The organism is Streptomyces sp. NPDC058464 (genome assembly GCF_042721035.1).
GTDB lineage: Bacteria > Actinomycetota > Actinomycetes > Streptomycetales > Streptomycetaceae > Streptomyces.
The window spans coordinates 80,147-195,489 of record NZ_JBHXMA010000018.1 but is presented as its reverse complement, the minus strand read 5'-3'; the positions used below and the strand labels follow the sequence as shown (position 1 = coordinate 195,489).

Sequence of the window (115,343 nt, the reverse complement as noted above, 5' to 3'; positions counted from 1 at the left end):
GGCTGTGCCGGGGCGGCCGAGGGCCGCGGCGGCGCTTCCGCCGCCGAGCGCTCGGGACCGTCGACGGCGGGGAACGCCGTACCGGCCGTCGCCGAAGCCGCGGAACGCAGCGGGACCCCACTGTCCGCAAGCCCCGTCGGACGCGGCGGGCCGGAGGGCGCCTGAGCACCGGGCCGGTGCGGAGCGTCGGTCCCCGGGGTCCTGCCGGACGGCACCGGAGGCGCCGTCGGACGCGGCGGAGCAACGGGCGGCGGGGCGCTCGCCGGACGCGAGGGCATCCCGGTCGCCGAGGGCTCCGCCGGGCGCGGCACGGCACCGGACGCCGGAGGACCGGCGGCCGGACGGCGCGGTGTGCCGGATGCCGAGGGGCCCGCCGGGCGCGAGGCATCGCCGGTCGCCGAGGGCTCCGCCGGACGCTGCGCGGCACCCGCCGCCGGAGGGTCCGCAGGACGCGCAGGTGCACCGGCCACCGGAGGGCCGGACGGACGCGGCGGCGTGCCGGACACCGGGGCCTCGGACGGACGCGGCGGCGTGCCGGACGCCGGGGGCCGGGGCGGGCGGGGTGGCGGTGGGGTGACCTTAGGGGGCGTCGTGGGGCGCGGCGGGGCCGTCGGCACCGGGAACGTCCGCATGTGCGGGCTCCACGCGCTGCCCGAGTCGGGCGTGCCGAGGCCGGTGGCCGGGAAGTCGCCGCGGGGCCGTTCGAACCGTCTGGGCCCGGTCGCGCCCGACGTGCCCCCGGCCGGCTCGCCCGACGGAGCGGTCGGAGTGGTCGGCGCCGTCGCCGATCCCGCGGTGCCACGCCGCTCGTCCGACGGCGGCTCCGTCTCCTCCGCCGCACGGAGGGGGCGTAGCGAGGTGGTCGGTTCCGAGCCGGGCTGCGTGCGCCGTGGCGAGGGGCCCGGACCGTACGACAGCCGGAACGGCGCCGTGCGCCCGGTCTCCCGGTCGGAAGGCACCGGGGGCAGGTCCGGGAAACGGGCCGAGGCCGGTGGCGGCGGCGGAGACGCGGTGGTCGCGCCCTGCGGCGGACGGAAGTGGGGATAGCGGGGCCGAACGATGCGCTCGGCGGACGTCGAGCGGCCTGCGGACCTGTCCCCCGCATCCTGTTCGCCCTGCCCCACCGCACCGCCCCGACTCGTCCGGTCATCACGACTCTGCTGCCCGCCGGGCCGTCCCGGCAGCTGCTCCTGCCCGGTGCTCCCGGCCCCACCGGTGGATACGTCCGGCCGCTGCGACCGGTTCATCCGGTTCGGCCGGTCGAAGAACCCCGGCCGCTCCACGCGGCCGGACGCATCGGCTGGACCGGCCGCGTCGGCCGGGTACGGGGCATCGCCTCGGCCGGTCCGGCCGGTCCCCGGCCGGGTTCCGTCGGCCGTCGGCGCGGGCTCCCCCGGGGAATCCGTCGGGGCGGGGCCGGACGAAGGGCGTCGCGGGATCGGGGCGTGCCGCGCTTCACTGCTCATGCGCCCCCCGTTTCCTCGTGCCCGGGCCAACTCCTCGTACGGGTCGTCGTGCTCCCCGGCGCGGAGACGTCCGCCCCGGGCACGCATACCCGCACGCGCGGATCCGCATCCCGGCGCGGGTCAGGCGGCCGGGTTCGTTCCGCCGTACGTGCGCGTCACTCTACGGGTTGTCCGACGACGAACGGGAACCAGTCCGCGGCCCCGGGGCATCTGCCCGGATCGTCCCCCTACCCTGCGGTAATCCTGTCTGGCAGGCTTCGTTCATGACTGCGCGCGCCGCCGACCGGGCCCGTTACGACCGGGCCACCGCCCATCTGGACGCCCCCCTCGCGATCGTGGATCTGGAGGCCTTCGACGCCAACGCGGACGATCTCGTGCGCCGGGCCGGCGGCAAGCCGATCCGGGTCGCCAGCAAGTCCGTCCGCTGCCGCCACCTGCTGGAACGCGTCCTCGCGAAGGACGGCTTCGCCGGGATCATGTCCTTCACGCTCGCGGAGTCGCTGTGGCTCGCGCGTTCGGGCTTCGACGACATCCTGCTGGCCTATCCGTCCGCCGACCGGAGCGCCTTCGCGGAGCTGGCCGCCGATCCGAAGCTCGCCGCGGCCGTGACCGTGATGATCGACGACCCGGCGCATCTCGACCTGATCGACGCCGCCCGTGACGGCGGGACCGAAGTGGTCCGGGTCTGCCTGGAGTTGGACACCTCGCTGAAGCTGCTCGGGGGCCGGGTGCGGGTCGGGGCCCGGCGCTCGCCGCTGTACTCCCCCGCCCAGCTCGCCGACCTGGCGCGGACCGTGGCCCGGCGGCCGGGCTTCAAGCTGGTCGGGATCATGGGGTACGAGGGGCACATCGCCGGGGTCGGGGACGACATCGCCGGCCGGCCGCTGCGCTCCCGCGCGGTGCGGCTGATGCAGACCACCGCCCGCCGTGAGCTGTCCGAGCGGCGCGCCGCGGTGGTGCGGGCGGTCCGGGCGGTGGCGCCGGACCTGGAGTTCGTCAACGGCGGCGGCACGGGCAGTGTGCAGACCACGGCCGCGGAGGACGCGGTCACCGAGATAGCGGCCGGTTCGGGCCTGTACGTACCGCGCCTCTTCGACAACTACACGTCGTTCACCGGCCGTCCGGCCGCGCTGTTCGCCATGCCCGTCGTGCGGCGGCCCGGTGTCGGGGTCGTGACCGTCCTCGGCGGCGGCTACCCGGCCTCCGGCGCCGCGGGCCCCGACCGGCTGCCGGTGCCGTACCTGCCGGAGGGCCTGTCGTACGACGCGCAGGAAGGCCCCGGCGAGGTGCAGACCCCGCTGCTCGGCTCCGCCGCGGACGACCTGCTGATCGGCGACAAGGTGTGGTTCCGGCACGCCAAGGCGGGCGAGCTGTGCGAGCGGTTCGCCGAGCTGCAGCTGGTCGAGGGCGACCGGGTGACGGCGACCGTACCGACGTACCGGGGCGAGGGCCACACGTTCCTGTAGGCGTCCAGGGCCCGTGCGCCAGACGTCCAGGGCCGGTCCGCCGGACGTCCGAGGCCGGTCCGCCGGACGTCTAGGGCCGGTCCGCCGGGCGGATGCCCTTGGTGATCGCGTCCATGTCGGACAGCGGCGGCCCGTCCGGGCCCGCGTCGAAGACGAACCGGACGACGACCGGGGCCGGGATGCCGCTGTCGGACGGGAAGGCCAGGGACTGGACGTAGCCGCCCGGTCCGTCGGCCGTGCGGACCCGCCAGCGCACCAGGTAGCCGTCGCGGCCAGCCACCGCGACCCGCCCCGCCTTGACCACCTGGTGGGACCGGATGCCCCCGTACGGCCGCCGGCCGCCGGGATCACGGCCGTACGCCGCCTCGGCCGCGTCGGGTACGTCGCGTTCGGCGACGGTGCGCGGCGAGGCGCCGTCGGCGCTGCCCGCGGTACGGCTGATGACCTGGCCGTGGCGGCACCGGCCGGTGTCGGCGGGGCAGGCATAGGTGCCGTCGGTGGTCATCACGACGTCGTCCTGGGCGAGGTACGAGGAGCCGGTCCAGCCGGCCGGCACCGGCAGGGTGATGCCGTTGAGCTGGTCGACCACGAGGGACGGGGGCACCGCCGCGCTGGGGGCGGCGCGGACCGTCGTGTCGGCCCCGCCGTTCGCCTCGTCGGTGCGGAGCACTGTCGCGCCGGAGACGATCGCCGTCGCCAGCACGGCCGCGGCGGATATCAGCGCGACCGCCCTGGCCCGTCCGGACGCCCCGGCCGCCGGGGTGGGCGGCACGGGGAGACCGGACGGGGTGCGCCGGTGCTCGGTCCAGGCCCGTCCGTCCCACCAGCACTCCAGGTGCGGGGCCTCGGGGTCGGCGTACCAGCCGGGCGGCGGCGTCATGCTCACTCCCGCACTGTAGGACGGGGGCCGGGGTCCGTACACGGACTCCTAGAGGGGCGTGACGTACGCCCCAGAGATCCCGCCGTCCACCAGGAAGTCGCTGGCGTTGACGAAGGAGGAGTCGTCGCTGGCCAGGAAGGCGACGGCGGCGGCGATCTCCTCGGCCTCGGCGAACCGGCCGAGCGGGATGTGCACCAGGCGGCGGGCGGCCCGCTCCGGGTCCTTGGCGAACAGCTCCTGCAGGAGAGGGGTGTTGACCGGTCCCGGGCAGAGCGCGTTCACGCGGATGCCCTCCCGGGCGAACTGCACGCCCAGTTCACGGGACATGGCCAGAACGCCGCCCTTGGACGCGGTGTAGGAGATCTGCGAGGTGGCCGCGCCCATCCGGGCCACGAAGGACGCCGTGTTGATGATGGAGCCCTTGCCCTGCTGCCGCATGTAGGGGATGGCGGCCTTGCAGCACAGGTAGACGGAGGTGAGGTTGACCTCCTGCACGCGCTTCCAGGCCTCCAGGCCCGTCTCCAGGATGGAGTCGTCGTCGGGCGGCGAGATGCCGGCGTTGTTGAAGGCGATGTCGACGCTGCCGTAGGTGTCGAAGGCGGTCTTGAAAAGCGCCTCGACCTGTTCGGCGTCGGTGACGTCGACCTTGACGAAGATCCCGCCGACCTCCTCGGCGGCGGCCTTGCCGCGGGCCTCGTCGACGTCGCCGCAGACGACATGGGCGCCCTCGGAGGCCAGCCGCCGTGCGGTGGCGAGGCCGATGCCGCTGCCGGCTCCGGTGATGACGGCGGTACGGCCGACGAGCCGGCGGCAGACGATGTCAGAGGTCTCAGGGATCTCGGAGGTCTCAGAGGTCTCAGCGGTCACTGTGCGGGGCCTTCCGTGCTGATGAAGACGTTCTTGGTTTCGGTGAAGGCGGTGAGCGCGTCCGGGCCGAGTTCCCGGCCGATCCCCGACTGCTTGAAGCCGCCGAAGGGGGTCCAGTAGCGGACGCTGGAGTGGGAGTTGACGGAGAGGTTGCCCGCCTTGACGGCCTGGGAGACGCGCAGGGCGCGGCCCACGTCGCGCGTCCAGATCGAACCGGAGAGGCCGTAGTCGGTGTCGTTGGCCAGCCGGATCGCGTCGGCCTCGTCCTCGAACGGGATGACCACGGCGACCGGTCCGAAGACCTCCTCCACGGCCACGCGCGCCTGCGGCTCGACGCCGGTGAGGACGGTGGGCGGGAACCAGAAGCCGGGGCCCTCGGGGGCCTTGCCGCGGATGCCGGGCGCGTCGGCGTCGACGTACGAACGGACCCGCTCCAGCTGGGCCTTGGAGATCAGCGGGCCCATTTCCGTCTTCTCGTCGGCCGGGTCGCCGACGGTGACGGACTCGATCGCGGGGGCGAGGAGTTCCAGGAAGCGGTCGTAGACGGGGCGTTGGACGAGGATGCGGGTGCGGGCGCAGCAGTCCTGGCCGGAGTTGTCCAGGAAGGACATCGGGGCGGCGGCCGCGGCGGCCTCGATGTCGGCGTCGGCGAAGACGAGGTTGGGGCTCTTGCCGCCGAGCTCGAGGGTCACGCGCTTCACCTGGTCGGCACAGAGCGCCATGATGCGCTTGCCGGTCCGGGTGGAGCCGGTGAACACGATCTTGGCGACGCCCGCGTGTTTCACGAGCGCCTCGCCCGCGATGTCGCCGCGGCCGGGCAGCACCTGGAAGAGGTGCTCGGGGAGGCCTGCCGCCAGGGCGAGTTCGGCGAGCCGGAGGGCGGTGAGCGGGGTCGTCTCGGCGGGCTTCAGGATCACCGCGTTGCCGGCGGCGAGGGCGGGGGCGGTGCCCCAGGCCGCGATGGGCAGGGGGAAGTTCCAGGGGGCGATGATCCCGACGACCCCGAGGGGTTCGAGGAGGGTGACGTCGAGGCCGCCCGGGACCGGGATCTGACGGCCGATGAGCCGCTCCACTCCCCCGGCCGCGTAGTCGAGCAGGTCCCGGACGTTGCCGGTCTCCCAGCGGGCGTTGCCGACGGTGTGCCCGGCCTCCCGGACCTCCAACTGCGCCAGTTCCTCGCGGTGTTCGTCGACGACGACGGCGAACCGGCGCAGCAGCCGGGCCCGGTCGCCGGGCGCGAGCGCGGCCCACCGCTCCTGGGCGAGCGCGGCCCGCCGTACGGCGGTGTCGACGTCCGCCTCCACGGCCCCCGGGACGGTCGCGATCACCTCTTCCGTCGCCGGATTGAGGACGTCGAGTTCGTACTGTTGCGACAAGTGGTGCCTCACATGCGTTCGAAGGAGCGGCGCAGCTCCCAGTCGGTCACCGCGGCGTCGAAGGCCTCCAGTTCGACGCGGGCCATGTTGCGGTAGTGCGCGACGACCTCGTCGCCGAAGGCGGCCTTGGCGACGGGGCTGTTCTCCCAGAGCTCGGCGGCCTCGCGAAGGGTGGTCGGGACGTGCGCGAAGTCGGCGGTGTAGGCGTTGCCGGCGCAGGCCTCGGGCAGTTCCAGCTTCTGCTCGATGCCGTACAGCCCGGCCGCGACCAGGCCGGCGACGGCGAGGTGCGGGTTGACGTCGCCGCCGGGCAGCCGGTTCTCGAAGCGCAGCGAACGGCCGTGGCCGACGACGCGCAGCGCACAGGTGCGGTTGTCCTGGCCCCAGGCGACGGCGGTGGGGGCGAAGGAGCCCGGCTGGAACCGCTTGTAGCTGTTGATGTTGGGCGCGTAGAGCAGCGAGAAGTCGCGGAGGGCCGCCAACTGCCCTGCGAGGAAGTGCCGCATCACGTCCGACATGCCGTGCCCGTCGGGGGCGGCGAAGACGCCCTGGCCGTCCGCGTCCGTCAGCGACAGGTGGATGTGGCAGGAGTTGCCCTCGCGCTCGTTGTACTTGGCCATGAAGGTGAGGGAGACGCCCTCCTGGGCGGCGATCTCCTTGGCGCCGGTCTTGTAGATGGCGTGCTGGTCGCAGGTGACGAGGGCCTCGTCGTAGCGGAAGGCGATCTCGTGCTGCCCGGGGTTGCACTCGCCCTTGGCGGACTCGACGGTCAGCCCGGCGCCCGCCATCTCGTTGCGGATCCGGCGCAGCAGCGGCTCGATCCGCCCGGTCCCCAGCACCGAGTAGTCGATGTTGTACTGGTTGACCGGGGTCAGCCCGCGGTAGTTCGCGTCCCAGGCCGCCTCGTAGGTGTCCTTGAACACGATGAACTCCAGCTCCGTACCGACCTGTGCGGTGTAGCCGAGTTCGGCGAGGCGCTCCAGCTGGCGGCGGAGGATCTGCCGGGGCGCGGCGACGACCGGGGAGCCGTCGTTCCAGGCGAGGTCGGCGATGAGCATCGCGGTGCCCGCGTTCCAGGGCACGCGGCGGAGGGTGGAGAGGTCGGGGTGCATGGCGAAGTCGCCGTAGCCGCGGTCCCATGAGGACATGGCGTAGCCGTCGACGGTGTTCATCTCGGTGTCGACGGCGAGGAGGTAGTTGCAGCCCTCGGTGCCGTTCCGCAGGACCTCGTCGAGGAAGAAGCGGGCGGCGAACCGCTTGCCCTGCAACCGCCCTTGCATGTCGGGGAAGGCCAGGACGACAGTGTCGATCTCACCGCCCGCGACGAGGGTGTGCAGCTCCTCGACGCTCAGCGGGGGTGTGCGGTCTGCCACGGGAGCTCCTTCGGCTTCTTTCACGCAGCGCTTCTGGGGCCGGTCGGGGAGCTCTAAGGTATTGAAGAGAACCATTGCTTGGGAAGGGGGTACGGCCATATGTCGTTGGACGCGGACGGCGCCCTCGACGACCCGTTGACGCCGGTGCTGCGGCCGGTGCGGGCGGGCAACGGCTTCGAGGAGGCGCTGGAGCAGATCCTGCAGGTCGTCCGGCTGGGCCTGGTGCCGGGCGGCGAGCGGCTGCCCGCCGAACGGGAGCTGGCGGAGCGGCTCGGGATCAGCCGGGTGACGCTGCGCGAGGTGCTGAAGGTGCTCCAGGACCAGGGCCTGGTGGAGTCCCGGCGCGGCCGGTACGGGGGCACGTTCGTGCTGCCGCGCACGGACGCGGGCGGCGAGGACGAGCTGCGGCGCCGGATCGCCGAGGTCGACATCGAGGACGTACTGCGCTTCCGGGAGGTCCTGGAGGTCGGCGCGGCGGGCCTGTGCGCGGCGCACGGCCTGACCGGCGAGCAGGCGCTCCGCCTCCGCGAGGCGCTGGCCCGCACCCACGAGGCACCGCTCGCGGACTACCGCCGCCTGGACACCCTGCTCCACCTGACGATCGCCGAGCTGTGCGGCTCCCCCTCCCTCACCGCCCAGTACGCGGCGGTGCGGGCGACGGTCAACGATCTCCTCGACTGCATCCCGCTCCTGGTCCGCAACCTGGAGCACTCGCAGCGCCAGCACATCGCCCTGGTGGAGGCGGTACTGGACGGGGACGCGGACGGCGCCCGGGAGATGATGCGGGAGCACTGCGCGGGGACGGCGGCGCTGCTGCGGGGCTTCCTGGCCTGACGCCCGACCGGCGTGTCACAAAGGTGTGCGATAAAGGTATGGAAGCACACCTTTATCGCACACCTTTGTGACAGGGGAGGGCCCATGGCCGGACGGCCGCTGATCGGCGTGAGCACATACCTGGAGGCCGGGGCGCGCTGGGGCGTGTGGGAGCTGGAGGCGGCACTGCTGCCGGCCGGCTACCCGCGCCTCGTCCAGCGGGCCGGCGGCCTGGCCGCGATGCTGCCGCCGGACGCCCCGGAGCACGCGGCGGCGACGGTGGCCCGCCTGGACGGCCTGGTGATCGCGGGCGGCCCGGACGTGGAGCCGGTCCGCTACGGCGCCGAACCCGATCCCCGCACGGGCCGCCCCGCCCGCGCCCGGGACGCCTGGGAACTGGCCCTCGCCGACGCGGCGCTGGCCGCGGGCATACCGCTGCTCGGCATCTGCCGGGGCATGCAGCTCCTGAACGTCGCCCTCGGCGGCACCCTCGTCCAGCACATCGACGGCCACGCGGAGGTGCCCGGCGTCTTCGGCCGCCACGAGGTGAAGCCGGTCCCCGGGACGCGGTACGCCGAGACGGTCCCGGAGGAGACCTCGGTCCCGACCTTCCACCACCAGGCGGTCGACCGGCTCGGGGCGGGGCTGCTGGTCTCTGCCCACGCGGCCGACGGCACGGTCGAGGCGATCGAACTGCCCGCCGAGCGCGGCTGGGTCCTCGGGGTGCAGTGGCATCCGGAGATGGGCGAGGACCTGCGGGTGATGCGCGCGCTGGTCACCGCCGCGTCCGCAGCCGTGTCCTGAGCCAGGCCAGGGCCGCGTCGCCCTGTGCCCGCTGGAACGGGCGCAGGGTGGGCAGGCCGGGCGGCGCGGGCCGCACCGAGTGCTCCAGGAAGAAGCCGGTGAGCGCGGCGAGCACGGCGGTGACGGCGCCCGGGTCCGCGTCCCTGCCGAGCGGATGCACGGCGAAGATGCCCTCCGGGTCCGGGCCGCCCTGGGCCACGACGCAGGGCAGCATGACGAGCAGGTCGAACCAGGGGGCGGCCCGGACGGCGTGCGGCCAGTCCACGAAGACCACCCCTCCGTCGTCCGTCAGCAGCATGTTGTCGGCGCGCAGGTCGGCGTGGGCGAGGGTGTCGCCGGCGGCGGACTCGGGCCAGGGGGCGGCGAGTTCGGCCAGTTCGGCGAGGTGGGAGACGGTCCAGTCGTCGAGGCGTCCGGTGGCCGCGCCGGGGTTCTCGGCCAGCCTGCGCCAGCCGTCGAAGGCGTCGGCGAGACGCTCGCCCGCGGGCGGGGCGTCGAGCGGAGACGGGGTGAGGGTACGGCCGAGGGTGGCGACCGCGTCCAGGACGCGGCGGAGTTCGTCCGGGCGCCAGGGGACGTGCGGCTGACGGCCCTTCACCTCCTCGAAGACGAGGGCCACCCAGGTGCCGTCGTCGTAGCTGCCGAGGAGGCGGGGTGCGGGGACCGCGGCGGGAAGGGCGGCGGTGTTGCGGGCCTCCGTGCGGTGCAGGGCGGGACTGTCGGGGTTGGCGTCGGCGCTGACCGCCTTGACGAAGGCGGTGCGGTGGGCGGCGGTGCGGATCCTGGCGGCGACGCCCGGGGAGAAGCCGCCGGGCTGGGTGACGGCGTGGGTGACGGGGGCGCCGCCGAGGAGGTCGGTGACGGCGGTGCGGACGGGGGTGGGGAGGGCTTCCCAGGGGGTGCGGGTGCCTTCGGCGGGCGGGGTGGGGGTGGGCATGGGGGGATGGTGGAGGCTGGGAGCCGACCCCCGCGAGGGATTTTCGCCCCCGCCGCCCCTACCCGTCCCATCCTCCAGGGGGAGCCCCCCCTTCGACCGCCCACTCCGGGGGCTGCCGCCCCCGCACCCCCGCTTCGGCCTGAACGGCCTCGTCCTCAAACGCCGGACGGGCTGTCTTCTCGGACCGCTCGTCTTCAAGTGACCGAGTCGGGTGGTGGGTGGGCGACAGGTTGTTCAACCCCGGGTCAGGGAAAGCAGCTCGCGGGCCGGGCCCGTCGGGCGGTGGCCTGTCGGCCAGACCGCTCGTAGGTCGCGGCGGAGGGTGACGCCCTCCAGCGGGATGCTGACCAGGCGTCGTATCGCCAGCTCCTCCCCCACCGCCAGTTCGCTGAGGACCGCCGGGCCCGCGCCGCCGACCGCCGACGCCTTCACCGCCGTGGTCGACGACAGTTCGATCAGCGGCCGGGCCAGACCGCCCAGTGCCGCGTCGAGGACCTGCCGGGTGCCGGAGCCGCGTTCGCGGAGGATCAGCGGGGTCGCCGCCAACTCCTCCGCGGCGAGCGGGCGCCGGCGGCGGGCCCAGGGGTGGGCAGGGGCCACGACCACGATCAGGCGGTCGTGGGCTATCACCGCCGAGTCGAGACCGTGCGGGACCGTCAGGCCCTCCACGAAGCCCAGGTCCGCCTCGTCGGCGAGCAGCCGTTCCGCCACCGCCGCCGAGTTGCCGGCGAGCAGGGACACCGCCGTGTCGGGGCGCTGGGCGCGCAGCGCGAGCAGCCAGCCGGGGAGCAGGTACTCGGCGATGGTCATGCTCGCCGCGACCCGAAGTCGCGAGTCCCGCCGGTCCCGGAGCGCCTGGGCACCCGCGTCGAAGGCCTCCGCCGCCTCCACCACCCGCCGAGCCCAGTCGGTCACCAGCGCCCCCGCGTCCGTGAGCCGCGAGCCGCGCGGTGAGCGGTCGACCAGGGCCACGCCCAGCTGCCGTTCCATGGAGCGGATCCGGCTGCTGGCCGCCGGCTGGGTGATGCCGACCTCCCGCGCCGCCGCCCCGAGGCTGCCCAGCCGCGCCACCGCCAGCAGCAGCTCCAGCGCGCCGAGGTCCGGCACCCGGTGCGCCAGCGTGCCGCCTCCCGGCCGCTCCTCCGTCTCGCTCATAAGACCAGCTTATGCCCCCATAGAGAGGGACTCCCTGGTCGCGGGGTCAGGGTGGCGGAACCGTGGACTCATGGTCACCGCAGTCCGGAATCTCGGCCCCAACTGGTACGCGTCCGTCATGGGCACCGCGGCCCTCGCCCTCGGCGGCACCGCGCTCGGTGCCGACGGCCCGCGAGAGCTCTTCGTCGGCGTCTGGGCACTGTCCCTGCTGCAACTCCTGGTCCTGCTGGTCGCCCGTGCCCTGCACTGGGCCTACCACCGCGACCAGGCCCTCGCCCACCTCCGCGACCCCGCGGTCGCCCCCTTCTACGGCTGCCTCTCCATGGCCCTGCTCGCCGTCGGCGGCGGTGCCCTCGCCCTCGGGCGGGACTGGATCGGCGAGCCGGCCGCCGTCGCGCTCGATTCCGTGCTGTTCGTCGCCGGTACCGCCGTGGGACTCGTGGCCGCCGTCGCCGTGCCGTACCTGCTGGCCGTACGGCACCGGGTGGAGCCCGGCCAGGCCTCCCCGGTGTGGCTGCTGCCGCTGGTCGCGCCCATGGTGTCGGCCGCGTTCGGGCCGCAGCTCGTCCCGCATCTGCCGCCCGGGCAGCCGCGCGCGGCCCTGCTCTACGGCTGCTTCGCGCTCTTCGGGCTGAGCCTGCTGACCACGTTGCTGATGCTCACGCTCGTCTTCGCCCGGCTGGTCACCGGCGGTCCGCTGCCGCTCGCGCTGACCCCCACGATCTTCCTGGTACTGGGCCCGCTCGGGCAGTCGACGACGGCGGTGGGCGCCTTCGCGGACCTGGCCCCCGGCGTCGTACCGCCGCCGTACGCCACCGGTTTCGGCCTCCTCGCCGTGCTGTACGGCGTTCCCGTCATGGGGTTCGCGCTGCTGTGGCTGGCGCTGGCCGCGGCGCACGTGGTGCGGGCGTGGCGGGACGGGATGCGGTTCGCGATGACGTGGTGGGCCTTCACCTTCCCCGTGGGGACGTGTGTCACGGGCGCGGCCGCGCTGGGTCGGCACACCGGGCTCGCCGGGTACCACTGGCTGGCGGTGGGTCTGTACGCCGTCCTCGTCGCCGGCTGGCTCGCGGCCGCCTCCGGGACCGTACGCGGGCTGCTCAGCGGTGAGCTGCTCGCAGGGCCTCGCCCAGCACCCGTGGCGCCTCGGCCAGTGACGGTCCGTACCACGTCAGGTGCCGTCCGCTGACCAGCGCGCAGGGCAGCCCGGGGAACGCCTCGGGGCCGTCGGCGGCGGTGAAGCGGTAGGGCTCGTCCGGGAGCACGACCAGGTCGGGGGCCGCGTCGAGCAGTTCCCCGACCGGGATGCGGGGGTAGCGCTCGGGGTGGCCCTCGAAGAGGTTCGGTACGCCGAGCCGCGCCAGGACGTCCCCCGCGAACGTGTCCCGGCCCAGGACCATCCACGGACGCCGCCAGACCGGTACGACCGCCGTCGTGCGGGGGCCGGCCGGTACCGGTGCGGACCAGGCCCGCTCGGCCTCGTCCAGCCAGCGGGGGCGGGTGCGCGCGCCGCACGCGGTGAGGACCCTGTCCAGCTCGTCGAAGGCCTGCGGGACGCTGCGCACCTCGGTGACCAGGACCGCCAGGCCGGCGGTGCGGAGGGCGTCGAGGTCGGGGGCGCGGTTCTCCTCCTCGTTGGCGATCACCAGGTCGGGGGCGAGGGCGAGGATGCGGTCGAGGTCGGGGTTCTTGGTGCCGCCGATGCGGGGGACGTCGAGGTCGGCCGGGTGGGTGCACCAGTTGGTGGCGCCGACGAGGACTTCGGGGAGCGTTTCTGCGATTGCCTCGGTGAGGGAGGGGACCAAGGAGACTACGCGCCGTGGTTCTCTGTGGGTGCGTTGTGGCTGGTCGCGCCCACGCGGCGCCAGCCGCAGATCAGATACAGCCCCGCGCCCCTTTCGGGGCGCTCCAGCTCGGGGCGTCGCAGGGTGCGGCATCTCAGGGATCAGCGGGGGCGGTCCTGGACCGCCTCGATGTGTTCGGCCACTGCCACCACGATCACCCTCGTGTCCGGGACCGTCGCGCGCCAGCGGTGGCGGACTCCGCCGGTGAGGTAGAGGGTGTCGCCGCGGCCGAGGCGGTGGGCGCGGCCCTCGGCCTCGATCTCCACGGCGCCGTCGGCGACGTACATCAACTCGTCGTTGCGGTGCTGGAATTCGCGGCCGGCGTCGTGGTCGCCGGTGAACTCCGAGGCGTGCAGCTGGTGGTGACCGCGGACCAGGGAACGCACCTTGGGCGCGAAGTCCGGCTCGGTGGCGTCGTCGGCCCGTACGACGTCGACGCTGCACGCCGGGTCGGCGGCGGCGAGGAGTTCGACGGCCGTGGTGCGCAGGGCGTCGGCGAGCTTCTCCAGGGAGGTGCGGCTGGGGCGGGCCCTGTCGTTCTCGATCTGGCTCAGGAAGGGCACCGACAGGCCGCTGCGCTCGGCCACGGCGGCGAGGGTGAGCTCCAGCGCACGGCGGCGCCGCCGTACTGCCGCGCCCACCCGCACGGGCTGCTGGTCTTTGTGGTCGCCCATCGCTCCGGCTCCCTCCTTCGCTCGTCGATCCGTCCTTCGGGCGCCCCGCTGCGACCGGGCCCCTCCTGATGGGTTCTCTGCACCCTACGCATGTTCGGCAAACCGTTTCAGGCGGCCGTCACATCCCTGTCACGTCCGGTGAGCGCCACCCTCACAGTTCGCGCCAGTGCACGAGCTCGCCGGACTCACCGGGCGCGTGCGGCTCCTTCAGGTCGGGCGGACTCGTCCTTCGGGATGAACACGCTGACCAGGAGGGCCGGACGGCCGTCCGGTCGGTCGGCGACGACGCCTGCGGACCGGCGACGGCACGGCTGCGGACGGGGGTGCGCCGGCTCGGCCGCCCGGCCCGGCCGGAAGCGGGGGCGCGAGGATGCGCTGACCGGCTCCCGCGGCCGTTGCGCGGGCGCGCCCCCTCGATCAGGAAGGGGGCACCCCACGGGTTCGAGGCGCGGGCGGTCGCCGATGTTCCCGGCATCGCCCCGGGCACGGAGTGGCTGGTCGAGGTGCTGATCGGGGCGGGCCCGCGGGACCGTGAAACCCCGCAGGGTGCGCCGGAGTTGACGGTGGGTGGCGCGGTCGGCGCGGTGGTCGCCGGCCGGTTCCGCGGTGTCGCCGCGGACCGCGGTGACGTCGGGGGTGCCCTCGGTGCGGCGGGGCAGGGTGCGAGGCGCGTCGGACGCCTGGTCGGCCGTTCCGGCCTGCGGGGCGGCAAGGCTTGGGCAACGCCGTAGCGCTACGTGGTTGGCCGGATCCTTTTCGTAGGCGGGGAAACCCGGCCGCCGGCGCCGTCGAGGCGAGTCGAGGTGATCGGCACCCGGTCGGCGTCAGTGCCGTACGGCATGATGCGTGGCGTGACCGCACGACTGATGCTTCTCGACACCGCCTCGCTGTACTTCCGCGCCTACTTCGGCGTCCCGGACTCCGTGAAGGCGCCGGACGGCACGCCGGTGAACGCGGTGCGCGGGCTGCTGGACTTCATCGACCGACTGGTCAAGGACCACCGCCCGGACCTGCTGGTGGCCTGCATGGACGCCGACTGGCGGCCGCAGTGGCGGGTCGATCTCATCCCCTCCTACAAGGCGCACCGGGTCGCCGAGGAGCGCGAGACGGGACCGGACCAGGAGGAGGTGCCGGACACCCTCTCCCCGCAGGTGCCGGTTATCGAGGAGGTGCTGGACGCGCTCGGCATCGCCCGGGTCGGCGTGGCGGGCTATGAGGCGGACGACGTGATCGGCACCTTCACGGCGCGGGCCGGCGGCCCGGTCGACATCGTCACCGGCGACCGTGACCTCTACCAGTTGGTGGACGACGCGCGCGGGGTGCGGGTGCTGTACCCGCTGAAGGGTGTCGGGACGCTGCAGACGACCGACGAGGCATGGCTGCGTGAGAAGTACGGGGTGGACGGACCCGGGTACGCGGACCTGGCGCTGCTGCGCGGGGACCCGAGCGACGGGCTGCCGGGCGTGCCGGGCATCGGCGAGAAGACCGCCGCGAAGCTCCTCGCCGAGTTCGGCGACCTGGCCGGGATCATGGCCGCGGTCGACGACCCGAAGGCGAAGCTCACGCCGTCGCAGCGCAAGCGGCTGGACGAGGCCCGGCCGTATGTCGCCGTGGCGCCGAAGGTGGTCCGCGTCGCAGGTGACGTACCTCTGCCGGACGTCGACACCGCGCTGCCGAAGGCTCCCCGCGACCCGGCGCGGCTGGACGCCCTGGCGGCCCGCTGGGGCCTGGGCGGCTCGCTGAACCGCCTGCTGGTGACGCTGGAAGCCTGATCCCGAAGGAATTGTTTGCGCAAAACACGCTCATCAAGTGTTCATGGAAGAGGTGTTAACTGGACGGAGATGCTAACTTAGGTAAACCTAACCAATGGAGCAGGGAGGCCGCCATGGCAGAGCGCCCGGGACGTAAGCCGCGCAAGCCCCATTCCGCTCAGGTGGTGCGCACCGAACGGTTGAGCCCCCACATGCAGCGCGTGGTTCTCGGCGGTGACGGACTGGCCGGCTTCGCCGCGGACACCTGCACCGATCATTACGTGAAACTCCTCTTCGGGCCGGCGGGGGTCACCTATCCGGAGCCCTTCGACCTGGAGCAGATCCGCGCCGAGTTCCCCCGCGAGCACTGGCCGGTGACCCGGACCTACACCGTGCGCTCCTGGAACGCCGAACACCGGGAGCTGACCCTGGACTTCGTGGTGCACGGCGACGAGGGCCTGGCCGGGCCGTGGGCCTGCCGGGTCCAGCCCGGCGAGACCGTGCGCTTCATGGGTCCCGGCGGCGCCTACGCCCCGGACACGGACGCCGACTGGCACCTGCTCGCCGGTGACGAGAGCGCGCTGCCCGCGATCGCCCGCGCCCTGGAGTCCCTGCCGGCCGGGACGAAGGCGTTCGCCTTCGTCGAAATCTCCGGCCCGGAGGAGGAGCAGAAGATCGACTCCGACGTGGAGGTCGTCTGGCTGCACCGGGGCGAGCGGCCGGTCGGCGAGGCCCTGGTCGCGGCCGTCCGGGCGCTGGAGTTCCCCGAGGGCCGGGTGCACGCCTTCGTGCACGGCGAGGCGAGCTTCGTGAAGGAGCTGCGGGCGCTGCTGCGCGTCGAGCACGGGATCCCGCGCGAGGGCCTGTCGATCTCCGGCTACTGGCGCCTGGGTCACAACGAGGACGGCTGGCAGGCCTCCAAGCGCGACTGGAACGCCCGGATCGAGGCGGAGCAGGAGGGCGGCGCGGCCGCGGCCTGAACGGACCGGCGGCACCTCACGAGAAGGTGCCGCCGCCCCGAGCGGTCACACCGACCGCTGATACGACCGGAACGTCCTGATCGACAGCCACACCGCCGCGACCGCCAGCGCGAGCAGCGCCCCGCCGCGGCCGAGCACCGCGCCCCAGTCGGGGTCCGCCGACATCGCCGAACGGCCCGCCACCATCGCCCAGTTGAGCGGGTTGTAGTCGGCGATGTGCCGTATCCAGCCGGGCATCTGGGACGGCGCCATGAAGGCGCTGGACAGGAACGTCAGCGGCAGCAGCAGGAAGGTGTTGATCCCGATGATCGACTCCCGCTCCCGCACCAGCATGCCGAGCGCGTTGGACAGCGCGCCGAAGATGGTGCCGAGCAGCACGGCGGCCACCACCAGGACCGCGATGCCGCCGATCCCGCCCGGATAGTCGGCGCCGCCCAGCAGGCCGAGCAGCACGATGATCAGCGACTGGCCTGCGGTGACCAGGCCGTTGTTCACCACGTTGCCGTTCATCAGCGCGGCCCTGCTGACCGGTGTGGTCAGGAAGCGGTTGAGGGTGCCGCGCTGGATCTCCTCCAACGTGCCCATGCCCGCCCACATGTTGGAGCTGAGGGCGCTCATCACCACCACGCCCGGCACCAGGTAGTCGAGGTAGGAGGTGGTGCCGAAGCCGCCCAGCTCGACGACCTTCTTGAAGAGGCTGCCGAAGAGGAACAGCCAGATCACCGGCTGGATGAGGGTGATCACGGCGAACGCGGGCTGGCGGGCGAACACCAGCAGCTGACGCTGGGTCATGTACCAGGTCTGGGACATCGCGTTGCTCATCGGGCACCTCCGGCCAGGGCGAGGGAGTCGGAGTCGGCGCTGTCGGCCTCCGCGTAACGGCGGCCCGCGTAGCGCAGATAGACGTCGTCGAGGGAGGGCCGGGCGACGGTCGCGGCCGTCACGGTCACCCCGGCCCGCTCCAGGGCGGCCAGCAGTGCCGGCATCGCGACGGCCCCGTCGTCGGCGCGGGCGCTGATCCGGCGCCCGTCGAACAGCGCCTCGTGCACGCCCGGCAGCCCGGTCAGGGCGCCCGCGAGCAGGGTGCGGCCGGCTTCTCCGGGTGCTTCGCGCAGCTCCACGTGGACGGCGTCGCCGCGCAGTTCGCCCTTGAGGGAGTCCGGGGTGCCCTCGACCACGACGCGGCCGCGGTCGACGATCGCGACCCGCTCGGCGAGCCGGTCGGCCTCCTCCAGGTAGTGCGTGGTGAGCAGGATGGTCAGGCCCTCCTCACCGGCCAGCCGCCCGATCTCGTCCCACATCGCGGTGCGGGCCTCGGGGTCGAGGCCGGTGGTGGGCTCGTCGAGGAAGAGCACCTCGGGGCGGTGGACCAGGCCGAGTGCCACGTCGAGGCGGCGCCGCATGCCGCCGGAGTACCCCTTCACCGGACGGCCGGCGGCCTCGGTGAGGGTGAACCGGTCCAGCAGTTCGTCGACCCTGCGGTCCAGCCCGGCCCCGCGCAGGCCGTAGAGCCTGCCCTGGAGCCGGAGGTTCTCCCGGCCGGTGGCGACAGGGTCGGCGCCGGAGTTCTGGGCGACGACGCCGATCGCGCGGCGCACCCGGTCCGGGTGGCGCAGCACGTCGTGGCCGGCCACGGTGGCGCTGCCCGAGTCGGGGCGCGCGAGGGTGGTGAGGATCTTGACGGTGGTGGACTTGCCGGCGCCGTTGGGCCCGAGGAGCCCGAAGACGGTGCCGGGTTCGACGGTGACGTCCATGCCGTTCAGCGCGGTGACGTCACCGGGATAGGTCTTGATCAGCTGGCGCGCCTGCACTGCGGGCGCACGGGTGTTCATGACAGGGCTCTCCTGAATGAGCGGATGACAGTTGACAGGGGATGACAGCTGATCCGCTTGAGGAGCACCGGGCTATCCTGGGTGTGCCGCACCTCGATCGCCCGGATCTGCCTCACGGCGGATTCAGCTCGGGGTTCGAGACCCCGGTGGAACTGGTGCAACAGCTCTGCCGGGGTCTGTTTCTCTCGCAGCTCGCTCTACTGCTGGTCCACCTCCGTGAACTCCGGTGGCAGTTCGCCGGTCTCGTGGAACCGGCGCCAGCCCTCGACGCCCGGCAGCGAGCCGTCCTGCAGCTCCCGCACGAAGCCGCGGACCCATGCGGTCTGCGCCTCCAGCATGTGCAGGTGGTACTCGACCTCGACGACGAACAGCCGGGGCAGCGTCTCGTGCAGCTTCTCCAGCACGGCCCTGCCGCCGGCGACCTCCACCTCCAGGGAGCTCAGCCGCTCCGACAGCAGGCGCTCGACCTCGTCCGGCGGCAGGGCACCCATCAGCGAGAGCGCCGTCTCGAAGATCGGGTACTCCTTCACCGGGACGGCCATCAGGTCGGACAGCCAGTGGACCATCTCCTCGCGCCCGGCAGGGGTGATGCCGTAGACCGTGCGCTCCGGGCGGTTGCCCTGCCGCTCCACGTCGGCCACCTCGACGAAGCCGTGCTTCTCCAGGTTCTGCATGACCGTGTAGAGCGAGCCGTAGTTGATCCGGGTGCTGGTGTCCTTGCCCTGACGGCGCATGGTCTGGGCGATCTCGTACGGATGCATCGGCTTCTGCCAGAGGGTCGTCAGCACGACGAGCGCCAGCGGATTGCTGAGCTTGCGCCGCTTGACCGCCACACCGACCACCTCGCTTCCGAATATCCGTAGCCGAACATATCGCGACTCGACCCGACCGTCAATACACACGATGTATCGCGTCTGGGCGGACTCCGCAAGAGCGTGAGGACTTGGGCCCGCCCCGGACACGCCCGCGTGACGCGTCCGAAACAGCGCATCCCTAATTTCTGTCGCCCGACAGGAAATCCGCGATTTCCGTCCTCGACAGGAAGTCCGCCTGACAGGCAGGTGCCGCCGTGACGACACTCCACGACCGCTCCGTGGAACCCGACGACCACTCCCTGGAGGAGTTCGGCTACCGCCAGGAGCTGCACCGCAGCCTCGGCCGGTACGCCTCGTTCGCCGCCGGGTTCTCCTTCATCTCCGTACTGACGACCGTCTTCCAGTTCTTCGCCTTCGGGTACGCGTTCGGCGGCCCGGTCTTCTTCTGGGCCTGGCCGGCCGTCCTGATCGGCCAGTTGCTGGTGGCCGCGTGCTTCGCCGAACTGGCCGGCCGCTACCCGATCTCCGGCGCCATCTACCAGTGGTCCTCACGCCTGTCGAACCCGACCTTCGGCTGGTTCGCCGGCTGGATCATGGTGATCGGGCAGATCGTGGTGGTCGCGGCGGCCGCGCTCGCACTGCAGATGGTGCTGCCCGCGCTGTGGTCCGGCTTCCAGCTGATCGGCACGGACACCGCGGTGACCTCGGCCGACGGAGCCGCCAACGCCGCCGTGCTGGGCGTCGTCCTGCTGGTGCTCACCACCCTCGTGAACGTCCTGGACAACCGGGTGATGTCCGTGATCAACCGGGTCGGGGTGACCGCCGAGATCATCGGCGCGGTACTGATCATCGTGCTGCTGCTCACCCACTCCAAGCGCTCCCCGGGCATCACGTTCCACACCGGTACGGCCGCCGAGGGCGGTCTGCTGGGCGCCCTGCTGGTCGGTTCGTTCACGGCCGCCTACGTGATGATCGGCTTCGACAGCGCGGGCGAGATGAGCGAGGAGACGCACCAGCCGCGGCGGACGGCCCCGCGCACGATCCTCACGGCGCTGTCCGCCGCGGGCCTGCTCGGCGGCCTGGTCATCCTGGGCGGCCTGCTGGCCGCGCCCAGCCTGACCGACGGGCACCTGGGGGTCGACGGGCTGAGCTACGTCCTGACCAGCAGCCTCGGGGACGGCGTGGGCCGGGTGCTGCTCGCCGACGTGGTGGTGGCGATCGCGGTGGCGACGCTGGCGATCCAGACCGCGGCCTCACGGATGCTGTTCTCCATGGCGCGGGACGGGCAACTGCCGTTCGCCGACCGGCTGGCGCGGGTGAATCCGCGTACCGGCATGCCGGGAGCGCCGGCCGTGGTGGTGGGGGTGCTGGCCGCCGTACTGCTGCTGCTCAACTTCGCCTCGCCTGACGCGTTCCTGGCGATCGGAACCACGTGCATCGTGATGCTGTACCTCGCCTACGCGATGGTGACCGGGCCGCTGCTGGTGCGGCGGCTGCGGGGCGAGTTCCGGGTCGAGGGCACGGACGAGACCGGGGCGCCGCTGTTCTCGCTGGGGCGGTGGGGGGTGCCGGTCAACGTGGTCGCGCTGCTGTACGGGCTGGTGATGACCGTGAATCTGGCGTGGCCTCGGGGGGCGGTGTACGACCCCAGTGGGGGCCACTGGTACTTCCGGTGGTTCACCGTGTTGTTCCTGGTCGTGACTTTGGTGGTGGGCGGCGTTTGGCGGGTTGCCCGGACGGGGTCCAGGAATGCGGTCGCCTTGCCGGAGGCTGTGGCGTAGTGGGTCGGGTGCGGGTGGGTGGGGGCTGGTCGCGCCCGCGCGGCGGAGCCGCATATCGACACAGCCCCGCGCCCCTGAAGGGGCGCTCCCCGTAGCCTTGGCTGCAAATGAGACGTAAGACCGCAGCCCCGCCATCCCCCCTCCCTCAGCGCCAAGGGGTGGACCCCGTGCGGATCCGGTTGCCCTTCTCCGAGGAGTGGGACACCGTCGGCGCGTACCTGGTCGCCCGGCTCTCCGGAGCCGGGCCCGGTGTTGTCGAGGAGATGCTGGACTCGGGGCTCGTCGTGGACGCCGGCGGACAACCCGTCGCCGCCCGCACGCCCTACTCCCCCGGCCGCTACCTCTTCTTCCACCGCGACCTGCCCCCCGAGGTCCCGGTCCCCTTCCCCCTCGACATCGTCCACCGGGACGCGCACCTCGTCGTCGCCGACAAGCCGCACTTCCTCGCCACCACCCCACGCGGCAGTCACGTCGTCGAGACCGCCCTGGCCCGGCTGCGGCGGGAGCTGGAGATCCCCGAGCTCGGGTCCGCGCACCGGTTGGACCGGCTCACCGCCGGGCTGGTGCTGTTCGTCGTACGGCCCGGGGAGCGGGGGGCGTACCAGACGCTGTTCAGCGACCGGCGGGTGCGCAAGGAGTACGAGGCGATCGCGCCGTACGACCCCACGCTCGCCGTTCCCCGGACCGTACGCAGTCGCATCCTCAAGGAGCGCGGGGTGCCCGCCGCCCGGGAGATCGAGGGGGAACCCAACGCGGAGACCCTCGTCGAACTGGTCGAACGCCGGGGAGACCTGGGGCGCTACCGGCTCACTCCGCACACCGGGCAGACGCATCAACTGCGCGTCCACATGAGCGCCTTGGGGGTACCGATTCTCGGCGACCCGCTGTATCCGGTCGTGACCGGCCCCGTGCCGGACGGCGACTTCCGGCGTCCGCTGCAACTGCTGGCGCGGCGGCTGGAGTTCACCGATCCGGTCACGGGGGTGGAGCATCGGCTGCGCAGCGGGCGGACGCTGCGGGCCTGGGATTCGTACCAGGACTGGGCCGGTCGGCGGGACGGCTAGGGCCTGATCCGCCGGACAGGTCCTAGCGGCCGAGCCACCAGCGGCGCAGCCTCGGCCAGACACCGCGCGGCTTCGCCGGTTCGGGGGCGGCGGCCGGGGGTGCCATGGGCTGCGGCTGGGGCTGCGCATCGGGCGCGGGTGCCGGTGCCGCCGGGCGGCCCGTGCCGACCTGCCAGTCGGTGCGCTGCGGGGGAACGAGGGCCGGGCTCGGCATCAGGGTGACGTCCTGCTTCGGCTTGGGATCGAAGCGCACCGGGAGGTCCACCAGGTGCCGGGAGGCGATGGAGGCGCGCCAGCGCAGCTCCTCCTCGTCGCAGTCCAGCTGGATGTCGGAGAGCCGGGTGAGCAGCTGGTCGACACCGACGTCGGCGATGGCACGGCCGATGTCCTGGCCGGGGCACTCGTGCGGGCCGCCGCCGAAGGCGAGGTGGGAGCGGTTGCCCTGCATGTTGGCGCTGAGGTCGGGGCGGACGCGCGGGTCGACGTTGCCCGGCGCGGGCGCGTAGAGCAGTCCGTCGCCCTTGCGGATGCGCTGGCCGCCGAGTTCCGTGTCCTGCTTGGCGAAGTAGGCGAAGACGGTGCTGAACGGCGGCTCGTCCCACAGGGACTGCTCGATCGCCTCGGGCACGGTCATCTGGCCGCCGTTGAGCTGGGCGCGGAAGCCGGGCTCGGTGAGGACCATGCGCAGGGCGTTGGCGAGCAGGTTGGCGGTGGTCTCGTAGGCGGCGTAGAGCACGACCCGCAGGTGCTGGGCGACCTCGTCGTCGTTGAGCCCGGCCGGGTGGTTGACGAGGTGGCTGGTGAAGTCGTCCTCGGGGCGGGCCCGGCGGCGGGCGGTGAGCCGGGTCAGGCAGTCCATGACGTACTCGTTGCTGGCGATCGCGGTCTCGGTGCCCTTGAGCGCGTCCCGGGCGGCCTCCACGATCCGGTCGTTGTACTCCTCGGGCATGCCGAGGAGTTCGCACATGACGGCCATCGGCAGGTGCTCGGAGTACTGGGTGACCAGTTCGGCGCGGCCCTTCTCGCAGAACTCGTTGACGAGCAGCTGGGTGTAACGGCCGATGAGACGGCGGATGCTGCGGTGGTCGATGGTGGTCATGGCGCCCTGGACCGCCGCGCGCAGCCGCAGGTGCTCGTCGCCCTCGGCGTGCGAGCAGATGGGCTGCCAGGCGATGTGCGGCATGAGGGGGTGGTCGGGCTTGACCATGCCCTCGCGCAGCGGGGTCCAGATGCGGCTGTCCCGGGTGAAGACGGCGGGGGTGCGGACCATCTGGAGGTTGTCGGTGAGCCCGAGGACCACCCAGATCGGTACGTCGTCGTGGAGCAGGACGGGCGCCACGGAGCCGTGTTCCTCGCGCAGTTTCTCGTACAGCTCGCCCAGGTGGTCCGCGTCGGCGCCGTAGAGCCGGTGGAGTCCGCCGGGGCCGCGGTCGTGCGCCGGACAGCCGGGCGGCGGAACGGGGTCCGTGCCGGTGCCGGCCGGGAAGGGGGATTCAGGCGTCACAGTGATCGCTCCGAAGAGATCCGAAGGACAGGGAGAAAAGAGGTGTCACGTAAGGGCGCCGGACAGGGCGAGCGAGTGCAGGAAGCGCATCAGGGTCATCAGGACGTCACGGCTGGAGGCCCGGCGGCGGGCGTCGCACTCGATGATGGGGATCTCGGGCGACAGGTCCAGCGCGGTGCGCAGTTCCTCGATGGGGTAACGGGGCGCGTCCGGGAAGGAGTTGACGGCGACGACGAACGGCACCCCGCGCTCCTCCAGGCGTCCCATGACGTCGAAGCTGACCTCCAGGCGCCGGGTGTCGATGAGGACCACCGCGCCGAGGGCGCCTTCGAACAGGCCGTTCCACAGGAACCAGAACCGTTCCTGGCCGGGGGTGCCGAAGAGGTAGAGGACCAGCTGGTCGGTGATGCTGATGCGGCCGAAGTCCATGGCCACGGTGGTGGCGGTCTTCGACTCGGAGCCGTAGTTGTCGTCGACCCCGATGCCGGCCTGGGTCATGGTCTCCTCGGTGGTCAGCGGCCTGATCTCGCTGACGGAACCGACCATGGTGGTCTTGCCGACCCCGAAGCCGCCGACGATCACGATCTTCACCGCGGCCTGGGCGGTGTGCGGCAGATGGTCCTCGGTGCGGGGGCCGGGGATCGTCTCAGAGCTTTTGAAGTCCATGCATCACCGCTTCGAGAAGTGAACGGTCGGGGAGCGCCTGGCGGACGATCGGGGCGCGCGCCGTGACCAGTTCGGCCGTGATCAGCTCGGTGATCAGCGCCGTCATCGCGCTGAACGGCAGGTTGAGGTAGGCCGAGAGCTCGGCCACGGACAGCGGGGCGAGACAGAGCCGGAGCAGCGCCGCCTGCTCCGGGGTGACGGAGGGCGGTGGAGCGGCGCGCGCCACGATTAAGGTGACCAGGTCGAGTTCGGCCCGGGCGCCGTCGGCACCGCTGATGACGTAGAGCCGTTCGGGGTTCTTGTTGTCGCCGTCCTCGCCGCCGCTCTCGGGGGTCGGCGGCGTGGACGGGAGCGGGGGTGAAGCGAGTTCCGGCCTGGGCCGGCGCCGTTTGCGTTGCGGAGGAGTCATACGGTCTGCCCGTTCCGCCGGGGCGGACTGGTGAGATGGGCGCCGATGCGGACGACGAGGTCGCGCATCATCTCGCTCATCCGGCCCGGTTCGCAGGTCACGTCGGCGAGCACGGCGAGGTAGGCGTTGGCGCCGGCGGACATGAGGTAGAAGTAGCCTCTGTCGATCTCGATCAGGACGAGGTTCATGTCGCCGTTGCTGATGGGGAGTTCCTGGGCGACGGCGCCGGCCAGGCTCTGCACGCCCGCGCAGGCCGCGGCGAGCCGGTCGGCGGCGTCGGGGTCGCCGCCGTGCCGGGCGATGCGCAGTCCGTCGGCGGAGAGCACGACGATCATCTCGACGCCCGGTACTCCGTCGGCGAGTTGCTTGAGCATCCAGTCGAAGTTGCCTCGCTGCTGGATCACTTGAGGTCCCCCTCGTCATCGGCCTCGGTGCCGGCCGGATCGTTGATCAGATGCAGGTACTTGGTGGGGTTCCGGGTGAAGTCGGTGGGGTGGACACCCGGGTTGTTCTTCTTGAGCCCCTCCCAGAACGCCTCGACCCAGAGGCCGGGCTCGCGGCGCTCCGGCTCCGGCTGCTCGGGCTCGGGCTCCTTGTGCTGCGACCAGATGGTCGGGTTGCCCTCGCGTTCGGCGCGCTCGATGGCGGCCTGCTCGGCGATCCGCTGGCTGAGCGGCGTCTTCATCCGGCTGCGCCGCTGCGGCAGCCCGCCGGCCGTCCATTCGGTGACCTCGGGGACGTCGTCCTCCATGGAGATACCGGCGGGGATGCGGGGGCTGGTGGGCCGGCGCTTCTTGGGCGGGCGCTTGGGGCCTTCGAGGGCGCCGAGTTCGGGCTTCGGGATGCCGGTGGCGCCGATGCCGTGGGCGATGCCGGGGGCGGGGTCGGTGGTCATCATGTCGCTGGGCACGATGAGGACGGCCCGGACGCCGCCGTACGCGGAGGCGCGCAGCGAGACGTCCATGTTGTATGTCTTGCACAGGCGGCCCACGACCGAGAGGCCGAGGCGCGGGTTCTCGCCGAGGACCTGGATGTCCTTGCCCTGCTTGGCCTTGTCCAGCAGGCCCTCCAGGCGGCCGCGGGCCTCCTCGTTGAGGGTGACGCCGGCGTCCTCGATCTCGATGCACACGCCGGCCTGCACCTCGACGGCGGTGACGTGCACCTTGGTGGAGGGCGGCGAGTAGCGGGTGGCGTTGTCGAGGAGCTCGGCGGCCGCGTGGATGACCGGCTCGACGGAGGTGCCCTTGATGTTGACCTGGCAGATGGAGTGCAGCTCGATGCGCCGGTACTCCAGGATCCGGGACATGGCGCCGCGCAGCACGCTGTAGAGGGCGACGGGGTTCGGCCACTGGCGGCCCGGGCGGCCGCCGCCGAGCACGGAGACCGAGTCGGCGAGGCGTCCGATCAGCGCGGTGCCGTGGTCGATGCGCAGCAGGTCGTCGAAGACCTCGGGGTTGCGGCCGTGGTCCTCCTCCATCTCCCGCAGTTCGTGGGCCTGCTGGTGGACGATGGCCTGGACGCGGCGGGCGACGCTGACGAACGAGCGCTCCAGGGAGTCGCGCTGGAGGTCCTCCTCGTCGACGATGTCGAGCATGATGCGGATCAGGCGGCGCTGCGACTCGGGGGCGTGGCGCATGCGCGGGTCGACGTCGAAGACCTGGCGCACCACCTCTTTGGGTGACTCGCCGGCCTTCAGCCGGTAGAGCGCGGTCGGGAAGACCTCCCGGCCGAGGCGGTCGATCTCCTGGTCGCTCGTGGTGAGGCGCCGTTCCAGATACGCACGGTGACGGTCGTGCTCGGCCCGGGCGTCCCGGAGCATACGGCCGCGGCGCACCGCTTCCGCCGCCGTCGCGAGCACCAGCAGCATGCCGACGGCCCCGCACACGCCGACGGCGAGCCGGGCGGATCCCGCCACCAGGACGACGGCGGCGGCGGTCGCCGCGGCCATCAGTATGGCGGGCAGCAACAGCACGCGCGCCAGGGAAAGTTCACGGCCATCGGGAGGCGATTGCACACTCACCATGTATGCCTTCTGAGACGAATCGGCTGGGTGTCGGGGGAGCTCGTGGGGGGAAGGTTCATGGAGCAGTCTGGATCTTCCGTATGTTTGGGAACAGGCGCACGAATTCACCTCAACTCGGTGCGCCGCGGGCGAGCTTAGTCCGACCGGATCAACGCCGTGTCATATTCGGCAAGCGCCTGAAAACGCCCAAAGGACTGGAGTACCCTCGGTCGTTTTGCACGGAGGGCATTCATTCGAACACGCCGCGTCACGACGTACGGACGTACGGGGTCACTCACCGTGACGGGTGAAAGGAGCCTCCGGAGCGAAACCTCCGCCGCCCCGCGAGACCCCTCAGACTCCTACGATCCGCAGCGCGGCCTCGGCCGTGGCGCGGGCGAACTCGGCGGCGGGGCGCTCCGGTTCGGAGCGGTGGACGAGGATGACGCCCTCGATGAGCCCGAAGACGAGATCGGTCCGCAGCTCCAGCTCCCCCTTGGCCAGCGCCCCGCCGGCCGCCGTGGCGGCGATCAACTGCCGGTAGGCGTCCTTGAGTTCGGCGCGTACGGCATGGAAGCCGGCGAACCGCTCGGCGTGCACCTCGGGCAGCAGGTAGAGCGCGCCGAGATTGTGCGGCCCGGCGCACAGCAGCTCCACGTCGGCCCGGCACAGGACCCGCAGCCGCTCCTCGGCCGGGGTCACGTCGTCGGCGAGCAGCTCGCGCGCACAGGCCAGCGACGGCGTGACGGTGGACTCAAGCAGCTCGGCGAGCAGCTCCTCCTTGCCGGAGACGTAGTGGTACATCGACGCCTGCCGCATGCCCGCGCGCTCGGCGACGGCCCGGGTGGTGGTGGCCGCGTACCCGTGGGTGGTGAACAACTCGGCCGCGGCCGCGAGCAGTTCCGCCCGCGGCTCCAGGCCGCTGTCCGGCCGCTGCGCGGCCCGCGGCCGGCCGACCCGGCGGCCACTGCTCGTCCCCATGCGTTCGATCCTCGCACACGACGTCGCACGGCGATCACGCCGACGCCCCGCCCTGCGGACCACCGCCCCCGGCGAGCCCCCCGGTGAGCCCCCCGGTGAGCCCTCGGTAACCGGCCCGGAACGCCACGGCAACGCCGCCGACCCGCCCCGCCCCTAATTTCTGTCGGGCGACAGAAATATCCCCGGGGCCCGTCCGAGCCCCACCCCAGACCAAGGAGCCGGAGGTCAGCGATGGCGACAGCGACCACGTACGGAGCCCGGGCGCACGCCCGCGCCCAGGAGGGCACCCGCGCCGAGGCCATGCCCGTGGTCCCGGCCGCCGACTGGCCCGACCCGCCCTGCGAGGCCGGCCACCTGGTGTGGGCCGAGACGGTGGCGGGCGGCAACTACGCGCACCGCGTCCTGGCCCGCGGCACCGAGCTGCGCCTGACCGACCTGGCCGGCGACGCCTGCGCCCACCTCCTGCTGTACGCCGACGGCCGCCCCTGGGAGCGGCTGAACGTGGCCGACACCGTCAAGGTCCAGTGGAACGCCTACCTCGGCGAGGGCGTGCTGCTCCTCTCCGACCAGGGCCGGGTCCTCGCCTCCGTGGTCGCCGACACCTCCGGCCGGCACGACGCGCTGTGCGGCACCTCCACCCTGGTCCGCAACACCGAGCGGTACGGCGACGGCACGCCCCAGTCGTCCTCCCCCGCCGGACGCGAGCTGTTCAAGCTGGCGGCGGCCAAGAACGGCCTGGAACCGCGCGACCTGCCGCCGTCCCTGTCGTTCTTCCAGGGCGTGGAGGTGCGCGACGACGGCACGCTGGACTTCACCGGCTCGGCCGGCCCCGGCGGCAGCGTCACACTCCGCGCCGAGCAGGACGTGACCGTGCTGATCGCCAACGTCCCGCACCCGGCCGACCCGCGCCCCGACTACGTCAGCGCCCCCCTGGAGGTGCTGGCCTGGCGCGCCGCCCCCACCGCGCCCGGCGACCCGCTCTGGGACGCCACCCCCGAAGGCCGCCGCGCCTTCCTCAACACCCGTGAATTCCTCGCCGCGAGGGGGCTCGCATGAGCATGAGCACGAGCACGCAGACCGCCGTCGTCCCGGCCCGCGCCGCCTGGTCCGCCGTGATCCGCGAGGGCGACACGCTCACCATCACCGACCTGCACGGCAACCAGGCCGTCGACTTCCTCGTCTACGACGCCCACGACACGTCGGTCCGCTACAGCGCCCCCGACACCATCCACGCCCAGGGCTCCCTCTTCCTCACCACCGGCAGCGTGCTCCTCTCCAACGAGCACACCCCGCTGATGACCGTGACCGAGGACGAGGTCGGCCGGCACGACACGGTCGGCGGCGCCTGCTCCAAGGAGTCCAACACCCTGCGCTACGGCCACCACACCTGGTCCCAGCACGCCTGCGTGGACAACTTCCTCGCGGAGGGCGCCAGACACGGCCTCGGCAAGCGCGACCTGGTCTCCAACATCAACTGGTACATGAACGTGCCCGTCGAGAAGGACGGCACCCTCGGCATCGTCGACGGCCTCTCGGCCCCGGGCCGGAAGCTGGTCCTGCGCGCCGACCGCGACGTCCTCGTCCTGGTCTCCAACTGCCCCCAGATCAACAACCCCTGCAACGGCTTCGACCCGACGGCCGTGCAGATGACGATCACCGAGGCAGCGGAATGCGCCGGTACCGCGGAATGCACCGGGGCCGCGGAATGCACCGGGGCCGCGGAATGACCTCCTTCGAGAAGCTCCTGGTCGCCAACCGCGGCGAGATCGCCGTCCGCATCATCCGCACCGCCCGCGAACTGGGCCTGCGCACGGTCGCCGTCTACTCCGACCCCGACCGCTCGGCCCCGCACGTGCGCCTGGCCGACGAGGCCGTCCGGCTCGGCGCGGCGCCCGCGAAGGAGTCGTACCTCGATGCCGACCTGGTCCTGAAGGCCGCCAAGGACACCGGCGCGGGCGCGATCCACCCCGGCTACGGCTTCCTGTCCGAGGACGCCGCCTTCGCCCGGCGCTGCGAGGAGGCCGGGATCGTCTTCGTCGGCCCGACCCCGGAGCAGCTGGAGCTGTTCGGCGCCAAGCACACCGCACGGGCGGCGGCCGAGGCGGCCGGGGTGCCGCTGGCACCGGGCACCGGGCTGCTGGCCGACCTGGCCGAAGCCCTCCGGGAGGCGTCCGCGATCGGCTACCCCGTCATGCTCAAGGCGACCGGCGGTGGCGGTGGTATCGGCATGTCGGCATGTCGATCGGCCGACGAACTGACCGACGCCTGGGACCGCGTGCACCGCGTCGCCGCCGCCTCCTTCTCCTCCGCCGGGGTCTTCCTGGAACGCCTGGTCGAACACGCCCGCCATGTCGAGGTCCAGGTCTTCGGCGACGGCGCCGGCCGGGTCGTCACCTTCGGCGACCGGGACTGCTCCCTGCAGCGCCGCAACCAGAAGGTGGTCGAGGAGGCCCCGGCCCCCGGCCTCCCCCCGCAGGTCCGCGCCCGACTCGCCACCGCCGCCCGGGACCTGTGCGCCTCGGTCGGCTACCGCTCCGCCGGCACCGTCGAGTTCGTGTACGACGCGGCCCGCGAGGAGGCCTACTTCCTGGAGGTCAACACCCGCCTCCAGGTGGAACATCCGGTCACCGAGGAGATCTACGGCGTCGACCTGGTCGCCTGGATGCTGCGCCTCGCCCGCGGCGAGACCGACGCCGTCCGCGAACCGGGCGCACCGCGCGGCCACGCCGTCGAGGCCCGCGTCTACGCCGAGGACCCGACCCGCGAACACCGGCCCAGCGCGGGCCTGCTGACCCGGGTCGAGTTCCCGGAGGGCGTACGCGTCGACGGCTGGGTGGAGACCGGCACCGAGGTGACGACGTCGTACGACCCGATGCTCGCGAAGGTCGTCGCGTACGGCCCCGACCGCGCCGAGGCGCTGCGCCGGCTCGACGAGGCGCTGGCCGGGACCCACGTCGACGGCATCGAGACCAACCTCGGCCTGGTCCGCGCGGCCCTCGCCGACCCCGACTTCCGCTCGGCCACCCACTCCACGGCGACCCTCGCCGCGGTCACCGACCCCACCCCCCGGATCGAGGTCGCCGCCGCCGGCACCCTCACCACGGTCCAGGACTGGCCGGGCCGCACCGGCTACTGGCAGGTCGGCGTCCCCCCGAGCGGCCCGATGGACGACCGCTCCTTCCGCCTCGGCAACCTCGCCCTGGGCAACCCGGAGGGCGCACCCGGCCTCGAATGCACCCTCCAGGGCCCGTCCCTGCGCTTCACCCACCCCACCACCGTCTGCGTGACCGGCGCCCCGGCCCCGGTGACCGTCGACGGCACCCCGGTGGCCCAGTGGGAGCCGGTGACGGTCCCGGCCGGCGGCCTGCTGGAGATCGGCGCCCCGGCCGAGCACGGCCTGCGCACCTACGTCCTGTTCGCCGGCGGCGGCCTGGACGTGCCCGCCTTCCTCGGCAGCGCGAGCACCTTCACCCTGGGCCGGTTCGGCGGCCACGGCGGCCGGGCCCTGCGCACGGGTGACGTCCTGCACGGCGGAGCGGTGACGGACGGCGAGCCGGTCGCCGACCGCCCGCGTCTCACCGCCACCTGGCAGCTCGCGGCCGTCGAAGGCCCGCATGCCGCCCCGGAGTTCTTCACCGAGGACGACATCCGCGACTTCTACGCGGCCGAGTGGAAGGTGCACTTCAACTCGGCGCGCACCGGGGTCCGCCTGGTCGGTCCCAAGCCGCGCTGGGCCCGCGCCGACGGCGGCGAGGCGGGCCTGCATCCGTCCAACATCCACGACACCCCGTACTCGGTCGGCGCCGTCGACTACACCGGCGACATGCCGGTCCTGCTCGGCCCGGACGGCCCCTCCCTGGGCGGCTTCGTGTGCCCCGCGACGGTCGTGAGCGGCGAACGCTGGAAGCTCGGCCAGCTCCGGCCCGGCGACACGGTCCGCTTCACCCCGGTCGACGTGACCGGCGCGCCCCGCCCCGAGATCGTCGACGGCGGAATCCTCGCCCGGGACGGCGACGTGACCTACCGGCGCAGCGGCGACGACAACCTGCTGGTCGAGTTCGGCCCCATGCAGCTGGACCTCGCCCTGCGGATGCGCGTCCACGCCCTGATGGAGGCGGTGACGGCGGCGGACCTGCCCGGGGTCACCGACCTCACGCCGGGCATCCGCTCACTCCAGATCCAGACCGACCCGCGCCTCCTCGCCCAGGCCGAACTCCTGCGCGCGGTACGGGAGATCGTGCCGGCCCTGCCGCCCACCGACGAACTGGTGGTCCCCTCCCGCACGGTCCACCTGCCCCTCTCCTGGGACGACCCGGCGACCCGCGAGGCGATCGCCCGCTACATGGCGGGCGTCCGCGACGACGCCCCCTGGTGCCCCTGGAACATCGAGTTCATCCGCCGGATCAACGGCCTGGACTCGGTGGACGACGTCTTCCGCACGGTCTTCGACGCGGAGTACCTGGTCCTCGGCCTCGGCGACGTCTACCTGGGCGCCCCGGTCGCCACCCCGCTCGACCCGCGCCACCGCCTGGTCACCACCAAGTACAACCCGGCCCGCACCTGGACCGCCGAGAACTCCGTGGGCATCGGCGGCGCCTATCTCTGCATCTACGGCATGGAGGGGCCCGGCGGCTACCAGTTCGTCGGCCGGACGACCCAGGTGTGGTCGGGCTGGCAGCAGCGCGGCGCGTTCGAGCCGGGCATGCCGTGGCTGCTGCGCTTCTTCGACCGCATCAAGTGGTATCCGGTCTCCGCCGAGGAACTCCTCGACCTGCGCGCCGACATCACCTCCGGCCGCTTCGTCCCGCGCATCGAGGAGGGGACCTTCTCACTGGCCGAGTACGAGGGCTTCCTGACCGAACACGCGGCATCCATCGCGGAGTTCCGGTCGCTCCAGCAGACCGCCTTCGCGGCGGAACGCGACGCGTGGGAAGCCGCGGGCGAGTTCGCGAGGGCGGAGGCCTCGGCCGCACCGCCCGCCGCCCCGGCCGAGGTGTCCGTGCCGCCGGGCGGGCGTCTGATAGAGGCCGAGTTCGCGGCCTCCGTGTGGCAGTTGAACGTGCAGCCGGGCGACGAGGTGACGGCGGGCCAGCCGCTCCTCGCCCTGGAGGCGATGAAGATGGAGTCCAGGGTGCACGCGCCGATGCCCGGCGTGGTGACGGAGATCCTGGCCCGGCCCGGCGACCAGGTGGAGGCGGGGACGGCACTCCTCGTCCTGTCGCCGGCCGCGAACTGAGCGACAGGAGCAAGAGGATGTCCAGCACCGTCTCCCGTGTCCGTGCCGCCTACGCGCGCATCGAGGCGGTCGACCGCCCCGAGATCTGGATCGACCTGCGCCCGCAGGAGGAGGTCGAGGCGGAGGCCCGCGCGATCGACGAGCGGGTGGCCGCGGGGGAACACCTCCCCCTCTCGGGCCGGCTGTTCGCCGCCAAGGGCAACATCGACGTCCGCGGACTGCCCACGACCGCGGGCTGCCCGGCGTACGCCTACGAACCGGAGGCCGACGCCCCTGTGGTGGCCCGGCTGCGCGCGGCCGGCGCCCTGGTCCTGGGCACGACCAACCTCGACCAGTTCGCGACCGGCCTGGTCGGCACCCGCTCCCCGCACGGCGCGGTCCGCAACGCGATCGACCCCGGCCGGATCAGCGGCGGCTCCAGCTCCGGCTCGGCCGTCGCCGTGGCCCTCGGCATCGTCGACCTCGCCCTGGGCACGGACACCGCAGGCTCCGGCCGGGTCCCGGCCGCCTTCAACGGCATCGTCGGTCTGAAGCCGACCCGCGGCCTGGTCCCGACGGCCGGTGTCGTCCCGGCCTGCGCGTCCATCGACTGCGTGACGGTGTTCGCCCGCACCCTCCCGGAGGCGGAGCAGGCACTGTCGTACCTGGCGGCCCCACCGGACCGCACGCTCCCGCCGCTCCCCCAGCGGGAGCCGGGCCCCTGGCGGATCGCGGTCCCGCCGCTCTCGCAGCTCGGCGAGCTGGACGAGGGCTGGGCGGAGGCGTACGAGAAGGCGGTGGACCGTCTGAGGGCCGCGGGCGCCTCGATCCGCCCCATCGACCTGACCCCCTTCACCGAGGCCGCCGCGATGCTCTACGAGGGCGCGTTCGTGGCCGAACGCTACACGGCGGTGGGTCCCTTTGTGGACAAGTTGATCTCGTCCGGCGGCGAGGGCCTGGACCCCACGGTCGCCGGCATCATCACCCGGGCCCGCGACATCCCGGCCCACCGGCTCTTCACCGACCAGGACCGCCTGGCGGACCTGCGCACCCGCGCCCTGGCCGAGCTCGCCGACGCGGACGCCCTGCTGCTCCCCACCACCCCCGGCCACCCCACCCTCGCCGAGGTGGCGGCCGACCCGCTGGGCGCCAACGCCCGCCTGGGCCGCTTCACCAACTCCACGAACCTCTTCGACCTGGCGGCCGTGGCGGTTCCGGCGGGCGAGGTGAACGGTCTGCCGTTCGGCGTGATGCTGATCGGCCCGGCGTTCACGGACGACCGCCTCGCCACGATCGCCCGCGCCCTGGAACCGCGGGTGAGCCTGGCGGTGGTCGGCGCCCACCTGACTGGGCAGCCGCTCAACCCCCAGCTCCTGGCGCTGGGCGCGGTGCTGGACCGCACGACGACCACGGCTCCGGTGTACCGCCTCCACGCCCTCCCGACGACTCCGCCCAAGCCGGGCCTGGTGAACGTGGGAGCGGGCGGGGCGGCGATCGAGACGGAGGTGTGGAGCCTGCCGGCCGAGGGCCTGGGCCGGCTGCTGGCCGCGCTGCCCCGTCCCATGGCGCTGGGCAGCGTGGAACTGGCCGACGGCAGCAGTGTCCCCGGCTTCCTGTGCGAGCCGGGCGCGCTGGCGGACGCCGAGGACATCACGCACCACGGAGGCTGGCGAGCCTTCCTGGCGAAGGGCTGACTGCCGCTCCGGGCCCGCGGAAAACCGGTGGAGCGGCGCCGCTGTGCGCCGCTACCGTGCTGCCCGACCCCGTCGCCCGACCAAGGACGTGCCGTTGTACACCGTGTGAGACCTCCCGAGCGCTGATCGGTCGCGCGTCGCGCCTGTGCTGTGCGCCGCGCCTCTTCTTGCTGCGGATTTCTCACACTGAAACCGGTGTACTCCTGTGCTCACCACCTGGGTGGTCATGCCCACCTGCCTGCCGCTCGTCCTGCGCCGCTGCCACACGTGCGCGGCGGAACGCTTCCGGGCGAGCGGCAAGTTCCGCGTCAACGCCCACCACAAGCTCATCGACGCCTGGCTCCTCGTGCTCTGCACGGGGTGCGGGGAGACGGCGAAGCTCACGCTCCTGGAGCGGGCGAACGTGCGCTCCGTACGACCCGAGCTGCTGGACCGGCTGCATGCGAACGACCCCGGCCTGACGGCCGAGCTGCTCCAGGACCCGGTCCTGCGGCACCGTAACCGCATCGCCCTCGACTGGGACGGCGCCTGGCGGCTCGACACCGGCGGATCGGATCACCTGGGCCGCGAGGCGATCGACGTCTCGGTCCGCTTCGCGGCGCGGATCCCGGTCCGTCCGGTGCGGCTGATCGCCGAGGGCTGCGGTCTTCCGCGGGCCGAGGTCGAGCGGCTGGTCACGGAGGGGAAGGTCGTGTCGGCGGTCCGGCTGAACAGCAGGCTCTCCGGCGACTTCACCTTCACGCTCAAACGCTGAGCCCGTACCGAGAGCAGGGGGCCTGTCCGGCGTAACGTACCCCCGGCACCGGCCCCCGCACGCTCACATCCGTCATCCCACCGACGAGTAGGCGACGACTCCGCGCAGCACCAGGTCGACCGCCTTGCGTGCGGTCTTCGCCACGTCCGACCCCGCCACCGGGGCCGCGGCAGCGATCTGCCCCAGCACGTCGATGACCTGCTTGCACCAGCGGACGAAGTCCCCGGCGGGCATCTCCGCCTCCCGCAGCACCTCGTCCAGGCCCATCCCGGTGGCCCACATGTACGCCGCCCAGGCGAACCCGAGGTCCGGTTCCCGCTGGCCGACGCCCTCGGTCTGCGTGATCCGGAACTCCTCCTCCAGGGCGTCCAGCCGCCCCCAGATCCGCACCATCTCGCCGAGTGCGGCCTTGGCCTTGCCGGAGGGCACCTTCGGCGCCATCGCGTCGTCGCCGACCCGGGCCTCGTAGACCAGCGCCGAGACGCACGCGGCGAGTTCGGCGGGGCTGAGCCCCTCCCAGACGCCCTCGCGCAGGCACTCGCTGGCGAGCAGGTCGAGTTCGCCGTACAGCCGCGCCAGCCGCTTGCCGTGTTCGGTGACCTCGTCGCCGCGCAGGTAGTCCAGTTCGGTGAGCAGGGCCACGATCCGGTCGAAGGTCCGGGCGATGGTGTTGGTCCGCCCCTCGATCCGCCGCTCCAGCTGTGAGGTGTCCCGGATCAGCCGGTGGTAGCGCTCGGCCCAACGGGCGTGGTCCTCGCGGTCGTTGCAGCCGTGGCAGGGGTGCGCCCGGATCGCCGTGCGCAGCCGTGCGATCTCCTGGTCGTCGGCCGCCTGCGACCGCTTCTTGCGGGCCCGCTCCGGCGGGATGTGCCCGGCCTTGGTGCGCAGTGCGGAGGCGAGGTCCCGACGGGACTGCGGGGAGCGGGGGTTGAAGGACTTGGGGATCCGCATCCGCTCCAGCGCCTCGACCGGCACCGGGAAGTCGATGGAGGCGAGTCGCTTGACCTGCCGCTCGGCGGTCAGCACCAACGGGCGGGGCCCGTCGTGCTGTTCGAAGCCGCGGTGGCCGTTGGACCGCCCGGCGGGCAGCCCGGGGTCAAGCACCAGCGCGAGCCCGGCGTACTTGCCGGTGGGAACATGGATGACGTCGCCGGGCTTGAGCTTCTCCAGCGCCACGGCCGCCTCGGCGCGCCGCTGGGACATGCCCTGCCGGGCGAGTTCGGTCTCGCGGTCCTTCAACTCCCGCCGCAGCCGGGCGTACTCCTCGAAGTCGCCGAGGTGGCAGGTCATGGACTCCTTGTAGCCGGCGAGCCCTTCCTCGTTGCGCTGCACCTGGCGGGAGATACCGACGACCGACTTGTCGGCCTGGAACTGCGCGAACGACGTCTCCAGCAGCTCGCGCGAACGGTGCCGCCCGAACTGGTCGACCAGGTTGACCGCCATGTTGTACGACGGCTTGAAGCTGGACCGCAGCGGATAGGTGCGGGTGCCGGCGAGCCCGGCGAGGTGCTCGGGGCTCATGCCGCGCTGCCACAGCACCACCGCATGGCCCTCGATGTCGATGCCGCGCCGGCCCGCACGGCCGGTCAGCTGGGTGTACTCGCCCGGGGTGATGTCGGCGTGCTGTTCGCCGTTCCACTTGACGAGCTTCTCCAACACGACCGAGCGGGCGGGCATGTTGATGCCGAGCGCGAGGGTCTCGGTGGCGAACACGGCCTTCACCAGGCCGCGTACGAACAGCTCCTCGACGACCTCCTTGAAGGTCGGGAGCATGCCGGCGTGGTGGGCGGCGATGCCGCGCTCCAGGCCCTCCAGCCACTCGTAGTAGCCGAGGACGTGCAGGTCCTCCGGCGGGATCGACGAGGTGCGCTCCTCGACGAGGGCGCGCACCCTCTCCCGTGCCTCGTCGTCGTTGAGCCTCAGTCCCGCGTACAGGCACTGCTGGACGGCGGCCTCGCAGGCGGCGCGGCTGAAGATGAAGGTGATGGCGGGCAGCAGGCCCTCGGCGTCGAGCCGTTCGATGACCTCGGGGCGGCCCGGTGTCCAGATCCGGGACCGCTGCCGGCGCTCCCGCTCCCGGTCGGCCTCGCGCATGGCGCGGCCGCGTCTGCGGTCCTGGAACGACGGGCGCTGCGCCTCCATGCGGGCCAGCCGGGCGAGGTCGGGGTTGACGGCCTTCTTGTGGCCCTCGCCCTCCTCGAACAGGTCGTACATCCGGCGTCCGGCGAGGACGTGCTGGAAGAGCGGGACGGGCCGGTGCTCGGAGACGATGACCTCGGTGTCGCCGCGGACGGTGTCGAGCCAGTCGCCGAACTCCTCGGCGTTGGAGACGGTCGCCGACAGGGAGACCAGGGTCACGGACTCGGGGAGGTGGATGATCACCTCTTCCCAGACGGCGCCACGGAAGCGGTCGGAGAGGTAGTGGACCTCGTCCATGACCACGTAGCCGAGGCCGATGAGGGTCTGGGAGCCCGCGTACAGCATGTTCCGCAGGACCTCGGTGGTCATGACGACCACGGCGGCGTCCGGGTTGATGCTGTTGTCACCGGTGAGCAGGCCGACCATGCCGTCGCCGTAGCGGCGGCAGAGGTCGGCGTACTTCTGGTTCGACAGTGCCTTGATGGGTGTCGTGTAGAAGCACTTCTTGCCCTGCATGAGGGCGAGGTGGACGGCGAACTCGCCCACGATCGTCTTGCCGGAGCCGGTGGGGGCGGCCACCAGTACGCCCTTTCCGGCTTCGAGCGCCTGGCAGGCCTCGATCTGGAAGGGGTCGAGGCCGAAGTCGTACATCTCGCGGAAAGACGCGAGCGCGGTGGCCTGCTCGGCGGCGCGCCTGCGGGCCGCCGCATACCGCTCGGCCGGTGAGAGGTCCTCTGTCATCGTGCTTTCGAGCGTACCGGTCCCCACTGACAACAGGACGATCATTATCCGGAACATGGGACAACGGACAACGAAGAGGTGGCCCCCGGAGGGGGGCGGGCGGCCGCCCGGCGGCGGGGGGGGGCGGGCGGGGGGGGCGCGGGCCTGGTCGAGGGCGTGCTCGATGCCGTCGTCGACGAAGTGGAACGTGGTGCCGCCAGGCCGCTCCCACGGGTCACGCTTGGTGTGCGTCACGACGAAGACCGGGGTGTGGAAGGGCGCCTCCTCGGGCCACGACTGCTCGCCGAGGTCGAACATGCGCCTGCCCATCACACTCGCGCCGGTGCGCTCGAACGTCTCCCGCGCCACGTCGTTGTCGCGGCCCTCCTCGCCGCCCTCACCCAGCTTCAGGTTCTCCCGGAAGAACCGCAGCGGGAACACCCACTGCTGCAGCTCCGTCCACTGCGCCATCCAGCGCCGGACGTCCGGGTCGTCCTGCCTGCCGGGCGAGAAGAGCTCGTCCTGCGCGGGCACGGGCTCGGGCGCGATGAAGCCGTCCAGCGACATGGACACGCTGAAGAACACCTTCCCGGCCATCAGCCCTCCGCCCCCTTCCGCACGAGACCGGTGACGTAGGCCGCCAGGCTGCTCAGGGTCTGCTCGCCGCCCTCGACCGCGTGGTACTTCTCGACCGCCTCGTCGCGCAGCTCCCTGGTGGGGAACAGCGTGCGCATCACGAGCCGGGTCGCCGCGCCGTCCGGCGTGAAGGTCAGGACCGACTCGAAGGCGTTCGGGTCGTCGCGGGACTCGCCGTGCAGCAGCTCGATCCGCTCCGGCGGGACGATCCGCGTCCAGCGGATCCACTCGGAGTAGTCGGTCCCGTCCGGTCCGTGCAGCACGAAGACCCACTCCCCGCCCTCGCGGAACTCGAAGGACCGCGTGGTGGTCGTGAACCCCTCCGGACCCCACCACCGCGACAGGTGCCGGACCTCGGTGAACGCCTCGAACACCAGCTCTCGCGGGGCGTCGACGACCCGGGAGATCACGATCTCCCGGTCGGCCGTCGCCGGCTCCGCCCGCGTCGTCTCCTGCCTTGCCCCTGCCATCGGTCAGTCCTCCTGCCGTGTCTGCTTGAGGTCCTGCACATAGGTGTCCAGACGGTCGAAACTCTCGTTCCAGAACCGCTCGAACCCGCCGACCCACTCGTGGATCGGTCGCAGTCCGCGGGCGTCCAGGCCGTAGAGGCGCTGCTTGCCCACCTCGCGGACCCGCACCAGCCCCACCTCGCGGAGCACCCGCAGGTGCTTGGACGCCCGCGGCTGGCTCATCCCCAGCTCCTGGGCCAGATCGGTCACCGGCCACTCACCCGCCCGCAGCAGCGCCAGGATGTCCCGGCGCTGCGGCTCGGCGATCGCGTTGAACGCGTCCGACGTCGTCGCTGCTCGTGCCATGGCAGCCATCGTATTCCCATATCGGAATGCGTCAAGCCGGTGGGGGAGCGGGCGAGTCCTGCCGGGTTGCGATCGCCCTGTCGTCAGCTGAGGGTGTGGGGCTGCGGCACCCGTGCCGGTCGGCAGCCGCTGGGGGAGGGGGTGCGAGTTGCGGGAGCCTTCGAGGTGTCCTGGAAGCGAGAGACTGCTCGGTCGCATCGGCGCGAGCGCGAGGCTGCTCGGTGGCGTCGGATCGCCTCCGCGGCCCGGGGCCGTATCGTGGCCTGCTCGGGTCGTGTCCGCGCCGTGAGCTGGGTCATACCCTGAATTCGAGGGGTCCCTCATGTTGGCTTGGGGGCATGAGCCAGCAGCACGTCCTGTCCGCGCCCGCGGCCAAACCGTTGCGCCGTGACGCGCAGCGCAACAGGGACGCGATCGTGGCCGCTGCCCGCAAGGCCTTCGCCGAGCAGGGGCTGGACGCGTCCCTGGAGGGTGTCGCCCGTGAGGCGGGCGTCGCGATCGGCACGCTCTACCGGCACTTCCCCCGCAGGCTCGACCTGGTCGAAGAGCTTTTCACCGCGAAGTTCACGGAACTGCTGGCCGCGGCTGAAGAGGCCGCGGCCATGGACGACGCCTGGGAAGGGTTCTGCCACTACCTGGAAAGGCTCTGCGAACTCCAGGCCTGCGACCGTGCCTTCAACGATCTGGTCTCGGCCCGGCTGCCGCTCCACGCGCTCGGCAGGGGGATGTTCGAGCGCGCGGAAGAACGGGCCGCCCAGATCTTCCGCAGCGCCCAGGAACAGGGCGTCCTCCGTGACGATGTCACCCCGGAGGACCTGGCCTTCGTGATCTGGTCCCAGGCCGGGATCATCCAGGCCACCCGTGCCGTCGCCCCCAACGCCTGGCGACGCCACCTTCACCTGCTGCTCGACGCCTTCCGGGCCCAGTGTGCCCACGAGCTGCCGGAGCCGCCGCTGACTCCCCAGCAGGTCGACCAGACCCTCACCACTCTCGAGTGCCCCGAAGAGGAATGCCGCGAGTGCCACGAGGAGGCATGAGCCGCGGCGGGTGAGGTCGCCGGGCGTCGACGACCAGTTCTGCTCGTGCGGTGTCGCCGGGCCGCAGCCCGCGCACCAGATCCGGCAGGTCCGCGCACGATCGACGGAAACTGCGGTGCACGACCACCATGTCGTGGACATCGGGCTTCGAGCTGACTGCATCAGGCATGGTCGGGCATTCCTTGATCTGAGTGTTCGGGGATTCGGGCGTTCGGGTGATCGACGTGTGTGAGGCGGGATCGCCGGGCAGCAAAGCCCGGCGATGGCGACTGTGAATGCCTGGGCCGACAACCGGTCGGCGGGGCCACGGTGCTCGCTAGCCCTTGCGCAGGACTTCGTGGAAGCGATGCGCCAGGTCCGTCAGCTCTTCCGCGCTCCGGGCGGTCTGCTGCAGATCGACGAGCACCTCGTCGGCCCCCGCCGCATGGGCGGCGAGCAGGTAGTCGGAAACCTGCAGGACCGTTCCCCGGTGCGGAACGGCGTCGCCCGGCGCGGCCTCGGCCGTCACCACGGGGTTCACCCGGACGACGGTGCGCAGGGCGTCGGGGTCACGCCCGTTGGCCTCCGCGATCTGCCGGATCTGGCTGATGACATGGGCCAGTTGGGGAATCGGCAGCGCGACCCCCGCCCAGCCGTCCGCGCGACGGCCGATACGTTCCAGGGTCGCCGGAGTGAAACCGCCGAGGAGCACCGGCGGCCGGGGCCGCTGCACGGGTAGCGTCTCGATGTGCGCACCCGGGATCGTCCACAGCGCCCCCTTGTACTCGGCCGACGAACCGGACCACACGTGCTCCAGGACGTCCAGGATCTCCTCCAGCCGTGCCCCGCGCCCCCGCCACGGCACACCGATGGCCTCGTACTCGTCGGACGACCAGCCGAGCCCGAACCCGATGTCGAGTCGCCCCTCGCTGAGGATGTCGACGGACGTGAGGGAACGGGCCAGCAGGAGCGGGGAGTAGAAGGGAGCGTTGAGCGTGCTGGTGCCGAGGCGCACCCGCCGGGTGGCGTGGGCCAGGAAGGAGAGGGTGGCGACGGGATCCAGGAAGTTGCGGAACCCCTCCGGTACGGGACCGCCGCCGGGATAGGGGTCACGCGGCTGCGTCGGCACCAGGGCCCGGTCGCCCACCCAGAGGCTGTCGAAGCCGATCGCTTCGACCGAGGCGGCGAACCCGGAGATCGCGGCGGGGCCGGTGAACAATCCGTACTGGGGAGCGCCCAGACCGATCTTGAGCATGTCTGTCACCTGTTCGAGGGGGTGCTGCGGTTCGTTCTCGGATCACCGTGCCGCACACCGATCGACATCCGGTCGACGGCGCGTGAAACCGGGGCCGACCCGACGAACAACGCGCAGCCGACCGACGAACAACGGAGCCGACCGGCGAACAGCGACGCCGACCCGGCGAACAGCGACGCCGACCCGGCGAACGAGGACGCTCAGCGCCTCGCCGCCTCCTTCCGCAGGCGATCGCTCACCTCGTACACATGCTGAGCCGCGGAGATGTTCACCTCGGCCCGGTCCGAGCTCAGTGCGGTGAACAGGCGGCCCACCTCCTGGCCGAAGCAGGCCGGGCTGTTCGGATCGTCCTCCGAGCCGGCGACGGACTCCGACTCGGCGAAGAACTCGAGGGCCTCCGCGGTCCGCCCCTGGTCCGCCAGCACGACCGACAGGAGCCGGGCCGACATGTAGAACGTCACCGGGTCGTCGACGGCACGCTCCCGCCGGATCGCCTCGCGCAGGTCGGTCTCCGCCGCCGTCAGATCACCGCGGATGAAGGCGAGCCAGGCCCGGATGTGCCGGGTCTGCGCCTGCCACGCCAGGTCGTCGGTCAGTTCGGCCGTCGCGACCGCCTGGTCCGTGACGCGTTCCAGCTCCCGCTGATGCGCGGGCCCGGCGAAGAGCCCGCTCGCCGCGACGACCGAGAGCGCGGCGACGACGATCCGCGCGGCGTCCGGGATGTCGCGCAGCACCCGGGTGAACACCGAGACCAGCAGCGTGTGCTCGGCCAGCAGCCAGGTACGCGCCTCCGCGGCGTCGGCGAACCGCAGTCCGGACAGCGGCACGGAGAAGAGATGGGTGGTGAGCGAGCCGGCCCGCTCGGTCGCGCTCATGGCCTGGAGCAGGGTGGCATGGAGGAACATCGCCAGCCGCACCAGCGCCGCCTCGCGATCCGCGACGGGATCCTCGCGGTGGGCACGACGGGCCGCGAACGCCCGTACCAGATCGTGGAAGCGGTAGCGGTCGGCCGAATGCGGTTCCAGGAGACCGGCCTCCACCAGGTGCTCGAGCTGCTCCTCGGTCTCCTGCTCGGGCCGGTCGAGCAGGACCGCCGCGACCGCGACCGGGAAGTCCGCGGCGTCGAGCAGCGCACACAGGCGCATCGCCCGGGCCTGAGCGGGGGCGAGGGCCCGGTAGCCGACCTGGAAGGTGGCCTCCACCGACATGCCGCCGGCCCGCAACTCGTCGAGCTGGTGCTCCTCGGCGCGCAGCCGCAGCAGCTGCGCGCCCAGCCCGCGTCCGGGACGGGCCGCCGCGCGGGCACCGATGATGCGCAGCGCCAACGGCAGCTGCCCGCACGCGTGCACCAGTTCCAGCGCGAGCTCCGGTGCGGCGGCGACCTCGGCGTCGCCGGTGAACCGGCCCAGCATGGCCACCGCCTCCTGCTGGTCGGGCACCGGCACCTCGAAACGCGTCGCGCCCGGCGGTACGAGCGACCGGTGCCGGGTCGTGATCAGCGCCGCGTTGCCGGGTGTGCCCGGGAGCAGGGGGGTCACCTGGGCGGTGTCGGAGGCGTTGTCCAGGAGCACCAGGATCCGGCGGTCGGCGGTCAGGGTGCGATAGGCCCCGGCGCGGGCGGTGGGCGTCGCGGGGATCGCGGCGGCGGGCATACCGAGCGCGAGGAGGAAGTCGACCAGTACGTCCGCGGGATCGGCGGGTTGGCCGCCGTCACCCCGCAGGTCCACATAGAGCTGCCCGTCCGGATAGTCACCGCGGATGCCGTGGGCGACGCGCAACGCGAGCGCTGTCTTCCCCACGCCGCCGATGCCGCTGAGCACCGCGAGCGAGACCGATTCCGCGTCGGGCCGCAGCGCGAGCCGAAGCCGCTCCCGCAACCGCTCCCGCCCGACGAAGTCACCCGGCGCCGGGGGGAGTTGCTGCGGCCGGACGCCGGCCGGGACCGACCCGAGCGGCGCCGGTGCCGGTGCCTGTGCCAGCGCCGGTGCCGGTGCCGGTGCGGAACGGCCGGCCGCGTCGGCGGCGCCTGGTTCGATGTGCTGCCCCCGGCCCGCCGACCGTGTCGCGGTGACACCGGAAGCACCGGCGGACGGCATGGCACCTGCCGAGGCCGCGGCTCCTGCCGAGGCCGGGGCACCGATCGAGGCCGCGGCACGGGGCAAGGCCCTGGCACCGGCCGACGGCGCGGCATCGGCGCCGCTTCCCCCGGCATGCGATTCCACGGGGGCGGGCTCGGCGCCGCTGAGGATGCGGCCCTGCAACTCGCGCAGCTCGGGCCCCGGATCCATGCCGAGTTCGGCCACCATGGTCTCGCGGGCCGCGGCGTAGACCGCCAGGGCCTCCGCCGTCCGGCCTGCCTGGTACAGCGCGCGCATGCGCAGCGCGTACAGGTCCTCGCGCAGCGGATGGTCGGCGATCAGCGAGACCAGTTCGGTCGCCACGCGGGCGTGCTCGCCCAGCTTGTCGGCGCACTCCAACTGGGCCACCCGGGCGTTCAGCCGCAGCTCGACGAAGCGTCCGCGGTGCCGCCGGGCGTAGGGGCCGGGCACCCCGGAGAGCGGTTCCCCCGACCACAACGCCAGCGCGGCGTCGAACGTGCGCAGGGCGGGGCCGGTCTGCCGTGCGGCGCGCAGTTCCTCGCCCTCGCGGACGAGTCGCTCGAAACGCAGGGCGTCGACGGCCTGCTCCGGGATGTCGAGCTGGTATCCGCCCTGCGTGGTCTCCAGCCGGGAGCGTTCCTCGCCCAGCGAGAGGCGGATGCGGTAGACGTACGTCTGCACGGAGCGCACCGCGTTCCCGGGCGGTTCCTCCCACAGCGCGTCGACGAGGTGGTCGAGGCCGCACTGGCGTCCTTCGCCGAGCAGGAGCCGCACCAGGACCGCGCGCTGGAGGGGACTGCCCAGATCCAGCTCACGCCCGTCATGGTGGCCGCTCAGTGGCCCCAGCAGCCCGAACTCGTACCCCTCATCCCCCTCATCCGCCGTCGCCACTTGACAGAGTCTAGCGGGCTGAACGGGCTCGTCAGACGGCTACCGGGCGGCGCGGCGGTGCGTCGGAGCCCGGGATCCCGTCCGTCGGCCGACGGTCGTCCGGCTGTCAGCTCAGGGAGCGGTGGAACGCCAGGTGGTGCCGGGCGGCGGCGGCCCAGGTGCGGCGGGCGGCCACTTCCCGTGCGGGGTTCCATGCCGCCGATCGTGAGGACGTAACGGCCCAGCAGGGAGCGCCAGTTGGCACGGGCCGCGATATCCGTGACGGCGAAGCGGTCGTACGCCACGCCGTTGGGGATGACCTCCTCCGTCAGGTCCCGACCCGCGGCGAGTTCGTCCGCGACCGCCCGCGAGACACAGATGTGGGCACCGAGGCTCGACGAGGACCCGTTCGTGGCAGGCGGCCAGTTCGGGGGGCCTGGCGTTCCCGAAATGAACTGCGCGCCGAGGCCGTGGTTGTCATCGCCCGCGGCATCCAGCCGGCCGTCGTGGTCAACCCGCCCGGCTTGTACGCCCTTCCGGCAGACGGGGCGTGACACCCGGGGCCGGCCCCGCTCCGGCCCCGGCACCGTGGCGGCCCCAGCCCAGCTCGGGTGCGACGAGGTGCCGTACGTCGTACAGGATCTGCTCGTACTCCTCCCGGTGGAACTCGTAGGGCAACTCCAGGCGCAGCTCGGTCACTTCGGCGAGCACCGGATCGGCCGTCAGCTGTTCCAGGATCTGCTCGGCGGTCCCGACGACGTCCGGGGCGAACAGGATGCGCTTGGGGCCCTGCGGCGCGAGGGTGCGCTCGTGGCGGCTCGCCGCGTAGGCCCGGTAGCGGGCGCGGGTGGCCGCGTCGGCGCTGTCGAGGGGCACGATCACCCGACCCAGGGCCACCCGCGGCGTGCGGTCGTCCGGCAGCGCGCGGCGGTACTCCGAGAGCAGGTTCAACTGGGCCGTGGTGAAGTCGTCGGTGTCCTCGCCGGTGACGATGTTCCCGGACAGCAGGCCGAGGCCCTGCCCGGCGGCCCAGCGGACCGAGCGCAGACTTCCGCCGCCGTACCAGATCCGTCGCGCCAACCCGGGGTTGTGCGGTTGCAGGCGGGGGCGCTGGACGTTGCCCGGCGAGTGGATGACCGTGTCCGGGCCGCCGAGGTAGTCGCCGCGCAGGTTCTCCACGACCCGGGCGATCCTGCCGTACGACAGGTCGAAGCCGCGCCAGTCGCCGTCGTACACGAGGTCGCCGAGCAGGTCGGCGTGCGGCATGCCGGTGCTGAAACCGATCTGGAGCCGCCCCCGGGAGAGCACGTCGGCCAGCGCCAGGTCCTCGGCGAGCCGGAACGGGCTCTCGTAACCGATCGGGATGACCGCGGTACCGAGCTCGATCCGCTCGGTCCGCTGTCCGGCGGCGGCGAGGAACACGGCCGCCGAGCCGACGCCGTGTTCGAGGTGGCGCTGCCGGATCCAGGCGCCGTCGTAGCCGAGCCGCTCACCGTACTCGAACAGCCGGAGGGTCTCCTCCAGGCCCGGGTAGGGGTCGTCGTCCGCGAAGTTGCCGGGCGTGAGAAAGGCCAGAGAGGTGAGGGCGGGAGTGATCATGCTGGTCCTTGGCCGGTTGTGGTTGCCGTGGCGGGAGAGGGGAGACGCCCGCCGGGGATCGCCGCCAGCAGCTCGCGGGTGTACGCGTGGCGGGGCTCGGAGAAGAGGTCCTCGGGCGGGCCCGACTCGACGACGCGTCCGGCCTTCATGACGGCGACCTGGTGCGCGATCTGCCGTACGACGGCCAGGTCGTGGGAGATGAACAGGTGCGCCACGCCGGTGTCCGCCTGCAACTCGGCGAGCAGGTCCAGGACTTGAGCCTGTACGGACACGTCGAGCGCGGAGACGGGCTCGTCGCACACCACGAGGTCGGGGGAGAGGGCGAGGGCACGCGCGATGGCCACCCGCTGGCGCTGTCCGCCGGACAGTTCCGCCGGGCGGCGTTCCAGGGTCGCTGCGGGCAGGGCCACCCGGTCGAGGAGTTCGCGGGCGCGGTCCAGCCGGGAGGCGCGGTCGCCGACCTTGAACGCCCGCAGCGGCTCGGTGATCACCTCGCCGATGGAGAGCCGCGGGTCGAGCGAGGCGTACGGGTTCTGGTAGACGAGCTGGGCGCGTCGGCGCAGCTGCCTGACCTCGGCGCCCTTGGCGGTGGTGACGTCGGTGCCGTCGAACAGCACCTGTCCGGAGGTCGCCTCGGCCAGCCGCAGCACCAGACGGGCGGTGGTGGACTTGCCCGAACCGGACTCCCCGACGAGGGCGAGGGTCCGGCCGCGCCGCAGGGTGAGGCTCACGTCGTCGACCGCGCGCAGTGTCCGGGCCGCGCCGCCGGCGCGCGGCAGCCTGAACTCCTTGACCAGGTTGCGTACTTCGACCAGGGGAGGCGACGGATCCGCCGGGGCGGCGGAGACCTGGGCGGCGGAGATCGCGGCGGTCGAGAGCAGAGCGGCCGAGACCGGGGTGCGGGGGCGGGCCGTGGTCAGGCTCGGGGCGCTGGCCAGCAGCCGCCGCGTGTACTCGTGCCGCGGATCGGCGAGGACGGTACGGGTCTCGCCCGCCTCCACCACCCTGCCCTGGTCCATGACCACCAGCCGCTGGGCCCGGTCGGCGGCCACTCCGAGGTCGTGGGTGACGAGCAGGATCGCGGTGCCCGACTCCTCGGTGAGGTGCTGGAGATGGTCGAGGATCACCCGCTGCACGGTGACGTCGAGCGCGCTGGTCGGCTCGTCGGCGATGATGAGTTGGGGCTTGGCGGCGATCGCGACGGCGATCAGGGCGCGCTGCCGCATGCCGCCGGACAGCTCGTGCGGGTACTGCCGGGCCCGTACGGCCGCGTCGGGCAGCCCGGCCCGGTCGAGGACGGCGACCGCCTCGGCCGCCGCCGCTCGGCGGGTCGCCAGGCCGTGGATGAGCAGCACCTCGGCGACCTGTTCGCCGATCCGCTTGACCGGGTTGAGCGAGACCGTCGGATCCTGCGGGACCAGCCCGATGCGCGCGCCGCGCACGGTACGCAGCTCCGCCTCGGAGAGGGTGGCCAGGTCGTGCCGGCCGAAGCGGGCCGTGCCCGCGTCGATGGTGCCGTTCGCCGCCAGCAGCCGGATGACGGCGTGTGCGGTGGTGCTCTTGCCGGAACCGGACTCGCCGACCACGGCGGTCACCTGGCCGGGCCATACGTCGAGGTCCACGCCCCGTACGGCCGACACCGTGCCGCCCCGGGTGCGGTACGACACGGACAGGCCGCGGATCTCCAGGAGTGGTGTGGTCACGCTGTCACCGTTCTCACCGTTCTCGCCGTTTCCAGCGTCTTCGCGTGCGTCACCGTTCTCGTGCGTGTCGTGGGTCATCGCTGCCGTGCCCATTCGCCGTCCAGTGCCCGCGCGACGCGGTTGGTGGCCAGTACGGTCGCCGCGATCGCCAGCCCGGGCAGCGCGGTCAGCCACCAGGCGTTGGCCAGGTAGTTGCGGCCGTCGGAGATCAACGTCCCCCACTCCGGGGCGGGCGGCGGCGCGCCGTAGCCGAGGAAGCTCAGCGCCGACACGGCCAGGATCGACGAGCCGAAGTCCAGGGTGGCCAGGACGATCACGGGCCCTGCGGCGTTGGGCAGGACGTGCCGGCCGAGCACGGAGTACCAGCGGGCCCCGCAGGACCGCGACGCCTCCACGAACACCGCCTGCCGCACCCGCAGCACCTCCGCCCGGGCCACCCGTGCGAAGGAGGCGACGCTGGCGATGCCGACCGCGACGGCCACCTTCACCGTCCCGTACCCGAGCGCGGTGACCAGGGCCAGCGACAGGAACAGCGCGGGGATGGAGAGCAGGACGTCGACGAAGCGCATCAGCACGTCGTCCACCCAGCGGCCCACGAACCCGGCGACCACACCGAGGAGTCCGCCGACCACGAACGCGACCAGGACCGCGATCAGCGTGGCCTTGAGGGAGAGTTGGGCGCCGTGGACCACGCGTGAGAAGACGTCGCGGCCCAGTTCGTCCGTGCCGAACCAGTGACTGCCGCTCGGACCGCGGAAGTTCTCGGACGGCACCCCCTTCAGCGGGTCCTGCGCGGTGAACAGGTCCGGCCAGAAGGCGGCCAGCACCACCAGCACGATGACCACGGCGGACAGCACCAGACCGGGGCGGCGCAGCAGGAAACGGAACACCCGGCGGACCCCGGCGTGCGGGGTGGGATCCGGCGGGGATCCGTCCCCGACCGGCCGGGCGAGGCCGAGGGCCGCCTCGGCCTCGCCGTCGACAAGGCTCTGACTCACGCCAAGCCTGCCTTTCTCTCCGAGGCCACCACGATCCGCGGGTCCAGCAGCGGATAGACGAGGTCGACGAGGAGGTTCGCGACCACGAAGACCAGCGCACCGAACACCACCACCCCCTGGACCAGCGGGATGTCCTGCACGGTGACCGCCGCCGCGGTCACCCGGCCCAGACCGTCGCGGGAGAACACCGTCTCCACGACCACCGAACCCGCGATCAGCTGCCCGACCAGCAGGCCCACGACCGTCAGCGCCGGCAGCGAGGCATTGCGCAGCGCATGCCGCACATGCACCCGCCACCGGCCGGCCCCCTTGGCCCGCGCGGTCTCCACATAGGCCTGGTCCAGCGCGGTCAGCAGGCTCTTCGCCAGCACCTGGGCGACCTGCGCGCCGGTCGGTATCGCCAGCGTCAGGGCGGGCAGCACCAGGCCGCGCAGCCCGTCGTTGCCGAACGCCGGGAACCAGCGCAGCTTGAACGAGAACGCCTCGACGAGCAGCAGCCCCACCCAGAACGTCGGGACCGACACCCCCAACGGGGGCAGCGACAGCAGCAGTTGCCGCAGCCACCGCCGCGAGGTGTACGTCGCCGCCACCGCGAGCCCGCCGCCGAGGAGCACGGCGAGGAGCAGCGCGGCACCGGTCAGCTGGAGGGTCTGCGGCAGCGCGTCGGCCAGCGTGGCGGTGACAGGGCGGCCCGTGGAGACGGCGTCGCCGAAGTCCCCGCGCACCGCCCGGCCCAGGTACTCGGCGTACTGCACCAGCACCGGCTTGTCGAAGCCGTACTCGTGCCGCAGCTTCGCGAGCTGGGCCGGGTCGACCTGTCCCGTGTCCATCCCGGCACCGGCCATCGCGGCGACCGGGTCGCCGGGCAGGAAGTCCAGCACCAGGAACGACACCGTGTACGCCGCCCACAGCACCCCGACCGCCTGCGCCAGCCGTTTGATCACGTAGCGGCGCATCCGCTAGCCGATCCAGGTGTCGTGCAGCTGGACACGGCTGCCGGAGTCGAACGTGAGGTCGTGCACCCTGTTCGAGACGCCCAGCTGGGTCTGGAGCTCCACCACCGGCACGTCGTACGCGTTCCGCACGATCAACTGCTGTGCCTCGGTGACGAGTTGCCTGCGCTTCGCGGTGTCAGTGGTGGCGGCCTGCGCCGACAACGCCGTGTCCAGCGAACTCGCGGGCAGGTGATAGAAGTTGGCCAACCGGGTGGAGAACGAGCTGCGCAGGATGTCCGGGTCGGCGCGGGTCGTGTTTCCCCACACCACGTCGAAGTCGCCGGACTGGAGCGTGGTGGCGAACTGGGTGACCGGGAGCTGCTTGAGCACCACGTCGATCCCGACGGCCTTGAGCTGCTGCTGGACCAGCTCCAGCGCGGGCTGGTTGGTGGCCGCGTTCGGGAACCAGCTGATGGTCAGGCTCAGCTTCTTGCCGTCCTTGGCGCGGACGCCGTTACTGCCGGCCCTCCAACCGGCTTCGTCCAGCAGGGACTTGGCCTTGGCTGCGTCGAAGGCCAGGTCGGTGGACAGGTCGCTGTAGTCGGGCGTGGTGTGCGCGAGGATGCTGGTCGCCGGCTGGGTACCGGTGGGGAAGACGGTGTCGGCGATCTGCTTCCGGTCGACGGCGGCCAGGATCGCCTGGCGCACCTTCACGTCCTTCAGCAGGGGCCGCGCGTTGTTGAGCCCCAGACCGAACACCACACCGGGGTTGGCCCGGCTCTGGAGGGTGACCTGGCCGCCCTTGAGCGCCGCCTCGTTGGCCTTGCCGACGCTGCTGATGGCGTCCACCTGCCCGGACTGGAGACTGCCGGCCCGCACCCCCGCCTCGGGGACGACCTTGAACACCAGCTTGTCCAGGTAGGCCTCGCCCTTCTTCGACCAGAGCGAGGAGCCCCAGTCGTACCCGGTCCGCCTGTCCAGCGTGATCGACTGGTTCTGCACGTACTGCTTGAGCACGAACGGCCCGGACCCCACCACTCCGTCGCTGCACTTCTGCTGCGGGCTCTTCCTGACGCTCGCCGAGGACTCGATGCCCAGCGAGTGGGTCGAAGTCGCCTGCAGGAACTGGGCGTTGGGCAGCTTGAAGGCCACCTTGACGGTGAGCGGGTCGACCACGGTGGTGCTCTTGACGCCGCTCAGGTAGCCCTCGGCGAGGGTGCCCAGGGCGCCGAGCTCCGGCACCGCGTCGAAGTTGTCCTTGACCACCTGCGCGGTCAGCTTCGAGCCGTCGCTGAAGGTGACCCCGGACCGCAGGTGGAACGTGAACGTCGTCGCGTCGGCGCTGATGTCCCAGCTCTTGGCGAGCCACGGCACGATCTTGCCGGTCTTCGGGTCCTGGTCGGTCAGGGAGTCCACGATCTGCCGCACCGAGTAGATGGTGTCGTTGCTGCCGACCTGCTGCGGATCCACGCAGCCGGCGTCGGAGCCCACCGCGAAGGTCAGGGTGCCGCCGGACTTCGCCGGGCCGCTTCCGCCGCCGGAGGCGTCGCCGCCAGAACCGCACGCGGTCAGCAGGACGCTGCTGGTCAGGAGCGCGGCCAGCGGCGCCCATCGGGAGGGTCTGAAAGCCGGAAGTGCTGTCACGGAGGGAGTTCTCCTACTCGTGTCACCAAGGCACGGGGTGCCGGGCTACGGGCGCGGGGCACAGCCGTGCAGGGCGTGCAGGGCGTGCAGGGGCGTGCGACCCTGGCCGGATCCGCCCCGGCCGGGGAAGCGCTGTGCAGAGACAAAGGGGATGGCAGACGGACGACACCGAGAACCGGTGGCCCGGGGCAGGACGGCGCGAAGGAGCCGTGGCCGGTGACGGAGGTCAGCCGGCGGCAGGCGGGCCGGTCAGACCCGACAGAGGCAGCTGGTCGAGCGCTTGAGGTCGATGTGGCGCCGGCGCGAGAGCCTGGAGTACGCCGTGGCGTCGGTGAGGGAGACCGCAGGGTCGTCGCCGTGCCGCATGCCACTCCTCCCCGTCTCCGGCCCCGTCAGGGGGCCACGCGCTTGCGGGAGTCGTCGGTGATCCCGCCGGGCTTTCACCTGGAGCACCCCACCGCGCGGGAGGGTTGCCGGTCAGCGAGCCAGGGCTTGACGCTGACACTCAATGCCGTTGGCGATCGTACGGATCGGTTTTGTCGTACGTCAATGCCCCGGCCCGGCGCCCCATTTGACAACACGGAGCCGTCTCACGTGCCGGGACGCCTGGTGGACGCACCCGGCGGCGTGTGCTTCGACGTCGCTCGCCCCGCCCGCGTCACCGGCTCCGCGCCTGCCCGCACCGCACCGGACCTCCCCGTCGGCTCCGCCGAACCCTGTCGAGCGACGGCCGGAGGGCCGGGTGTGGCCGGGGACGTTCCGAGTTGCCCGCTGCGGGTTGCCGAATGCCCAGTCGTCTGGAAAGTGCGCCCTTGTCATGACAGGGCGGGACGGCGGACTCTGGCAACAGGCACGGCGGTACGGGTACCGGACGTCGGATCCCCGACGGCCCTGAGGCGGCTCAGGAGGCCCGCGGATGTCGGTTTCACCGGAGTGCGGCGTTGATGGTCCTGCTGTCACCGAGCACGAGGCGGAGGCGCTGGTCGAGGGAATCTGTTTCAAGACGGGCCCGCCGCGGACCGTCGGGGTCGAAGTGGAGTGGCTCGTCCACCGGGAGCGTGCGCCGCACGACTCCGTGGACCGGGCGGACCTGGAAGCGGCCCACGCCGACCTGCGCACCCTGTCGCTGACGTCCGGGCTGAGCGTCGAGCCCGGCGGCCAGGTGGAGCTGAGTTCCCGGCCGGCCCCGTCGCTGGCCCGGTGCGTGTCGGAGGTCTCGGCCGATCTGACGGCCGTGCGCACCGCACTCGGGGGACACGGTCTGGCCCTGGCCGGCATGGGCGTCGATCCCTGGCAACCGCCTCGCCGGTTCCTGCGCGAGCGGCGCTACGACGCCATGGAGGCCTGCCTCGACCGTACGGGACCGGCCGGGAGGACCCTGATGTGCACGTCGGCCTCCGTCCAGGTGTGCCTCGACGCCGGACGGGAGGAACCCGGCGTCATGGGGTTCGCGCGGCGCTGGTGGCTGGCACACCACCTGGGCGCGGTCCTGGTCGCGGCGTTCGCCAACTCGCCCATGGCCGTGGGGCGTGCCACGGGCTGGCTGTCCACCCGGCAGCTGATGTGGGCGGAGCTCGATCCGGGACGGGCCGGCGGACCCTCCCTGGCCCACGACCCGCGCCGCGCCTGGGTCCGGCGCGTCCTCGACGCACCGGTGATGTGCGTACGGCGGGACGGCCCCTGGGAGGTGCCGGACGGCGTGAGCTTCCGCGACTGGACCCGCTCGCACACCATGCGCCCGCCCACCCGTGCGGATCTCGACTACCACATCAGCACCCTGTTCCCGCCCGTCAGGCCGCGCGGCCACCTGGAACTGCGCATGATCGACGCCCAGCCCGGCGATGACGGCTGGCTCGTGCCGCTCGCGGTGGTCACGGCCCTGTTCGACGACCCGGGCGCCGCCGAGATCGCGCACCGGGCGGTGCAGCCCCTGGTGGAGCGGGCCGCGGGAGCTCCGGCACCGCACAATCCGCTGTGGACCGCCGCCGCCCGACACGGGCTCGCCGACCCGCAACTGAGGCGCGCCGCCGTGACCTGTTTCGCCGCGGCGCAGGACGCCCTGCCCCGGCTGGGCGTGAGCACCAGGGTCCTGGACACCGTCGCGGCCCACGCCGACCGCTACGTCCGCCGCGGCCGCTGCCCGGCCGACGACGTGCTCGACCGGCAGCGCGACCGTGACACGTCCGCACGGGGCCGCGCCCGGCGCTGACCCGGAGCGGACCGGCACGGCGCTGCGGCGCAGGGCCGGCCGTTCAGCCGGTCCTGCACCCCGCCGTCGTGCCGGTCAGACCGCCTCCCGCCGCTCCGGGGCGGCGGAGCGGTGGGTGAGGGGCGCGCGCAGGCCTAGGTGTTCGCGCAGCGTGCTGCCGGTGTACTCGGTGCGGTAGACCCCGCGCTCCTGCAGTTCCGGGACGAGCAGGTCCACGATGTCGTCGAGGCCGCCGGGGATGAGGTACGGCGTGACGTTGAAGCCGTCGACCGCGCCGTGCCGGACGAAGCGGGCGAACTTGTCGGCCAGGCCGGACGGGGTGCCGACATGGCCGCGCTGCGGACCGAGCGCGATGACCGTCTCGCGCAGCGACCAGCCGTGCGCCTCCGCCTGCGCCCGCCACTCCGCGACCACCGCGCGCGGGTCGGCGGTCCGCCGCGCCCCGAAGGAGCCGTCGTTCTCGGCGACGACAGGGTCCTCCGCGGGCAGCGGACCGTCGGCGTCGCGGCCGGACAGGTCGATACCCCACAGCAGGCCGGCGATCCCCAGGGCCGTCGCGGGAGTGACCTGCTGGAGCCGGATCCAGCGCTTCTTCTCCTGCGCCTCCTCCTCGGTGGCGCCGATGATGATCTCGGTGCCGGGCAGGATCCGCAGGTCGTCGTCGGGCCGCCCGACCGCCCGCAGCCGGTGCCGGATGTCCTCGGCGAAGGCCAGTGCGTCGTCGAAGTCGTTGCCGTGCGCGGAGAAGATGACGTCGGCGTTGCGGGCCGCGAAGTCGCGCCCCTCACCGGAGTCACCCGCCTGGAAGATCACCGGGTGGCCCTGGGCGCTGCGCGGCAGGGTGGGGGCGAGGTCGACGTCGAACTGCGGTCCCCGGTGGCGGACTTGGCGTACGGCGCCGGGCGCCGACCACGCGGGCGCGGTCACGGACGCGGCGACCGCCTGGTCGTCCCAGCCGTCCCACAGGGCGCGGGCCACGGTGAGGAACTCCTCGGCGCGCCGGTAGCGGTCGGCGTGGTCGAGATAGCCGCCCCGGCGGAAGTTGGCGCCGGTCCAGGCGTTGTCCGTGGTCACGACGTTCCAGCCGGCCCGGCCCTCGGAGAGGAGATCGAGGCCGGAGAGGCGGCGGGCGAGGTCCGCGGGTTCGTTGAAGGTGGAGTTGGAGGTGGAGACCAGGCCGATCCGGCGGGTGACCGCGGCCAGCGCCGCGAGCTGGGTGATGGCGTCCGGCCGTCCGGCCACGTCGAGATCGTGGATCCTGCCGTCGACCTCGCGCAGCCGGAGCCCCTCGCCGAGGAAGAACGCGTCGAACAGGCCCCGCTCGGCGGTCCGGGCGACCCGCCGGAAGGAGGCGGGGTCGATCTGCGAACCGCTGTCGGGGGCGGACCAGATGGTCCAGTGGTTCACGCCCTGGAAGAACACCCCGAAGTGCAGCTGGGCGTGCGGCCGCGGGACGTCGAGGGGGTCGGTGCGGGTCATCGGGCTTCCTCCTGGACGGCCGCGGCGGCGAAACGGTTGGCGGGGCGCTCCAGGCCGAGGGCCGAGCGCAGGGACGTGCCGGGCAGCGGGCGGGCGACGAGGCGCCGCTCGGACAGGGCCGGCAGGACGAGGCGGGAGAGGACCGCGAGATCCTCGTCCAGCACCAGCGGACGCAGCCGTACCCCGTGCACGTGCCGGCTCAACGACGCGAGGAGAGCGACCAGTCCGGCCGCGGAACCGACGTGCCGCAGCCGTCCGCGGTCGGTCCAGGGCGCGTACCGCGCCAGGTCGGCGACGCGCTCGGCGCCGGTCGCGTCCGGCGTGTCCAGCGCCACCTCGACCTCGGCGAAGACGCGGGGGGTGCCGGCGCCGGTGGCGGCCGCGGCGACCGACGCCAAGTCGCGGCCCTCGACCAGGGCGACGTCGAGCTGTGCGGCGGGCACCAGGTCCGGGTGGCCCAGGACGACGAGCTGCCCCTGCGGCGGGCGCGGCACGATCGCCGGGCCCTTGACGGCGTAGGTCTCGCCGGTGAAGTCGATGTAGTGCAGGCGCTCGCGGTCGAGGTAGCGGCTCGTGGCGACGGACCGGATGACCGCGTCGTCCTCCCACGAGTCCCACAGCGCACGGGCCACCTCCACCCCGTCCCGGGACTCCAGGGCCCGCCCGGCCGCGTCGGCGACCGGCGGACGCCCCCAGACACGGGCCGCCTCGGGGCGGTCCTCCTCCGTCACCACCCACCCGGCGCGACCGGCCGAGATGTGGTCCAGGGAGGCCAACTGGCTGGAGACATGGAAGGGTTCGGCGTACGTCACCGGGACGACGGGCGCGATGCCGATCGTGCTCGTGGACGCCGCGGCGAACGCCGCCCGCTCCACCGCGCCGATCCGGCCGACGGGATCCGGCGCGGCACCGGGCGGCAGCACCCCGTCGTCCAGGGTGATCAGGGCGAACCCGGCGTTCTCGGCCGCGGCGGCGAGCCCGGCCGTACGGCGCGGGGTGAGCAGCTGGTCGGGTGCGTGGGCGGCGCGGCGCCAGGCCGCGGGGTGGGCGCCGTCACCGTCGATCTCGACGGCGAGGTGCAGGGCGGGGCCGGACAATGGACGTTCCTTCCGGGAAACACGGGAACGCGCGACCGCGCGGCCACGCCAGGCGGGCCGGACGGCGGCGGAGGACGAGAGCTGAGCGGGACCACGCGATGCGAGCCGTGCGTGGTGACGGCGCGTGGGACCGGACGCGGGCCGGCGTCCGGGACCCGGACGTGACCACGGTGTACGGGACCCGACGTGACCACTGCGTTCGACACCGGGACGTGGCCACGGCGAACCGGGCCTGCGGGACGGGCCGGCAGGGGTCAGAGGCGGTGGGCGGAAGGACAGACGGCGGAGCAGGTGCGGCAGTAGTCGACATGCCGGCGCGTGATCAGCCGCACGCCACAGCGCCCACCCCGGGGTGTCGCGCCGGATACGTGCATCAAGGGCCTCCACCCGTCAGAAACCGATCGGTTCACCGTACGTCGCCCGCCCCGCCGGGTGTCAAGAACAAGCGACGCGGACCACACCGGGGCCCACGTCCAGACGTCTGTCTCGCCCACGGCGGTTCTCTGATGCTCTGTCAGGAACGGTTTGTCCGACGGAGTTCAGGCGCTCCTCCGGCGCCTCGGCCGTCTTCTCCCGCCCCATTGTGTTGAGCTGTGCACACCCTTACTGTTCGACTTTGCCCGAGTCTGTTTGGTGTTGATTGCTCAGTCGGTCTGGAGGCCGCGGTGCGGAGTGATCGGATCGGTTCAGAGGCTGCGAGACCCGGTGGCCGTCGGTGGTGGCGGCCCGTCCTCGCGGTGGCGGCGACCATCGCCCTGGCGGCGGGCGTGATCACGCCCGCCGCGGCGCAGGACGCAGGAGAGCGGGCGCCCGCGGCGGCGCCCGCCGCCGCGCCACAGACGCACACGGTGACTCTCGACGGCTACTCGTTCCTCGTCGACGGCCAACGCACCTATCTCTGGTCCGGGGAGTTCCACTACTTCCGGCTCCCGAGCCAGGACCTGTGGCGCGACATCTTCCAGAAGATGAAGGCCGCCGGCTTCAACTCCACCTCGCTGTACTTCGACTGGGGCTACCACTCGCCGAAGCCGGGTGTGTACGACTTCACCGGGGTCCGTGACGTCGACAAGCTCCTCGACATGGCCGAGGAGGCGGGCCTCTACGTCATCGCCCGCCCGGCGCCGTACATCAACGCGGAGGTCGACAGCGGCGGCCTGCCCGGCTGGCTGACCACGAAGGCCGGGAACAACCGCAGCGACGACCCGCGGTTCCTGAAGTACGCCGACGAGTGGCTGACCCAGATCGACCGGATCATCGCCCGCCACCAGCTGACCAACGGCACCGGGTCGGTCATCGCCTACCAGGTCGAGAACGAGTACTACAACGGCTCGGCCGCCGGCCGCTCCTACATGCAGCACCTGGAGGACAAGGCCCGCGCCGACGGCATCACGGTGCCGCTGACCGGCAACAACAACGGCACCTTCAACTCCGGTACCGGAGCGCTGGACGTCGACGGCCCGGACTCCTACCCGCAGGGCTTCGACTGCTCGAACCCCTCCAAGTGGAACGGCGTCCCCGACATCAGCTACGACCACCCGGCCGGAAAGCCGCTCTACTCGCCGGAGTTCCAGGGCGGCGCCTTCGACCCGTGGGGCGGACCGGGCTACGACAAGTGCGCCCAGCTGATCAACGACCAGTTCGCCGACGTCTTCTACAAGCAGAACATCGCCGTCGGCGCGACCGCCCAGAGCTTCTACATGACCTACGGCGGCACCAACTGGGGCTGGCTCGGCATGCCGGAGAACTACACCTCGTACGACTACGGGGCCGCGATCCGGGAGACCCGCCAGCTCGACCCGAAGTACTACGAGGACAAGCTGATCGGGTACTTCACCCAGTCGGTCGCCCCGCTGACCGAGACCGAGGCGATCAGGGCCACCCCGCCGGACGACTCCGCGGTCGTCGACACCGCCCGGATGAACCCCGACACCAAGACGCAGTTCCACGTCCTGCGGCACGGCAACTCCACGTCCACCGCGGTCGACAAGACCCACATCTCGCTGGACTTCAACGCCCAGCCGGCCGCGGACACCACCTACACCTGGGACGACCCCGACTCCGCGCTGCAGTACACCGGTTCGTGGTCGCACGTGGCCAACACCAGCTACACCGGCGGCGACTACAAGCACACCGAGTCGTTCTCGAACAAGGCCGGTGACTCGCTCACCGTCCCCTTCGACGGGACCGCGATCCGCTGGATCGGCTCGAAGACGAGCAACCACGGCTACGCCGACGTCTACCTCGACGGCACCAAGGAGGCCACGGTCGACGACTCCGGCAGCGAGAACCAGGCGGTGCTCTTCCAGAAGACCGGCCTGGCACCGGGGGCACACACCCTGAAGATCGTCGTCGACGGGAACCACGCCTCGGGGTCCACGGACAACTACGTGGCCGTCGACGCCATCGACGTACCGACGGGCGACTCCGCCACCGAGCCGACCTACCCGGTCGTGCCCCAGCAGCCCGGCACCGCGATCACGCTCGACGGCCGCGACTCGCACGTGATCGTCGCCAACTACCGGCTCGGGGACACACAGTTGCAGTACTCGACGTCGGAGATCATGACCAGCGCGACGATCGGCGACCGGGACGTCGCGGTGCTCTACGGCGACAAGGACAGCGACGGCGAGACGGTCCTGCGCTACGCCACCGAGCCCACCGTGACCGCCACCGGCGGCTCGGTCACGACCACCTGGGACGCGGCCACCGGAGACCTCCGGCTGAACTACAGCCACCGGGGCCTGATCCGCATCAGCATCAGCGGCGACGGGAAGCGCCCGCTCCTGCTGCTCGTCGGCGACAAGGCCACGGCGGAGACCTTCTGGCGCCAGGACACGGCCACCGGGCCGGTACTCGTGCGCGGCACCCACCTGCTGCGCACGGCGACCAGCCTGGACGACGGCCACACCGTGGCACTCACCGGCGACAACGCCGACGACAAGAACATCGAGGTGTTCACCTCCGCCGACCGCGTCACCTGGAACGGCAGAACGGTGCACACCCAGGCCGGCGACACGGCCAGCCGCACCGGGACGATCCCGGTGGCCGCCCCGGTCGAGCTGCCGACGCTCACCGACTGGAAGCACGCCGAGGAATCCCCCGAGTCGGCCACCGGCTTCGACGACTCCAGCTGGCAGGTGGCCGACAGGACCACCACCAACAGCGTCTCCGGCGACGACGCGCAGCCCGTGCTCTACGCCGACGACTACGGCTTCCACACCGGCAACACCTGGTACCGCGGCCGCTTCCGCGCCACCGGCAAGGAGACCGGCGTCCACCTCGTCTCGGACTCCGGCGGCGACGCGCAGGCGTTCTCCGCCTGGCTCAACGGCACCTTCCTCGGCAGCTCCACCACCGGCAGCGCCGACCTCACCTTCCCCGCCGGTTCGGTGAACGCCACCGGCGACAACGTCATCTCCGTGCTCACCGTGAACATGGGCCACGAGGAGGACTACAACTCGACCAATGGCAACAAGACCGCGCGCGGCCTCACCAGCGCCTCCCTCGTCGGAGCGCCGCTGACCTCCGTCACCTGGCGGGTGCAGGGCGTACGCGGCGGCGAGGACCTCCAGGACACCGTGCGCGGCCCGCTCTCCACGGGCGGCCTGTACGGCGAGCGGGCCGGCTGGTCCCTGCCGGGCTACCCGGACAGGAGCTGGGACCAGGTGTCCCTGCCGGCCACCGACACCCGCCCCGGGGTCTCCTGGTACCGCACCGACGCCGAGCTGGACCTGCCGCACGGCCAGGACACCTCGCTCGGGCTGACGTTCACCGACGACCCGTCCCGCAAGTACCGTGCCACGATCTTCGTGAACGGCTGGCAGGTCGGCAACTACGTCAACTACCTGGGCCCGCAGCACACCTTCCCCATACCGAACGGCATCCTCAACCCCAACGGCCACAACAGCATCGCCATCGCCGTGTGGAACCTGGACGGCAGCACCGGCGGACTCGGCAAGGTCTCCCTCACCGACTACGGCAGCTACGCCTCGTCCCTGCGCGTCGCGCAGAACGACAGCCCCCGCTACGACGCCGTGAAGTACGCGATGCCGAAGCGCCCGGGAGTGGACGTCACCCTCAACGTGCCGGACACCGCACAGTCCGCGCAGGCCTTCACGGCCGAGACGACGGTACGGGTGCCGGAGGACCGGGCGTCCGCCTCCCGCCTGACGGCCTCGCTCTCCGCACCCGACGGCTGGAGCGTGACCGCCATGAGCCCGGCCACGGTCCAGCGCGTACGGCCGGGTGAGTCGGCCACCTTCACCTGGAACGTCCAGCCGCCGGACGGGACCCTGCCGTCCGCCTCCGCGCTCACCACCACAGTGGACTACGTACAGAGCGGACGGCAGGCCGGCGGCGGTGACGAGCGCATCGTCCGAGGGATCCCGCCGGCTCCGCCGGCCGGCACGAGCGCGGTGAGCGACCTGTCGTTCCTGTCGTCCACCAACGGGTGGGGTCCGGTGGAGCGCGACACCAGCGTCGGCGAACAGGCGGCGGGGGACGGCCGTCCGATCACCATCGCCGGCGTCGGCTACGCCAAGGGCCTGGGCACCAACTCGGTCAGCGACGTCCAGCTCTACCTCGCCGGAAAGTGCTCACGGCTGACGGCGCAGGTCGGCGTCGACGACGAGACCGGCGGCGCGGGATCGGTGACGTTCTCCGTGATCGCCGACGGCAGGACGCTGGTGACGACGCCTACGATCCGCGGCAAGCAGGCCGCGGCGTCCGTCGACGTCGACGTCAGCGGCGCCCAGGTGGTGGACCTCAAGGTCGGCGACGCGGGCGACGGCAACGGCAACGACCACGGCGACTGGGCGGTACCGACACTGACGTGCGGCTAGCCGGCTGAGGTCTTCGAGCGCGCGGCAAGCCGGATGACGGCTTCGAGTGCAATGTTCGCGGGCCCGAGGGGCACTTGGGCATGCCCGCTCTCCTGGCCGGGACGACCGTTTCGCAACGGAGCGGGTGGCCGGACGGTGGTGCAGGACGAAGGCGCGACCTCGACCGGGTGGTGGAGAGCGGGGCGGGCGGTGGCGCGGTGGCGGCTTCCGCACGCGCCCGTCCTGGTCCCTGAACCGCAGTGACGACCGCTGTGACCAGCCGTTCTTTCCTGCGCGCCCCGCCCCGGGGCCGGTCAACCCCGGGGCGGGGCGGTGCGGATGGTCTCCTTCCCCCGGCCGGCCGTGTCCGGCCGCGGCAGCGGTGGAGGGGTTGCGTGGGGGGAGGTTGACGCGTCCGGGGACAGAAGGGGCGGGTCGTTCACGGGAGGTACTGTGATCGAGTGAATGTGTCGACTCGCGGCAGACGGCTGCGGAGCCGAGCCGCCACAGCAGCCTTCGTCTGCGCGATCACCCTGTTACCCGGCCCGAGTTACGCGACCCCGGGCGAACCCGATCCGCGGAACGACCAGTCGATCGAGGACATCCACGACGAGCTGAACGGCCTCTACCGCCAGGCGGAGGTGGCAACCGAGGCGTACGACACCGCCGATGTGAAGGCGGCCGAGCAGGAGAAGCGGCTGGCGTCGCTGCACAAGGACCTGGCCCGCACCGAGGACAGGCTCGACGATCTGCGCGACCTCGCGGGTGCCGCCGCCCGCACCCAGTACCGCGGGGGCAACCTCGACTCCACAGGCATCCAGTTGCTGCTCGGCGACCACCCCGACCACGCCCTGGACGACGCGTCCCAGGCCCGCCAGGCCCTGCGCAACCTGGTCACGGTGTCCACGATCCAGAAGAACACCCGCGCGGAGCTGAGCCGGCAGACCGACGCGGCCGCCGAGAAGCTCCGGGAGCTGAAGAACACCCGCGCGGACAAGGCCGAGGCGAAACGGAAGATCGAGAACAAGATCGCCGAGGCCGAGCGGATCGAGGCGGGGCTCAAGAAGGAACAGACCCGCAAGCTGGCCCAGTTGGAGAAGGAGGAGGCGCAGGAGGCCAAGTCCAGGTGGACGGGCCCCGGTTCCGGCGACGGCACCTCGACCGGCACCAGTTCGGGCGGTGAGGCGAGCGGAGCAGCCGCCAAGGCCGTCGCCTTCGCGCTGGCCCAGATCGGCAAACCGTACGTGTGGGGTGCCGTGGGCCCGTCGTCGTACGACTGCTCGGGACTGACCTCCACGGCATGGGCGGCGGCCGGGCACCCCATACCCCGCACCTCGCAGGCACAGTGGCAGGGGCTGACCCGGGTCAGCCTGGCCTCCGTGCGGCCCGGAGACCTGATCATCTACTACGACGCCACGCACGTGGGCATGTACATAGGGGACGGGGAGATCGTCCACGCCCCGCGGCCCGGACGCACGGTCACGACCGCACCGGCCGCCTCCATGCCCATCCTCGGTGTCGTCCGACCCGGAGTCTGAGCGGATGACCTACTCACTGACCCCCCGTAACCAGGGAAACCTGCCCGCGGTGAGCGCACCGCCGCTGATCCGCCTCGACGCCTATGTCGCCGAGGACGGGTCGACGGTGGTCAACGGCCATCTGCTGGAGATGGGCGGCACGCGGCCGCCCAACGAGGCGATCCTCGACGCGATCGCCATGTTCGCCCGCACCCTGCGGGCCCCGGTGGCGGCCACCGTCATCGACCGCACCGTGTTGCAGGTGGCACGCCTGCGGGTGTACCCCGACGGCTCCAGCCGGACCATCGCCGACGAGGAGGACCTGCCGCCCGGGCGCGAGCGGACCGCCGCGGAGGAGGAGTCGTTCCCTCCGCTCGCCCGCGTGGAACGCATCACCCAGCACGCGCAGCGCGGGGAACTGCACGCCGCCTCCGTCCTCGCCAGTGCGCTGCGGGAGCACCTCACCCTGCGCAGGGGCGCGGAGGACGAACTGTCCCTGGAGGCACGGGCGATCGAGGCGTACCTCGCCTATCTGCGCGGCGACTACATGCACTCCACCGTCCTCGCGCTGACCGTCGCGCGCATCCGCTGCCGCACCGACCTGAGCCGGGCGGCGCCCGAGGTGGCCCGCGCCACCGCGGCGTGGCAGCGGCTGATGGACGACGGCCAGGTGGCCACCCGAGGGCAGGAACTGCTGCACATGTGGGAGCACCTGGCCGCGGAGGGCTATCTGCGGGAACCGGACCACCAGGCGATGGCCCAGGCCGTGCGGACCCGGCTCGCACGGGGCGACCGCTCGGTACCGGCTCCGGCCGCGGTACCCGCGCTGACGGTGGGCCAGGGGCCGGTCGCCCCCGAGGACGAGCCCCTCAGGCCCACGCGACGGGGGCTGCGCCGTTTCACCCGGCGGCCGGGCCGGCCCGCCGGGTGATCGGATCCCCTGGGCCGGATCAGCGGCGGGTCCGGCCCCCGTCGCCTCGCTGCGTCCCTAGGACCAGCTCGGCGACGGCCCCCCGGGCTGTCCGTAGGGCACGGGCCGGCCGGTGACGGCGTCCAGGAGGACGCGTTCCCCGAGCGGCTCGTGCAGCTCCACCTTGACGTCATGCATGAGCATCTGAGCGGTGCAGGGGCCGCTCTTGGCTCCCGTGACGGAGGCGTACAGCACGACGCTCTCGTCCGTCTCCAGCGCCCTGACGACGGGGCCGTCGTCGCAGGCTCCGTTCGCGGCCTTCACGGTGACGGACCGGCCGTCCGCAGCGGTCCCGGCCAACCTCGGGATGCTCCAGAGGCCGCCGGCAGACCCCTGCACCGTCGATCCGATCGGTGACCTGGGGAGCTTCGACGGGGTGACGGCCACTCGTTTGAGCGGGGTGTCGTAACCGTCCAGCGTGAAGAGCCAGGCGGGAACGGTGGCCGTGCCCCGGCTGGTGGTGATGGTCGTCGTGCCGAGCTTCGCTCCCGTCACCGTCAGCCGGGCGCCCGTGCTGTTGGCGAGGGCGAACGACTGGTAGGCCTTTTCCGCTCCCCACAGCGGCCGGGTCACCGAGTCCCCGCTCGGCCAGCCGACCTTCCCCTTCGCGGCGGTGGCGGCGGGCAGCTCGCCCCGCAGCGTGAAGTTCCGGATCTCGTAGGCGCGTTCGTCCGCCTTGCTGTGCCAGCCGGACGCCGGTGCCTGTACCGTGTCGGCCATGGGGTAGTACCCCTTGCTCCATGCGGTGGCCGCCGCCGATCCCCGCCAGGCGTCGGCCACTTGACGGGCCCGCTCCCGCTGCCGCGGCGACTGGGACGTGTCGTTGTCGTCGCCTCCCGGGCCGCTGTCGCAGCCGGCGAGGAGGCAGGCGCCCAGCAAGGGCGCGAGAAGAAGGCCGACGAGGTGCTTCGCTCGTATGGTCATGACTTTCCCCCGGAAGGTGTCCGACGAGGGATCTCCGCGATCCCCACCGGAGCACGACGCGCAGAGGCTGCTCGATCCCCGGCGCCGGCCCCGTGTCCACACCTACGACGCACGGGGGCGCGTCGACGTTCGCCCGCCGCCGTCCTCGCCCGGAGCGGGCCGGACCCGCCGCGTCAGGGCCGCTCAGTACGCGTGGTGGACCTGCCAGAACGCCCAGGCCTGGCAGGGGCTGCCATAGGTGGTGTTCATGTAGTTGAGGCCCCACTTGATCTGGGTGGCCGGGTTGGTCTGCCAGTCGGAGGCGACGGAGGCCATCTTGTTGCCGGGCAGGGCCTGGACGAGGCCGTAGGCGCCGGAGGACGGGTTGACCGCGAGGTAGTTCCAGGTGGACTCGTGGTCCACGATGTTGCTGAAGCACTGGAACTGGCTGCTGCCCACGATCTGCGCGGCCATCGCCTTGATCTGCGCCACGGTGTAGGAACTCCGTACGGGGAAGCTGGCCGTGGGGTCGCCGGCCGCGGCCTTGGCCTCCTCGCGCTCCTTGGCCTCGGCCTGCTTCGCCTGCGCGGCCTTGGCCGCCGCCGCCCGCGCGGCCTGCTCGGCGTCCTTCCGGGCGCTCACGTCCGCCTGCACGGCCATGGCGTCGGCCTGCTGGGTCAGCGACGCGGTCTGCACCTGCGCCTGCTCGCCCGCCGGCAGGTCCGCGAGGAGGGTGGCATCGGTCGCGGTCGAGTCCGCGTCGTTGTTCTGCGCGCTGCTGCCCGAGGCGACACCGACGACACTTCCGACAGCGGTGACCGCGGTGGCCGACGCCACCGCGATTCCCCGGACCGATATGCGGCTCACGCGCTTCTCTTCCTCTTCGCCCGGGCCACCGTGTGCGGCGGTCGACGGAAGCATCTCGCTCGTTGGGTAAGGCGGTTGGAACACTCTTGCGTGCCGGTCCGCCCGACGCAATGCCGTAGCGCGTGCGGATCCTCACACCCGCCCGCGTCGAGACGCCCACCCTGTGAATGAATGATCCGGGAATTCGTTGACTTTTGGTTGGATGAGCCAGAGGATTCCCGGGGTGACCCACCATGCGTACGGCCCAGGTGACCTGTCCGAGACCCTGGACGAGGCCGCACACCGCTGTCTGGTCGCGGGATTCGACGGTACGACGGCCGTCCCCGACACCCTGAAACGGCTCGTCGACCGCGGCCTGGGCGGCGTCATCCTCTTCACCCGCAATATCCGGGACGCCGACCAGGTCCGTGAACTAACCGGCATACTAAGGGAGTTGCGGCCCGACCTGCTGGTGGCCATCGACAACGAGGGCGGCGGCATCGGCCATCTGGTCGCCGCCGGCGCCCCAGAGGTGCCCGGCTCCTGGGCCCTCGGCGTCGCCGACGATCCCGCCCTCACGGCCGCCTGCGCCGACGCACTCGCCGGGCACCTGGCCACCCTGGGCATCACCGTTTCCTACGCACCGGTCGCCGACCTCCAGCACCGCCCCGAGAACCCGATCGTCCGCACCCGCGCCTTCGGCGCCGACCCCGACCTGGTCTCCCGCCATCTGCGCGCCTGGATCGCCGCCACCGAGGCGCGCTCGATCGCCTCCTGCGCCAAGCACTTCCCCGGCCACGGCGGCACGGTCACCGACAGCCACCACGACACCGCGGTCGACCCGCGACCGTACGCCGAACTCGACCTCGCCACCTTCCGGGCCGCGATCGACGCCGGTGTGCCGATGGTCATGAGCGCTCATGTCGTCTTCCCGGCCCTCGACCCCGACCGCCCCGCCACCCTCAGCCCCCGCATCCTCGGCGACCTGCTGCGCGGCGAACTCGGCTTCGACGGCGTGCTGGTGAGCGACGCGCTGGAGATGAAGGCCATCACCGGCCGCTACGGCGAGGCGGCCGCCGCCCGGATCGCGCTCGCCGCCGGAGCCGACCAGGTCATCGTCGCCGTACCGCACCTGGAGACCACCCTCGCCTGCCGCGACGCCGTCCTGGACGCGCTGCGCTCCGGGGAACTGGCCCCGGAGCGGGTCGAGGAGGCGGCGGCCCGGGTACGACGGCTCGCCCACCGGTACGCCACCCCGCCCGCCCGCGCCGCGGTGGCCCCCTGGGACGAGGGCGCCGGGTCGGCGGCCGCACGGCGGGCCGTCCGCGGCCGGGGTGTGCTGCCCCCGCCCGTGCCGGGCGCGTACGTCGTCGACCTGTTCCCGCCGCCGCATCCCGCCCTGAACTGGGGCGGGGAGGACTTGCTCACCGAGGTGCGGGCCCTGGACCCGGCGGCCGTCGGGACGGCGCTGACGAGCGAACCCGGCGAGGCCGCGGTGGCCGAGGTGCTGCGGGTGGCACAGGGGCGGCCCCTCGTGGTCGCCGTCTGCGACGCCGGGCTCCATCCCTGGCAGCGGCGGCTGCGCGAGGCCCTGCTGGCCGCCCGCCCGGACGCGGTCCTGGTCTCGACCGGGCTGCCGGAGGGCGAGGCCCTGTGCGCGTACGGGCGGGGCCGGGTCAACCTCCGTGCGGTGGCGGAGGTGCTGTCGGGCGCGGGTCCTACGGCCGGATCAGCTCCCTGATGCCCCGGGCCGCCAGGTAGTGGTCGTCCAAGGCCCGCTCCGCCAGGACGATCGCCGGCCTGGTGCCGTCCGCGCGCAGTCTCGTCCACGCCTCGAAGAAGGCGCCGCCCGGACCCGAGACCGCGCGGCCGGCGGGCGTGCAGTCCAGGACGAGGGCGCTCTCCCGGGGCGTCACAGGCCGCCGGTCGCGCAGTTCCGCCACGGTATCCGCGAGCGCGTGGGCGATCGGCTTCGGGCGGCCCGCCGAGTCGAACAGGCCGAGTGTGTACTCGAGTTCGGGGAAGTCGGCGAGGGCCCGGTCCACGTCGTGGGAGCACCACCAGGTGACGCCCCACAGCTGCGCGCAGTCCGCCGCGTTGAGCAGGGTCGCGCGGGCGAAGTCCGGGGCGTCGGCGGCCGGGATGTGCGGCTCGGGTGCGCCGGTCTCCTGGACCCAGACCCGGCGGGCGGGGTCGGTGGCATAGGCCTTGGCGAGTTCGGTGCCGTACTCGGCGAGGTGCCGCACCTGGGGGGAGCGCGGGCCGTAGCGGCGGGCGCAGTCGCCGGAGAACACCCAGGGGTGCACCGTGGTCAGGTCCCCCTTGCGGGCCGACGCCTCCGGGGTGAACGGGTGGTCGTCGCCGTACCAGGCCGCGTCGTACGCGGAGTGGGTGACCAGCCCGACGCCGTCGCCCAGCCCCTCCCTTGCCGCCGCCAGCAGCGTGTCCAGGTACTGGTCCACCTCGGTGACCGTCACCGGGTTGTGCTCGACCAGGTTGTTGAGCTCGTTGCCGAGCTGCAGGCCGATGAGGTTCGGGCGGCCGGTCAGGGCGCGGCCCAGGGTGCGGAGCAGGGCGGCCTGGGCCTCGACGGCCGCCGGGTCGGTGAAGACGTTGCGGTGGTGCCAGCTGCGGGTCCACTCCGGGTAGAAGTCGAAGCTCGACAGGTGGCCCTGGATGCCGTCGACGAGGACATCGAGGCCGAACTCGGCTGCCAGGTCCACCAGTTGGACGAGCTGGTGCACGGCGGCGGGGCGGACGAGGGTGCGGTTGGGCTGGAGCAGCGGCCACAGGTGGAAGACCCGGACGTGGTCGAGACCCAGCCCGGCGATCTGCGCGAGGTCCTCGCGGGCCTGGTCCGGATCGACGTCGTGCCATGCGTGGAACCAGCCACGGCGTGGGGTGTAGTTGACACCGAAGCGGAGTGCGGGGGCGGGCGGGGGCGTGCTGATGGCGTCCTCCTCGGGGCCTCGGACCCTGGCTGCTCGGATCTTGTGTGCAACGAATGTATCAACCACCATGGACGACAATGAATAGTGATTTGAACCAGGAATCGCCCTGGGTCGTCGGAATCGACGCCGGTGGTACCCGCACCCGGGCGGTCCTCGCCGACGCGCGGGACGGACGGGCCGTGGGGGAGGGCGTGGCCGGGCCGGGCAACGCGCTGACCGTCCCGGGGCCGGAGCTCGTCGATCACCTGGCCGGGGCGGTCGCGTCGGCCGTGCCGGAGGCGGGACGCGCACGAGTGGCCGCGGTGGTCGGCGGCTTCGCGGGGGCCGCCCGCGCTCCCGAGGAGGAGCCGGGCCGGGTGCGGGCGCGGGCCGCCCTCACCGCCGCGCTGACCCGGCTGGGCATCGGCACCGGGGCGGTCGAGGTCTACAGCGACATCGAGGCGGCCTTCGCCGGGGCGCCCGGGCAGCCGGCGGACGGACTCGCCCTGGTGGCCGGCACCGGTGTGGTGGCCGCCCGGATCGCGGGGCGGGTGCTGGTGGCCACCTCCGGCGGGGACGGCTGGCTGCTCGGGGACGACGGCGGCGGGTTCTGGATCGGGCGCGAGGCGGCACGGGCCGCCCTGCGCGCCGCGGACGGCAGGGGCGGACCGACGGCACTGACGGCGGCGGTCGGGCGGGCCCTGGGGATCCCGGCGAGCGCACTGCCCCCGGCCGAAGACGCGCTCTGGAGGCCGGAGTCGCGCGCGGCCTACCGGGCGTGTCTCCTGCCGGCCGTGCTGGACCGCCCACCGGTACGGCTGGCCGATCTCGCGCCCCTGGTGTCACGTGCGGCGGCGGAGAAGGACACGGTCGCCGCGGCCGTTCTCCGGGACGCGGTCGCTCATCTGGCCGCGACCGTCGCCGCGTTGGGGCCGCGTCCGGGTGAAGCCCTGGTCGTCACGGGCGGACTGGTGGCTCCGGACGGCCCGTTGCTCGCCCCGCTCACCGAACGGCTCTCCCCCCTCGACCTCACCATCACCCCGGTGCCGGACGGCTGTGCGGGCGCCGTGGCGCTGGCGCGGCTCCTCGCCACCGGCCGCCGACCCGCGGAGGCTCCGTGACCGTCCCCACCTATCGCATCCCCACCGCCCCCCTCGACGACCGGGTCGCCGACCTCCTCGCCCGGATGACCCTGCGGGAGAAGGCCGGCCAGCTCAACCAGCGCATGTACGGCTGGCACGCCTACCGCCGCACCTCCGACGGCCGCTTCGAACTCACCGACGCCCTGCGCGCCGAGACCGACCGCCGCGCAGGACTCGGCGCCCTCTACGGCCTGATGCGCGCCGACGCATGGTCCGGCGTCGACCACCGCACCGGACCGGGCGCCGGCGACAGCGCCGAACTCGCCGACCTGGTCCAGCGGCACGTCCTGGACAGCAGCCGCCTCGGCATCCCCGCCCTGTTCGTCGAGGAGGTCCCGCACGGACACATGGCCCTCGACGGCACGGTCCTGCCGGTCAACCTCGCCGTCGGCGCCACCTGGGACCCCGGCCTGTACGAGCGGGCCGCCGCCCATGCCGCCGCCGAACTGCGCGCCCGCGGCGGCCATCTGGCCCTCGTCCCGGCCCTCGACATCGCCCGCGACCCGCGCTGGGGCCGCACCGAGGAGTGCTTCGCCGAGGACCCCTACCTCGCCGCGCGGCTCACGGAAGCCCTCGTCCGCGGCATGCAGGGCGACCGGACCGAGCTCTTCGCCGCCGACAAGGCGCCCGTGGTCCTCAAGCACTTCGCCGGGCAGGGCGCCACCGTCGGCGGCCGCAACTCCGCCGAGTCCGAACTGGGTCTGCGCGAACTCCACGAGATCCACCTCCCCGCCGCCCGCGCCGGCGTCCGTGCCGGGGCCGCCGCCGTCATGGCCGCGTACAACGAGGTCGACGGGATGCCGTGTTCGGGCAACCGCGCGCTGCTCACCGGGATCCTGCGGCAGAGCTGGGGATTCGACGGCCTGGTGATGGCCGACGGCCTCGCCGTGGACCGGCTGGCCCGCATCACCGGCGACACGGTCTCCGCGGGAGCACTCGCCCTCAACGCCGGTGTCGACCTGAGCCTCTGGGACGAGGGGTTCACGCATCTGGAGGCGGCGGTCGAGCGCGGGCTGGTGGAGGAGCGCGTCCTAGACGCCGCCGTCGCCCGGGTGCTGCGGCTGAAGTTCCGCCTCGGCCTCTTCGAGCAGCCGTACACCCGGCGGGCCCCGCTGCCGGACGGCGGCCGGGAGCTGAGCACCGACCTCGCGCGGCGCTGCGTCACCCTCCTCCACAACGACGGGGGCGTCCTGCCGGCCGGACCCGAGGTCCGCCGTATCGCCGTCCTCGGCGCCCACGCCTCGACCACCGCCCACCAGCTCGGCGACTACACCGCGCCGCAACCCCCGGGCGCGGGCAGCACGGTGCTCGACGCGCTGCGCAGGCTCGCCCCGCCCGGCGTCGAGATCCACCAGGGGGAGGGCCCGGCCGACCTCGCCGTCCTGGTGCTCGGCGGCAGCAGCGCCCGTGCCCCCGGCACCGAGTTCGACGCCAACGGAGCGGCGCGCTCCGCAGGGCCGCAGACGACCTGCGGTGAGGGCGTCGACCTCGCCGGACTGCGACTTCCGGCCGACCAGCGGGCCCTGTTCGAGGCGGTCACCGCGACCGGCACGCCCACCGCCGTGGTCCTGGTGCAGGGCCGCCCGCACGCCGTCCCCGAACCGGCCGACCGGGCCGGGGCACTGCTCACCGCCTGGTACCCGGGCCCCTGGGGCGGCGACGCGATCGCCGAGGTCCTGCTCGGCCACACCGAACCCGCCGGCCGCCTCCCGGTCTCCGTCCCCCGGTCGGCGGCCCAACTCCCCGTCTACTACAACCACAAGGACACCGAGTACGGCGGCTACGTCGACGAGACCACCGAGCCGCTCTACCCCTTCGGGCACGGCCTGTCGTACACGCGTTTCGCGTTCGCCGAAACCCGCCTGTCCGGGCGGACCGTCCAGGTCGACGTCACCAACACCGGGCAGCGGTACGGGCGTACCGTCGTCCAGCTGTACGTCCGCAGGCTGCGCCCCGCCACCTGGCCGCGCACCCTTGAACTGCGCGCGTTCGAGGGTGTCGAGCTGGCCCCGGGGGAGTGCCGTACGGTCGTCCTCGAACCGGCGGTCGACGAAGCCGTCGAGATCAGGGTCGGCGCCTCCGCGCGTGAGGCGCTCAGCGCGACCCCGCTGGTCGTGGATCAGAGCTTCACGGCCCCGGCCGAGACCCCCTTGTAGAACCACCGCTGCGTGATCACGAACAGCACCAGCACGGGGACGACGGAGATCACCGACCCGGCCATCACCACCCGCTGGTCGTAGCCGAAGGACGAGCTCTGCAGCCGCGACAGGCCCAGCGTCAGCGTCATGTGGTTCTCGGAGCGCAGCACGATCAGCGGCCACAGGAAGTCGTCCCAGGCGCTGATGAACGTGTTGACGACGACCACCATGATCGCGCCCCAGGCCGAGGGGAGATACAGGTACCGGAAGCGCTGCCACTCGTTCGCGCCGTCGAGCATCGCCGAGTCCTCGATCTCCCGCGGGACGGCGAGGAACGCGCCGCGCATCAGCAGGACGTTGATGGCGCCCACGAACCCGGGCAGCCACACGCCCGCCAGGTTGTCGACCAGGCCCAGGTCACGGATGCTCAGGAACAGCGACACCATGATCGACTCGAAGGGGAACATCATCGAGGCGACCAGCACCACCCAGACCGCCTTGCGGCCCTTCCAGCCCGGCTTGGAGAGCATGTAGCCCGCGGTGGTGGAGAACAGCAGCTGGCTGGTGACGGAGAGGGCGACCACGATCAGGCTGTTCCTGATGTACGTGGCCACCGGGACCTGTTCGAACACCTCCCGGTAGGCGCGCAGCGTCGGGTGGTGCGGGAGCAGGCTCGCGTCCGCGCCGAAGACGTCCTCGCCCGTGCCCTTGAGGGAGGCCAGGAGCTGCCAGAGCAGGGGGCCCACGGTGAGCCCGAGGACGAGCAGCAACAGCAGGTAGCGGACGACCAGTTCGCGCGGGCGGCCGTACTCCCGCCAGCGGGGCAGCAGGCGCCGGGGCCGGTCGACGGCGGTCGTCATGCCTCGTCCTCCTTGGTCAGGCGCTGCGCCAGCAGGGTCAGGCCGAGCGTCAGCGCGAACAGGGCGACGCTGACCGCCGAGCCGTACCCGGCGTTGCCGGTGAGCGGGTCCAGGCCGACGTCCCGGATGTAGAACGGCAGGGTGCGGTCGGCGCCGCCCGGACCGCCGGTGGAGCTGCCCAGCATGTAGATCTCGGTGAAGACCCGCAGCGAGCCGATGCCGGTGAGGGTGCCGACCAGCATCATGGCCTGCCGGACACCCGGCACGGTGATGTGCCAGAAGCGGCGGACCGCGCCGGCGCCGTCCATCGCGGCGGCCTCGTGCAGCTCTTTCGGCACGTTCCCGAGAGCCGCCAGGTAGAAGACCATGTACCAGCCGAGGCCCTTCCACAGGGTCAGGCCCATGGCGGACAGCAGGATCAGCCAGGAGTCGGACAGGAACGGGATCGCCGATCTGATCAGGTGGGCCTTCTGCAGCCAGGTGTTGACCAGGCCGTCGTCGGCGAGCAGCCACTGCCAGCTCAGCCCCACGACCACGCTGGAGGCGAGCACCGGGGTGTAGAAGGCGGACCGGAAGAAACCGATGCCGGGAAGGTTCTTCTCCACCAGGACGGCCAGCATCAGGGGGAGCAGCACCATCAGCGGGACGACGATCAGCGCGTACAGGACGCTGTTGCGGGTCGCCAGCCAGAAGTCCGAATCGCCCAGCATCCGGGTGTAGTTGTCCAGGCCGACGAAGCCCGCGGCGCCGCCGAGCGGCTTGGCGTCGGTGAACGAGAGCAGCAGGGTGTTGAAGAAGGGGAACACCCCGAAGACGACGGCACAGCCGATCGCGGGAGCGGTCCACAGCCACGGCAGCCACCAACGGCGGTACATCGCCGCCCCGTTGGCACCGGGCGCGGGGCCGGGCAGCAGTCGGCGGAGCCGGGAGGGGGCCGGGCCCGGGGCGGCGGTGGTCCGCTCCGCCGCGGGCACCGGCACCGGACGGGCGGTCTCGGTCGCCACCCTCAACCCGCCTGCTTCAGCAACTCGTTCGCCTTCGCCTGGGCGTCCTTGACGGCCTGCGCGGCGCTCTTCTTGCCCTGCATGGCCAGCTGCACCTGCGCCACGATCGCGTTCTGCACGGCGGGAGACAGGTTTGTCTGGTAGGCGGTGGCCGTCTTCAGCTGCTCGGCGACCAGCTTGCGGGCCTCGGAGAACGGGTCGTTCCCGGTGACCTGCTGGAAGAACGGATCGTCCAGCGAAGCCGTGGTCGTCGGGAAGACGACCACGTTCGGGTCCTTGCACCAGGCCGTCTGGTTCTCGGCGTCGGTGAGGAACTCGGCGAACGCGAGCGCCACGGGCGCGTGCTTGCTGGTCGCGGCGACGGATATGTACTGCGGGGCGCCGGTGGTGTGGCCGAGCTCGTCGAAGGGCTGCTGGCCGACCGCCGTCTTCGCGTACACCGACGGGCTGTTCTGCTTCACGAACCGCACGAAGCTCGGGTTCGTCGAGCCGTACGCCACCTTGCCCTGGCTGTACAGCGTGGACGGGTCGTTGCTGGAGGACAGCGAGTCCTTCGGCATCGCGCCCTCCTTGTACAGCTTCGCCATCCAGGCCACCCACTGCTCAGTCCTCGGATCATTTGCGAAGACCGCGGACTTTCCGTCGTCGGAGAGCGTCTTGATGTTCATCTGGTCCCAGTCGGCCGGGATCCGCCACACCGGGTTCGCCATCGTCGCGTAGTACGCGCCGTCGGCCGCCTTGGCGACCTTCTCGTAGTCGGCGAACAGGCCGAAGACGCTGCTCGGCGCCTTCGAGGTGTCGACGCCCGCCTTCTTGAGCAGGTCCGTGTTGTAGGTGAGCACGATGCCGCCGGTGTACCAGGGGAGCACGGTGTGCACGGTCGCCCCCGACGAGTCCGTCATGGTGCTGGACTTCCAGAACGCGGGGACGAACGGCTTCGCCACGTCCGGGTCCTTGACGCCCAGGTTCAGCAGGTACCCGGCCTTCGTGAGCGCCGTCGCCGTCTCGGAGTTGAGGTTGATGACGTCCGGCAGGGTGCAGGCCTGGGCGTCGGCGACCGTGCGGGTGGTGAACGTGTTGTCGCCGGGGTCGTCGATCCACTTGACCGTGGCACCGGGGTGGGCCTTCTCGAAGTCCTTGATCACTCCGTTGAAGAACGACCCGAAGTCCTTCTTCAGGTTCGTGGTCTGGAAGGTGATCTGGCCCTTCACGTCCCCGGTGAGCTTCCCCGAACCGACGTTCCCCTGGTCCACCTTGCAGCCGCCGGCCGTCGCGCCCCCGCCGCCGGAACCGCCCGACAGGCCGCAGCCTGCGGCGGTCAGGGCGAGGACGAGGACGCCCGCCATGGATCCGGTCAGTCTCTTCGCACGCATGGTTGTCCTCCTGCGGCCGCTTCCGGATGGTTCAAATCACCAACTTGAAGTCTGATTGATGAAAAGGTGGACCAGAATTCATCGGAGGTCAATGCTTCGCGTGTTTCGTTTCGGTTCCGTGTGCCGTCGGACCGGTTCAGTGCCGGTGCTCGTGGTCCGGATGCGCCGGGTCGCCCGGGTGCTCGTGACCGGGCGGGTACTCGACGCCGGCCCGGGCCCGGTCCAGCCAGTCGAAGAAGGCCTGGCGTCCCCGGGCCCGCCGCAACTCCCTTGCCACGTCCTCCCGTACGCGCTCGTACGGCTGGAAGTCCTCGGCCGCCGCGGTCGCGAAGGCGTCGACACCGCGCCGCAGCGCGTCCTTGGTGAGGAACCGGTCCCGGTTGCGGACGTAGTAGTCCCGCACCGCCTCCTCCGGTACCCGCTGTTCGGCCTCAAGGGCGGCCAGCAGGGCACGGGCGGCGGGGGAGTGGGCGAGCGCCACCGCGACGATGCTGCCCAGGTCGGCGACGTCGGTCCCGGACACGGCCAGGACGCGCTCGGGAGAGATCTCCCGGGGTGGTTCCAGGCCGCGCTCCACGCAGGCCCGCCGGGCGAGTTCGTCCGTGACGACGACCTGTGTCGCCCACCGCCGGCGCTGCCGCTCGGCCCGGTGGAGCGCCTCCGTGCGGGCGCCCGCCGGGTCCCGGGCGGGCACGGCCGCCAGCAGCGTCTCCACCTGCTCCACCGGCACGGATGCCCCGTCCACCACAGCCGCGTGCTCGCTCACGGCGTCACCTCCACTGCGACCGCCTCGGTGTAGGCGACACACCCGTGCCAGCCGACCTTCGCCAGCAGCCAGTACGACCCCGGCTCCACCGCCGAGGCGTCCACCTCGATCCCGCACTCCAGCGACTCCCCGGCGGCCACCGTGAACCCCTGGCAGCCCGGGGCCACTCCGGCCCAGGTCCCCCACGACGACACCGCCCACAGGGTGCCGTCGACCGGCCCCCGGGTCCGGTTCCGCAGCCCGACCGGGACCGTCACCCGGTCACCCCGGCCGACGCGGATCCGCTCGACTCCCAGGCGGGCCAGGAGAGTCGGCCCGGTCCGCCCGTCCGGCTCGCCCTCGGCCACGGCCCCCGGCACATCGACGGCGACCACGTCCTCGTACGCCTGCCCGTCGCGGACCAGCCGCGCCCCCAGCCAGTACCGGCCGGGTGGGGTGTCCGGTGGCGGGGTGAGCGTGACCTCGGTGACGGTGAACCCGCCGGGCCCCAACGCGTAGGGCAGGCGGGCGGGTTCGGCCGTCCAGCCGGGCGGGTGTCTCAGGTCGACCGTGCCCGCGGCCGAGGCGTCGGTGAGCTCGGAGGAGATCCGCAGCGTCGCGGTGACGGGTCCGGAGGCGGTGAGCGCGGCCGGCGAGAGATGGACGGCGACCGGGAGGTTGCCGCGGGGCGCGGGACCGGAGTTGTGCAGCCAGTAGCGGGTGGCGACCGGCTGGGCGGGCTCGTGCGCGGCGACCCCGGGACCCGGCGCGGGCGGCGCGTCTCGCGGAGTCGCCCGTACGGTGGCCACCTCGAAGCCGCCGAGGTCGAGTTCCAGCACACCCCCGTCGGGGACCAGCGGCTCCCCGGGTCTCTCCAGTACGTCCGTCCGCGCGCCCGCCGTCCACGGCCGAGGGCCGGTGACCCGGGCCCGCACCGGCCGCCCGTCCACCTCGTGCAGCCGTACGACGACCCCGCCCGCCGGATCCGCGGTCGCCACGCTGCCCCGCGCGAGAGGCGCACCGCTCGGCTTCAACGCGTCGAGCAGCACCCGGCCCTCGGGTTCGAGGGTGAGGAGGGAAACCGTGCGCGGAAGGCTGCCCGGTGCGTCGGCGGGTGGCCGGATCCGCGCCGTGAGCGGGTGGTTGAAGGCGTGCCCCGCCCGCGGAAGTCCCAACTCCCGCCAGTCGCCGGCACCCGCGACCACGGCGTACTCGAACGTGTGCGACCAGCGCTGGAGTTGAAATCCCGACCCGTCGGGTGCGGTACGGCGGGGCGGGTCCACCCAGATGCCGGAGGGCCAGCCGGTGCAGGACCGCATCAGGGACATGTACAGGTCGCCGGAGGAGGTGACCACGCAGCCGGGCGTGCCCCGGTTGAGGACGGCGAAGCCGCGCCCGTCCCAGGCGTCGCCCGGCGGCAGCGCCTCGCCGCGCCCCGCCGCCGTGGCCCGGACGACCCCGTCGTCCAGGTCGGCGACGAGCGTGTCGACCGCCTTCGCGTCGTCCTCGGCGCCGGCCACGATCAGCAGGGGGAGCTGCTCCAGTTCGCGGAGATCGGCGCCGGGTACCCACTCCTCGCGCAACGACGCCCGCGGGGCCACCCAGACGGTCGCGAGGCCGCTCTCGGCCAGCTGCCGGTTCACCTCACGGGCCGCCGCCGGATCCCAGCTCAGCGCCTCGGCGACCACGGGGTTGCGGTCCGGGGTGCCCACGGCGATCCGCAGGTCGGGCAGGTTGGAGTCCACCTCCAGGTCGCCGTAGCGCGGACCGCCCGCGACCGTCGACGTGGCCGTGACCCCCGCCCGCACCAGAGCCGCCGCGAGCGGGGTGCCCAGCTCACCGGCGGAGTCCCAGTCGGCATGGATGAGTTCGGCGACCCCGAACGCCCGCTGCCCCAGCAGCCGGCCGCTGTCGTCGTGCACGGCGATCCGGGCCGTGGAACCCAGTCCGAACCAGGTGTTGGCCGGATTGTCGAGGGTCCACGGGAACCGCTCGCTGTCCACCTCCACGAAGCCGAAGCCACGTCCGATCACCGCGTCCGCGACCTCGTGCACCGGCAGCCCGCCCTGCACGTCCGAGGGCCAGCGCACCCGGATCAGCCGGTCGGCCCCGTCGTAGCCGTCGACGGTGGTCGTCACGTCGAGCCGGTCGACGCCCGTCCAGAGGGTCAGCCGCTGCGTGTACCGGAGGAGTCCGAGGTCGCCGCGGACGGTGATCCGCGCCCCGGCAGGGGAGCGCTCGACCTCGACGTCCGCGGTGACGTCCCGGCTCCGGGCGGCGGTCGTGCCGGTCGGGGTGAGATGCCAAGGCCCCTCACCGAACCGCGGATGCCGCGGATACTCCTCCTGCACGACCAGCTCGTTGCCGATGTCGCCGGCGCGCAGCAACTCCCGCCCGCCCTCGGCGAGTCGGCGCAGACCGCGGACCCCGCCACCGCGCGCCGGGTCGACGGAGACCTCGTAGAACTCGTTGCGGATGGTGAGTCCTTCGTCCGGCGCCCACCCGGGCACCGAACCCTCGGCCAGCGAAAGGGCCTTGAGGCCCATCCCGGGTACGTCCGGTACGACGACCCGGAGCCGGCCGTCCTCCCGGACGGCGGGCAGCGGCAGGCCGGTGAGGTCCAGCGGGACCAGGCCGCCCGGGTCGTCGACCGTGAGCACGTCCCGGCGTCGCCAGGTGGCCGCGTTGAAGACCACCAGGTCGGGGGCGCCGCCGGGCAGCGGGACGACCTCGCGGGCGAGCGCGTCGGTGGCGTCTGCGTGCACCACCCGGGCCAGGTCGGACAACTCCCGCCAGCCGGTGAGGAGATCGATGTACACCTGGTCCGACTCCGAGCCGGTGATGGCGTCGTGATGGGCGCCGTAGACCAGCTGCCGCCAGGCCTTGTCGAGGGCCGCGTCCGGGTAGGGGTGCCCGGTGACGAGGGAGGCGAGGGTCGCCCAGGCCTCGGCGTCGGCGAGCAGCGTCTCGCCGTACCGCTGGGCCTGCTTGGTGTCGATGTAGGAGACGTCCTTGCCGGTGTAGACCGGGTTCATGTCCCGGGTCTGCGGCGAGGCCGTACGGCCCTCGGCCGCCAACTCCGCGCGCACGGCGGCGAAGAAGTCGCGGGGGACGGCGCTGACGAAGCGCGGCCAGACGTACCGTTCGTTCCAGTCGCGGTGGATGCCCGTCACCCAGCGGCACGGCGGCGCGTAGTCCCCGCCGACGGGCAGCAGCACGTTCCTGGTGAGCGCGGCCTTCTTGAGCCCCTGGAACAGTTTGAACGCCGCCGCCTCCGCCTCCGGCAGGGTGGGCGCGTTGTCGATCGCCCAGCCGGCGCCGTAGTGGTTGACCATGTAGGCGGTGAGCAGACCGCGCCCGGACGGCGCGATCCAGTTGAACTCGGCCGGGAACTGCATCCGTCCGGGATCGCGCGGCTCCTCGCCGAAGACGGACAGCGTCGGCCCCCACTGGTGGAACGGCCCGCGCGCCCAGGAACTGGAGGTGATGCCGGCGTCCGCCATCAGCCCGGGGAACTGCGGATCGTGCCCGAACGCGTCCAGCTGCCAGGCGGTTTCGGGCGCCGCGCCCATGATCCGGCGCTGGAAGCCGTCCCCGTACAGGGCGTTGCGTACGGTGGCCTCGGCGCCGGTGAGGTTGGTGTTGGGCTCGTTGTAGGTGCCGCCCATCACCTCGACGCGTCCGGAGCGGATCAGCTGGCGCAGGAAGGCCCGCTCCTCGGGGAAGGCGTCCCAGTAGGGCTTGAGGTAGTCGACCTCCGCGAGCACGAAGGTGTACAGGGGGTCGCGCCGGGCCAGGTCGCAGTGGGCGCGCACCAGGCTCATCCCGGACTGGCCGCGCGAGTCGAAGGTGCGGGCGGGCAGCCCGCTGGAGGCCGGGTCGTCGGCGGTGTCCCAGGTCTCGGTGTAGGCGGCCTGGGTGTTCCACCAGACGGGGTCGTAGTGGAAGTGGCTGACCATGAACATGGTCCAGCCGGGCTCGGCGGCGGTGAACTCGGCCGCGTGGCGCAGCAGTCGGCCCGCGCCCGCGTCCTCGACGGTCACCGTGATGCTGCGCCGGTCGCCGGGCGCGAGCCGCTCGGCGGACACCGGGACCTCCGCGCGTACGAGTCCGTCCTCGCCGGCGGTGGCCCGATGCTCGCCGACGCTGCGCACCCCCGGCCCCTCGACGGTCAGCAGCACCGGGCGGCCCGGGAGATGCTCGACCCGGACGACGACCACCTGCAGCGGTTTCTCCGGGGTGCCGGTGAAGAGCTCGGTCGACTCGACAGAGGTCACACGCATGGGGCTCCTACGAGTGCTCGGCGGAGCCCCATCCTGGCATCGAGGGGTGGTTCAATCAACCACGCATGTGATTCATTGATGGTTCATCCATGCAGAACGGATGGTGGTTCAGCGAGACCGCCGGGGCTTCGCCGTGTGCTGCCCCGCGATGTGGTCGGTCAACGCCAGTGAGGCGCTGGCCCGTTGGTAGGAGAGCTGGGCGACCCGGACGTACAGGCAGTCGATGAGGACCAGCACCGAGTGGCGGGCGCCGATGATGCCGGTGGGGAAGCTGGTCTCCGAGGTGGAGGAGATGAGCCGGATGTCGGCGGCTCGGGCGAGCGGGGAACGCGGGTCGGCGGTCAGGGCGATCGTCGTCGCGCCGCGCTCCTTGGCCGTCTCGAACGGCTCGGTCGTCTCGCGGGTCGCCCCGGAGTGGGAGATGCCGATCGCGACGTCGGCGGGGGTGAGTAGGGCGGCCGAGGTGGCCGCGGCGTGCACCTCGGTCCAGCCGCGCACCGAACACCCGATCCGGAACAGCCGGGTCTCGGTCTCCTGCGCCACCGCTCCGCTGCCGCCCACCCCGTAGACGTCGATACGGCGGGCACGCGCCATGGCCTGCGCGGCCCGCTCGACCGCGTCCAGGTCGATCCGGTCCAGGGTCTGCTGGACGGCCCGCAGGTCCGCGGTGCCGACGACCTTCACGACCCGTTCCAGGCTGTCGTCCGGGGAGATGTCCGGACCGATCTCGGCCGTGCCCCAGTCGGAGACCTCGCCGCGACCCCGCTCCTGGGCGAGTGCGATCAGCAGGTGCTGGTAGGAGTCGAGGCCCACGGCCCGGCAGAACCGGGTCACGGTCGCCTGGGAGGTGCCGGTGCGGCGGCCCAGTTCCGCGGCCGAACAGTGGGTGACGGCGGCCGGATCCTCCAGGATCAGCTCGCCGACCTTCCGCAGGGAGCCGGCCAGGCGCGGCAGCTCGGTACGGATGAGTGTGGTGACGTCCGTCGAGGGCATGAAGAGAAGGTATCAGCCACCGTCTGAGCGGTCGCTTGAATACCAGGACCGGAAGAACGCGGCATTGCACAGCGTGCGGCACGCGTGATTTATTGATTCATCGATAGCGACGTAGTTGGGGTGGTTCAATCCATCCGATTGTTCCCGGAAGCAGGGGAGTGCGCACGTGTCCGTCGAGTCCGCCAACGAGTCCGGGACCGGCCCGGTGAGCGCCGAACGCTTCGCCCGCGAAGGCCTCGACGCCCTCCGCCGCCTCACCGAGTCCGCCCGCGCCGACGTCACCCGGGCCGCCGCACTGATCGCCGACTGCGTCCGCGCCGACGGGGTCGTCCAGGCCTTCGGCACCGGCCACTCCCAGGCCATGGTGCTCGAGGTCGCCGGCCGCGCCGGCGGGCTGGTGCCCACCAACCGGATCAGCATCGCCGACCTCGTCCTCTACGGCGGCGAACACCCGAGCGTCCTCGACGACCCGCTCCTGGAACGCGAACCCGGAATCGCCGCCCGCCTCTACGAGCTCGCCGCCCCGCACCCCCAGGACCTCTTCGTCGTCATCTCCAACTCCGGGGTGAACAACGTGATCGTGGAGATGGCCCTGCACGCCAAGGAACGCGGACACCGCCTCCTCGCCCTCACCTCCCTCGCCCACACCCGGGCGGTCCCGGCCGGCCACCCCAGCGGCAGGAAACTCGCCGACCTGGCCGACGTGGTCCTCGACAACGCGGCCCCGCGCGGCGACGCCCTCCTCGAACTCCCGGGCGGCGGCGCGGTCTCCGCGCTGTCCACGCTGACCGGAGTCATGCTCGTGCAGATGGCGGTGGCCGAGGCGGCCGGCCTCCTCCTCGCCGCCGGCGACCGCCCCCCGGTCTACGTCTCGGCGAACGTGCCCGGCGGCTTCGAGGGCAACCTGGAACTGGAGAAGCGGTACGCCGGACGGATCCGGCGCACCGCGAGCTGAGCAGGCGTCAGCCGACCGGCGGGCGACGGCCGTTCCAGGGCAGCGCGACCTCCAGGGTGCGGGACACCTGGAGCAGCAGGTCCTCACGCCAGGGTGCGGCGACGAGCTGGACGCCGACCGGCAGCCCGGTGGCCTCGTCGTGGTGGACGGGGAGCGAGACCGCCGGCTGGCCGGTCACGTTGAAGACCGAGGTGAACACCCCCATCGGATAGCTGTTCAGCAGAGCGGCCAGCGGATGGTCCTCGGTACCCGCCCGCCAGGCACCGACGCGCGGCGGGAGACAGGCCATCGTCGGCGTGACCAGGAGGTCGAAGGTGCCGACGAAGCCCTCGACGATGCGCCGCGACAGGTGCTGGGCCCGCTGCACCGCCTCCACATAGGCCCACGAGTCGACCGACCGCGCCGCCTCGCGCAGCGCACGGTTGTGCGGCTCGACCCGCTCCGGGTCCGCGAGGTCGATCCCGGCGGCGCCGACGTTCCAGATGGTCGTGAACGCGGCGATCAACTCGCCCGTCGGCGGCAGCGGCAGGGAGGTGTCCACGACGTGGTTCCCCGCCGATTCGAGTGCCCGGAGTGTGACCTCGACGGCCGTCACACACGCGGGGGCCACACCGATCCCGTCGACGGGCGAGTCGGTGAGCACCCCGATCCGCAGCCCGGCCGGCGGCTCCGCCGCCATCGCCGCGGTGAACGGGCCGCGCGGGGACGGAGGCGACCACCAGGCGCCCGGATCGTGGCGGGCCAGCACGTCGAGGGCGGCCGCGGTGTCCGCCACCGTCCGGGTGACCACACCGCTGGTACCGAGGCCCTCCACGACGACGGTCGCGTTGCCGACCAGGCCACGGGTGGGCTTGAGGCCCACAAGACCGGTGCAGGAAGCGGGGATACGGATCGACCCGCCGCCGTCCTCGGCGTGCGCGATCGGCGCCATCCCGGCGGCGACGGCCACACCCGCCCCGCTGGACGATCCGCCCGGCGTACGGTCCGGGTCCCACGGGTTGCGCGAGATGCCGAGGGCCTCGCTCTCGGTGAAGGGCAGGGCACCGAACTCGGACGTGGTGGTCTTGCCGAGCAGCACGAACCCCGCGTCCACGAACCGCCGCACGACCGGGTCCGAGACCGGGGCCGGTGTCCGCCCGGCGCCGGCGGATCCATGGGTGGTCGGCCAACCGGCCACGTCCACAAGGTCCTTGACCGGCAGCGGGACACCGTGGAAGGGCGGCAGGTCGTCGGGCGACGCAGCCCGCACCACCTGGTCGGCCGCCACGGCGGCGGCCTTGCGGACGTCGTCGTCGGCCCGGTGACAGAAGGCGTTGAGCCGGGGGTCCAGCTCGTCCATCCGCCGCAGACAGACCTCGGCCAGTTCGACGGGGCTGACCTCTTTCCGCCGTACGGCCGCGGCGAGTTCGACGGCCGGCGTGAACGAGTCGAGCGAATCGAACGAATCGCTGGGCTCGATCGGCTCGATCGGCTCAGTCGGCGAGCGCTTCATGAACGGTCCTCTCCGGTTCGGGGCGTTGACGGGAACGCCGTCAGTCTCGGTGCGCCCGCATCGCTCCGTATTGGACGAATGTTCCGTACGCTGGCGCCATGCGATCCGCCCGAACGGCGCAGAGCGCCGCGCAGATCTGGGACATCGCCACCCCGGCGCGGCCCGGCCTCCTGCCGGGTGTCAGCATGGCCGGGTTCCGCGCCCGCACCGGGGATCCCGTCGACATGAGCGTGGTCCCGTACCCGGCCGTCACGGTGGCCTTCGACCTCGGTGAGCAGCCGTTCGGCGTGGACGCCCCCGACGGCGGACGGCACCGGGGCAGCATCGTCGCCGGGCTCGCGGCCGACGGCCTGCGCGGACACGGCCGCGCCATCGAGTGCCTCCAGATCCGGCTGTCACCGGTCGTCGCGCACGCGGTGTTCGGCGCCTGCGTGGAGCTGGGTGGCGCGGTGGTCTCCCTCGACGACCTCTGGGGCCGCGACGGCACGCGCGTCCAGGAACAGGTACGGGCCGCCGGATCCTGGCCGGACCGGTTCGCGATCGCCGAGGCCGCACTCGTCCGCCGGCATGCGGCCGGCTGTGCCGTCGACCCCGAAGTCGCCTTCGTCTGGCGGGAGATGGTCACGCACCTGGGCGGGATCCGGGTCGAGCCGCTGGCGGCCGAGATCGGCTGGAGCCGTAAGCGACTGTGGTCCCGCTTCCGCTCCCAGACCGGACTCACCCCCAAACGCGCGGCCCAGCTGATCCGGTTCGACCACGCGGCCCACCGCCTCGCCGCCGGACACGGTGCCGCGCGGGTGGCGGCGGAGATCGGCTACGCCGACCAGTCCCACCTGCACCGGGACGTCAGGGCCTTCGCCGGGGTGACGCCGGCAGCGGTCTCCCACGCACCGTGGCTGGCGGTCGACGACGTCGCGTGGGCCGCGCCGACCTACCTGGCGGGAACACCGCTGCGAGCCGCGGGGCGCGCCGAGCTCGGCAGATAGCCGCAGTGCCCGGCCGGTCCGCCCGGCGCCGTATTCGGTCGCGCCGCGCGGTGTCGCCCGGTGTCGCCCGCCGGCGTGTTCAGCCGGCGGGTGTCTTCCGCAGCCGGCGGTGGCGTGTCCCGGCCTGTGCCCTGGCCGCCTCGGACAGGGCGGGCTGGAGGCGGCGGGCGGCGTCCACGTGGTCGTCGGTCCAGATGATCCGGACCGCGACCGGGGTGGCCCGGCCCTGGCCGTCGCTGAGCTCGGTGCGGACGGACTCCACGAGCCGCGTGGCCCCCTCGGGCCGGAGCGGAACGGCGTCGGGGACGGGTGACCGGCTCCCGAGGCTCGCGGCGAAGACGTGGTACCAGTCGGTGACCAGGGCCGCCGACCCGAGGACGGCACGGTGCGCGTCGGCCCGGACGGCCTGGACACGGGCCACGTCCTCGCCCTGCCACAGCGAGACGACGGCGTCGGCGGCCAGCCGCAGCCCCACGACACCGGTGACGAGGGTGTTGGCGCAGGACAGCGACAGCGGCTTGGCCCCGCGTTCGGCGAGGTAGTTGCGGAACGCGTCGTCGAGGCGGCGGGCGGCGGCCGCCGCCACCCGGCCCTGGGGATCGGGATCGACGGGGTGGCGGTGGCCCAGGGCGTGGTGCACGGCGTCCCCGAGGTACCGGGCGCTGTCGTCGTACGCCTCGGCGAGTGCCTTGTGGACGGCGCCCCGGGCGCCGCGCGGCCAGAAGAACACGGCCACGAGGATGCTGACCAGGCACCCCAGCGCGATGTCCTGGATGCGCAGCAGGACGATGTGCCAGTTGGGGTCGTGGCCGATGTTGAAGAGCACCACGAGCGTGACGGTGAACGCGGCCTGCCCGGCGGCGAAGGAGACGGCGGCCGGCGCGATCCCGGCGAACAGTACGGCCACCGGGAGCACGAACCACAGGGCGGTGCCGTGGTGCCCGATCAGATGCAGCAGCCCGGCGCCGATCACGGACCCGGCGACCGTGCCGAGGACGGCGCGGACGGCGCTCTGCCCGGTGCTGAGCGCGTTGGAACGCAGCACGGACAGGGTGCCGAGCAGCACCCAGAAGGAGTGCCCCACGCCGGTCACCCCGGCCAGGAACACGGCGATGCCGAGGCCGACCGCGCCGCGCAGGCTGTTGTGCAGCCACACCGAGTCGGGCCTGAGATGCGCGACGGCCCGTTCCCGGGCGGAGGCGAGGGGCGCGGCCAGTGCGCCCGGCTCACGGCCGAGCAGCCGCTCGGGCCAGCTGCGCTGCCAGGCGGTGGCCGCCGCGTCGACGTTGTCGGCGATCTGCAGGACGGCGAAGCCGAGCTCCTGGGCACGGAAGGACACGTCCAGCGTGGCGATGAACCCGAAGACCTCCGCCGCACTGTTCCCGCCGGGATGCTCGGCGGGCACCCGGACCGTGGAGCTGTGCTCCATCCCGGCCAGGGCCGCCCGCAGCTCCTGCGCGCGGGCCCGCAGCGGACCGGTGTCCCCGTTCAGGTCCGTGAGCAGGTCGCAGGCCCCCTCCAGGACGTGGGCGGCGGCACGACGCACGGTGAACGCGGCCGGATCGCAGGCCGGAGGCTGGTCGGTGTACTCGGACCGGTCGACGAGGACCGCGCACAGCCAGGTCAGCTCGTCCACCAGCCGGACCAGGGCACGTGAGGTCGCGGACAGGCCGGTGGGGCGGAACGTGGTGGCGTCGAACACCCCGCGCAGGTCGGCGCCGGTCCGTGCGGTCTGCTCCGCGCCCACCCGGCAGCGCTCGGCGTCCGCCACCGGCCCGTCCGGGCCCGGCAGCGACGCGCGGATCCGCAGATACCCGGCGGCGGCACGGCACACGGCCGCCGCCGGGGCGCTGAGCGGATCGGCGACGGGACGCGGCCACAACAAGGCGACGGCCGGCAGTGCCACCGCCGCCGCCAGGCCCGCGCCGGCGAGGCGCGCGGGCAGCTGCGACAGTGCCACCGGGGCGCTGACCGGCAGGACGAAGGCCAGCAGGAGCGCCGTCGAGCTGCCGGCCAGCACCGAGCTGACCACGCCGGCGAAGAGGACCACGAACCCGATCACGACCGTGGCCGCCACGGCGAGCCGGATGTCCCGCCCCGCCAGCGTCCCGGCACAGATCAGCACCAGCCACGCCACCCCGAGCGACGCCTGCGCCCGCAGCCGCTCCACCATCGGCCCGGAGTAGTCCACCAGCAGCAGCATCGAGAACGAGCCGAACGCGGCGTAGCTCGCCATCGCCGGCGAGTGCAGCACCTCGGTGCACAGCGCGAACAGGGCGGGCATCACCAGCGCCGTACGCCCGGCCCGCCGGGTCGCCGCGAGATCCGGGTCCTTGCCGCGCAGCCACGTCACCCAGCGTGGCGCCCGCCCCGACATGTCCACCTCCCGCCGGCCCCGGAGCAGCCGGCCCCGCTGCCGTGCCGCCCGTACCACCCATATGCGGCCACCACCGCCCCGCCCGCAACATTTGCCGGGACGGCACGACAGCCGGAGGATCCCGCCGGCCGGCTCGGCGCACCGGGAACCGGTCCGCTCAGCGCACCGGGAAGCCGAACGAGTACCCCTGTTCCTTCAGCCACGGCAGCACTTCGCGCAGAGCGGCGACCGTCTCGGAGCGGTCGCCGCCGGCGTCGTGGAAGAGGATCGTCGGCCCGTTGGGCATCTCCTCCTCGACGGTGGCGACGATGGCGGTCGTGCCGGGGCGTTCGAAGTCCTTCGAGTCGACGTTCCAGCCCAGCGGGCGCATCCCGTGGGAGGCGGCGACCTTGCGGCTGTACGGGGTGAAGGCGCCGCCCGGGGCACGGTAGTAGAGCGGCCGTACACCCCCGGACGCCTCGGTGATCATGCGCTCGGCGTCGAGGATCTGCTGGGACTGGTAGGCCTTGGACTTGGTGTCCATGGTCACGTCGTGGGAGACCGTGTGGTCGCACAGCCGGTGCCCGGCCGCCACCACCGCCCTGACCAGGTCCGGGTGCGCCTTCGCCTGCGGTCCGATCATGCAGAACGTGGCCTTCACGCCGTACTCCTTCAGCACCTGGAGCACCTCGGGCGTCCAGACCGGGTCCGGCCCGTCGTCGATCGTGATGTTCACGCCCCTGGCGCCCCGGTCCGAGGCGTGCGCGATCCCCATCGACACCGGGGCCGCCTTCGGCGCCGCACGGTGCGCCGAAGTCCCGGCCTCCGCATGCCCGTTGACGGGACCGGCCTGCGCGGTCCACAGCGAGGCGGCCACGGTCACGGCCGTGACCCCGAGCGCCGCCGCGACCACCTGGCCGTACCATCCCCGTCCGCCGTGCCGCGCCATGTCCGCCCCGTTCCTTGTCGTCCGGTCCACCCCGTGCACCCGTGAGGACGGAGGACGGCGGGCACCGGATCCATCCGTTACCGATCACGGACAATTCCGCGAGGGTTCTGCGACAGGCTCCCCGCGAGACCTCTAACGCGGGGAACGGCGATCGGTGTTGGCGCTCACGCCACTTCGTGCACCCGCCGCGACCGACAGCCTCGACGAGTGAGGTCGCCACGGCGGTCGGCCGTCCGTCGGCGCCACCGCATCCGGGGCGTCGGCCTCCCGGAGCCGGGCGGACCCGTTCACCGCGATCACGGAAATAGGGATCCACTGGGCCGGAGTGCGGGCCGTCCCTGAAACTCTGAGGCAATTCAGAGAAAGGACGGGAAACCGGCAGGAGGTGGCCGCGAGCGGTGCCGTATCGTGCGCTATGTCGGATTCATCCGGGCGGTTTTCGCAAAGTGACGGTAAGGGTTTCCTTTTGTGAAATCGACACCGTTCGGCCGTGACTTAATTGCGCTGGTGGCCGACTTTCGAGGCCATGGAAATCGACATGAGAGCGCTTTCACAGATTTCTCATTCTTCTCGGTGATAGTCATCGGGCAGCCGCTGACCAGAAAACCCGAAGACTCGAGAAATGAGAGGTGCATCCTGGTGTCCGAAACCGGCATGGGTGAAAGCACGGCACAAGAAGGACACGCGGCGGAGGTCCGGTCGGCGGAAGCGGACCGTCGTGGCTTCATGCGCAGGGTCTTCCTGGCCGGCGGTGCCACCGCGTTCGCCGCCATGGGCGGAGCCGGCGCGGTGGCGTTCGCCGCCGACGGCTCGACCGACACCCCCTCGGCCGCGGCCGACGACAGCGCGAGCCCGTCCCCCAGCGCGAGCCCCACCCGCGGGGGCGGAGGCGGCGGCGTCCTCGCCACGCAGACCATCACCGAGGACTTCTACGGCCTGACCACCGACGGCAGACAGATCGACGACCTCTTCACGCTCCACTCCAAGGGCGTCGACACCGCACCCGTCGTCGCGGCCGCCCAGGCGTTCCTGGCCGGGCTCACCGACGCCCAGAAGGCGAAGACGCAGTTCTCGCTGCGCTCCACCGAGTGGCGGACCTGGAGCAACCTCGACCCGGGGGAGTTCAAGCGGCAGGGTGTGTCGCTGGCCGACCTGACGGACGAGCAGAACGCACTGGGCTCCGCCCTGATGACGGCGGCACTGAGCGCCGACGGCCTGGAGACCACCGAGAAGATCCGCCGCCTCAACAACGCGGCCGGCGTGATGCTCGGCAAGGCCGACGTCTTCAACGACGAGCTCTTCTACTGGACCGTGATGGGCACGCCCTCGGCCACCGAGCCCTGGGGCTTCCAGTTCGACGGCCACCACCTGGTCGTCAACTACTTCGTGCTCGGCGACCAGGTCGTGATGAGCCCCTGCTTCTGGGGTTCGGAGCCGACGAGGATGGAGATCGACGGCGAGACCGTCTCGGTCTGCCAGGAGGAGGTCGAGGCGAGCCTGGCGTTCATCCAGTCGCTCACCGAGGCCCAGCAGGCGACCGCGATCATCAAGGCCACGAAGGCGAACGAGGACATGAAGGCGGGCGCCTTCGCCGACAACGCGGTCGTCGCCTACGCGGGCATCCGTGCCACCGAACTCACCCCGGCCCAGCAGCGGAAGCTCCTCGCGGTCGCCGAGGCGTTCGTGGACCGGGCCAAGGCCGACGTGGCGAAGGTGCGGATGGCCGAGATCCGCAGCCACCTCGCGGACACCTACGCGGCCTGGATGGGCGGCACCGGCGCCGACGACCCCTTCTACATGCGCGTCCACAGTCCGGTCGTCTGGATCGAGGTCGACTGCCAGGCGGCGGGGCCGCTCGGCGGCGCGTACGGCAAGACCCGCGGTGACGGACCCACCCAGCTGCACATCCACTCCGTCATCCGCACCCCCAACGGCAACGACTACGGCCGGGAACTGCTCCGCCGGCACTATCTGACGTCACCGCACCACCACTGAGGCACGCGCTCGAAGGGCCTGCTCCGGTTCCGCCGTGACCCGGAGCAGGCCCGGCGGGCTCGGGGACGGGCCCGCCAGTCCCAGGCAGCCGGACCTCGACCGGTGTGCAGGGCCTCAACCGGTGTGCAGGGCCTCCCTGATGGAGTCGACGGCGAGGTGCCGTGCGACGTTCGTGGCGTTCGTGTCGCGCAGGCTGTCGAGCATCATGAAGTCGTGCACCATGCCCTGGACCCGCACCGCGGTGACCGGGACGTCGGCCTCCCGTAGCTGGGAGGCGTAGGCCTCGCCCTCGTCGCGCAGCACATCGGCCTCGTCGGTGATCACCAGGGCCGGCGGCAGCCCCCTGAGGTCCTCTACGGAGGCCTGCAGCGGGGCCGCGTAGCGCTCGTGGCGCTGTGCCTCGTCGGTCGTGTACTGGTCCCAGAACCAGATCATGCCGTCCCGGGTGAGGTAGTAGCCGTCGGCGAACTGCTGGTAGGACGGCGTGTCGAAGTCGGCGTTCGTGACCGGGTAGAGCAGGATCTGCGCGGCGAGGTCGATGTCGCCGCGGTCCTTGGCCATCTGGGCGAGCACCGCCGACATGTTGCCGCCGACGGAGTCGCCGCAGACGACCATCCGGGACGGGTCGAGGCCGTACTCGGCGCCGTGCGCCACGACCCACCGGGCGACGGCGTAGTTCTGCTCGATCTGGGTCGGGTACTTGGCCTCGGGCGCCCGGTCGTACACCGGGAACACGACCGCCGCCTGCGCCCCGGCGGCCAGCTCCCGGACGAGACGGTCGTGGGTGTTCTCGTCACCGAAGACCCACCCGGCGCCATGGATGTAGAAGATCACCGGGAGCGGCCCGTTGATGCCCTCGGGCTTGATGACATGGGCGCGTACGGTGCCCCACTCGCCTGTGTCGACGTCGATCCGGCTCTCGTCGGCGGGCGGTTTGGCCACCCCCTCGCCCGTCTGCAGACCGGCGAGGATGTCCCGCCCCTGCGGGGGCGGTACCTCGTAGATCCGCGGGTGCGCCGCGGTGGCGTCGGCGAGTTCGCGGGCCGCAGGCTCCAGGTAGGGGGTGGGCGGCGGGGGCAGATTCTTCATGACGAACCTCCAGGAAGTGCCGATGCCGCGGCGGTGAGGTTCGGCCGGCCGCGCGTCTGCGCAGGTCACCACCCGATGGGCGGGGCACCGCGGGCGCGCCGGTGGCGAGGCCGGGCGGGCGACATCGCCTTCCAGCCTGGCACCGGACCGCGAAGGCGGCATCACGTGACCGGCGCCGCACCGTAGCCCCCGCGCTACGGGCCGTGGGGGCAACTGGACAAAGGGGCCGGGCGCTGGCCAGTATGGGCCACACGGATCCGGTGACTGGACCCATTGCGTGGCAGAGAGCAGCGGAAGCCGCCCCTTTCGAGCATCCTGGGGTTGACCATTGGACGAGCTGTTCGGGCGGGACGAGGAACGCGGCCGGCTGACGGCGGCGCTCGACGACGCCCGGCGCGGGATGAGCGGCGTCCTGGTCCTCAGGGGCGGGCCCGGGAGCGGCAAGAGCACCCTCCTCGACCACCTCCAGGCGGGCGCGGCCGCCGACTTCGAGATCATGCGCTTCGACGCCGTGGAGTCCGAGGCCGAACTGGGTTTCGCCGCCCTGCACCAGCTGCTCAGGCCGCACCTGTCCCAGCTGCCCAAGCTGCCCGACCCGCAACGCGCCGCCCTCGGCCGGGTCTTCGGGCTCGAGGAGCGGACCAGCCCGCCCGACCGGTTCCTGGTCGCCCTCGCGTCGCTGGGGCTGCTCGACGCCCGCGCCGACGACCGTCCCCTGCTGTGCCTGGTGGACGACGCCCACTGGCTGGACGAGGAGTCCGCCGCGGTGCTCGCCTTCGTGGCCCGGCGGCTGCACGCCGACGCGATCACCATGGTCTTCGCCGCCCGCACCCACCCCGACCGGGTCGACCACCTGGCCGGGCTCCCCGAACTGGCCGTGACCGGCCTGGCCGCGGAAGCGGCCGCACGGCTGCTGGAGTCGGTGGTCCCCGGGGCCCTCGACCCCGGTGTCCGCGACCGGGTCATCACCTCGACCGGTGGCAACCCCCTCGCGCTCGTCGAGGCGGCCCGGGAGCTGACCGCCGACCAGCTCAGCGGCGAGACGCCGCTGCCCGAACCGATCCCGCTCGGCCGCGCCCTGGAACGCGTCTACCTGCGCGAGGCGCTGGCCCTGCCGCCGCGGACCCGCGTCCTCCTGCTCACCTCGGCCGCCGACCCGACCAGCGACCCGAACGTGCTGTGGCGGGCCGGCCCGGAGCTCGGCTTCGACGCCGACGCCGCCGCGGCGGCCGAGGAGCGCAACCTCCTCTCCATCCGGGAGACCGTCAGATTCCGTCACCCGCTGATCCGTTCGGCCGTCTACTACGGCGCCCCCCTCGCCCGGCGCGCCCGGGTGCACGCCGTTCTCGCCGAGGTCGCGGCGGATCTCGGCGAGGTCGACCTGCGCGCCTGGCACCTCGCGGCGGCCGCCACCGATCCCGACGACGACGTCGCGGCGGAACTCGACCGCGCCGCCGCACGCACCCGCGACCGCGGTGACTGGACCGGCAGTTCGTCGTTGCTGGCCCGCTCCGCCGCCCTGACCCCCGACCCGCCCGCCCGGGCCCGGCGCCTCCTTGCGGCGGCCGAGGCGAGTGCCGTCGCCGGCTCCCCGGGCCGGGCACAGGCGCTGCTCGACGAAGCGGCCGCCTACCGCGCCGACCGGCGCTACAACGGCCTGGTCCAGCGCGTCCAGGCACGGATCCACCGGCTCACCGGCGCACCGGCGGCAGCGACGTACGCCCTGCTGACCGCGGCCCGGGAACTGGGTCCGGTCGACATCCGGCTCGCCCGCGACATCCTCGTGGAGGCGCTCGTCCAGGCGCAGATCAGCGGCTCACTGGCACCGCAGGGGGCGACACGCCGCAGCGTCGCCGAGACGGTCCGCTCGCTGCCGCTGCCCGCCGGGACGCGGACGACCACGGGCGACGCGGTGCTGGAGGCCGACACCGCCGTACACCTCGAAGGGCTGGCCGGTGCGAGCCCGCTGCTCCGGCAGGCCCTGGCGGCGGTACGGGACGAGGAGTCGACCGCCCCGGAGCTGTTCCAGCTGCTGGCCGCGGCCTGCTCGCATGCCACCCTCCTCGGCGACGACGTCACCCTGCACGCACTCGCCTGGCGGCTGCACGCCGAGGCCCGGCGGCAGGGTGCGGCCATCCCGATGGCCCTCGCCCTCAGCCACACCGCCGTCTCGGAGCTGATCGCCGGCCGTCTCGACGAGTCCGAGCGCCTCTTCGACCAGCGGGCGGCGCTGGAGGAGGCCCGCGGCTCCCAGCTGTATCTCGGTGCCCTGCTGATCGCCGCCTGGCGCGGCCGGTTCGCGGAGGCCCACACGCTGGCCGAGGCGGTGCGCGAGCACGCCGCCCGCACCGGACAGGGCTACCAGCTGGTCTTCCTCGACTACGCCCGGTGCGTGGTCGAACTGAGCCGGAGCCGGTACGAGGAGGCGTACCTGAGCCTCGCGGGCCAGATGGGGGAACTCTGCCAGGCGAAGTTCGCCCTCGTCGACATGGTCGAGGCGGCGACCCGCAGCGGCCGCCAGGACGAGGCACTGGGCCTCCTTGAACTCCTGACCCGGCTCGCCGGGCGCACCCCCGTGCCAGGCCTGCTCGGCGACCTCGCCCGCGCCCGGGCCCTGACCACCGCCGACCCGTCGTCGGCCGAGAAGCTGTACGTCGAGGCCATCCGGCACCACGAGGAGGTCCGCGGCCCCCTGCGCCGGGCCCGCAGCCACCAGCTCTACGGCGAATGGCTGCGCCGGGAGCGCCGGACCGGGGACGCCCGGCACGAACTGCGCACCGCCCACGAGCTCTTCGACGCCATGGGCGCCCAGGGCTTCGCCGCCAGGACGGCACAGGAACTCTCCGCGGCCGGCGACTCCCTCCCGGCCGGTGCGCAGGCACCGAGCGGCGGCGGTGAACTCACCCCGCAGGAGGCCCGGGTCGCCCGGCTCGCCGCGGGCGGCGCCACCAACGGGGAGATCGCCGCCCAGCTCTTCCTCAGCGTGCACACCGTCGACTACCACCTGCGCAAGGTGTTCCGGAAACTCGACGTCCACTCCCGCCGGGAGCTCGCCGCCCACCGCGAGCGGCTCACCTCGGCGTAGTCCGGAATCCAGGCCACCGTTCGCGATGATCATATGGAGATATGCCGAAGTCCTTGGGCGAGGCTGGCTCCGGGCCGTACCCACCTCGAAACTGTCAACTGTCCGCCGGTTGCGGCCTGTTCGAGGGAGCAGTCATGAAATCGCGCCTCCAGTGGAGCCACGGACGAGGAGAGCAGGCCGTCGTCGCCCGCAGACAGGCCTACGCGGCCGAGGTCCTCGTCAAGTTCCTTGTCCTGGTCGGCCTGCTGTACATGCCGGTTCTCCTCTTCCACTGGGGTGAGTGGATCCCGTTCGCCCTGGCCGGCGGCTACCTGTTCTGGGAACTGGGCCGCATCAACAGCGCACTCGGCGAGCTTGCCGACCTCTGGAACGAGCAGCACGCGCAGGAGCAGGAGCCGGCTCGGACCGCCGCCCTCAAGTGACCTGGACCTCTCAGCCGACCTCCCGGACCAGCTCGATCGCCCGCCCCAGCGTGGTGAGCCGGTCCTCCAGGGTGTCGCCGGCCGGGTAGAGGCGGACGGTGTCGACGCCGGCGTCGCGCCAGACCGCGAGGCGCTCGCGCACCATGGCCTCGGTGCCGATCAGCGTCGTACCGAGCACCATCTCGTCGGTGACCAGAGCGGCCGCACCGTCCCGGTCGCCGGCCTGCCAGCGTTCGCGCACCTCGGCGGCGACCTCGGCCCAGCCCTGCCGGCTGTAGGCGCTGTTGTAGAAGTTGGTGGACGCCGAGCCCATTCCGCCGAGGCTGAAGGCCAGTTCCTTCTTGCGTCCGGCGACCATCGCGCCGAGCGCCTCCTCGTCGGCGGCGAAGGCGACCTCGGCGCCCTGGCAGACGTCCAGGTCCGCACGGGTACGGCCGCTGCGCGCCAGGCCCTCGTCGAGGTGAGCGAAGTAGGCGTCGGCGGCGCCCTCGGGCACGAAGCTGGTGCCCAGCCAGCCGTCGGCGGCCTCGCCGGTCAGCCGCAGCATGGCGGGGGAGAGCGCGGCGAGGTAGACGGGGATCTCGTGCTCGGCGCGAATCGACAGCCGCATCGGGACGGCCTCGCCGCCCGGCAGCGGCAGGGTGAACTCCGCGCCGGAGTACGAGAGCCGGCCGCCGTCGACCACCCGCCGCACGATCTCCACCGTCTCGCGCATGCGCCGCAGCGGCCGGGCGAAGGAGACGCCGTGCAGCCCCTCGATCACCTGCGGGCCGGAGGCGCCGAGGCCGAGCAGGAAGCGCCCGCCGGACAGGTTGGAGAGGGTGATGGCCGTCTGGGCCACCGCCGTCGGGGTCCGGGTGCCGAGCTGCATGACGCCGGAGCCGAGCAGCATCCGGTCGGTGAGCGCCGCGTAGTAGCCGAGCGCGGAGGGCGCGTCGGAGCCCCAGGCCTCGGCGACCCAGCAGACGTCCAGGCCCAGCTTCTCGGCCTCGACGACGAAGTCGCCCTGCTGGGACCAGTGTGCGCCGCCCGAGGCCTCGATCGTGGTCGCCGTCCGCATCACGCCTCCGCCCGCTTCTTGATCTGCGCGAGGGTGGCGGTGATGCCACGCTCGAACTCCCGCAGCCGTACGAACACGATCTTCTGCTCCTTGTCGGGCATCCGGTCGATGGCGAAGGACAGCCCGGAACGCCCCGGCCCCAGCTGCATCCACTGCGACAGTTCGGTCCCGCCGTCCTTCGGGCCGAGCCGGAACCGCCAGACCGCGGAGGGGTCGGCGGGATCCTGCACCGCCCAGGCGAACACCGACTCCGGCTCGCACTCGATCACATGGGAGGTGGTCTCCCACTTCCCGAGCGCCTCGTGCTCACTGCGGCCGACGAACCGGGCCCCCACCGCCGGAGCGGCGGCCCCGTCCAGCCAGGTGACGGAGACGAGCTCCTCGCTCATGTCCGGCATCAGCTCGATGTCGCTGACCAGGGCCCACACCGTGGCCGGTGGGGCGTCGATCCAGGTCCGCACCTCGATCGTGGGTTTGTCCGCGTAGCGCGCGCCCGTCCACTCCAAGACCGTCGGCCTCCTTGCCGTCCAGCGTTCCGACCTCCAGAGTTGCTAGATGAGACTCTCCCTGTCAAGAGTCCTGTCGAGAGGTGGTGCGCTCGCGGCGCCGCGGGGTGGTCAGTCGGTGCCGAACCGCCGGCGGATGTCCGGCCGCTGCCTGAGCCGCTCGGGATAACCGGGCCCCATCCGCATCGAGGTCTCCTCCGACCGCAGCGGCGTACGGCACTGGGCGCAGACGACCTCGGCGGTCGTGTCGTGGTCGCAGGCCTCGTGGTGGAAGACCACGGGCACGCCCCGCTCCCCGGCCAGCCACCGGTCGCCCCACGCGGACATCGCGGCCAGCACCGCGAACAGGTCCCGCCCCTTCTCCGTGAGGACGTAGTCGTAGCGCGGCGGCTCGGCCTCGTACAGCCGCTTCTCCAGGATCCGCTCGTCCACCAGGTGGCGCAGCCGGTCGGTCAACGTGTTGCGGGCGATGCCCAGTTCCTGCCGGAACTCGTCGAAGCGGCGGATCCCGTAGAACGCCTCCCGCACCACCAGCGGCGTCCAGTGGTCACCCAGCAGATCGACGGTCCGTGCGATGGAGCACGGCCACTTGGCGAACGAGGTCCGTTTCATGCCTCCACGATAGCGAGTCTCATGATGAAACCCAGCAGCTTCTCCCCGGGTGCGTAGTCACCGGCCCGCCCGCACCACGAACCCCACGGGATGTGCGCGGCTCGCGCAGGCCGCAGCATGAAGCGGGGGCCGCGCCGCCCGCCGGGCGGCCGTGAACCGTGGATCGAGGTGTCCGACCATGAAGATCGAGGGATCCGTCGCGCTGGTGACCGGGGCGAACCGGGGCATCGGGATGGCGTTCTGCCGCGCCCTGCTGGCCCGCGGCGCGGCCAGGGTGTACGCGGGCGTACGCAGGCCGGAGGACTTCACGGAGCCGGGTCTCGAACCGCTCCGCCTCGACGTCACCGACCCCGAGCAGATCGAGGCCGCCGCGCGGACCGCGTCCGATGCGACCATCGTGATCAACAACGCGGGCATCCAGGCCGGGCCGCCCCTGCTGGAGGGCTCCCTGGACGGCGCCCGGCAGGAGCTGGAGGTGAACTACCTGGGCACCTGGGCCGTCTCGCGGGCCTTCGCACCGGTGCTCGCCGCCAACGGCGGGGGAGCCCTGGTGAACATGCTGTCCGTGGCCTCGTGGCGCTCGACCAAGCGGTTCCCCAGTTACGCCGCGTCGAAGGCGGCACAGTGGTCGGTGACCAACGCGCTGCGGGTCGCCCTGCGGGAGCAGGGGACGCTGGTCGTCGGCGTGCACGTCGGCTGGGTGGACACCGACGCCACCGCGGGGCTCGACGAGCCGAAGACGGACGCGGCCGAGGTGGCCGCGCAGACCATGGACGCGATCGCCCGCGACGAGCCCGAGGTCCTGGTCGACGAGACGGCCCGCCGGGTACGCGCCGCGCTGTCCGGTCCGCTCGATCTCCTCTACCCGACCGGCTGATCACGCGACCCGATCGTGCGACCGTGGAGTCAGCAGATCGACTCGACACAACGGTGAGGTGGAGCCATGCGGACCGACTTCGACGTCGTCGTCCTGGGAGCCGGGCCGGGCGGCTACGTGGCCGCGATCCGCGCCGCCCAGCTGGGCCTGCGCACGGCCATCGTGGAAGGCCGCTTCTGGGGTGGCGTCTGTCTGAACATCGGCTGCATCCCGGCGAAGGCGCTGCTGCGCAACGCCGAGGTCGCCCAGCTGATCCTGCACGACGCGGAGAAGTTCGGCGTGAAGATCAGCGGGGAGGTGGGCCTGGACTACCGTGCCGCCTACGAGCGCAGCCGGGTGGTGGCCGACGGGCGCGTCAAGGGCGTCGGCTACCTCATGCGCAAGAACAAGATCGAGCAGTTCGAGGGGCAGGGCACCTTCCTCGACCCCCACACCCTGCAGGTGCGCCTGAAGGACGGCGAGACGACGCTCTCCTTCCGCTCCTGCATCATCGCGACCGGCTCGACCGTGAAGCTGCTGCCCGGTACCTCGCTGGGCAGGCGCGTCGTCACCTACGAGGAGCAGATCCTCTCCGACAGCCTTCCGGCGAGCATCGTCATCGCGGGTGCCGGGGCCATCGGCGTCGAGTTCGCCTATCTGCTGCGGTCGTACGGCGTCGAGGTCACGCTGGTGGAGTTCCTGGACCGGATCGCCCCGCTGGAGGACGAGGAGGTCTCCGCCGAGCTGACCAGGCGCTTCAAGCGGCAGGGCATCCGGGTCCTGACCTCCACCGCCGTGCGGTCCATCGAGGAGACGGCGGACAACGTCCGCGTGACGGTCAGGTCCGGCGACTCGGAGCAGGTCCTGGAGGCGGAGAAGGTCCTGCAGGCCACCGGCTTCCAGCCGCGGACGGCCGGCTACGGACTGAGCAGCACCGGGGTACGGCTCACCGAGCGCGGCGCGATCGACATCGACGGGTTCTGCCGCACCAGCCAGCCGCACATCTACGCCATCGGCGACGTCACGGCGAAGCTGATGCTCGCGCACACCGCCGAGGCGATGGGCATCGTCGCCGCGGAGAGCATCGCCGGTGCGGAGACCATGGAGCTGGACTACCGCATGATCCCGCGCGCCACGTTCTGCCAGCCCCAGATCGCCAGCTTCGGCTGGACCGAGGCCGAGGCCCGCGCCCAGGGCTTCGACGTGCGCGTGGCGAAGTTCCCCTTCACGGCCAACGCCAAGGCGCACGGCCTCGGTGACACGGTCGGGTTCGTGAAACTCGTGAGCGACGCCCGGTACGGCGAACTGATCGGCGGCCACCTGATCGGACCGGACGTGACGGAGCTCCTGCCCGAGCTGACGCTCGCCCAGAAATGGGACCTCACGGTGCACGAGCTCGCCCGGAACGTGCATGCCCACCCGACGCTGAGCGAGGCGGTCCAGGACGCCCTGCACGGGCTCGCCGGACACATGATCAACCTCTGACGGGCCGCCCGGCACCCCGGGCCTACGCGTCCCCGGTGCCCGGACTACGCACATCACGGGATCTCGCGCGCTCCCGTGCCGGACACGATCGGCGGGAAGAGTTCGACGCGAGACAAAGCGAGGATCCATCGCATGCCCATGATCGACGTGTACGCCGCCAAGGGGCTCATCAAGGACCGCAAGGCCCTCGCGCAGGATCTCGCTCAGGCGATCATGCGCTGGGAGAAGGTGCCGGCCATCCCGTTCTTCTCGGACAACACCGCCGCGTTCGTCCACGAGCTGGACGCCGACGGGTTCTCCACCGCGGGCGGCGGAAACGACCACGTGCGCGTCACCGTCACCACCAACGCGGGCGCGCTCGACCGGGAGCAGCAGCTCGGCCTGGTGAAGGAGCTGTCGGAACTGGTGGCCGCCGCCGCGGGCGACCCCTCGCTCGCCGAGCGCACCTGGGTCGCCCTGACCGAGGCCGTTCCGGGCGGCTGGGGCATCGGGGGGCACGCCTACACCAACGAGGAAATCGTCCAGCACGTACGCGAGTTGCTGGGCAAGGCCTGACACTCCGGGTGGGCCCGTGCCGTCGTACGAAGGCACGGGCCCACCCTCTCCACGAGCCGGGGCCCCGGGCCTACGGGCGGACGTAGGGCCGCGTCATGATCTCCATGTTGTGGCCGTCCGGGTCCTCGAAGTAGGCGCCCCGACCGCCGAACAGGCCGTTGGTCCGGCCGGGCTGGGTGTGGTGCGGGTCGGCGTAGTACGTCACCCCGGCCGTCTCCAGACGACCGATCATGCCGTCGAACCGCTCCTCGGGGACGAGGAAGGCGTAGTGCTGCGACTGGATCGGCTCGTCGCGCTTCTCGTAGTAGTCGAGCGTCACGCCGTTGCCGAGGTCCATGGGCAGGAACGGGCCGAACGGGGCGCCGACCTCCAGGCCCAGGATCGCGGCGAGGAACCCGGCGGACAGGTTCCGGTCGCTGGCGTACACGGCGGTGTGGTCGAGCTGGACGGCTGCCGGTGGCAGCTCGGACGTGTGCGGGTGTGGCTGGGCAAGGGGCATCGGTGTGGTCTCTCCGGTCTCGGAACATCCGCTGGGACGGGCGCCGCACAGGGGCGCCGGGGCGAGGACGCGGAGATGACGGCGGGCCTCTCGCCCGCCTCGGGCTCACGCCGAGGCCGGGAACCTCACTCGTGCGTGGCCCATGGCCGACCCGGCAGTCACCCGGCCGACCTTAGTGACCGTCACGAGCCGGGGCAACGCGTTTCTCCGCCACGCCGGACGACCGCGGGTGCCGGGCGGTCCGGCGGAAGATTTCGGCGGCGGATGGGGTTTTGATGGCGGTCGTACTATGACTTGACCGCCCAGAAGCCGCCCCGAGGAGTCACCGTGGCCCGCCCCCGTACCGCCGCCCGCACCGTGGAGCACCCCGAGCTGTCGGAGGTCTCGCTCCAGCAGGTGCTGGAGGCGCTGGTGGACCCGGTGCGCCGCATGGTGGTGGCGCAGCTGGCCCGCGCGGGGGAGGACCTCAGCTGCGGGACGTTCGTCGCGCCCGTGTCGCTCTCGACGCTCACCCACCACTTCGCCGTGCTGCGCGAGGCCGGTGTGATCCGGCAGTACTACGTCGGGACGACGAAGATGAACACGCTGCGCACCGACGAGCTGGAGCTGCGGTTCCCGGGGCTGTTCTCCGCGGTGCTGGCCGCCGCGGCCGGGGAGGCGGCAGCGACCACGGCCCGAGACGGCCGGTGACCTTATTTCGATCGCGCTCAAAATTTGACGGCCATCGAACCTTGGGGCAGGGTGGGAGAAGGCGCCGGGCCGACCCGGCGCGTCTCCTCCCCGAACCCTGCCCCTAGGACGGATGCACCATGGCAAGACTCGTTCAGTTCGACCGGATCGGCGGACCCGAGGTCCTCACCCTCCGCGATGTCGAGGTCGGCGCGCCCGGCGCGGGGGAGGTCCGGATCCGCGTCGACGCGATCGGTCTGAACCGCGCCGAGATCATGTTCCGCGAGGGCGCCTACTTCTACGCCCCGGTCTACCCCTCCCTGCTCGGCTACGAGGCCGCCGGTGTGGTCGAGGCGGTCGGCGAGGGGGTGGACGGCCTCTCGGAGGGCGACCCGGTGGCGGTCGTACCGCAGTTCCTGCAGACCGACTACGGCACGTACGGCGACCACGTCATCGTCCCGGCCTCGGCGGTCGTGCCCCGCCCCGCGGAGGTCGACCCCGTCCGGGCGGCGGCCGTGTGGATGGCCTACATCACCGCCTACGGACCCCTCGCCGAGAGTGGACAGGTGCGGCCCGGGGACCATGTCCTGATCACCGCGGCCTCCAGCAGTGTCGGACTCGCCGCCATCCAGATCGCCCGCCACGTCGGCGCGATCCCGATCGCCACCACGCGCGGCGCCGGCAAGAAGCAGCGCCTCCTGGACGCGGGCGCGGCCCACGTGATCGTCACCGACGAGGAGGACCTGCCCGCCCGGATCAAGGAGATCACCGGCGGCGAGGGCGTCCGCCTGGCCTTCGACCCCGTCGCGGGACCCGGTGTGGAGACCCTCGCCCAGGGGATCGCCCCGGGCGGCTTCCTGGTGGTCTACGGCGCCCTCGACCCGCGCCCCACCCCGCTGCCCAACGCCCAGTCCTTCCCGGCGCTGACCAGCAGCACCTACACGCTCTTCGAGATCACCACGGACCCCGAGCGGCTGCGCCGCGCGGTCGCGTTCGTCAACGCGGGCCTGAGTTCGGGATCCTTCGACCCTGTCGTCGACCGCACCTTCGACCTCGAGGACATCGTCGAGGCGCACCGCTACATGGCGGCCAACGAGCAGGTCGGCAAGATCGTCGTCACCGTCACCCACGAGGGTGCCGCGTCCTGAGCCCGGACCCGCGCGCGGGGCGCCGACGTGCCGGCCGTCAGCGCTCCGCCTGGGCCACCATCCGGACGGCGGCGTCGTGGATGAGCCGCGCGTGCAGTTCGAACAGGGCGACCAGGTCGACCGAGTCGCCCTTGACCTCCCGGTGCACGAACAGGCCGTCGGCGCCGGCGACGGCATAGGTGGTGAGGGTGTCCACGACGTCCTCGGCCAGGGCCGGAAACAGGCCGGCGACGATCTCGGCGATGCGCCGGTGGGCGGTCTCGCGGACCTGGAGGAAGACCGTACGGCCGCGGGGCTCGGTGGGGCGGCGCTCCAGCGCGAGCATCAGACCGAGGCGCAGGAAGTCCGGGGCGGCGACGAGGGACCGGGCCACGTTCGCGGCCATCATGGTGACCCGCTCCAGCGGGGTGCCCGCGTCCTCGCCGGGCAGTTCCACGGCCATGAGCCAGGTTTCGAAGCTGCGCTCGATGACCGCGGCGATCAGGTCGTCCTTGTCCTTGAAGTGCCAGTAGATCGAGCTGGCGGGCAGCCCGCACTTGGCGCTGACGGCCGCGATGGAGGTGCCTTCGTAGCCGCGCTCGCCGGCGATCTCCACGGTGGCGTCGAGGATGCGCCGGCGCGACTCCACCCCGTTCGCGCGCTTCCTGCGCGCCGTCTGCGGCCCGGTCATCTCTGCGCCTCTCGGGGACGGGATCGCGGCGGCCCGGTGGTGGGCCGCCCCTGCAGTGAGCACTCTAATTGGAGCATCCCCTACAGCAGCAATTGCGGCAGCAATCGCCCGGGGCTCCCGTCGCCGGGTGTCAGCCGTGCCCCGGGCGCGACTCCATGGCCGCGACCAGTCGTCGCAGCGCCTTGGTCACCCACTCGCGGTCCTCGCCCAGGCCGTCCAGCAGGCCGATCTCGACGGAGAGCTGCCGGGGGAAGAGGTCGTCGACCGCCTTCGCGCCGGCCTCGGTGATGGTGACCAGGGCGGCGCGCCGGTCGGCGGGGTTCGGGGTACGGGTGATGAAACCGCGCTGCTCGAGCCTGCCGAGGGTCTTGCTGACCCCCGCGCGGGACAGGCCCAGCCGCTCGGCGAGGCGCCGGGCGATGAACGGCTCGGTCGCGTGCCGCAGGGGAATCAGCATGTCGAGCTCCGGCGCGGTGAGCGGGGCACCCGCATACAGGGGCTCGACGGAGCGGTAGAGCAGGCCGGTGGCGTGCTTGAGCAGCCCGACCAGCTCCATGGGGGAGGTGTCCAGGCCGGGGTTGTGCGCCGCCCACTGGGCGCCGACGTCCGCGGCGGACGGAGCGGACGGGGTGGAGGGGTTGGGGGAGGGCATGCGGCTCGTCTTCTCGCTCTCCATATTTGTTAGCTGGTGAACTATCGGCTACCTTTATTTTCATGGCAGCTCCGTCATCCTCGCGCAATCGCGCCGACGCCGTCCCCGACACCGCCGGACCTGCGCCTTCGGGTCGTGCGGCCACCGCTCTCATCGCCGTGCTCGGCGCGCTGACCGCCGTCGCCCCGCTCGCGACGGACATGTACGTCCCCGGTTTCCCCGCGCTGGGCAAGGCACTCGGGGCGAGCGGCTCCGCCGTGCAGCTGACGATGACCGCCTTCCTGGCCGGACTCGTCGTCGGCCAGCTGGTCATCGGCCCGCTCAGCGACGGCCTCGGCCGGCGCCGGCTGCTCATGGCCGGGGCGGCCGGATTCGTCCTCTGCTCCGTCGGCTGCGCCGCCGCCCCGGACATCGCCGCCCTCACCGGCGCCCGCTTCCTCCAGGGTGTCGCGGGCGCGGCCGGCATGGTGCTGGCCAGGGCCGTCCTCACCGACCGCTTCCACGGACCCGAACTGCCGCGCTACTTCGCGGTGCTGTCACAGGTGATCGGCGTGGCGCCGATCGCCGCGCCGGTGCTCGGCGGGGCCGTCCTGGCCGTCTCCACGTGGCGGGCGGTCTTCGCCGTGCTGGCCGTGCTGGGCGTACTGCTCCTGCTCGCCGTCGTGCGGGCGGTGCCCGAGTCGCTGCCGCCGGAGCGGCGTCACCGCGGCGGACTCGCCGGGACCTTCCGGGCCATGGGCGCGCTGCTCGCCGCCCGTACGTTCATGGGGTACGTCCTGGTGGTCGCCCTCGTCTCGGCCGCTCTGTTCGCCTACGTCAGCGGCTCCAGCTTCGTCTTCGAGGACCTGCACGGCGTCTCCTCGACCACCTACTCCCTCATCTTCGCCACCAACGCCGTCGCCATGCTGGCCGCGGGGGCCTCCTTCGCCCACCTGGCCGGACGCGGCACCCGCCTGAACACCCTGCTCTCGGCCGGCGTCGGGATCGCCCTGCTGGGCGCGCTGGCGCAGGTCCTGCTGGTGGTGACCGCGGGCGAGACCCTCGCGGGCACCTGGGCCACGCTGTTCGTGACCGCCGGTGGCATCGGCCTGGTCTTCCCCAGCGCCATGAGCATCGGCCAGGCGGTCGGCCGCACGGCTCCGGGCGCGGCGTCCGCGCTCCTCGGCGGCTTCCAGTTCCTGTTCGGAGCCCTGGCGGCGCCGCTGGTGGGCGTGTTCGGGTCGGACAGCTCCCGGCCGATGGCGTTCGTCATGCTGAGCGCGCTGGCGGCGGCGGGGCTGGCACTGGTGGGGCTGGCCCGGCCCTGGGAGGGGCGCGGGGAGCCGGTGGTCCGCACGGCGTAACAGCAGAAGGGGCCCTTGCCGCCAGGCCTCACTCGGCCGCGGTGGTTCACCCGGCGGGCAGGTCGGTCAGGAAGCGGGCGCCGGAGGTGTAGGCGGGATCGTGGGACACCTCGCCGCCGACGGCCCGGGCCAGGCGCCGTGCGAGCGGCAGTCCGAGACCCGCGCCGTCGTGCCCGTCGTCGGGGTCGGCCCGGCGGCCGGGCTGGAAGAGGTCGCCCACGAACGCCTCCGGTACGCCCGGACCGTCGTCGGTGACGCTGATCCGCACACCGCCGGGCACCGGCCGCGCGGACACGGTCACCGTGGAGCGCGCGTACCGGACCGCGTTCGTCAGGAGCGGGCTGACGATGCGTTCCAGCAGAGCCGGCCGGACGCCCGCCGCCAGCTCGGGAACCGTCGCGTCGACGACGGCCGCCACCTGCTCCGGCGTTCCGAGGCGGTCGACCAGCCGGCACAGCACCGGCACGACGGCCGTGGCGCCGGGGGCGGTGGCGGCGGTGTGCGCCTCCTTGCGGGCGTCGTCCAGCAGGGTGTCGCAGATGGTGCGCATGGCCTGGGCGGCTTCGGCGATCACCTCGTGCGTGGCGCGGGTCTCGGCGGCGGAGCGCGGCCGGGCCCGCCACCAGTCCAGCTCGATGACGATCCGGGTGAGCGGGGTGCGCAGTTCGTGGGACAGCTCCCCGGTCAGCTGCCGCTCGTGCCGCAGCACGGTCCGGATGCGGTCCAGGAGCGAGTCCAGCGAGGTGCCCAGGCGCGCGAGTTCGGCCGGATGGTGGGCCGCGCCGAACCGTTGGTCGGAGCCGACGGCGCTCCACTCGGTTGCCTGGTCGGTCATGGTGCGCACCGGACGCAGCGCCCGTCCCACGGCGAGGCGGGTCAGCGCGTAGGTGCACGCGAGCATGACGGAGTCCAGGACCAGGGAGCCAAGCAGCACGACGGCCGCCGAGTTGCGGTACGGGGCGAGGTCCAGGGCGGTGACGACCGTCGCCGTGCCGCGGTTCCCGGACATGGCACGGGCGCACAGCCGGACGGACCGGGGATGCCCCGCCGCCACCGTCGTACAGACGCCGTCCCCCCGTCGGGCGAGCCGCGCGGCGGCCTCGGTCAGGGTGCTGTCGGCGGCGGTGGACGGGGGCTTCTCCAGCAGGCGTGTTCCCGTGTAGATCCAGACGTTGGCGTCGAGGAGCCGGTCGTTGACGGTCTCCAGGACCCGTACCCGGGGGCCGCTGGTGTCCACGGTGGTGGCGACGGCGTCCGCACGGCTGCGCAGCTCCGCGTCCGCCTGATGCTGCAGATGCCGGTCCAGCACGGTGTTGAACGCCACGGTCAGGACGGTCATCAGAAGGGCCGCCGTGGTCAGTGCCACGAGCGAGAGCCGGCCGCGCAGCGTGCGGGGGGCCAGGGGCCGCAGGAAGCGCTTCATGACAGCCGGTGGCCGATCCCGCGCGCCGTCCCCAGGCTCAGGTCGCTGCCCGCCTCGCGGAGCTTGCGGCGCAGCCGGCTCAGGTACTGGTCGAGTGTGTTGTCGCTGACCTGGGCACCGTCCGGCCAGGCGGCCCTGACCAGGTCGCGGCGGCTCACGATGCCGCCGCCCGCGGCCACCAGGGTGGCCAGCAGCCGGAACTCCGTCGGGGACAGCTCGACGTGGGCCTCGCCGACGCTCGCGCTGTGCCGGGTCGCGTCCAGGACCAGGTCTCCGGCCGTGGACACCGTCGGCGGGGCGGCCCGTTTGAGCGTCGCCCGCAGCCGCGCGACGAGTTCGGCGAGGTGGAACGGCTTGGGAAGGTAGTCGTCGGCCCCCGCGGAGAACCCGGACAGCCGGTCGGTGAGGTGGTGGCGGGCCGTCAGGAAGATGATCGGGGCCGCGAACCCGTTGGCGCGCATCGCCTGGCACACATCCCGCCCGTCCGCGTCCGGCAGTCCGACGTCGAGGACGACCGCGTCGATGGCGTGGGTGGTCAGCCGCAGGGCGGTGGCACCGTCGGCGGCGGGCACGGGCTCGAACCCCTCGTCGGCCAGCCCGCGGCGCAGCACGTCACGCAGGGCGTGGTCGTCCTCAACGACCAGGATCTTGTGACGCATGGTCCTCCGTCGGAGCCTCGGCCGTACGGCCCGAGGCCGGGACGGACCGGGCGGGCAGCGGGCCGGGTCTCCGTGCACCGGCACAGGCCGAGCCGCCCGGTCGTGGACGGCCGCCCACCGAAGACGCGGATGCACCGGCGCGTACGCCGGGCCGGACGCGGGCGCCCGGACGGACTCGGGTGGGACCCGCCGGCGCGACGCGGTACCCGACGGCGGCGCCGGGCCGGACGGCCCCGGCCGGGACGGTCACCCGCGTCCCTCCTCGGACCTGGCGGCCCGCCTGCCCCGGTACACCTCGGCGAGCACGGGGGTCAGCGACACCAGCACGATCAGTGCCACCAGCGGCAGCAGGTACCGGTCGACATTCGGGATCGACGAGCCGAGCGCGTATCCCCCGAGGGTGAGGCCGACACTCCAGGCGAGTCCGCCGACGACCTGCCACAGGGTGAACGTCCGTACCGGCACCTCCAGCGCACCGGCCATCGGATTGAGCACCGTCCGCACCACCGGCACGAAGCGGGCCAGCACGATGGCCTTCGCGTGACCGTAGCGCTGGAGGAACTCCTCGGCGCGCTTCACCCCTTCGTGCAGACGCGGGGAACGGCTGCGCGCGAGCAGTGCTCCGCCGGCCTTGCGGCCGAGCAGGTATCCGAACTGCGCCCCGGCCAGCGCGCCCACGGCCGCCGCCACGAGCAGGGGGCCCAGGGACAGGTGCAGACTGCCCTGAGCCGAGCCGGTGCACAGCAGGCCGGCCGTGAACAGCAGGGAGTCGCCCGGCAGGAAGAACCCGACCAGCAGTCCCGTCTCGGCGAACATCACCGCCCCGACGCCGAGCACGCCGAAGGCCGCCAGCAGTGAATGGGCGTCGAGTACGTTCACGGCCAGCTGTGACGTCGCGAGCATCGGAGTGGTCATGAACGGGGCCCTTTCCGGCGGACGGCTTCACGTGGGACACCTGGACGACTACAGCATTGTAGACACTGCAGGAAACTGTAGACGATCGCCGGGCCCGCTCGCCCCACGTCGTTTCGGGGCGGCCGGCGGAGGGCCTCGCCGTGCGCAGACCGCTACGCAATGTAGTGGAAGTCTCCCGGCCGTGGACGGCTGTCCACGGGGCCCGACTCCTCGGCCGAGGCACCGGCAAACCGCCGGCGGTTTCCCCAGGGGCACCCGAATGCGCCCCCGTACCACCTGCACAACCTCCTGACCAGGGACTTCGTCTACGCAGTCAGGTTGCGTTCAGGTTGGGCGGGCGAACCAGAAACTCATGCACCAGAGGCGCCAAAGCCTTGGCAAAGACATCTGTGGCGCCGGGAGCCCAGCGTGTCATCGTGCCGATCATGACCACAGAGCACCTCCTCGACGACCGCTCCCGCGTTCCCCTCCGCACCATGGCGAACAAGGTGCCGGAAGTGACCGCCTACTTCTGGATCATCAAGGTGCTCACCACCGGTATGGGCGAGACCGCGTCGGACCTGCTGGCCCGGGTTCTCGGCCCGATCCCCGCCGTCGGTCTCGGGGGCCTCGCCCTGGCGGCCTCCCTGGCCGTGCAGTTCGCCGTCCGCCGGTACATCGCCTGGGTGTACTGGACCGCCGTCGTCATGGTCAGCGTGTTCGGCACGATGGCGGCCGACGTCCTGCACGTCGGTCTCGGCGTGCCCTACACCCTCTCCACCCCGTTCTTCGTCATCGTGCTGACCGCGGTCTTCGCCCTCTGGTACGCCGTCGAGCGGACCCTGTCCATCCACGGCATCCGCACCCGCCGCCGCGAGATCTTCTACTGGGCGGCCGTCCTCGCCACGTTCGCCCTCGGCACCGCCGCCGGCGACCTGACCGCCACCGCAGGCCTCGGCTACCTCGGCTCGGTGGTCCTCTTCGCCGTCGCGATCTGCGTCCCCGCGATCGCCCACCGCGGCGGTGTCCTGAAGGCCGTCCCCGCCTTCTGGACGGCCTACGTCATCACCCGTCCCCTCGGCGCCTCGCTCGCCGACTGGATGGCGGTCGGCCACGCCCGGGGCGGGCTCGCCCTGGGACTGGCACCGGTGACCCTCGCCTGGACGGCCGCCATCGCCTGCTTCGTCGGCTACCTGGCCGTCTCCCACCGGGACACCACCGGCGCCGAGGCGGCCTGAGGCCTGAGAGCTGAGGCCTGAGAAACACCGACACCCCGGCGGCCTCCGCGTGCCGTCGTCACGGCGACTCGTCGGACCGCATCGATACCATTGCGGGAACGGCGAGTTGGGGGAGTCCTGAGTGGAACCGTTGGTGGGAATGGTGCTCTCGGCTGTCGGCACGGTCGCCTCGGGCGCCCTGTCAGGGGCGGGAGGCGAGGCAGGGAGGCGAACTTCCGAGCGGCTCTACGACCTGCTCAGCAGGAGCCGCGCCGGGGCCGCCGGCGGCGATTCGGCCGCGCCTTCCCTCCCGGTCACCGCGGACCAGCGGGCGGCCGCCGCTTCGAGCCTGCTGGAGTACGCCCGTACCTCGCCGGAGTTCTCCCGCGAGGTGACGGAATGGGTCCGGGAAGCCGCCTGGCTGGCGCCGCGCAGCGTGCCCGCCGTGGCACCCGGCGCCTCCCGGCCGCAGATGCTCCCACCGGGTACGGCGGCCTTCACCGACCGCGAGGACGTGCTCGCGTGGATCACGGAGCTGCCGGACGACGGGGACCGCGCACCGGGCGCGCCCGCGATCGCCGTGCTCACCGGGCCGGGCGGCATCGGCAAGACCGCCACCGCCGTCCGGAGCGCGATCGAGCTGCTGGCGAGGTTTCCCGACGGCGCCCTGTTCGCCGACCTGGAGGGAGCGTCGGCCGCCACGGCCCTGCCGCCCTCCGACGTGCTCGCACGCTTCCTGGAGCGGCTCGGCGTGCCGCCCGCCATGGTGCCGGGGGACGAGGCGCGGCAGCGGGACCTGTACCGCGACTGCACGGCCGACCGGCGTCTGATCGTCGTACTGGACAACGCCCATGACGACGCGCAGGTGATCCCCCTGCTGCCGGCCTCGCCGGAGTCCCTGGTCCTGGTGACGAGCAGGCACCGGCTCGGGCGTCTGGTCGCCGGTCACGGAGCCCGGCCGTGCGCGCTCGGGCCGCTGTCGACGGAGGACTCCGTCACCCTGATCAGGCGGGTCGCCGGCAGCGACCGGCCGCCCGCGCCGGAAGCCGTCGTCCGGGCCGTCGCGGAGGGCACGGGCGGCATCCCCCTCGCCGTGTGCACCACAGGTGCGGGCCTGGCCTTACGGGAGCACCTGACCTGGGAACGTGTCGCAGAGCAGCTGTCCGGGCGGAACCACGGGGGTGGGGACCGGGAAGGCACCGCCGCGGGCGGACCGACCCCCGATGCTCCGGGCGACCCCGTCCGTCTCGTCCATGACGTCGCGTACCGTGAACTGACCCCCGAGAGCGCCGCGTTGTACCGGGCGATCGCCGTGTGGCCCTGGCCGACCGTGACCGTCGCGGTCGCGGCCCACGCCGCGGGGATCGCCGCCGACGAGGCACGGACGCTGCTGGAGCAGCTGGCCGGGGCGCACCTGCTGGAGGAGGTCGCGGAGGAACGCTACCGGTTCCACGACGTGACCCGGGCCCACGCCCGCGGACTCGCGGCCGCCGAGGACGGTCACGGCCGCATGGCGGCCGCGGTCCGCCGGGTGGCGGTCGCGCAACTGCGCTTCGCGGCGGCTGCGGACTTCAGGGTGATGCCGCTGAGATGGCGGCTCGGGCCCGCATACCGGGGACTTGTCCTTCCGGAACATCGCGACCCGGCGGACGGCAGGCACGCGCTGGCGGAACTGCGGCGCGAACGGGAGAACCTCGCCGCCGTCGTCCGGGCCGCCGCGCACCACGAACTCAACGACCTCGTCTGGCAGTTGTGCGAGGCCATGTGGGGCCTGCACCTGATGCTCGGCTTCCACGCGCAGTGGGTCGACACGCACCTGCTCGGCGTCGAGGCCGCCCGCCGCAGCGTCGAGGCGGAGTTCGGCGACCCGCGTGCCGTGGGCCGGATGTGGACCCAACTCGCCTTCGGTTACATGGGAGAGGGCCGGGCGGACGACGCCGCGGCCGCGCTGGCGAACGCCCGGACCGCGGACCGGGCCTGCGGGCACCACCGGGGCGAGGCCACCGCCGTCGAGGTGCTCGGGCTGCTCCATCTCAAACGGTGGGAGTTCCCCGCGGCCCAGCGGTGCTTCGAGGAGGCCCAGGAGATCCTGCGCCGGATCGGTCCGGGCGAGGACGGCCGGGAGGACCTGCCGCGTGCCACGGCCCTGCTCGAACACCACATCGGCCGCGCCCTGACCAAGCAGCGACGCTACGGCGAAGCCGTCGCCCGGTTGAACGACGCCCTCGCACGCTTCCGCCGGCTGCCGGGCGGCGGCGACTCCTACAACGCCGCGCGCGTCTACATGAGTCTGGGCGACGCCCACCTGGACGCGGGAGACGCCGAGCAGGCGCGCGTGTGCCTGGACGAGGCCGTCAAGGCCATGACCGAGGCGGGCGCCGGGCTGCAACTCGCCGACGCCCTCGACGTGCGGTCCCGGTGCCATCACCGGCTGGGCCACGCGGCGGAGGAGGCCGCGGACCTCATGGCCGCCGCCGCGTGCTACGAGGAGCACGGCGACCGGCTCGGCGTGGACCGGGTGCGGTTGCGGCAGGCCGACGCGGAGACCCGGGGCACCGGCTCATGACCCGGCCGGAGCCGCCGTCTCCACGGCGACCAGGTGGGTCGCGGAACCGGTGCGCACCGTGATCCCGGGCATGGCCCGGGCCAGGTCGCGGCCGCTCGCGAGCCACGCGTAGAGCGCCGAGGCGTAGACGGCGGGGTCGCACAGGTCGGCGCGGCCGTCGGGGGCCGCGGCCGCGGACAGCCTCAGGAGATCTCCCTCGCGGGTCCGTACGACACACCGGTCCGGCCCGTCGACGTAGGCGGCCAGCCCGCAGTACGGGTAACGGCCGAGCGCCTCCGCCGTCCAGGCGGCGGGCGGGCCCAGTCGCGGGTCGTCGGCGGGCGCGCGCCGCACCACGATGTCGGCGATGCGCAGCCGGCCGCGGTCCCGGGTCTCCTCGTCCACCACCGTGTGCGCGGAGTCGGCCGCCACGGCCGCCTCCTCCGACGGGTCCGGCTCGCCGCCGACCGTGGCGTACCGGCTGAGGGCGACCTCCGGCGGATCGGCACCGATCCCGCCGACGAGCACCCGGACCGGCGCGGTCCGGTGAGCGGGCCGACTGGACGGCAGCGGCAGCGGGTCGAGCAGCGCCGGATGCCCCGGCTCCGGCACCCCCATGAGGACGTAGAAGAGGCGACGCAGCAGAACGGCCGACTCCTCGGGGGCCGAACTCGTCTGCTCCGCCAGCTCCTTGTAGCGGCCGGTGTCATGTCCGGCGATCACCCGGTCGATCTGGGCGCGGAGACCGTCCCGGCGGGACAGGCGGGGGGCCGTGCGGCCCAGTGCGGCCACCGGCGAGAGCGGGTCGAGGTCCTCTTCGGGGAACGCCCCGAGCAGGACGGGGGTGCCTATGGACGCCGCGTAGTAGCTGACGCTGGAATGGTCGCCGATGACGCAGTCGGCGGCGATCAGGGCCTGTCTCCAGCCGTCGAGGGGAGGGACGGCGTCGAGGCCGGCCTGCTGTGCGTTGCCGAGCCAGGCCCGGACCTGACCCGGGCCGTGGCCGTACCAGATGTTCGGATGCAGGACCGCGACCGACCGGTACTCGTCGGCGGGCAGTTCCGCCGTCAGGCGGGACAGCAACCAGGGCAGCAGATCGTCCGTCTCGGTGTCTCCGGCTCCGCCGAACAGCGAGCGCGGTGCCCAGGTCGAGCTGACGAGGACCAGCCGCTGACCGGGCCCCACGCCCAGGGCGCGCCGGAAGCGGGTGCGTTCGGGAAGTGCGGCGAGGATACGGTCGTAGCAGGGGTCCCCCGCGAGGACGGCGGTGGCCACCGCCTCCGGGCAGGCCGAGCGCAGCCGCTCCAGCTGTTCGGGGTGCGAGAGGACGGTGGCGGTCGCGAGCGGACGCCCGTCCTCCAGCAGCCACTCCGGCGAGAGGCCGAAGACCGGCGCCTGGGCCTGGTGTCCGGTGTCCGGTGTCCGGTGTCCGGTGTCCGGTGTCCGGTGTCCGGTGTGGCGAGCCTCTTATTGTAGCCAACGCCGTGCGACAGAACGGCCAACCTGCCCCGAAGCGCGGCCAGTTCACCGCCGTAGCTCGCGGAGATCACCAGATCGAACTCCGTTTCCTTGGCCTGCTCCCAGGGGAGGACCGGCAGTTGCGCCGCGGCCAGCAACTCGGGCACCCCGGCGAGAAAGGGGGAGGACCCTGTGCAGGTGGCGAACATCTGCACCCGGATGTCGCCGTCGAACAGCGGGAGTACGTCCAGCAGACGCGTCGCCGACGTCACGTTGTGCACGACGAACAGGACCCGTCGGCAGCCGGTCCGGGTGATCCACCGCTCCGCGTCCTCGCCCACCGGCACCCGCAGCCGGACCGCCCCACTCGTCACCGTTGGCCCGTCCCCCTGAATCGACCGACGGCGCCCCGTCACCGGCGCCGGGCCAGATGATATCGAGGGCCCGGTGACCGGCCCGGACGCCGTCCCCGGGGTGGGGCGGAGCCGTGCACGCGTTTTCTGCGTCTTGCTCCACGGGGAGTTTCCGCCGGTGCGGTGCCACGTTCCCGGCGACGCCGGGGCGGTGGAGCGCGTGGCTTCGACGTGAGGGGAACGGACGTTGCGCCGTGGGTACAAGTGGGTGGACCGCGAACTCGCGAGGCTGGACCCGGAATCCGAATGGGAGCGGATGATATCGCTCTATGTCGGCTACAAGATCCCGGAGTTCGCCCTGGCCATGACGCTCTATCCGGGCACCATGCGCATGATGCAGCCCGGCGCCACGGCCGCGACCCTGGCGCACACCGCGAAGCTGACGACGAGACCCGAGCGGCGCTACCGGGACGCCAACGACCTCCTGATGGCCTGGATGGTGGACGGCTTGTCCAGCGACGCGGGGCGCGAAGCGGCCGCCCGGCTCAACCGCATCCACCTGGCGATCGCCCGGTCCACCCCGCACCTGCCCGGCAACTTCGACGACACCGACGACTTCGTCTACCCCCTCGTCCTGCTGGCGACCTACGGCGACCGCCTGCAGACCTCGCTGGGACTGCCCGGCACGACTGAACCCATGAAGACCGCCTGGCACCGCTGGGCGCAGACGCTCTTCCGCCTTCTGGAACGCGAGTCCGGCCCCCTGGCCGACGAGTACTTTCCGGAGGACTGGGACGCGATGACCGAGTTCGCCGTGAAGTTCGACGCGCGGCCGTACGGGCCGACGGAAGCCGGCCACGCCGTGGCGACCGCGATGATGGACCACTTCGCCGGCCGCTGGTTCCCCGCGCCGTTCCGGGCGTTCGGCAGGGACCTGACCCGCTACCTCGCCGGCGAGCGGGTCAGCCGGCTCCACCGGATCGGCCGGCTCAGCCCCCGCCGCGAACGCGTCGTCCGACTGTTCCTGAAGTCCTCGTTCCACGTCCTGCGTCTGCTGCCGGACTACCGTACGCCGCTGCCCGAACGCGTCCGGCGCGGCGGGCGCGCCCAGGCGACGGGTCTCAGCTGCAGGTCAGGCGGCCGGCCGCGGCCTTGGCCGTGAGGATGCGGTGCACGGAGGCGGCGACCTTGGTGCGGAAGGAGGCGTCCTTCGCCATCTGGGCCTGCACTCCCTGCACCATCGCCGGCACGGTCGACGCCTTGACGGTCAGGACCATGTCGCCGCCGGCGCCGATGAACTGCACCGCCCGCTGGGCCGGGGTGTAGGCGCGTACCGCCACCGCCTGGCCGAGGTCGTCGGAGATGACGACTCCCTTGAAGCCGAACTTGGTGCGCAGCAGCGAGTTGATGACGGTCGGCGAGAACGCGGCCAGGTGCTTCGAGTCGATCTTGGTGTACTTCGCCGACGAGATCATCACGAACGGCGCACCTGCCTTGATCCCGCTCTGGAACGGCTGCAGGCTCGAACTGGTCGCGGTGGTCACCGAGTCGACGACGTTCGCGGTGGTGTCGGTGTTGCCGATCACCTGGCCCAGTCCGGGGAAGTGCTTGAAGGTGGTCATCACCCCGGCCGTGCGGAAGCCCGCGGCGAAGGCGCCGGTGTGCGAGGTCACGACGGCGGGGGTGTGGCCGTACTCGCGGTAGAAGTGGCCGATCGGTTGGTTCCGGGTGCCGAGGCTCGCCGGCACCACATCGGCGACCGGGGCGAGATTGAGGTCGAGGCCCGCCGCCTTGAGCTGCTGCGCCCAGGTCTGGGCGCGGCTGCGCAGGGTCGCGGTGCTCCACGTGCCCTGGGTGAGGGCGTTGGGCATGACCGAGAAACCGGGGCCGCTGAGCACCTGGACCTGGCCGCCCTCCTGGTCGGTGGAGACCAGCAGCCCGACCCGGTGCCCGCCGACCGTGTCGGCCTGTGCGCGGATCGCGTCGACCACCTTCCGCGTCGCGGTGGTCCCGGCGGAACTGCGCCCGGTGAGCATGACGGACCCGACGTGGTAGGTGCGCAGCGTCTGCAGATCCGTGGTGCTCGGGTGGGTGGCGGCGACGCCGCCCATGAACAACTGGCCGACGCGCTGTGCCTGGGTCATCCCCGCGTAGACCGTGTCGGCGCAGCCGGCCGCGGCGGCCGCCGGCTGCGCCGACACGGTCTCGGCCGCGGCCGGTACGGTGCACACACCGGCGGCGAGCACGGTGGTGACGAGTCCAACAGTGGCGCGCCGGGCAGCGGAGCCGCCGCGCGCGCGCCGACGAACAGGTGTCCCCACGATGCGCTCCTGACTCATACGGGTGCACGCCACGAAGACCACCGGGCCGACGGACAACATCGGACCGCATGGCCCGCGACCGGTTCATTCCCCCGAACACGTTACGCCGAACGGGTGCTGTCGGCACCTGGGCGGAGCCGTCGGGGGGCGGGGGGGGCGGGGGGCCCGGCCCCACCGCACGGGCGCAGGGGGGGGGGGGGGGGGGAGGTGCGACCCCGGGGGGGGGTTCTGGAGGGGAGGGGGGCGGG

Annotated in this window: 90 protein-coding genes and 1 riboswitch; of the genes, 36 read left to right on the top strand and 54 right to left on the bottom strand. The window is 72.6% G+C overall.

Annotated features, from left to right (window positions below):
- The first annotated feature begins 1,729 nt into the window (after positions 1-1,729).
- The gene (locus ACFWPQ_RS24165) at positions 1,730-2,932 is read left to right on the top strand and encodes an amino acid deaminase/aldolase (RefSeq protein WP_384038346.1); all 1,203 of its coding nucleotides are present in this window, start codon (positions 1,730-1,732) and stop codon (positions 2,930-2,932) included.
- Positions 2,933-3,002: 70 nt separating this feature from the next.
- Here the strand turns inward: ACFWPQ_RS24165 and ACFWPQ_RS24160 are convergent, their stop codons facing one another.
- The 4 genes from ACFWPQ_RS24160 to ACFWPQ_RS24145 are packed head-to-tail and all read right to left on the bottom strand — an operon-like array spanning position 3,003 to position 7,428.
- On the bottom strand, positions 3,003-3,812 hold the full coding sequence (locus tag ACFWPQ_RS24160) for a DUF2510 domain-containing protein (RefSeq protein ID WP_384038410.1): 810 nt from the start codon (positions 3,810-3,812) through the stop codon (positions 3,003-3,005).
- A gap of 48 nt (positions 3,813-3,860) precedes the next feature.
- Entirely contained in the window at positions 3,861-4,649 is a 789-nt protein-coding gene (locus tag ACFWPQ_RS24155; RefSeq protein WP_384038407.1) for a 3-oxoacyl-ACP reductase, read from the bottom strand.
- A 26-nt stretch (positions 4,650-4,675) separates the two neighbouring features.
- A complete protein-coding gene (locus ACFWPQ_RS24150; protein ID WP_384038343.1) occupies positions 4,676-6,055 on the bottom strand; it encodes an aldehyde dehydrogenase family protein in 1,380 nt (459 codons plus the stop codon).
- 8 nt (positions 6,056-6,063) lie between these two features.
- Positions 6,064-7,428 carry a glutamine synthetase family protein gene (locus ACFWPQ_RS24145; RefSeq protein WP_384038340.1) on the bottom strand — a complete coding sequence of 455 codons (1,365 nt, stop codon included), beginning with the start codon at positions 7,426-7,428 and terminating at the stop codon, positions 6,064-6,066.
- 99 nt (positions 7,429-7,527) lie between these two features.
- Here ACFWPQ_RS24145 and ACFWPQ_RS24140 point away from each other — a divergent pair, with 99 nt between their 5' ends.
- Positions 7,528-8,262: a FadR/GntR family transcriptional regulator gene (locus ACFWPQ_RS24140; RefSeq protein ID WP_217550378.1), complete on the top strand. Its 735-nt coding sequence runs from the start codon at positions 7,528-7,530 to the stop codon at positions 8,260-8,262.
- An 84-nt stretch (positions 8,263-8,346) separates the two neighbouring features.
- Positions 8,347-9,045, top strand: a complete 699-nt coding sequence (locus tag ACFWPQ_RS24135) for a gamma-glutamyl-gamma-aminobutyrate hydrolase family protein (protein ID WP_384038337.1) — start codon at positions 8,347-8,349, stop codon at positions 9,043-9,045.
- Here the strand turns inward: ACFWPQ_RS24135 and ACFWPQ_RS24130 are convergent.
- Positions 9,017-9,982 carry an aminoglycoside phosphotransferase family protein gene (locus ACFWPQ_RS24130; RefSeq protein ID WP_384038334.1) on the bottom strand — a complete coding sequence of 322 codons (966 nt, stop codon included), beginning with the start codon at positions 9,980-9,982 and terminating at the stop codon, positions 9,017-9,019. The genes ACFWPQ_RS24135 and ACFWPQ_RS24130 overlap by 29 nt on opposite strands.
- A gap of 234 nt (positions 9,983-10,216) precedes the next feature.
- A complete protein-coding gene (locus ACFWPQ_RS24125) occupies positions 10,217-11,137 on the bottom strand; it encodes a LysR family transcriptional regulator (RefSeq protein WP_384038331.1) in 921 nt (306 codons plus the stop codon).
- A gap of 70 nt (positions 11,138-11,207) precedes the next feature.
- Between ACFWPQ_RS24125 and ACFWPQ_RS24120 the strand changes: the two genes are divergently transcribed.
- Positions 11,208-12,326, top strand: a complete 1,119-nt coding sequence (locus ACFWPQ_RS24120) for a TDT family transporter (RefSeq protein WP_384038328.1) — start codon at positions 11,208-11,210, stop codon at positions 12,324-12,326.
- Here the strand turns inward: ACFWPQ_RS24120 and ACFWPQ_RS24115 are convergent.
- Positions 12,238-12,942 carry a helical backbone metal receptor gene (locus tag ACFWPQ_RS24115; RefSeq protein ID WP_384038325.1) on the bottom strand — a complete coding sequence of 235 codons (705 nt, stop codon included), beginning with the start codon at positions 12,940-12,942 and terminating at the stop codon, positions 12,238-12,240. The genes ACFWPQ_RS24120 and ACFWPQ_RS24115 overlap by 89 nt on opposite strands.
- A gap of 140 nt (positions 12,943-13,082) precedes the next feature.
- Positions 13,083-13,655 (bottom strand): XRE family transcriptional regulator, encoded by a 573-nt coding sequence (locus ACFWPQ_RS24110; RefSeq protein ID WP_361291487.1) that lies wholly within the window; start codon positions 13,653-13,655, stop codon positions 13,083-13,085.
- 395 nt (positions 13,656-14,050) lie between these two features.
- On the opposite strand from ACFWPQ_RS24110, the gene ACFWPQ_RS24105 reads away from it, so the two are divergent.
- The 3 genes from ACFWPQ_RS24105 to ACFWPQ_RS24095 all read left to right on the top strand — a co-directional run bounded on the left by ACFWPQ_RS24105 (position 14,051) and on the right by ACFWPQ_RS24095 (position 16,386).
- Positions 14,051-14,386, top strand: coding sequence for a hypothetical protein (locus tag ACFWPQ_RS24105; RefSeq protein ID WP_384038323.1), 336 nt, complete (start codon positions 14,051-14,053; stop codon positions 14,384-14,386).
- Between the two features lie 111 nt (positions 14,387-14,497).
- Positions 14,498-15,427, top strand: coding sequence for a 5'-3' exonuclease H3TH domain-containing protein (locus ACFWPQ_RS24100; RefSeq protein ID WP_384038404.1), 930 nt, complete (start codon positions 14,498-14,500; stop codon positions 15,425-15,427).
- A 113-nt stretch (positions 15,428-15,540) separates the two neighbouring features.
- On the top strand, positions 15,541-16,386 hold the full coding sequence (locus tag ACFWPQ_RS24095; protein WP_384038320.1) for a siderophore-interacting protein: 846 nt from the start codon (positions 15,541-15,543) through the stop codon (positions 16,384-16,386).
- A gap of 45 nt (positions 16,387-16,431) precedes the next feature.
- On the opposite strand, the gene ACFWPQ_RS24090 is transcribed toward ACFWPQ_RS24095, so the two are convergent.
- The 3 genes from ACFWPQ_RS24090 to ACFWPQ_RS24080 all read right to left on the bottom strand — a co-directional run bounded on the left by ACFWPQ_RS24090 (position 16,432) and on the right by ACFWPQ_RS24080 (position 19,051).
- Positions 16,432-17,208: an ABC transporter permease gene (locus ACFWPQ_RS24090; RefSeq protein ID WP_384038317.1), complete on the bottom strand. Its 777-nt coding sequence runs from the start codon at positions 17,206-17,208 to the stop codon at positions 16,432-16,434.
- Entirely contained in the window at positions 17,205-18,218 is a 1,014-nt protein-coding gene (locus tag ACFWPQ_RS24085; protein WP_384038314.1) for an ATP-binding cassette domain-containing protein, read from the bottom strand. Before ACFWPQ_RS24085 ends, ACFWPQ_RS24090 begins: the two co-directional genes overlap by 4 nt.
- Positions 18,219-18,415: 197 nt before the next feature.
- Positions 18,416-19,051 (bottom strand): PadR family transcriptional regulator, encoded by a 636-nt coding sequence (locus ACFWPQ_RS24080; protein WP_384038311.1) that lies wholly within the window; start codon positions 19,049-19,051, stop codon positions 18,416-18,418.
- Between the two features lie 236 nt (positions 19,052-19,287).
- On the opposite strand from ACFWPQ_RS24080, the gene ACFWPQ_RS24075 reads away from it, so the two are divergent.
- Both ACFWPQ_RS24075 and ACFWPQ_RS24070 read left to right on the top strand, forming a co-directional pair.
- Positions 19,288-20,814, top strand: a complete 1,527-nt coding sequence (locus tag ACFWPQ_RS24075) for an amino acid permease (protein ID WP_384038308.1) — start codon at positions 19,288-19,290, stop codon at positions 20,812-20,814.
- A gap of 107 nt (positions 20,815-20,921) precedes the next feature.
- A complete protein-coding gene (locus ACFWPQ_RS24070) occupies positions 20,922-21,878 on the top strand; it encodes an RluA family pseudouridine synthase (protein WP_384038305.1) in 957 nt (318 codons plus the stop codon).
- A 22-nt stretch (positions 21,879-21,900) separates the two neighbouring features.
- On the opposite strand, the gene ACFWPQ_RS24065 is transcribed toward ACFWPQ_RS24070, so the two are convergent.
- The 6 genes from ACFWPQ_RS24065 to ACFWPQ_RS24040 form a co-directional block, all read right to left on the bottom strand.
- The gene (locus tag ACFWPQ_RS24065) at positions 21,901-23,382 is read right to left on the bottom strand and encodes a cytochrome P450 (protein WP_384038302.1); all 1,482 of its coding nucleotides are present in this window, start codon (positions 23,380-23,382) and stop codon (positions 21,901-21,903) included.
- A 45-nt stretch (positions 23,383-23,427) separates the two neighbouring features.
- Positions 23,428-24,048, bottom strand: a complete 621-nt coding sequence (locus tag ACFWPQ_RS24060) for an ATP/GTP-binding protein (RefSeq protein ID WP_384038299.1) — start codon at positions 24,046-24,048, stop codon at positions 23,428-23,430.
- On the bottom strand, positions 24,029-24,457 hold the full coding sequence (locus ACFWPQ_RS24055; RefSeq protein ID WP_384038296.1) for a DUF742 domain-containing protein: 429 nt from the start codon (positions 24,455-24,457) through the stop codon (positions 24,029-24,031). The genes ACFWPQ_RS24060 and ACFWPQ_RS24055 overlap by 20 nt, the downstream gene beginning before the upstream one ends.
- A complete protein-coding gene (locus ACFWPQ_RS24050) occupies positions 24,454-24,861 on the bottom strand; it encodes a roadblock/LC7 domain-containing protein (protein WP_046726726.1) in 408 nt (135 codons plus the stop codon). Before ACFWPQ_RS24050 ends, ACFWPQ_RS24055 begins: the two co-directional genes overlap by 4 nt.
- Positions 24,858-26,480 carry a sensor histidine kinase gene (locus ACFWPQ_RS24045; protein WP_384038294.1) on the bottom strand — a complete coding sequence of 541 codons (1,623 nt, stop codon included), beginning with the start codon at positions 26,478-26,480 and terminating at the stop codon, positions 24,858-24,860. Before ACFWPQ_RS24045 ends, ACFWPQ_RS24050 begins: the two co-directional genes overlap by 4 nt.
- 333 nt (positions 26,481-26,813) lie before the next feature.
- Complete coding sequence (locus ACFWPQ_RS24040) at positions 26,814-27,440, bottom strand: helix-turn-helix domain-containing protein (RefSeq protein WP_361291514.1); 627 nt, start codon at positions 27,438-27,440, stop codon at positions 26,814-26,816.
- Between the two features lie 231 nt (positions 27,441-27,671).
- On the opposite strand from ACFWPQ_RS24040, the gene ACFWPQ_RS24035 reads away from it, so the two are divergent.
- The 5 genes from ACFWPQ_RS24035 (at position 27,672) to ACFWPQ_RS24015 (ending at position 35,103) form a co-directional block, all read left to right on the top strand.
- Positions 27,672-28,496: an urea amidolyase associated protein UAAP1 gene (locus tag ACFWPQ_RS24035; protein ID WP_384038290.1), complete on the top strand. Its 825-nt coding sequence runs from the start codon at positions 27,672-27,674 to the stop codon at positions 28,494-28,496.
- Positions 28,493-29,167: an urea amidolyase associated protein UAAP2 gene (locus ACFWPQ_RS24030; protein WP_384038287.1), complete on the top strand. Its 675-nt coding sequence runs from the start codon at positions 28,493-28,495 to the stop codon at positions 29,165-29,167. The genes ACFWPQ_RS24035 and ACFWPQ_RS24030 overlap by 4 nt, the downstream gene beginning before the upstream one ends.
- Positions 29,164-32,676: a 5-oxoprolinase/urea amidolyase family protein gene (locus ACFWPQ_RS24025; RefSeq protein WP_384038284.1), complete on the top strand. Its 3,513-nt coding sequence runs from the start codon at positions 29,164-29,166 to the stop codon at positions 32,674-32,676. The genes ACFWPQ_RS24030 and ACFWPQ_RS24025 overlap by 4 nt, the downstream gene beginning before the upstream one ends.
- A 17-nt stretch (positions 32,677-32,693) precedes the next feature.
- The gene (gene atzF / locus ACFWPQ_RS24020; protein WP_384038281.1) at positions 32,694-34,349 is read left to right on the top strand and encodes an allophanate hydrolase; all 1,656 of its coding nucleotides are present in this window, start codon (positions 32,694-32,696) and stop codon (positions 34,347-34,349) included.
- A gap of 205 nt (positions 34,350-34,554) precedes the next feature.
- Entirely contained in the window at positions 34,555-35,103 is a 549-nt protein-coding gene (locus ACFWPQ_RS24015; RefSeq protein ID WP_384038278.1) for a DUF1062 domain-containing protein, read from the top strand.
- Positions 35,104-35,175: 72 nt separating this feature from the next.
- On the opposite strand, the gene ACFWPQ_RS24010 is transcribed toward ACFWPQ_RS24015, so the two are convergent.
- The 3 genes from ACFWPQ_RS24010 to ACFWPQ_RS24000 all read right to left on the bottom strand — a co-directional run bounded on the left by ACFWPQ_RS24010 (position 35,176) and on the right by ACFWPQ_RS24000 (position 39,413).
- Complete coding sequence (locus ACFWPQ_RS24010) at positions 35,176-38,028, bottom strand: DEAD/DEAH box helicase (RefSeq protein ID WP_384038401.1); 2,853 nt, start codon at positions 38,026-38,028, stop codon at positions 35,176-35,178.
- Positions 38,029-38,558: 530 nt separating this feature from the next.
- A complete protein-coding gene (locus ACFWPQ_RS24005; protein ID WP_384038275.1) occupies positions 38,559-39,068 on the bottom strand; it encodes an SRPBCC family protein in 510 nt (169 codons plus the stop codon).
- Between the two features lie 3 nt (positions 39,069-39,071).
- Entirely contained in the window at positions 39,072-39,413 is a 342-nt protein-coding gene (locus tag ACFWPQ_RS24000) for an ArsR/SmtB family transcription factor (protein WP_384038272.1), read from the bottom strand.
- A 338-nt stretch (positions 39,414-39,751) separates the two neighbouring features.
- Between ACFWPQ_RS24000 and ACFWPQ_RS23995 the strand changes: the two genes are divergently transcribed.
- Positions 39,752-40,450 carry a TetR/AcrR family transcriptional regulator gene (locus ACFWPQ_RS23995; RefSeq protein WP_384038269.1) on the top strand — a complete coding sequence of 233 codons (699 nt, stop codon included), beginning with the start codon at positions 39,752-39,754 and terminating at the stop codon, positions 40,448-40,450.
- Between the two features lie 316 nt (positions 40,451-40,766).
- Here the strand turns inward: ACFWPQ_RS23995 and ACFWPQ_RS23990 are convergent, their stop codons facing one another.
- The 8 genes from ACFWPQ_RS23990 to ACFWPQ_RS23955 all read right to left on the bottom strand — a co-directional run bounded on the left by ACFWPQ_RS23990 (position 40,767) and on the right by ACFWPQ_RS23955 (position 51,898).
- A complete protein-coding gene (locus ACFWPQ_RS23990) occupies positions 40,767-41,684 on the bottom strand; it encodes a TIGR03619 family F420-dependent LLM class oxidoreductase (RefSeq protein ID WP_384038266.1) in 918 nt (305 codons plus the stop codon).
- Between the two features lie 200 nt (positions 41,685-41,884).
- Positions 41,885-44,674 carry a BTAD domain-containing putative transcriptional regulator gene (locus ACFWPQ_RS23985; RefSeq protein WP_384038263.1) on the bottom strand — a complete coding sequence of 930 codons (2,790 nt, stop codon included), beginning with the start codon at positions 44,672-44,674 and terminating at the stop codon, positions 41,885-41,887.
- Between the two features lie 489 nt (positions 44,675-45,163).
- Positions 45,164-46,252, bottom strand: coding sequence for an LLM class flavin-dependent oxidoreductase (locus tag ACFWPQ_RS23980; protein ID WP_384038260.1), 1,089 nt, complete (start codon positions 46,250-46,252; stop codon positions 45,164-45,166).
- Positions 46,249-47,955 (bottom strand): dipeptide ABC transporter ATP-binding protein, encoded by a 1,707-nt coding sequence (locus ACFWPQ_RS23975; RefSeq protein WP_384038258.1) that lies wholly within the window; start codon positions 47,953-47,955, stop codon positions 46,249-46,251. Before ACFWPQ_RS23975 ends, ACFWPQ_RS23980 begins: the two co-directional genes overlap by 4 nt.
- Before the next feature lie 74 nt (positions 47,956-48,029).
- Complete coding sequence (locus tag ACFWPQ_RS23970; RefSeq protein WP_384038255.1) at positions 48,030-48,953, bottom strand: ABC transporter permease; 924 nt, start codon at positions 48,951-48,953, stop codon at positions 48,030-48,032.
- Positions 48,950-49,909: an ABC transporter permease gene (locus ACFWPQ_RS23965; RefSeq protein ID WP_384038252.1), complete on the bottom strand. Its 960-nt coding sequence runs from the start codon at positions 49,907-49,909 to the stop codon at positions 48,950-48,952. The genes ACFWPQ_RS23970 and ACFWPQ_RS23965 overlap by 4 nt, the downstream gene beginning before the upstream one ends.
- A 3-nt stretch (positions 49,910-49,912) precedes the next feature.
- Complete coding sequence (locus tag ACFWPQ_RS23960; RefSeq protein WP_384038249.1) at positions 49,913-51,532, bottom strand: ABC transporter substrate-binding protein; 1,620 nt, start codon at positions 51,530-51,532, stop codon at positions 49,913-49,915.
- Between the two features lie 249 nt (positions 51,533-51,781).
- Positions 51,782-51,898, bottom strand: a complete 117-nt coding sequence (locus tag ACFWPQ_RS23955) for a putative leader peptide (RefSeq protein WP_384038246.1) — start codon at positions 51,896-51,898, stop codon at positions 51,782-51,784.
- 33 nt (positions 51,899-51,931) lie between these two features.
- A riboswitch (SAM riboswitch) is annotated at positions 51,932-52,045 on the bottom strand.
- A 403-nt stretch (positions 52,046-52,448) separates the two neighbouring features.
- Between ACFWPQ_RS23955 and egtA the strand changes: the two genes are divergently transcribed.
- The gene (gene egtA, locus ACFWPQ_RS23950; protein WP_384038243.1) at positions 52,449-53,741 is read left to right on the top strand and encodes an ergothioneine biosynthesis glutamate--cysteine ligase EgtA; all 1,293 of its coding nucleotides are present in this window, start codon (positions 52,449-52,451) and stop codon (positions 53,739-53,741) included.
- 75 nt (positions 53,742-53,816) lie between these two features.
- Here the strand turns inward: egtA and ACFWPQ_RS23945 are convergent, their stop codons facing one another.
- Both ACFWPQ_RS23945 and ACFWPQ_RS23940 read right to left on the bottom strand, forming a co-directional pair.
- Positions 53,817-55,220 carry an NtaA/DmoA family FMN-dependent monooxygenase gene (locus ACFWPQ_RS23945; RefSeq protein ID WP_384038240.1) on the bottom strand — a complete coding sequence of 468 codons (1,404 nt, stop codon included), beginning with the start codon at positions 55,218-55,220 and terminating at the stop codon, positions 53,817-53,819.
- A complete protein-coding gene (locus tag ACFWPQ_RS23940; RefSeq protein WP_384038237.1) occupies positions 55,217-56,317 on the bottom strand; it encodes an LLM class flavin-dependent oxidoreductase in 1,101 nt (366 codons plus the stop codon). The genes ACFWPQ_RS23945 and ACFWPQ_RS23940 overlap by 4 nt, the downstream gene beginning before the upstream one ends.
- 665 nt (positions 56,318-56,982) lie before the next feature.
- Between ACFWPQ_RS23940 and ACFWPQ_RS23935 the strand changes: the two genes are divergently transcribed.
- The 3 genes from ACFWPQ_RS23935 (at position 56,983) to ACFWPQ_RS23925 (ending at position 63,585) form a co-directional block, all read left to right on the top strand.
- The gene (locus ACFWPQ_RS23935) at positions 56,983-61,158 is read left to right on the top strand and encodes a beta-galactosidase (RefSeq protein ID WP_384038234.1); all 4,176 of its coding nucleotides are present in this window, start codon (positions 56,983-56,985) and stop codon (positions 61,156-61,158) included.
- A gap of 440 nt (positions 61,159-61,598) precedes the next feature.
- Complete coding sequence (locus ACFWPQ_RS23930) at positions 61,599-62,675, top strand: NlpC/P60 family protein (RefSeq protein ID WP_384038231.1); 1,077 nt, start codon at positions 61,599-61,601, stop codon at positions 62,673-62,675.
- 4 nt (positions 62,676-62,679) lie between these two features.
- Complete coding sequence (locus tag ACFWPQ_RS23925; protein WP_384038228.1) at positions 62,680-63,585, top strand: hypothetical protein; 906 nt, start codon at positions 62,680-62,682, stop codon at positions 63,583-63,585.
- Positions 63,586-63,642: 57 nt separating this feature from the next.
- On the opposite strand, the gene ACFWPQ_RS23920 is transcribed toward ACFWPQ_RS23925, so the two are convergent.
- The gene (locus ACFWPQ_RS23920) at positions 63,643-64,548 is read right to left on the bottom strand and encodes a hypothetical protein (protein ID WP_384038224.1); all 906 of its coding nucleotides are present in this window, start codon (positions 64,546-64,548) and stop codon (positions 63,643-63,645) included.
- Positions 64,549-64,731: 183 nt separating this feature from the next.
- A complete protein-coding gene (locus tag ACFWPQ_RS23915) occupies positions 64,732-65,394 on the bottom strand; it encodes a transglycosylase SLT domain-containing protein (protein WP_384038220.1) in 663 nt (220 codons plus the stop codon).
- A 223-nt stretch (positions 65,395-65,617) separates the two neighbouring features.
- On the opposite strand from ACFWPQ_RS23915, the gene ACFWPQ_RS23910 reads away from it, so the two are divergent.
- Positions 65,618-67,114: a glycoside hydrolase family 3 N-terminal domain-containing protein gene (locus ACFWPQ_RS23910; RefSeq protein WP_384038217.1), complete on the top strand. Its 1,497-nt coding sequence runs from the start codon at positions 65,618-65,620 to the stop codon at positions 67,112-67,114.
- Here ACFWPQ_RS23910 and ACFWPQ_RS23905 read toward each other — a convergent pair.
- On the bottom strand, positions 67,092-68,393 hold the full coding sequence (locus tag ACFWPQ_RS23905; protein ID WP_384038214.1) for a glycosyl hydrolase: 1,302 nt from the start codon (positions 68,391-68,393) through the stop codon (positions 67,092-67,094). The two genes, ACFWPQ_RS23910 and ACFWPQ_RS23905, sit on opposite strands and share 23 nt — an antisense overlap.
- Before the next feature lie 8 nt (positions 68,394-68,401).
- Between ACFWPQ_RS23905 and ACFWPQ_RS23900 the strand changes: the two genes are divergently transcribed.
- Complete coding sequence (locus tag ACFWPQ_RS23900) at positions 68,402-69,424, top strand: N-acetylglucosamine kinase (protein ID WP_384038211.1); 1,023 nt, start codon at positions 68,402-68,404, stop codon at positions 69,422-69,424.
- A 65-nt stretch (positions 69,425-69,489) separates the two neighbouring features.
- Positions 69,490-71,601 (top strand): glycoside hydrolase family 3 N-terminal domain-containing protein, encoded by a 2,112-nt coding sequence (locus tag ACFWPQ_RS23895; protein WP_384038398.1) that lies wholly within the window; start codon positions 69,490-69,492, stop codon positions 71,599-71,601.
- On the opposite strand, the gene ACFWPQ_RS23890 is transcribed toward ACFWPQ_RS23895, so the two are convergent.
- The 6 genes from ACFWPQ_RS23890 to ACFWPQ_RS23865 form a co-directional block, all read right to left on the bottom strand.
- Positions 71,565-72,443, bottom strand: a complete 879-nt coding sequence (locus ACFWPQ_RS23890) for a carbohydrate ABC transporter permease (protein ID WP_384038208.1) — start codon at positions 72,441-72,443, stop codon at positions 71,565-71,567. The genes ACFWPQ_RS23895 and ACFWPQ_RS23890 overlap by 37 nt on opposite strands.
- Positions 72,440-73,318 carry a carbohydrate ABC transporter permease gene (locus tag ACFWPQ_RS23885; protein WP_384038395.1) on the bottom strand — a complete coding sequence of 293 codons (879 nt, stop codon included), beginning with the start codon at positions 73,316-73,318 and terminating at the stop codon, positions 72,440-72,442. Before ACFWPQ_RS23885 ends, ACFWPQ_RS23890 begins: the two co-directional genes overlap by 4 nt.
- 131 nt (positions 73,319-73,449) lie before the next feature.
- Entirely contained in the window at positions 73,450-74,820 is a 1,371-nt protein-coding gene (locus ACFWPQ_RS23880) for an extracellular solute-binding protein (protein WP_384038205.1), read from the bottom strand.
- Positions 74,821-74,956: 136 nt separating this feature from the next.
- Positions 74,957-75,586 carry a peptidyl-prolyl cis-trans isomerase gene (locus tag ACFWPQ_RS23875; RefSeq protein ID WP_384038202.1) on the bottom strand — a complete coding sequence of 210 codons (630 nt, stop codon included), beginning with the start codon at positions 75,584-75,586 and terminating at the stop codon, positions 74,957-74,959.
- Positions 75,583-79,848, bottom strand: coding sequence for an NEW3 domain-containing protein (locus ACFWPQ_RS23870; RefSeq protein WP_384038199.1), 4,266 nt, complete (start codon positions 79,846-79,848; stop codon positions 75,583-75,585). Before ACFWPQ_RS23870 ends, ACFWPQ_RS23875 begins: the two co-directional genes overlap by 4 nt.
- Before the next feature lie 108 nt (positions 79,849-79,956).
- Complete coding sequence (locus ACFWPQ_RS23865) at positions 79,957-80,841, bottom strand: MurR/RpiR family transcriptional regulator (protein WP_361287971.1); 885 nt, start codon at positions 80,839-80,841, stop codon at positions 79,957-79,959.
- Between the two features lie 166 nt (positions 80,842-81,007).
- On the opposite strand from ACFWPQ_RS23865, the gene ACFWPQ_RS23860 reads away from it, so the two are divergent.
- The gene (locus ACFWPQ_RS23860) at positions 81,008-81,796 is read left to right on the top strand and encodes a sugar isomerase domain-containing protein (protein ID WP_384038195.1); all 789 of its coding nucleotides are present in this window, start codon (positions 81,008-81,010) and stop codon (positions 81,794-81,796) included.
- 7 nt (positions 81,797-81,803) lie between these two features.
- On the opposite strand, the gene ACFWPQ_RS23855 is transcribed toward ACFWPQ_RS23860, so the two are convergent.
- A complete protein-coding gene (locus ACFWPQ_RS23855; protein WP_384038193.1) occupies positions 81,804-83,288 on the bottom strand; it encodes an amidase in 1,485 nt (494 codons plus the stop codon).
- A gap of 98 nt (positions 83,289-83,386) precedes the next feature.
- On the opposite strand from ACFWPQ_RS23855, the gene ACFWPQ_RS23850 reads away from it, so the two are divergent.
- Complete coding sequence (locus ACFWPQ_RS23850) at positions 83,387-84,274, top strand: helix-turn-helix domain-containing protein (RefSeq protein WP_384038190.1); 888 nt, start codon at positions 83,387-83,389, stop codon at positions 84,272-84,274.
- Positions 84,275-84,353: 79 nt separating this feature from the next.
- On the opposite strand, the gene ACFWPQ_RS23845 is transcribed toward ACFWPQ_RS23850, so the two are convergent.
- Both ACFWPQ_RS23845 and ACFWPQ_RS23840 read right to left on the bottom strand, forming a co-directional pair.
- Entirely contained in the window at positions 84,354-86,651 is a 2,298-nt protein-coding gene (locus ACFWPQ_RS23845; protein WP_384038187.1) for an FUSC family protein, read from the bottom strand.
- 157 nt (positions 86,652-86,808) lie between these two features.
- A complete protein-coding gene (locus ACFWPQ_RS23840; protein WP_384038184.1) occupies positions 86,809-87,579 on the bottom strand; it encodes a polysaccharide deacetylase family protein in 771 nt (256 codons plus the stop codon).
- A gap of 726 nt (positions 87,580-88,305) precedes the next feature.
- Between ACFWPQ_RS23840 and ACFWPQ_RS23835 the strand changes: the two genes are divergently transcribed.
- Positions 88,306-89,574, top strand: coding sequence for a DUF3500 domain-containing protein (locus ACFWPQ_RS23835; protein WP_384038181.1), 1,269 nt, complete (start codon positions 88,306-88,308; stop codon positions 89,572-89,574).
- A 114-nt stretch (positions 89,575-89,688) separates the two neighbouring features.
- Here the strand turns inward: ACFWPQ_RS23835 and ACFWPQ_RS23830 are convergent, their stop codons facing one another.
- The gene (locus ACFWPQ_RS23830; protein ID WP_384038177.1) at positions 89,689-90,663 is read right to left on the bottom strand and encodes an alpha/beta hydrolase; all 975 of its coding nucleotides are present in this window, start codon (positions 90,661-90,663) and stop codon (positions 89,689-89,691) included.
- 328 nt (positions 90,664-90,991) lie between these two features.
- On the opposite strand from ACFWPQ_RS23830, the gene ACFWPQ_RS23825 reads away from it, so the two are divergent.
- Positions 90,992-93,748, top strand: coding sequence for an AAA family ATPase (locus tag ACFWPQ_RS23825; RefSeq protein ID WP_384038173.1), 2,757 nt, complete (start codon positions 90,992-90,994; stop codon positions 93,746-93,748).
- A gap of 134 nt (positions 93,749-93,882) precedes the next feature.
- Entirely contained in the window at positions 93,883-94,170 is a 288-nt protein-coding gene (locus ACFWPQ_RS23820) for a hypothetical protein (protein WP_384038170.1), read from the top strand.
- 10 nt (positions 94,171-94,180) lie between these two features.
- On the opposite strand, the gene ACFWPQ_RS23815 is transcribed toward ACFWPQ_RS23820, so the two are convergent.
- From ACFWPQ_RS23815 to ACFWPQ_RS23805, 3 genes are all read right to left on the bottom strand, one after another.
- Positions 94,181-95,230 (bottom strand): LLM class flavin-dependent oxidoreductase, encoded by a 1,050-nt coding sequence (locus ACFWPQ_RS23815; protein WP_384038167.1) that lies wholly within the window; start codon positions 95,228-95,230, stop codon positions 94,181-94,183.
- A complete protein-coding gene (locus ACFWPQ_RS23810) occupies positions 95,230-95,736 on the bottom strand; it encodes an SRPBCC family protein (RefSeq protein WP_384038164.1) in 507 nt (168 codons plus the stop codon). The genes ACFWPQ_RS23815 and ACFWPQ_RS23810 overlap by 1 nt, the downstream gene beginning before the upstream one ends.
- Positions 95,737-95,847: 111 nt before the next feature.
- On the bottom strand, positions 95,848-96,348 hold the full coding sequence (locus ACFWPQ_RS23805; protein ID WP_384038161.1) for a winged helix-turn-helix transcriptional regulator: 501 nt from the start codon (positions 96,346-96,348) through the stop codon (positions 95,848-95,850).
- 178 nt (positions 96,349-96,526) lie between these two features.
- Here ACFWPQ_RS23805 and ACFWPQ_RS23800 point away from each other — a divergent pair, with 178 nt between their 5' ends.
- The 3 genes from ACFWPQ_RS23800 to ACFWPQ_RS23790 all read left to right on the top strand — a co-directional run bounded on the left by ACFWPQ_RS23800 (position 96,527) and on the right by ACFWPQ_RS23790 (position 99,244).
- A complete protein-coding gene (locus tag ACFWPQ_RS23800; protein ID WP_384038160.1) occupies positions 96,527-97,225 on the top strand; it encodes an SDR family oxidoreductase in 699 nt (232 codons plus the stop codon).
- Positions 97,226-97,291: 66 nt separating this feature from the next.
- Entirely contained in the window at positions 97,292-98,689 is a 1,398-nt protein-coding gene (gene lpdA / locus ACFWPQ_RS23795) for a dihydrolipoyl dehydrogenase (RefSeq protein ID WP_384038158.1), read from the top strand.
- 132 nt (positions 98,690-98,821) lie between these two features.
- A complete protein-coding gene (locus ACFWPQ_RS23790; protein ID WP_361288013.1) occupies positions 98,822-99,244 on the top strand; it encodes a hypothetical protein in 423 nt (140 codons plus the stop codon).
- A 70-nt stretch (positions 99,245-99,314) separates the two neighbouring features.
- Here the strand turns inward: ACFWPQ_RS23790 and ACFWPQ_RS23785 are convergent, their stop codons facing one another.
- Positions 99,315-99,743 (bottom strand): VOC family protein, encoded by a 429-nt coding sequence (locus ACFWPQ_RS23785; protein ID WP_384038154.1) that lies wholly within the window; start codon positions 99,741-99,743, stop codon positions 99,315-99,317.
- Positions 99,744-100,070: 327 nt separating this feature from the next.
- Here ACFWPQ_RS23785 and ACFWPQ_RS23780 point away from each other — a divergent pair, with 327 nt between their 5' ends.
- Both ACFWPQ_RS23780 and ACFWPQ_RS23775 read left to right on the top strand, forming a co-directional pair.
- Positions 100,071-100,433, top strand: a complete 363-nt coding sequence (locus ACFWPQ_RS23780) for a helix-turn-helix domain-containing protein (protein WP_361306107.1) — start codon at positions 100,071-100,073, stop codon at positions 100,431-100,433.
- A gap of 119 nt (positions 100,434-100,552) precedes the next feature.
- Entirely contained in the window at positions 100,553-101,560 is a 1,008-nt protein-coding gene (locus ACFWPQ_RS23775; protein WP_384038151.1) for a zinc-dependent alcohol dehydrogenase family protein, read from the top strand.
- Between the two features lie 37 nt (positions 101,561-101,597).
- Here ACFWPQ_RS23775 and ACFWPQ_RS23770 read toward each other — a convergent pair whose 3' ends face one another.
- A complete protein-coding gene (locus tag ACFWPQ_RS23770; protein ID WP_384038148.1) occupies positions 101,598-102,230 on the bottom strand; it encodes a TetR family transcriptional regulator in 633 nt (210 codons plus the stop codon).
- Between the two features lie 130 nt (positions 102,231-102,360).
- Entirely contained in the window at positions 102,361-102,882 is a 522-nt protein-coding gene (locus tag ACFWPQ_RS23765; protein ID WP_384038145.1) for a MarR family winged helix-turn-helix transcriptional regulator, read from the bottom strand.
- A 62-nt stretch (positions 102,883-102,944) separates the two neighbouring features.
- On the opposite strand from ACFWPQ_RS23765, the gene ACFWPQ_RS23760 reads away from it, so the two are divergent.
- On the top strand, positions 102,945-104,225 hold the full coding sequence (locus ACFWPQ_RS23760) for a multidrug effflux MFS transporter (RefSeq protein ID WP_384038141.1): 1,281 nt from the start codon (positions 102,945-102,947) through the stop codon (positions 104,223-104,225).
- Between the two features lie 46 nt (positions 104,226-104,271).
- Here ACFWPQ_RS23760 and ACFWPQ_RS23755 read toward each other — a convergent pair whose 3' ends face one another.
- The 3 genes from ACFWPQ_RS23755 to ACFWPQ_RS23745 all read right to left on the bottom strand — a co-directional run bounded on the left by ACFWPQ_RS23755 (position 104,272) and on the right by ACFWPQ_RS23745 (position 107,222).
- On the bottom strand, positions 104,272-105,648 hold the full coding sequence (locus tag ACFWPQ_RS23755) for a sensor histidine kinase (RefSeq protein WP_384038138.1): 1,377 nt from the start codon (positions 105,646-105,648) through the stop codon (positions 104,272-104,274).
- Positions 105,645-106,307 carry a response regulator transcription factor gene (locus ACFWPQ_RS23750; RefSeq protein ID WP_384038135.1) on the bottom strand — a complete coding sequence of 221 codons (663 nt, stop codon included), beginning with the start codon at positions 106,305-106,307 and terminating at the stop codon, positions 105,645-105,647. The genes ACFWPQ_RS23755 and ACFWPQ_RS23750 overlap by 4 nt, the downstream gene beginning before the upstream one ends.
- A gap of 246 nt (positions 106,308-106,553) precedes the next feature.
- Complete coding sequence (locus tag ACFWPQ_RS23745) at positions 106,554-107,222, bottom strand: DedA family protein (protein ID WP_384038132.1); 669 nt, start codon at positions 107,220-107,222, stop codon at positions 106,554-106,556.
- Between the two features lie 425 nt (positions 107,223-107,647).
- Between ACFWPQ_RS23745 and ACFWPQ_RS23740 the strand changes: the two genes are divergently transcribed.
- Positions 107,648-108,439 carry a hypothetical protein gene (locus tag ACFWPQ_RS23740; RefSeq protein WP_384038130.1) on the top strand — a complete coding sequence of 264 codons (792 nt, stop codon included), beginning with the start codon at positions 107,648-107,650 and terminating at the stop codon, positions 108,437-108,439.
- Positions 108,440-108,578: 139 nt separating this feature from the next.
- A complete protein-coding gene (locus ACFWPQ_RS23735) occupies positions 108,579-110,984 on the top strand; it encodes a tetratricopeptide repeat protein (RefSeq protein ID WP_384038127.1) in 2,406 nt (801 codons plus the stop codon).
- Here ACFWPQ_RS23735 and ACFWPQ_RS23730 read toward each other — a convergent pair.
- Positions 110,979-112,238 (bottom strand): hypothetical protein, encoded by a 1,260-nt coding sequence (locus tag ACFWPQ_RS23730; RefSeq protein ID WP_384038124.1) that lies wholly within the window; start codon positions 112,236-112,238, stop codon positions 110,979-110,981. The genes ACFWPQ_RS23735 and ACFWPQ_RS23730 overlap by 6 nt on opposite strands.
- An 852-nt stretch (positions 112,239-113,090) precedes the next feature.
- Here ACFWPQ_RS23730 and ACFWPQ_RS23725 point away from each other — a divergent pair.
- A complete protein-coding gene (locus ACFWPQ_RS23725; RefSeq protein ID WP_384038121.1) occupies positions 113,091-113,936 on the top strand; it encodes a DUF2236 domain-containing protein in 846 nt (281 codons plus the stop codon).
- Here ACFWPQ_RS23725 and ACFWPQ_RS23720 read toward each other — a convergent pair.
- Positions 113,896-115,095 (bottom strand): glycoside hydrolase family 3 N-terminal domain-containing protein, encoded by a 1,200-nt coding sequence (locus tag ACFWPQ_RS23720; protein ID WP_384038119.1) that lies wholly within the window; start codon positions 115,093-115,095, stop codon positions 113,896-113,898. The two genes, ACFWPQ_RS23725 and ACFWPQ_RS23720, sit on opposite strands and share 41 nt — an antisense overlap.
- Positions 115,096-115,343: the final 248 nt, after the last annotated feature.

Excerpts from the sequence above, each read along its gene's own strand:
- ACFWPQ_RS24165 (WP_384038346.1), top strand. The coding sequence starts at position 1,730 with ATGACTGCGCGCGCCGCCGACCGGGCCCGTTACGACCGGGCCACCGCC.
- ACFWPQ_RS24160 (WP_384038410.1), bottom strand. The coding sequence starts at position 3,812 with ATGACGCCGCCGCCCGGCTGGTACGCCGACCCCGAGGCCCCGCACCTG.
- ACFWPQ_RS24140 (WP_217550378.1), top strand. The coding sequence starts at position 7,528 with ATGTCGTTGGACGCGGACGGCGCCCTCGACGACCCGTTGACGCCGGTG.
- ACFWPQ_RS24135 (WP_384038337.1), top strand. The coding sequence starts at position 8,347 with ATGGCCGGACGGCCGCTGATCGGCGTGAGCACATACCTGGAGGCCGGG.
- ACFWPQ_RS24130 (WP_384038334.1), bottom strand. The coding sequence starts at position 9,982 with ATGCCCACCCCCACCCCGCCCGCCGAAGGCACCCGCACCCCCTGGGAA.
- ACFWPQ_RS24125 (WP_384038331.1), bottom strand. The coding sequence starts at position 11,137 with ATGAGCGAGACGGAGGAGCGGCCGGGAGGCGGCACGCTGGCGCACCGG.
- ACFWPQ_RS24120 (WP_384038328.1), top strand. The coding sequence starts at position 11,208 with ATGGTCACCGCAGTCCGGAATCTCGGCCCCAACTGGTACGCGTCCGTC.
- ACFWPQ_RS24110 (WP_361291487.1), bottom strand. The coding sequence starts at position 13,655 with ATGGGCGACCACAAAGACCAGCAGCCCGTGCGGGTGGGCGCGGCAGTA.
- ACFWPQ_RS24100 (WP_384038404.1), top strand. The coding sequence starts at position 14,498 with ATGCGTGGCGTGACCGCACGACTGATGCTTCTCGACACCGCCTCGCTG.
- ACFWPQ_RS24095 (WP_384038320.1), top strand. The coding sequence starts at position 15,541 with ATGGCAGAGCGCCCGGGACGTAAGCCGCGCAAGCCCCATTCCGCTCAG.
- ACFWPQ_RS24090 (WP_384038317.1), bottom strand. The coding sequence starts at position 17,208 with ATGAGCAACGCGATGTCCCAGACCTGGTACATGACCCAGCGTCAGCTG.
- ACFWPQ_RS24085 (WP_384038314.1), bottom strand. The coding sequence starts at position 18,218 with ATGAACACCCGTGCGCCCGCAGTGCAGGCGCGCCAGCTGATCAAGACC.
- ACFWPQ_RS24070 (WP_384038305.1), top strand. The coding sequence starts at position 20,922 with ATGAGACGTAAGACCGCAGCCCCGCCATCCCCCCTCCCTCAGCGCCAA.
- ACFWPQ_RS24060 (WP_384038299.1), bottom strand. The coding sequence starts at position 24,048 with ATGGACTTCAAAAGCTCTGAGACGATCCCCGGCCCCCGCACCGAGGAC.
- ACFWPQ_RS24055 (WP_384038296.1), bottom strand. The coding sequence starts at position 24,457 with ATGACTCCTCCGCAACGCAAACGGCGCCGGCCCAGGCCGGAACTCGCT.
- ACFWPQ_RS24045 (WP_384038294.1), bottom strand. The coding sequence starts at position 26,480 with ATGGTGAGTGTGCAATCGCCTCCCGATGGCCGTGAACTTTCCCTGGCG.
- ACFWPQ_RS24040 (WP_361291514.1), bottom strand. The coding sequence starts at position 27,440 with ATGGGGACGAGCAGTGGCCGCCGGGTCGGCCGGCCGCGGGCCGCGCAG.
- ACFWPQ_RS24035 (WP_384038290.1), top strand. The coding sequence starts at position 27,672 with ATGGCGACAGCGACCACGTACGGAGCCCGGGCGCACGCCCGCGCCCAG.
- ACFWPQ_RS24030 (WP_384038287.1), top strand. The coding sequence starts at position 28,493 with ATGAGCATGAGCACGAGCACGCAGACCGCCGTCGTCCCGGCCCGCGCC.
- ACFWPQ_RS24025 (WP_384038284.1), top strand. The coding sequence starts at position 29,164 with ATGACCTCCTTCGAGAAGCTCCTGGTCGCCAACCGCGGCGAGATCGCC.
- atzF (WP_384038281.1), top strand. The coding sequence starts at position 32,694 with ATGTCCAGCACCGTCTCCCGTGTCCGTGCCGCCTACGCGCGCATCGAG.
- ACFWPQ_RS24010 (WP_384038401.1), bottom strand. The coding sequence starts at position 38,028 with ATGATCGTCCTGTTGTCAGTGGGGACCGGTACGCTCGAAAGCACGATG.
- ACFWPQ_RS24005 (WP_384038275.1), bottom strand. The coding sequence starts at position 39,068 with ATGGCAGGGGCAAGGCAGGAGACGACGCGGGCGGAGCCGGCGACGGCC.
- ACFWPQ_RS24000 (WP_384038272.1), bottom strand. The coding sequence starts at position 39,413 with ATGGCACGAGCAGCGACGACGTCGGACGCGTTCAACGCGATCGCCGAG.
- ACFWPQ_RS23995 (WP_384038269.1), top strand. The coding sequence starts at position 39,752 with ATGAGCCAGCAGCACGTCCTGTCCGCGCCCGCGGCCAAACCGTTGCGC.
- ACFWPQ_RS23990 (WP_384038266.1), bottom strand. The coding sequence starts at position 41,684 with ATGCTCAAGATCGGTCTGGGCGCTCCCCAGTACGGATTGTTCACCGGC.
- ACFWPQ_RS23980 (WP_384038260.1), bottom strand. The coding sequence starts at position 46,252 with ATGATCACTCCCGCCCTCACCTCTCTGGCCTTTCTCACGCCCGGCAAC.
- ACFWPQ_RS23965 (WP_384038252.1), bottom strand. The coding sequence starts at position 49,909 with ATGCGCCGCTACGTGATCAAACGGCTGGCGCAGGCGGTCGGGGTGCTG.
- ACFWPQ_RS23955 (WP_384038246.1), bottom strand. The coding sequence starts at position 51,898 with ATGCGGCACGGCGACGACCCTGCGGTCTCCCTCACCGACGCCACGGCG.
- egtA (WP_384038243.1), top strand. The coding sequence starts at position 52,449 with ATGTCGGTTTCACCGGAGTGCGGCGTTGATGGTCCTGCTGTCACCGAG.
- ACFWPQ_RS23945 (WP_384038240.1), bottom strand. The coding sequence starts at position 55,220 with ATGACCCGCACCGACCCCCTCGACGTCCCGCGGCCGCACGCCCAGCTG.
- ACFWPQ_RS23925 (WP_384038228.1), top strand. The coding sequence starts at position 62,680 with ATGACCTACTCACTGACCCCCCGTAACCAGGGAAACCTGCCCGCGGTG.
- ACFWPQ_RS23920 (WP_384038224.1), bottom strand. The coding sequence starts at position 64,548 with ATGACCATACGAGCGAAGCACCTCGTCGGCCTTCTTCTCGCGCCCTTG.
- ACFWPQ_RS23905 (WP_384038214.1), bottom strand. The coding sequence starts at position 68,393 with ATGGTGGTTGATACATTCGTTGCACACAAGATCCGAGCAGCCAGGGTC.
- ACFWPQ_RS23900 (WP_384038211.1), top strand. The coding sequence starts at position 68,402 with ATGAATAGTGATTTGAACCAGGAATCGCCCTGGGTCGTCGGAATCGAC.
- ACFWPQ_RS23895 (WP_384038398.1), top strand. The coding sequence starts at position 69,490 with ATGACCCTGCGGGAGAAGGCCGGCCAGCTCAACCAGCGCATGTACGGC.
- ACFWPQ_RS23890 (WP_384038208.1), bottom strand. The coding sequence starts at position 72,443 with ATGACGACCGCCGTCGACCGGCCCCGGCGCCTGCTGCCCCGCTGGCGG.
- ACFWPQ_RS23885 (WP_384038395.1), bottom strand. The coding sequence starts at position 73,318 with ATGTACCGCCGTTGGTGGCTGCCGTGGCTGTGGACCGCTCCCGCGATC.
- ACFWPQ_RS23880 (WP_384038205.1), bottom strand. The coding sequence starts at position 74,820 with ATGCGTGCGAAGAGACTGACCGGATCCATGGCGGGCGTCCTCGTCCTC.
- ACFWPQ_RS23870 (WP_384038199.1), bottom strand. The coding sequence starts at position 79,848 with ATGCGTGTGACCTCTGTCGAGTCGACCGAGCTCTTCACCGGCACCCCG.
- ACFWPQ_RS23865 (WP_361287971.1), bottom strand. The coding sequence starts at position 80,841 with ATGCCCTCGACGGACGTCACCACACTCATCCGTACCGAGCTGCCGCGC.
- ACFWPQ_RS23855 (WP_384038193.1), bottom strand. The coding sequence starts at position 83,288 with ATGAAGCGCTCGCCGACTGAGCCGATCGAGCCGATCGAGCCCAGCGAT.
- ACFWPQ_RS23850 (WP_384038190.1), top strand. The coding sequence starts at position 83,387 with ATGCGATCCGCCCGAACGGCGCAGAGCGCCGCGCAGATCTGGGACATC.
- ACFWPQ_RS23845 (WP_384038187.1), bottom strand. The coding sequence starts at position 86,651 with ATGTCGGGGCGGGCGCCACGCTGGGTGACGTGGCTGCGCGGCAAGGAC.
- ACFWPQ_RS23840 (WP_384038184.1), bottom strand. The coding sequence starts at position 87,579 with ATGGCGCGGCACGGCGGACGGGGATGGTACGGCCAGGTGGTCGCGGCG.
- ACFWPQ_RS23835 (WP_384038181.1), top strand. The coding sequence starts at position 88,306 with ATGCGCAGGGTCTTCCTGGCCGGCGGTGCCACCGCGTTCGCCGCCATG.
- ACFWPQ_RS23830 (WP_384038177.1), bottom strand. The coding sequence starts at position 90,663 with ATGAAGAATCTGCCCCCGCCGCCCACCCCCTACCTGGAGCCTGCGGCC.
- ACFWPQ_RS23820 (WP_384038170.1), top strand. The coding sequence starts at position 93,883 with ATGAAATCGCGCCTCCAGTGGAGCCACGGACGAGGAGAGCAGGCCGTC.
- ACFWPQ_RS23815 (WP_384038167.1), bottom strand. The coding sequence starts at position 95,230 with ATGCGGACGGCGACCACGATCGAGGCCTCGGGCGGCGCACACTGGTCC.
- ACFWPQ_RS23805 (WP_384038161.1), bottom strand. The coding sequence starts at position 96,348 with ATGAAACGGACCTCGTTCGCCAAGTGGCCGTGCTCCATCGCACGGACC.
- ACFWPQ_RS23800 (WP_384038160.1), top strand. The coding sequence starts at position 96,527 with ATGAAGATCGAGGGATCCGTCGCGCTGGTGACCGGGGCGAACCGGGGC.
- lpdA (WP_384038158.1), top strand. The coding sequence starts at position 97,292 with ATGCGGACCGACTTCGACGTCGTCGTCCTGGGAGCCGGGCCGGGCGGC.
- ACFWPQ_RS23790 (WP_361288013.1), top strand. The coding sequence starts at position 98,822 with ATGCCCATGATCGACGTGTACGCCGCCAAGGGGCTCATCAAGGACCGC.
- ACFWPQ_RS23785 (WP_384038154.1), bottom strand. The coding sequence starts at position 99,743 with ATGCCCCTTGCCCAGCCACACCCGCACACGTCCGAGCTGCCACCGGCA.
- ACFWPQ_RS23775 (WP_384038151.1), top strand. The coding sequence starts at position 100,553 with ATGGCAAGACTCGTTCAGTTCGACCGGATCGGCGGACCCGAGGTCCTC.
- ACFWPQ_RS23770 (WP_384038148.1), bottom strand. The coding sequence starts at position 102,230 with ATGACCGGGCCGCAGACGGCGCGCAGGAAGCGCGCGAACGGGGTGGAG.
- ACFWPQ_RS23765 (WP_384038145.1), bottom strand. The coding sequence starts at position 102,882 with ATGCCCTCCCCCAACCCCTCCACCCCGTCCGCTCCGTCCGCCGCGGAC.
- ACFWPQ_RS23760 (WP_384038141.1), top strand. The coding sequence starts at position 102,945 with ATGGCAGCTCCGTCATCCTCGCGCAATCGCGCCGACGCCGTCCCCGAC.
- ACFWPQ_RS23755 (WP_384038138.1), bottom strand. The coding sequence starts at position 105,648 with ATGAAGCGCTTCCTGCGGCCCCTGGCCCCCCGCACGCTGCGCGGCCGG.
- ACFWPQ_RS23750 (WP_384038135.1), bottom strand. The coding sequence starts at position 106,307 with ATGCGTCACAAGATCCTGGTCGTTGAGGACGACCACGCCCTGCGTGAC.
- ACFWPQ_RS23745 (WP_384038132.1), bottom strand. The coding sequence starts at position 107,222 with ATGACCACTCCGATGCTCGCGACGTCACAGCTGGCCGTGAACGTACTC.
- ACFWPQ_RS23740 (WP_384038130.1), top strand. The coding sequence starts at position 107,648 with ATGACCACAGAGCACCTCCTCGACGACCGCTCCCGCGTTCCCCTCCGC.
- ACFWPQ_RS23735 (WP_384038127.1), top strand. The coding sequence starts at position 108,579 with ATGGTGCTCTCGGCTGTCGGCACGGTCGCCTCGGGCGCCCTGTCAGGG.
- ACFWPQ_RS23725 (WP_384038121.1), top strand. The coding sequence starts at position 113,091 with ATGATATCGCTCTATGTCGGCTACAAGATCCCGGAGTTCGCCCTGGCC.